This is a genomic window from Streptomyces sp. NPDC005263, assembly GCF_042872365.1.
Classification (GTDB): Bacteria; Actinomycetota; Actinomycetes; order Streptomycetales; family Streptomycetaceae; genus Streptomyces.
This window is the reverse complement of record NZ_JBIAKJ010000006.1, coordinates 286,367-401,709: the sequence shown is the minus strand read 5'-3', so window position 1 is coordinate 401,709 and position 115,343 is coordinate 286,367. Positions and strand designations below refer to the sequence as shown.

Sequence of the window (115,343 nt, the reverse complement as noted above, 5' to 3'; positions counted from 1 at the left end):
GGTTGTAGGCGGCGTACGACAGCAGCCCGGTCAGGAACAGCACGGTGATCCCGACGAGCAGGACCACACCGAGCACCGAGGTGAACCAGGGACCCCGCAGCGGGCTGCGCCAGAACGCGGGTGAGAAGGGAGTGCGTGGCATGCTCCGAACGTAGGCCCGCCGCACCCCCAGGACCGGCTCGGGAACGATGACGAAACTCTGACGTCCGCGCCCGTCAACCGTCCGGAGCAGGCCCGGCGACCTAGCGTTTGCGCGTGCACCGGGACCTGAGACGTGACCTGTACGCGGCCCTGGCCGCCTCCCTGCTCGTGGCGACCGCCGTCGTCGTCGGCGAGGTGATCCAGCATCGCTACGGCACCCTCCGCGTCGGTTGGCCGCCCCTGCTGGCGACCTGGGACCCGCACCTCGGCCCCGGCACCCCGGCCGCCCTCGCCGTGGCGGCCGCCGTGGCGGTGTACGGCCCCGCGCTGGCCGCCCGGCTGCCCTGGCGGGCGCTGCTGCTCGCCACCTGGGCGGCGGGCCTGGCCTGGACGTGGTCCCTCGCCCTCGTGGACGGCTGGCACCGGGGCGTCGCCGAGCAGCTGACCACCGGGAGCGAGTACCTCCGGGTCATCGACCGCTTCCACGACATCCCGGCCACGCTGGCGGACTTCACCCGGCACATCCTGATCGACTCCCCCGACAACTGGCCGGCCCATGTGGCCGGTCATCCTCCGGCGGCCACCGTCACGTTCGTGCTCCTCGACCGGGTCGGACTGGGCGGCGGGGGCTGGGCGGGCGCCTTCTGCATCACCGTCGGCACCACGGCGGCGCTCGCGGTCCTGGTGACCGTGCGGACCCTCACCGACGAGTCACTCGCCCGCCGCGCCGCCCCCTTCCTGGTCCTGGCCCCGGCGGCGGTGTGGGTGGGCACGTCCGCCGACGGCTACTTCACGGCGGTCGCGGCCTGGGCGGTCGCGTTCCTGGCCCTGGCGGTGACGGGACACCGGCCTGCCTGGACCGGCCTCGCCTCGGGGCTGCTGTTCGGGCTGACCCTGTATCTGTCGTACGGCCTGACGCTGTTCGCCGTCATCGCGGGGGCCGTGCTCCTGCTGGGCCGCCGCCGCGTCCGCCCCCTCCCGTTCCTGCTGCTCGGGCTGCTGGTGGTGCCGGTGGTGTTCACCGTCGCCGGGTTCGACTGGTGGGAGGCGTACCGGCTGCTGGTGCGCCGCTATCACCAGGGAGCGGGCGGGGTCCGGCCCTACGGCTACTGGGTGTGGGCGAACCTGGCCTGCACGGCGCTGATTGTGGGCCCGGCGACGGTGGCGGGCCTGCGCCGCACGCGAGCGGCGCTCGCCCTCAAGCGCCTCCAGCTCCCCGACGTCCGCCTCGGTGTGCTCGTGCTGTCCGCGCTGATCGCCCTGCTCGCCGCCGACCTGTCCGGCATGAGCAAGGCGGAGACGGAACGCATCTGGCTGCCGTTCGCGGTGTGGCTGCTGCCCGCGTGCGCGTGGCTGACGGGGGCGCGGGGGTGGCTGGTGGCGCAGGGGGTGGTGGCGCTGTTGCTGAACCATCTGTTGCTGACGGGGTGGTGACGCCGGTGCTCCACACGGGCCTTCTGGCCGTCTGAACTTCCCGCTCCCTCCGCCCCATTGAATGCTCAATTCAACATCCCTACCATCACTTGGTGGATGAATTCACCCGCGGCCTCCGGAGGAGAACCCGTGCTTCCACCCTCACGTGTCAGACGTACCGCCACCGCCCTGCTCCTGGCCGTCGGCCTCGCCGTCCCCGTGGGGCATGCCTCGGCCGAGACCCGGCAGAGTGTGCCGCAGGCGTGGCCCGCGCCCCAGAGCATGCGTACCGGACCGGGTCGGCTCACCGTTCCCGACCGGGTCGTGGAGGTCGTCGGACGCGGCACCGACCCGTCCGCACGACGCGTCGTCGATGCCGCTCTGCGCGCCGCCGGAGCGGACCGGATCACCACCGTGGACGCCGGTGACCGGCCCCCGGCGGCCGGACTCACCGTCTACCTCGGCGGCCCGGGGGAGAACGGCGCGACCGGCGGGGCGCTCAGTCGGCTGGGCGCCAAGGCCCCGACCGGACTCGCCCCGGGCGGCTACGTCCTGGCCTCCGGGCGGCGGAACGGGCAGACGCTCCTCGCCCTCTCCGGCGTGGACACCACGGGCACCTTCTACGCGGCCCAGACCCTGCGCCAACTCCTCGCAGGCGCACGGGCGTTGCCCGAGGTGACCATCCGCGACTGGCCCACCGCCGCCCTGCGCGGAGTCGTCGAGGGTTTCTACGGAACCCCCTGGACGCACGCCGAGCGCCTGAACCAGCTGGACTTCTACGGCCGTACGAAGCAGAACGTCTACGTCTACTCGCCCAAGGACGACGTGTACCTGCGCGCCCGCTGGCGCGACGCCTATCCGCCCGCCGAACTGGGCCGGTTGAAGGAACTCGTCGACCGGGCGGCCGCCAACCACGTCCGCTTCACCTATGCCCTCTCCCCGGGGCTGTCCGTCTGCTACTCCTCCGACGCCGACATCAGCGCCCTGACGGCCAAGTTCGACTCGCTCTACGCCATCGGCGTCCGGTCCTTCGCGATCCCGTTGGACGACATCAGCTACACCAAGTGGAACTGCGACGCCGACGAGAAGGCGTTCGGTACCGGGGGCGGGGCGGCGGGGGCCGCGCAGGCGCATCTCCTCAACCGGGTCTGGCAGGAGTTCTCCGCCGAACACGCGGACCTGGAGCCGCTGGAGATGGTCCCCACCGAGTACTCCGACCTCGCCGACACCCCGTACAAGAAGGCGCTGCGGGAGAAGCTCGACGCGTCCGTGGTGGTGGAGTGGACGGGCGTCGGCGTGATCGCGCCGACCCTCACCACGGACGAGGTCACACGGGCCCGCCAGGTGTACGGTCATCCGATCCTGGTCTGGGACAACTACCCGGTGAACGACTACGTCACCAGCCGGCTGCTGCTCGGCCCCTACACGGGCCGGGAGGCGGGAGTCGCGAGCGCCGCGACCGGCGTGACGGCCAACCCGATGGTCCAGGGCGAGGCGAGCCGGATCGCCCTGTTCACCTCGGCCGCCTACCTGTGGAACCCGCACGCCTACGACCCCCGGGCCGCCTTCCTCGCCTCCGTCCGCGACCTCGCGGCGGACGGCACCTCCACCGGCGCGGCCGGCTGGTTGCGGATCTTCGCCGAGAACAACTACTCCTCCCAGCTCGACGCGACCGAGTCCCCCACGCTCACCCGGCTCATCGCCGACTTCCGTAAGGCCTACGCGCAGGACAAGGGCCTGGATGGCGCCGCCGCCCGGCTGACGTCGTACTTCACCGACATGGCCGCGACTCCCGCACAGTTGCGCTCCCGCCTCGACAACCCCCGGTTCCTCGACGAGACCTCCGCGTGGCTCGACAAGCTCGGCCGTTACGGCACCGCGGGACGGACCGCCGTGGACCTGCTGCTCGCCGACAAGCGGGGTGACACGGACGCGGTCACCACCTACTGGAACCAGCTCAGGACGGAGCGCAAGGAGCTCGACGCCATCCCGCAGCAGGTCTCCCCGGGCGTCATGGACCAGTTCCTCTACACGACGATGGTGCAGAACGCGCCCGACCCGGGCGTGGACGCCTCCTTCACCCCCGCGTCCCTCTCCTTGAAGCCGGGTGCCTCCGAGACAGTAACCCTCGCGCTGTCCGACGAGCGGTCCACGTCCGCGAAGAGCGTCTCCTGGAAGCTCGACGTGCCCGAGGGCGTCACCGCCTCACCCGCCGGGGGCACGCTCGACGTCCCGGCGGGAGGCAGCACCTCGGTCGCCGTCACTCTGAGGGCCGTCACGCAGGGGGTCCACTCCGTCGTGGTGTCGGGCCCGGGGCTCCTCGACCGCGCGATCCCGGTGCAGGCCACCGACGGCACCGGCACACCCCGCGCGCTGACCGCCAACTTCAGCGGAGCGTCGGTCAGTTCGGTCGACCTGGCCTCCGGCCGGAGCACGGACATCGGCGTCGGCGACAACCCCGGCGAGGTGGTCGTCAGCGCGGACGGACGCACCGCCTACGCCGCCAACCAGGGCTCGAACTCGGTCAGCGTGATCGACGTGGCGAGCGGCAAGGTCACCGCCACGGTCGCCGTCGGCCGCGTCCCCGCCGGCCTCGCCCTCACCCCCGGCGGCGACACCCTCTGGGTCGCCAACTACACGGACGGCACCGTCCAGCCCGTGGACACCGGCACCCTGAAGGCGGGCGCCCCCGTCCCGGTCGGCTCCGGACCGGAGAACATGGCGATCACGCCCGACGGCTCGACCCTGTACGTGGCGAACATCCACGACAACACCGTGACCCCCGTCGATGTCGCCACCGGCACGGCGAAGGACCCGATACCGGTGGGCCCCGGCCCCTTCAACGTCGTGGCGGCGCCCGACGGGAAGACCGTGTACGTGTCCAACTCCGGCGGCTCGACCGTCACCCCCATCGACACCGCCACCGACGACACCGAGCCGACGCTCCTGGTCCCGGGCCAGGCCTACGGCCTCGCGCTCTCGCCCGACGGCCGCACCCTGTGGGTCAGCCCCAGCAACGGCGACCGCGTCACCCCGGTCGACACGGTCACCGGCGCCCCCGGCACGAGCATCGAGGTCGGCAGGTCGGCCTTCGACGTCGGACTCGACTGGAACGGCGCCACGGCGTACGTCACCACCGCCGACGGCAACGCCCTGGTACCGGTGGACACCACGAAGGGCACCACGGGCGCGCCCCTGACGACCGGCGCCTATCCGCTCGCGGTCGCGCTGACACCGCTGCCGGTGGAGTAGCGGCACAGCGGTGGCCGGGCCCGCTTCCGGACCCGGCCACCGTCGCGTACCGACGCTCAGCTCGCGGTACGCCGGATCCGTCCGGCGTACCGCTTCTCCAGCTCCAGGTTGCCCTCGAAGCCGCCGGGCACGTTGGCCGAGACGTAGACCGGCGGTTTCTCCCCGGCGGCGAGGAGCAGGGCGGAGGCCTCCGCGACCGCCATCTGGACCAGCATCACCCCGGTGAGCGTGGACAGGGCGGACACCGCGCCGCCGCCCGGGAGTTCCAGGAGGGCGTCGCCGCGCGGGGCCGCGTTGTCGAGGACGACGTCGGCGAGGTCGGCGAGCTTCTTGCCGCTCGCGTGGCCGGCCGGGACCGCACGGGTGTGGGTGAGGGAGGTGATGGCCAGGATCCGGTGACCCTGTTCCTTGGCGCGCAGGGCCATCTCGACGATCACGTTGTTGACGCCGGAGTTGGAGATCACGACGAAGAGGTCCTGGGGACGCGGGGCCGCGAGGTCGTAGAGCCGCCCGGCCACACCGGCCCGCCGCTCCAGCAGCGGGTCGTCGAGGACGGCGGGGTCCTCGCCGCCGTACAGGACGAGGTCCGCGATGCTCAGGCGGTTGGTGGGCACCAGCCCGCCGGCCCGGCCGGCCAGTTCGAGGACGATCGCCTGGGAATGGCCGGTGCCGAAGGCGTGGATGACGCCGTCGGCACGGATGGTGCCGGCTATCAGTTCGGCGGCGCGTGCCACGTCCTCGCGGGCGGATTCGGTGACGCGCTGGAGGACGGCCAGGCTCGCGTGCGCGAACCCCTGGGCGCTGACGGACTCGACGGACACGCGACACTCCCCACTGCTGATGGATTGAACCACCCTATACATCTCAAGAGGTGAATCAATAAACCACGTGCGGTCCTGGTATTCAATCCGTCCCATGAACGGTGGCTGATACATTCTTGCCATGCCTCCGACGGACGTCACCACTCTGATCCGCACCGAGTTGCCCCGGCTGGCCGGCTCCCTGCGGAAGGTCGGCGAGCTGATCCTGGAGGATCCGGCCGCCGTCACGCACTGCTCGGCCGCCGAGCTGGGCCGCCGCACCGGCACCTCCCAGGCGACGGTGACCCGGTTCTGCCGTGCGATCGGCCTCGACTCCTACCAGCACCTGCTGATCGAGCTGGCCCAGGAGCGCGGCCGCGGCCAGGCCTCCGACTGGGGCACCGCGGAGATCGGCCCGGACATCTCCCCCGACGACGATCTCGAACGGGTCGTGCAGGTCGTGGGCAGCGCCGATCTGCGCGCGGTCCAGCAGACCATCGACCGGATCGACCTCGACGCGATCGAGCGCGCCGCCCAGGCCACGGCCCGCGCCCGCCGGATCGACGTGTACGGCGTCGGCGGCAGCGGCGCGGTGGCGCAGGAGACCGAGACCCGGCTGTTCCGCATCGGCTGCACGGTCCGCGGCTGGGTCGAGGTGCACGCGGCCAGCACCTCCGCCGCCCTGCTCACCCCGGCGGACGTCGCCATCGCCATCTCGCACTCCGGGGCCACCCGCGAGACCATCGAGCCGTTCGAGCTCGCCAAGGAGCGCGGCGCCACCACCGTCGCGATCACCGCCGACCCGCGCTCGCCGCTCGCCCGCACCGCCGATATCCGGCTCATCTCCTCCACCTCGGAGACCAGCTTCCCCACCGGCATCATCGGCGCCCGGCACTCCGTCCTGGTCCTCATCGACTGCCTCTACGTCCGGGTCGCCCAGCTCTCCTACCAGCGCGCGAGCGCCTCACTCGCGCTGACCGACCACATCGCGGGACGGCACACGGTGAAGAGCCGGCGCGCGCGCTGAACGCGGCCGAAGGTGCATGGATGAACCACCGGAATTACACGAAGATGGTTGTTTGAATCATCGATCCGGTGCCACGATGAGGCTCCCCCGAGCATCCTCGTAGGAGCCCCATGCGCGTGTCCCGTGTCGAGTCGACCGAGCTCTTCGTCTCAGCCGCCGAGCAGCCGCGACAGGTGGTGGCCGTCGAGGTGAGCCACGCCCCCGGCCGGACCGTCCGGCTCACCGTGGAGGGCCCCGGCGTGCACGGCACGCTGGACGCCGCGACCGCCGACGACGGCACCGTGCGCGCCGAGGTACCGGTGCGGACCGAGCTGGCCGTCGGCGAGCGTCGCGAGATCACGGTCACCGCCGCCGACGGAGACGAACTCGCCCACCTCACGGGCGAGTTCACGGTCGCCGAGCCCGGCTGGACGATGTTCATGGTCAGCCACTTCCACTACGACCCCGTCTGGTGGAACACCCAGGCCGCCTACACGGAGACCTGGGACGTGGCCGACGACCCCGCGGGCACCGGCCTGCCCGCCCGCACCTTCGACTCGCGCGGCCAGTCCGGGATGAGTCTGGTGCGGGCCCACTGCGACCTGGCGCGGCGCGATCCGGCGTACACCTTCGTGCTCGCGGAGGTCGACTACCTCAAGCCGTACTGGGACGCCTTCCCGGAGGAGCGCGCCTTCCTGCGCGAGCTGATCCGCACCGGGCGGGTCGAGATCATGGGCGGCACCTACAACGAGCCCAACACCAACCTCACCGGCGCCGAGGCCACCGTACGCAACGCGCTGTACGGCGACGGCTTCCAGCGCGGCATCATCGGGGCCTCACCCGAGACCGCCTGGCAGCTGGATGCCTTCGGGCACGATCCGCAGTTCCCGGGGCTGATGGCGGACGCCGGGGTCACCTCCAGTTCGTGGGCGCGCGGGCCCTTCCACCAGTGGGGTCCGACGCTGTCCGTGTTCGGCGAGGAGCCGAGGGACCCGCGCCGGATGCAGTTCCCGGCGGAGTTCGAGTGGATCGCCCCCTCGGGACGGGGGCTGCTGACCGCGTACATGGTCAACCACTACGGCGCCGGCTGGGCGATCGACAACGCGCCGACCCTGCCCCAGGCGGAGGCGGCCGCGCTCAAGCTGTTCCGCGGACTCAAGAAGGTCGCGCTGACCCGCAACGTGCTGCTGCCGGTCGGCGGGGACTACGCGCCGCCGTGCCGCTGGGTCATGGGCATCCACCGCGACTGGAACGAGCGGTACGTCTGGCCCCGGTTCGTCAGCGGCATCCCGCGGGACTTCTTCGCCGCCGTGCGCGCGGAACTGGCGGCGGAAGGGCGCCGAGCCTCCCCGCAGACCCGGGACATGAACCCGGTCTACACCGGCAAGGACGTCTCCTACATCGACACCAAGCAGGCCCAGCGGCACGGCGAGGCCCTGCTCGCCGACGCGGAGGCCTGGGCGACGCTCGCCTCGCTGGTCACCGGCCACCCCTATCCCGACGCGGCCCTCGACAAGGCCTGGCGGCAACTGGTCTACGGCGCCCACCACGACGCCGTCACCGGCTCCGAGTCCGACCAGGTCTACATCGACCTGCTCACCGGCTGGCGGGAGCTGTACGACCTCGCCGGGACCGTGCACGACGACGCGACCCGGGCCCTGGCCGACCGGGTCGCCCCGGGCAGCGGCCCCGACCTGGTGGTGTTCAACTCCGCGACCTGGCAGCGCCGGGACGTCCTCACGGTCGAGGACCCGGGCCTGGTCCCCCTGGACGACGCCCTGCGGCCGCTGCCCGCCGTGCGCGAGGACGACGGCAGGATCCGGGTCGTCGTACCGGAGGTCCCGGGCATGGGCCTCAAGGCCCTCCCCCTGACGGAGGGCTCGGTGCCCGAGTGGACGCCCGGCGAGGGAACGTCCGTCCGCAACGAGTTCTACGAGGTGACGGTCGACCCCGGACGCGGAGGCGCCGTCAGCGGTCTGCGGGCGCTCGGCGAGGAGGGCGGCCGGGAACTGCTGCGCCCCGGCGACATCGGCAACGAACTCGTCGTCCAGGAGGAGTACCCGCGCCACCCGCGCTTCGGTGAGGGCCCCTGGCACCTCACGCCCACCGGCACGACCGCCGCCCGCAGCCGGGACGTGGCCGCCGAGGTCCGGGTCGAACACTCCCCGGCCGGGTCCCGGATCACCGTCCGCGCCGACCTCGGCCTGTTCCGGTACACCCAGCGGCTGACGCTGTGGGCGGGCGTCGACCGCCTCGACGTCACCACGACCGTCGACGGCTACGACGGCGCCGACCGGCTGATCCGGGTGCGCTGGCCCTCCGACGTACGCGGCGGACTGCCGGTGCACGAGGTGGCGGACGCCGTCATCGGGCGCGGGTTCGGGTTCGTCGAGGTGGACAGCGAGCAGTTCCCGTGGACGCTGGACAACCCGGCCAACACCTGGTTCGGGCTGGGCTCCACCGCCCGGGTCGCGGTCCACGACGACTCCGGTACGTTCCTCGGTCACCGTTCGATCGGTGTCGCGGAGCTGGTGTACGCGGACTGGGACGCCGCCGGGGACCTCGGCACCCCGCTCGCCGCCGCCCTGGTGCGGGCCGGTGTCACCGCGACCTCGACCATCGGGGGTGGCCCCCGCTACGGCGACCTGGAGGTCGACTCCAACCTCCCCGACATCCGGATCGCCGTCGGCGGCCCCGACCGCAACCCGGTGGTCGAGGAGGCCCTCGGCTGGGACCCGGCCGCCGGACGCGAACTCGCACGGCAGCTCGCCGAGCGGGGCGTGGCGGGCGTGTGGGTCGCGCCGCGCGCCTCGCTGCGCGAGGAGTGGGTGCCGGGCGCCGACCTGCGCGACCTGGAGCGGCTGCCGCTGCTCGTGGTGGCGGGGGCCCGGCCCGAGGACGACGCCAAGGCGGTCGACGCGCTGATCGCCGACCTGGAGGACTTCACCGTCACGGCCACCGCGGCGGGCGGCGGCGAGGCGCTGCCGCCGGGCGACGCCTGGGACGGGCGCGGCTTCGCCGTCCTCAACCGGGGCACGCCCGGCTGCGTGGTCACCGCGTCCGGCGACCTCTACCTCTCCCTGATGCGGTCCTGCACCGGCTGGCCGTCCGGCATCTGGGTCGACCCGCCGCGCCGCACCGCTCCCGACGGTTCCGCCTTCCAGCTCCAGCGCTGGTCCCACACCTTCGAGTACGCCGTCGTGGCGGGCGAGGGCGACTGGCGGGAGCAGCGACTGCCCGCCCGGGGACACGAGTTCAACCATCCGTTCACCGCCCGGCGACGAGACGCGCAGGCGGCCTCCGTGCTGCCCAGGACCGTCTCCCTGCTCTCGCTGGAACCGGCCCGTGAAGTCCTCCTCGACGCCCTCAAGCCGGCCGGTTCCCCGCTCGCCCGGGGCAGCGTGGCCCCCGCCGAACCGCACGGCGGGGTCGTCGTGCGGATGCACGAGGTGAACGGGCGGCCGGTGCGGGCGCGGCTGCGCGGACCGGCGCGATGGCTGGACGGCGCCCGGGCGGACGTACTGGAGAGGCCCGGGGAGCCGCTGGCGCCGGACGGGGAGGGCGCGCTGGACGTCGCTCTGACCGGTTTCGAGGTGGCGACGGTCCTCGCCGCGCCCGCGGTGGACACCGACCCGTCCCCGGGTCCCGGGGTCGCGGCCCACGAGCCCGCGCAGCCCGTCCACACCCGGTACTGGCTGCACAACTCCGGTCCGGCGCCCCGCGGCAACCTGCCGGTGGCCGTCTACGTCTCCCCCGCCGCGCTGACCGCCTCCGGTCCCGTCACCGCGACCGTCAGGGTGAGCTCGGAGCTGACGGACGCTCCGGCCCGGGGTGCGGTGGCCTTCGAGGTGCCGCCGGGCTGGTCGGCCGAACCCGCCGAACTGCCGTACGCGCTGGGCCCGGGCGGGTTCACCCTCGCCGAGGTCACGGTGACCCCGCCGCCGGACGCCGAGCCGGGCCGGCACTGGCTGGCGGCCCGGCTGTCGTACGGCGGGCAGACGTACGAGGACGTCGTGGCGCTGGACGTGCCCGGCGGGCACACCGGGCCGACGCTGGTGTCCCGGCTGGGCGTGGAGCGGGTCACCGTGCGCCGCGGTGAGCGCGCCCGGGTGCCGGTGACCGTGCGCAACCCCACCCGGGGGCCGGTGAGCGGGCAGCTGTGGGCGCTGTCGTCGTGGGGCACCTGGGCGGGGGTCCAGCCGGGCTGCCAGGGGTTCACGGTGGACGGCGGGCAGGAGCTGGAGTGCGTGATCGAGGTGGACGGGTCGGCGGTGCCGCCGGGGGCGTACTGGCTGCTGGCGAAGGTCGCCTGGCACGGGTCCGTCGCCTACACGGAGGCGGTCACGCTGGAGGTGACGCCGTGAACTCCCCGACCGGGCACGCCGCGTTGGTGGACGGCGACGCGATCGGCAGGGACCGGGTGGACGCCCTGCTGCGGGCGGTCCCGCCCCGGGAGGGCGAGACCCGTCCCGAAGCCCTCGCCCGCTCCGAACGGCAGCGGCGGCGCTGGGCCACCCAGGTCGTGGTCACCGACGAACTCGCCCGCCGCGCCTGCGCGGACCGGGGGCTCGCACCCCCGGCGGAGGTGTCGCCGGCGCGGGTGCTCGCGGTGGCCGAGACCGACGTGGCCGACCTGGGCAGCATCGTCGCGGCAGCGCTCGCCCACTCCCCGGCGGCGCGGCTGCTGCTGGTCGGGCTGGAGGCCGAGCAGGACGTGCCCGAGGCGGCGGTACGGGACTACTACGACCGCAACCGGGACCGCTTCCTGACGGCGGAGGCCCTCCGGCGCGGGGTCGATCCCTTCGGCGGGGCGGCCTCCGAGGCGGACTTCCTGCCGTACCCGGAGGTCCGCGAGAGGGTCGAGCGCGAGCTGCGGCGGGCGGCGGGCCGGCGGGCCTTCTTCGACTGGTTGGACCGGGCGCGCACCGGTGTGGTGTACGCGCACGGCCACGAGCACCCGGGCGATCCGTCCCATCCGGATCACGAGCACCGGCACTGAACTCCCACGGAACACTCCCACGGAACCGAAAAGCAACACGGAAACCATTGACCTCCGATGAATTCTGGTCCACCTTTTCATCAACCAGAGTCGAAGTTGGTTCATTGAACCAGCCACATCACCTGACTCGCCCGGTCGCAGGAGGGCCCACCACATGCGCGCAAGAAGACTCACCCGCACCCTGACCTGTATCGCCGCCCTGTCCCTGGCCGCAGCCGGCTGCGGCCTGTCCGGCGGTTCGGACAACGGTGACGCCACCGCCGGTGGCTGCAAGGTCGACAAGGGGAACGTCGGGTCGGGCAAGCTGACCGGTGACGTCAAGGGACAGATCACCTTCCAGACGACCAATCTGAAGAAGGACTTCGGCGACTTCTTCAACGGAGTGATCACGTCCTTCGAGAAGGCCCACCCCGGCGCCAAGGTCAAGTGGATCGACGATCCCGGCGACAACACCTTCACCCAGCGCACCGTCGCCGACGCCCAGGCCTGCACGATGCCGGACGTCATCAACGTCAACGCCCCGACCGCGACCGCCCTCACCAAGGCGGGCTACCTGCTCGACCTGGGCGTGAAGGACCCGGACGTCGCCAAGCCCTTCGTCCCGTCCTTCTGGAAGTCCGCCACCTTCAAGGACGCCTCCGGGAAGGCGATCCACACCACGCTCCCCTGGTACACCGGCGGCGTCCTGCTGACGTACAACAAGGACCTGCTGCAGAAGGCCGGGATCGACCCCGCCAAGCCGCCGACGACCCTCTTCGGGCTGTTCGCCGACTACGAGAAGGTCGCCAAGGCGGGCAAGGGCAAGTTCTACGCGACGATGGCCAACCCGATCTGGCGCATCCCGGCGGACTTCGACCAGATGAACATCAAGACGCTGTCCGCCGACGGCAAGTCCGCGGTGTTCGCCGACGACCCGAGGACCACGCAGTGGGTGGCGTGGATGGCGAAGCTGTACAAGGAGGGCGCGATGCCGAAGGACTCGCTGTCCTCCAGCAACGACCCGTCCACGCTGTACAGCCAGGGCAAGGTGGCGTACGGCTCGACCAACCCGAGCTTCGTGCGCTTCGTGAAGCAGAACAGCCCGTCGGTCTACGACAAGACGGCCGTGGGCCAGCAGCCCTACGACGCGCTCGGCCGCGCCTCCGCCGGTGCCCCGCAGTACATATCGGTCGCCGCGACCAGCAAGCACGCTCCGGTGGCGCTGGCGTTCGCCGAGTACCTCACGAACGCCGAGAATCAGACGGCCTGGTGCAAGGACCCGAAGGTCGTCATCTTCCCGACGACCACCGCCTCCCTCAGCGACCCCTTCTTCCAGAACGTGACCGGCAGCGACCCCTTCTCCCAGGCCCGCAAGCTCGTCGCCGACCAGCTCAAGACGGCCGACACCAACCAGACCAACCTCTCCCCGGCCGTGCAGAACGCGATCGTGGGACAGGTTCAGCTGGCCATGCAGGGCAAGAAGAGCCCCGCGCAGGCCGTCAAGGACGCCCAGGCGAAGGCCGATGAGCTGCTGAAGCAGGCGGGCTGAGCGTGGCGACCGAGACCGCGAAGCCGGTGCCCGTGCCCGGTACGGAGCGCAACTCCTCCGTGCCGGGCGCGGCCCCGTCCCGTATCCGACGCTTCGGCCGGGCGGTGCTGCCCGGCCCCGCCGCGGGCGCCAACGGCGCGGCGCTGTACCGCCGTTGGTGGCTGCCGTGGCTGTGGACCCTGCCGGCGATCGTGTGCGCGGTGGTCTTCGGGGTGTTCCCGTTCCTCAACACCCTGCTGTTGTCGTTCACGAACGCCAAGCCGCTCGGCGGCGCCGCGAACTTCGTCGGGCTGGACAACTACACCCGGATGCTGGGTGACTCGGACTTCTGGCTGGCGACCCGCAACAGCATCCTGTACGCCGTCGTCGTCGTCCCGCTGATGGTGCTGCTGCCGCTGACGCTGGCCGTGCTGGTGGAGAAGAACCTGCCCGGCATCGGCTTCTTCCGCTCCGCGTTCTACACCCCCGTCCTCGCCTCCAGCGTGGTCGTGGGTCTGAGCTGGCAGTGGCTCCTGGCGGACGACGGACTGGTCAACACCTGGCTGCAGAAAGCCCACGTGATCAGGTCGGCCATCCCGTTCCTGTCGGACTCCTGGCTGATCCTCCTCTCCGCGATGGGCCTGACCCTGTGGAAGGGCCTCGGCTGGTACATGGTCTTCTACCTGGCCGCGCTCGGGAACGTGCCCCAGGAGCTGCACGAGGCGGCGCAGATGGACGGTGCCGGACCCGTCCGCCGCTTCTGGCACATCACCGTCCCCGGCGTGCGGCAGGCCATGATGCTTGTCGGCACGCTCACCGGCATCGGCTCGCTGCGGGTGTTCACGGAGATCTACATGCTCGGCAGCTCCACCGGCGGCCCCGGCGGCGCCGACCGCACCCTGCCGTTCTACATCCGGGACGTCGGCCTGGACCCGATCACCGGCAACGCCGGTTACGGCTCGGCGGTCAGCGTCGCCCTGTTCCTGCTGACGCTGGGGCTGACCCTGCTGGCGCAGCGCCTGACGAAGGAGGACGACGCATGACGACCGCCGCTGTGCCCAAGCGCCGCCGTCTGATGCCCCGTTGGCGGGACTACGGCCGTCCGCGCGAGCTGGTCGTCCGCTACCTGCTGCTGTTCCTGGTGCTCGGCATCACCGTCGGGCCACTGGTCTGGCAGTTGCTGGCCTCGCTGAAGAGCACCAGCGAGGACGTCTTCGGGGCGAACGCCACCCTGCTGCCGCACCACCCGACCCTGCGGGCCTACCGGACCGTCTTCGACCAGGTGCCGGTGGCCACGTACATCAGGAACAGCCTGATCGTGGTCGTCCTGTCGATCACCAGCCAGCTGGTGTTCTCCACCACGGCGGGCTACATGCTCTCCAAGCCCGGCTGGAAGGGCCGCAAGGCGGTCTGGGTGGTGCTGGTCGCGTCGATGATGTTCCCCTTCGAGTCGATCATGGTGTCGCTGTTCCTGAGCATCCGCGACCTGGGGCTGGTCGACAGCCTGGCGGGCGTGTGGCTGCCCGGGTTCGTCGGCGCCATCAACGTCCTGCTGATGCGCGGCGCGTTCCTGGCGGTGCCGCGCGAGATCGAGGACTCGGCCATGCTCGACGGCGCGAACGAGTGGCAGCGCTTCCGGTACCTGTATCTGCCGTCCGCGTGGGGCGCGATCATGGTGGTCGTCATCAACACCTTCATCAGCGCCTGGGACGACTTCCTCTGGCCGCTGATCGTGCTGCGCTCGGAGGGCCACATGACGCTCACGCTGGGCCTGTCCCGGTTGCAGAGTTCGTCGTTCGGCTACGACCAGCGGATGGTCATGGCCGGGTCGGTGATCTCCGTGATCCCGGTGCTGGTGCTGTTCGTGATCACACAGCGGTGGTTCTACAAGGGTGTCTCGTCGGGGGCCGTCAAGCTCTGAGGTCCAGCACGACGGGCACGGCGTCCAGCGCGGCCCGGGCCGACTCCGCGACGCGCAACTCGACGGTGTCGGTCCGGTCCCATCCGTCTCCCCCGACGGTCAGGGTGACCGTGCGGCGTTCGCCGGGCGCGAGGCCGACACCCTCGAACGCGCACAGTTCGAGGGCGCGCGGCCAGACGGACGTGATCAGGCGTCTCAGATAGACCTGGACGACCGTCCGCCCGTACCGCTGCCCGGTGTTGGTGACCTCGACCTCGACCGTGCGCCCCGACAGGCGCGGCGGGCCGTACCCGAAGCTGGTGTACGACAGTCCGTGGCCGAAGGAGTAGCGCGGCTCGGCGCTCTCGTCCACGTAGGAGCCGTACTCGACGTCCTTGTGGTTGTAGTAGACGGGGAGTTGGGCCGCCGAGCGCGGGACGGAGACGGGGAGCCGGCCGGCCGGCTCCGCGATGCCCAGCAGTACCTCGGCGATCGCCTCGCCGCCCCACGGCCCGGGGTACCAGGCGGTCAGCAGCGCCGCGTCCGTGTCGGGCACGACGTGCGGGCGGCCCTGGATCAGCACGACCGCGGTCGGGGTGCCGGTCGCGACGACCGCGTCCATGAGCGCGTACTGGGCGGCACCGAGCCGCAGTCCGGCGAGGTCGGCGCCCTCGCCGCAGGTCATCTCGGACACGGTGGCCCGGGCCGCCCCGTTGGCGTCGAACTCGGTGTCCGGGGTGCGGGCGCTGCTGCCGCCCAGCACCAGCACGGCCAGGTCGGAGGCGGCGGCCGCGGCGACCGCCTCGGGGACGCCGGAGAGGTCGCCGCCGGTGAGCGCGCAGCCCTGGGCGTGCCGGATGTCGACACCGGGCGGGGCGAGTCGCCGTAGCCCGTCGAGCACACCGGCGCCCGCGCCGGGGCGCTGCGGGGCCGTGTAGTCGCCCGACTGGTGGGCGAACGTGGCGGACTGCGGCCCCAGGACGGCGATACGGGAGACGCTCGCCGCTATGGGCAGCGTGCCGGCGTCGTCGCGGAGCAGGGTGATCGCGGCCCGTGCCAGGGCGGTGCTCACCTCTCGTCCCCCGGACGGGAAGGACGTGGTCGTGCCGGTCTGTTCGAACAGGCCCAGCCGGAACTTGAGGCCGAGCACCCGGGAGACGGCCGCGTCCAGGACGCCCTCGTCCACCAGCCCTCGCTCCACCGCCTCCTCCAGGTGGGTGAAGCTCTCGTCCCACAGGCTCAGATCGACACCGGCGTCGAGCGCGAGGGCGCCCGCGGACACCGTGTCGCCGGTGACCCGGGCCAGGCGGTCCAGGGCGAGGCCGTCCGCCATGACGAGCCCGTCGAAGCCCCAGTCGTCCCGCAACAACCCGGTCAGCAGGGCCCGGTTGCCGCAGCAGGGCATTCCGTCGACCTCGTTGTAGGCGGCCATCACGGCGGCGGCCCCGGCGCGCACGCCGGCCCGGGCGGCGGGCAGGTGGATCTCGTGCAGTTCACGGGGCCCGACCTCGGACTCGGCGGAGTTGCGACCGCCCACCGTGGCTCCCTGCGCCGCGAAGTGCTTGAGGACGACGGGGGCCTTGTCGGCGGCGAACCGCTGCGTGTGTTCTCCCTGCATGCCACGGACCAGCGCCTCGGTGAGCCGGGCCGCCAGGTGGGGGTCCTCGCCGAAGCACTCCTCGGTGCGGCCCCAGCGCGGGTCGCGGGCGATGTCCAGGGCGGACACCAGAGCCACATGGCCGCCGCGGGCACGCAGTTCGGCGGCCGCGTGGGCGGCGGCACGCTCGTAGAGGTCAGGGTCCCAGGCGGCGCCCACGGCCAGGTTGACGGGCAGGACGGTGCCGTCGAGGGCCATGTGACCGTGCGGCACCTCCTCCACGAACAGGGCCGGGATGCCGAGCCGGCTGCGCTCCACGACGTGCCGCTGCACCAGGCCGGCGAGCGCGGCGCCGTCCGCCACGCCCGGACCGCCCGTGTGGTCGACGCCGGACCAGGCGTCGGCGCGCTGGAGTCCGTACAGGGCGCCGAGGCCGGCGAAGCGCTCGGTCTCGGCGTGCAGGGCCTCGGTGAGTTCGAAGCGGCCGTCGGGGGTGCGGCGGTAGGCGTCCCAGCCGTACATCCGCTGGTTGAGCTGGCCGACCTTCTCGCGCAGGGTCATCCGGGAGAGCAGGTCGCGGACGCGGGCGTCGAGGGGGGCGGCGGGATCGCGGTAGAGCATGGTGGGTTCACCGGACTCGTTCGTGGCGTTCATCGGGCACCGCCGTGAGCGAGCCGGGCGAGGGCCACGGCACCCCGGGATCCGTCGGCGACCCAGTCGAGGGACAGACCGAGCACCCGCAGGCGTGCGGTCAGACGGGGCGTGAGCGGGCCGCCCGGGCCGAGGAGGCCGCCGGTGGCGACGATCCGCTCACCGGGGTCCGGTTCCAACGCCCGCACGGTGTCGGTCAGCCGGTCGGCCGCCTCGTCCAGTACGGCCCGGGCCACGGCGTCCTTCGCGGCGGCCGCCTCGGCCACCAGCGGGGCGAACCGGGCGAGCCGGATCGGGGGCTCCGCCATCACGGCGGGGAGCAGGTGCATGCGGTACGCCTCGCGGTCGGCGCGGGTCCACCGCCCGCCCGGCACCACCTCGTCCGGGAGCCCCAGCGCCCGCCCCACCGTCTCGGCCAGCACCGTCGCCTGCCCCCGTCCGTCCGCCGTCCGCAGCGCGGCCCGTACCGCGGCCCGTCCGATCCAGAAACCGCTGCCGTCGTCGCCGAGCAGCCAGCCGTCGCCGTCCACGGTGGCCGTGCCGTGCCGTCCGGTGATGCGCATGCCGACCGCGCCGGTGCCGGCCACCAGCGCGAGTCCGTCGGCCGGGGTGCCGGGCGCGGCGGCGAACGCCGCCTCGATGTCGCTGCAGATGCCGACCGGCCCGGCCGGGACACCCAGCCTTTCCAGCGCCGCGGTGAGGGCGGACCGGGCATTGACGTGCCCGGGGTCGTCGGGGGACGCGGCCGTGGCACCCGCGAAACCGCCGACCACCGAGACGACGTTGCCCCGCAGCCGCGGGGGCACCGCTTCGGCGACGGCTTCGGCGAGGTGGTCGGTGAGCTGTGGCACCGGCACGGTCAGCGCGTTGCCCGGCCCGGCCGCGCCCTCGCCCAGGAAGCGCCCGTCGGCCTCGGCGGCGGCGAGCACGACCCGCGTGCGGGTGCCGCCCGCGTCGAGACCCACGACGAGTTCCTCGCCCAACGTCTGGTTCAAATCATTGCCCATCGATGACTATGGTGGTTGATACATTCGCGCTGGACAAGCCCCAACCAAGCCCGATGCGACGAACCCGGACCCGAGGAGGATCCCATTCACACGCTCCGCTTCGGCGTCAACTACACGCCCCGCCGCGGTTGGTTCCACTCCTGGCACGACTTCGACGCCGCGCACGCGCGCGAGGACCTGGAACAGATAGCCGGGCTCGGCCTCGACCATGTCCGGGTCTTCCACCTCTGGCCGCTCCTCCAGCCCAACCGCACGCTGGTGCGTCCCGCCGCCGTGGACCAGCTGGCGCTCCTCGTCGACCTGGCGGCCGAGGCCGGCCTGGACGTCCTGGTGGACGGCGTACAGGGCCATCTGTCGAGCTTCGACTTCTACCCGGAGTGGACCCGCTCCTGGCACCACCGCAACGTGTTCACGAACCCGGAGGCGGTGGCGGCGCAGGCCGAGCTCCTGCGCACCCTCGGTCGCGCCCTGGCCGGACGCCCCAACCTCCTCGGGCTCCAGCTCGGCAACGAGCTCAACAACATGATCGAGCACAACCCGGCGACGGCCGAGGAGGTCGACCACTACCTCGACACCCTGCTGGCCGCCGCCCGCGAGGGCCTGCGCCCCGGCCAACTGGCCACCCACTCCGCGTACGACGCCGCCTGGTACGGCGACGACCACCCCTTCACCCCCGAGGCCTCCGCCCGCAAGGGCGATCTGACCACGGTGCACCCGTGGGTGTTCTCCGGCGACTGCGCCCGCCGCTACGGCCCCCGCTCCCCGCAGGTGCGGCACCTCGCCGAGTACGGCACCGAACTGGCGAAGGCATACGCCGACGATCCCGCCCGGCCCGTGTGGGTCCAGGAGACGGGCGCGCCCGAACCGCACATCCCGGCCGCCGACGCGCCCGGGTTCGCGGAGGCGACCGTGCGCAACGCGGCCGAATGCGCGGACCTGTGGGGTGTGACCTGGTGGAGCTCCCACGACGTGGACCGCGCCCTGGCCGACTACCCGGAACTCGAGTACACCCTGGGCCTGTTCGACTCGGCGGGACGCGCCAAGCCGATCGCCCGGGCCCTCGCCGCCACCGTCGCCGACCTGCGCGCCGCACCGCCCGCACCCCGGCCGCGGGAGACCGCCCTGGTCCTGGACTGCACCCCGTCCACCCGTTCGGTGTCCGGTCCGGGCGGCACGTACTTCGAGGCGTGGATGCGCCTGCGCGCGGAGGGCGCCCGCCCGGCGGTGGTCCTGGCGCCGCTCGCCGACGACCCGGGGTACCTGGCGACGCGCGGGATCAAGGAGATCGTACGGCTGCCCTGAGCGCGGCCCCCGGGCCTGCCCGCCGGGTGCGCGAGCGATCGCACACCCGGTCTCCCCGTGCGTCCGCGGCAGACCGGGACGGCCTGCTCAGCCGCCCTGCCCGCTCACCTGGCCGACCGCACCGACGCCCGTCAGCACCTCCGCCGCCGCCCGCAGGTTCGCCCGCCCCCTGCCGTACGAGCACAGGGCCTCGCCGTCCGGAAGCCCGGTGGCCACCTGTACCACGTCCGGCCGTCGGGTCAGCAGGGCGGCTCGCAGGTGCCGTTGCCAGGGGTGCAGGTCGGCGTCGCAGGTGGCGACGACCAGAGGAGCGCCCGCCGCCACCCGGACTATCCCGTCGGCGAGGGAGAGGGGATCCGCGGCCTCGCCGGTGACGGCGGTGCCGGTGGCGGTGGGGTCGACGGCCCGCAGTTCGCTGAGCAGGTCCTCGCCGCCCCAGTTGAGCGCCGGATGCGGCGGCGGGAACAGGTCGACGACGTGGGCGCCGCGCACCTGCCCGAACCCGTCCGGCCCGAAGCCGTCCTGGCCGCGAACGGCACGGCGCGCGGCCTCCAGCCCGGCCTCCGGGTCCCACGCGGCGACCGCGCCCGCCGGGGTCGCGTACCGCTCGGCCAGCCGCCGCACCCGCCCGGCCGCCTCCCGCACGCGCTCCTCGAGCAGCAGCCCGGAGCGCAGCGCGCCCAGCACCTCGTCCCGGCAGGACAGGGTGACCTCCAGGTCCGGGACGGCCACGATCACCTGGTCCGCTCCCGCGGCGAGCGCGATCCGGGCGCCGGCCGCCTCGCCGTACAGGTCGGCTATCGCCTTCATCTCCAGGGCGTCGCTGACCAGCACGCCCTCGAAGCCGAGGTCGATGCGCAGCAGGTCGCCCAGGATGCGGCGGCTGAGGGTGGCCGGACGGTTGGCGTCCAGCTCCGGGAACACCACATGGGCGCTCATCAGCATCGGCACGCCCGCGGCGACGGCCGCCCGGAAGGGGGCGAGGTCGAGTTCGTCGTACGGGCGCGGGTCGACGGCCACGTCGTGGTGGCTGTCGGTGACGGTGCCGCCGTGCCCGGGAAAGTGCTTGGCACAGGAGGCGACGCCGCGTGCCTCGGTGGCCTCGATCCAGGCGCGCAGATGGCGGGAGACCAGCTCGGGGTCGGTACCGAAGGCCCGGGTGCGCACGATCGGGTTGTCCGGCTGCCGCTGGACGTCGGCGACGGGGGCGTAGGACGCGGTGATGCCGAGCGCGGCCAGATGACCGGCGAGCGCGTCGGCGCAGCGGGCGGTGAGCCCGGGATCGTCGACCACGCCGAGGGCGAAGTTGCCGGGGACGTCGGGGGCGCCGGCGGCGACCAGGTGGCCGATGCCGCCGCCCTCGTTGTCGATTCCCACCAGCAGGTCGGGGCGCATGGCCCGCAGGGTGTCGGTGAGGCGGCGCACCTGCTCGGCGTCCCGCACGTTCCGGGTGAACAGGATGACCCCGCCGAGTCCGCGGTCGACGAGCCGCTTCAGCGTGTCGGGGACCGCCGTGGTCCCCTCGAACCCGGCGACGAGGCAGCGGTGGGCTGCCTCGTCCAGGTCGACGGGGAGAGCGGCACTCAGGGGCACGGGCTCGAATGGGCTCATCCCGCACATACTCTGGATCGGTCAGCCGAAAGTCAACAGTTTCATGATTCATTGATTCACGGGGCCGGGGCCGCCCGGGGTGCGACATCGATCCACCACCTCCTCACGCGACACCGGGGCCATTCCCGGCTCGCGCGGCTACCCTGAGGACGTATGGAGGGGGCTTCGCGTACGGGCGCGTTCGGTGAACCACCGCGCTCCAGCGGATCGTTCGGGCCGCTGATCGTCGCGCCCCCGCCCTTCGCGCGGGCCGCGCGGGTGGAGCTTCCCGAGGAGAGCCCCGACCCCAGCCTGCTGCCCACCATCACGCTGGTGAACCGCGCGGCGTCCCGGCGGGGTGCCGACCCGGACGGCCTGCCGCTGCCGGCCGGAGAGCTGCTGGCCGGGCAGTACCGGCTGATCCGCAAACTCGGCTACGGCGGGATGGGCGAGGTCCACCTCGCGCTCGACACCAAGGTCGACCACAGAGAGGTCGCCATCAAGATCCTGCACCCGGAGCGGGCGGCGGCCGCCCTGGTCCGGGAGCGGCGGGCGCTGGTCGACCTCAGTCACGACGACATCATCCGGGTCTTCAACTACGGGCACCATCCCGAGATCGGCGACTTCCTCGTCCTGCAGTACGTGGACGGGCTGACGCTGGAGGAGGTGCGGGTCCGGGCCCTTGCCGACCCGGCCGAGTTCGGCGGCAGCCGCTTCCACGAGTTCGTGCTCGCCTACGGGGTGCGCATCCTCGCCGCGCTGGGCTATCTGCACAGCGACCGGGTCGGCAAGGTCTACGGCGACCTGAAGCCGGACAACGTCATGCACGACGGCACCACGACGAAGATCGTCGACGTGGGGAGCGTCCGCGCGGCCGGTACGCGCGGCCTCACCACGGAGGGCTTCCGCGCCCCGACGGTCGGCCCGGACGGTGAATCCACCGGTCAGGACGACCTGTTCAGCCTGGGCGAGACACTGCGCCGGCTCAGCGGGCTCGGGCAGTCGCCGCAGCACCTGGCGGAGCTGGGGTCCCTGGACATGCTCAGCGAGCTGGACGCGTCGGGCACGGTCCCGGAGGCCCACGGGATGACGGCACCCGCGCCCCAGGGGCTCGGCCTCCTCTCGCTCGCCCGGGTACTGCACCGCGCGACCCACGACGCGCGCGCCGAACGGTTCGCCACCGCGCACGAGATGGAACAGCAACTGCGGGGTGTGTTCCGGGAGTTACGCTCCCTGCGCACCGGGACGGAGACCTTCGAACCGTCGCCGCTGTTCCTCCAGTCGCCCTACGCCCTCGACGGTGAGCTCGGGTCCGCTCCGCCCCTGGGCCGCTGGGCCGCGCCGGGCACCCCCGTACCGGAGGGCCCCGCCGCGTACGCGCCGCCGCCGCCCGCCGTGGTCGCGCAGCGGCTGCCCGTCCCGCGGCCCGATCCGGACGACGCCCACCACGCCGAGCTGAGCAGACTCGCGGACGCGGCACCGGAGGCGCTGCTCCAGCACACCGTGGACTGGCGGGAGTCCCCGGAGGTCCACCTGTTGCGCTGCCGCGTACACCTGCGGGTCCCCGGCGGCGCGACCGAGGACGCCGAGCGTGAACTGAGGGCCGCCGAGGCGCTGATCGGGCCCGAGGACGCCCCGCACGACTGGCGGCTCGACTGGCACCGGGGGCTGCTCGCGCTCGGCCGGGACCAGGTGGACGCCGCCTGGTGGCACTTCGACCGGGTGTACGCGGCGATCCCCGGCGAGTACGCGCCCAAGCTGGCGCTCGGGCACTGCGCCGAGCGCCTCGGCCGGCCCCGCGAGGCGCTGACCTTCTACGAGGCGGTGCGGCTGCGCAACCCCTCGCTGGGCAGCGCGACGTTCGGCGCGGTGCGGGCCCGCCTCGCGCTCGGCGGCGAGCGGGCCCGGGACGACGCCGTGCAGGCGCTGGACGCGGTGCCGCAGCACTCACGGCACCGGACCGCCGCGCGGACCGCCGCCGTACGCGTCGGAGTGGAACACGTACGGACCGCCGGACATCCCGACGAGGTGGCCGAGCGGCTCCAGGAGGTGCTGGCCCGGCTGGCCCGGCTCTTCCACGCGCACGGGCTGACGGACGAGGAGGCCAGGGTCCGGATGACGGCGGAGGTGTGGGAGGCCGTACGGGGCGCGCTCACCCGGGGCGTCCTCGACGCGCCGGGCCTGGTGGCGCTGGCGGCCGGTGCCGACGTACGGCTCGGACTCCCGTCCGACGACGCCGGTCTGCGCCGGGACCTGTCCCGTCTCTACCTCGCCCTCGCCCGGCAGGCGGCCCGGTCCGCGGTCCCCGAGGACGCGGCCGTCGCCGAGGCCCTGCTGGACCGCGCCTACGCGGTACGCCCGCTCGCCTTCCGGCACCACCGGGACAGCCCGTGGCTGGGAAAGCGGGTCGGCGACTGGCTGCGTACGGTCGCCCGCCCGCCGTCGTCCGCACCGACCACGCGGAGCATCCGGGAGGACGGCGAGTGAGCGCGCCACGCGCGGGTTCGGACACCGCCCGGCTGCCCGCACGGCTGCCCCGCGGGTACCGGGCCGTCCGGGCGGTCTGGGCGGTGGCCGTCCGCAGCGGCCGTCGCGTCCGGCGTTGTCTGTGGCCGACGGCGCACGGTGCCCGCAACCGTGTGTTCCTGCGGGACCGGCTCGTCACGCTGCCGCTGCTGGCCGTCGTGGGATTCGGCGCGTTCGGCTGGGCCCATCAGCACGTGCGCGACGACGCGGCGTTCGTGCGGGACCGGTCGGCGCCCGCGCTGGTCGGCCTCGCCGACGCCAGGACCTCGCTGTTCATCGCGCAGGGTGCCGCGGAGGAGAACATCGGCGGCGGCCGGGCCGCGGGGATCGGCGGGCTCGGCGAGCGGTACCGGACCCGGGTGACGCGGGCCACGCAGAGCCTGAACCAGGTCATCAGCAGCGGAGCCCTGACCGTGGCCGAGGAACAGGAGCTGCGGGTGGTGTCCGCGCTGCTGGTGGGTTACACGGGCTACATCGGCCAGGCCCAGGAGCATGCCGAGGACCCGGTGCTGCGGGAGACCACGCTGGCCTACGCGCGCAGCATGCTCTGCTCCTCCCGGCTCGTCACCCCGGCCGGTGCCCGCTATCCGTCGTGCGACGCCACGACGGGGTCGACCGCGACCTCGATCGTGGACCGGGTGTCCGGTCTGGAGCGGGCACTGCGCGACCGGCTCGCGGGCCGGGCGCTGTGGGGCGGGCGGGTGCTCGCCGCCGCCGTGGTCGGCGCACTCGCCCTCGCCCTGTTCGCCGTCGGGATCTGGCGGACCCTGGACTTCCTGCGGCAGCGCTTCCGGATCCGGCTGAGCGTGCCGCTGGGCATCGCCGCCCTGCCCCTGCTCGCGCTGCCGCTCCTGGCCGCCGACGCGCTGCTCGCCCAGCGGGCGCAGCACGACGTCCTCCCGGTGGCGGGCACGCTCGCCGAGCGGACCTCGCCCGACACGGAGGCGGTCGCCGAGGAGCGCCCCTTCGCCAGCCCCGACCCGCGTGCCGTCGAGGTCCTGGCCGACCGGATGGACGACTCCCTCTCCGACGGACGGCTCGCCTTCCTGGACGGGGTGGGACCGTTCGTGTTCCCGGCGGGCCTGGCCGCGGCCGCCCTCGTCGGCGGCGCCCTGCACACGTACCGCCGCGAGTACCTCGTGGTGGCCCGCCCGGGAGCCGCCGTATGAGAGCCCTGCCGCACCGTGTCCCGCGTGCCCTGCTCGCCGTCCTCTGCCTGCTCACTGTGGCCCTCGTGCCGGGCTGCGCCTCGAAGGCCCCCGTTCCCCTCGTCGTCCTGGGCCCGTGGACCGGCATCGAGGGCGAGGCCTTCGAGGCGGCCCTGAAGCGGCTGGACGACGGGACGGGACGGACGTACACCTACGAGGGCACCCGGTCGCTGCGCGAGACGCTGGTCTCACAGCTGGAGGCCGACGACCCGCCGGACGTGGCGATCCTCAACAGCATCGGCGAACTCACCGAGTACGCCCGCCGCGGCCTGCTGAGTCCCCTGCCCAAGAAGACGGCCGAGCGCGCGTACCCGCCGTGGGCCCCGCCCCTGCGCGTGGACGGCAGACGCGGAACCTACTGGGTGCCGCTGAAGGTCGACCTGAAGAGCCTGGTGTGGAGCCGGCCGGGCGCCGCGGACGCGGCCCGGGCCTGGTGCGTGGGCCTCGCCTCGCAGGCCACCTCGGGCTGGCCCGGCACCGACTGGATCGAGGACATCCTGCTCCACCAGGCGGGCCCGACGCTCTACACGAAGTGGGCCACCAGCAGGCTCAGCTGGCAGGACCCGGCCGTCCGGCGGGCCTGGGCGACCTGGGCCCGGCTGCTCGGCAAGCGCACCGCCAAGTCGATCGAACGGTCCCTCATCACCTCGTACGAGGGCATCCCCGGCCCGAACGGCTCGCGCGGCCTGCTGAACTCCGGTTTCGGCTGCGCCTACGAGCACCAGAGCGCCTTCATCCGGTACGTGTACGCGGGTGACGACGTCCGGGTGCAGCCGTCGGCCGGTTTCCTCGGCGGCCGGGCCGCGTACCGCGACACCTACGAGGTGGCCGGCGACATGGCCGCGGTCTTCAGCGCCGACCCGGCGGCCCAGGAGCTGGTGGAACGGCTGTCGGGTCCGACCGGGCGGGCCCTGTGGCGGGCGCAGGCGGCCCCGGAGGCGCGTCCGCTGTTCCCGACCCGCACCGGGCCCGAGCCCACGAACCCGATCGAGCGGAAGATCGACAATGTGCTCACCTCGGACGCCCGCGCCCTGTGCTTCGACGCCTCCGACGTGATGCCGCCGGAGCTGCGGGACGCCTTCCACCGCGCGGTCCTGGAGTTCTTCCGCGACCCCGCCGAGGGGCATCTCACCTCGCTGCTGCGGCAGTTGGAGACGGTACGCGCTCAGGTGACCGAGGAGTCGCCCGCCGATCCCTCGTTCCGCCCGCCCAAGGACCTGTGCGCGAGACCCCGGGGGCCGGCCGCGGCGCCCGCGCCCAGTTGATCCGCCAGACAGGCGAGGTAGAGGGCCATGGTGGTCCGGTGTTCGCGCAGTGGGCGGCCGGTGAGCTGCTCGATCTTGTGCATGCGGTAGACGACGGTGTTGCGGTGGATGTGCAGGGCCGCTGAGGCCCGGACCAGGTGGAAGCCGCTCTCGCACCAGGCGGTGACGGTGTCGCGGAGCGCCGGCCAGTCCGGCTGGGCGCGCAGCTCCGCCGTGGTGAGCTCGATCAGACGGTTGCGGGCCGACTGGTTCACTCCCGCCAGGACCTGGTGGACCCGCAGATCGGCGACCAGGTGGACCGGGGCGGCGCCGGTCAGCCGGGCACCGAGACGCAGCGCGTCGCAGGCGTCCTGGTACGAGTCGTGCAGACCGCCCACCGAGGTGGCCGGTTCACCGATTCCGGCGCGGGCGGTCAGACCGTCCTGCGCCGCGAGGACGTCGACGACCCGTCGGCAGTCGGCGACCAGGGCGGCCGTGGAACGCCGGGCGGGGAGCCGGTGCAGGACGCCGATCCAGCCGGGAGCGGTGCCGGCCACGATGTCCTGGGGGTCGGCGAAGACGTCGCGGACGGTGCGCAGCAGTTCCGAGCGGACCAGTGTCATGTCCCGGGCGGGGGTGCCCGGGCGGCGGACGGCCGCGTGCGGCACGGCCACCTCGAACGCCACCGCGACCCGTCGCAGCCGCAGGTCGACGCCGAGTTCGGCGGCCCGGTACACCAGGAAGTCCCCCTCGACGACCTGGGGATCGTACGAGGCGATGTCGGCGAGCAGTTTCTCGGTCGCCCGTTCCGCCAGCAGCCGGGAGCGCAGCATGACCGACTCCCGCAGCAGTATCTCCGTCTGGCGCTTCACCAGCAGGCCGAAGCGCCGCACCTGGGCGGGCGTACCGGTGATGCCGACGGTCCCCACCGCCTGCCCGTCGCTGACCAGCGGCAGGGTGACACCGGGGCGCACCCCGCGCAGCCCCTGAGCCTGCGACGCGTTGTGGGTGGCGGGCTCCTTGGTACGGATGACCTCGACGGACGCCTCGTGGAAGCTGCCGACCCGGCTGCTGTCACCGCTCCCGATGACCAGGCCCTCCGCGTCGGTGATCAGCACGTTGAAACCGATGACGGCGGAGGTGTCCGACGCGATCTCCTGCGCGAGTGACGGGCTCAGCACGAGCGTTCCTCCCGTCGAGAGGCGGGCCGGGGCGAGCCGGACTGGACGCAACGTACAGGGGATCGAACGATTTCGGCCACAACTTCGTACGAAGTGAACGGTGACGTGCGACGGAACCCCTCCATAACGTATGGCCCCACCACTTCCCCGCCGAGGGCACCGCGCAGAACGGCGGGTTCCTTCAGTGCCGATACGGAAGGCCCGTGCCGATGCTCCGTGCGCGCTCGCTCACGCTCGCCCTGTCCGCCCTGCTGTCGCTGTCCACGGTCGCCGCATGCGGTTCGGACAGCGATGCCCCGACGAAGGTCTCCGCGAGGACCGCTTCGCTGGGCACGCTCACGCCCGGCGTCATCAAGGTCGCCGTACAGCCGTACGCGCCCTACACCAGCGTCCAGGGAAACAAGATCGTCGGCCTGGACGGCGACATCCTCGCCCACGCGGCCAAGAAGCTGGGCCTGGAGATCAAGCCACAGGTCACCGACTTCGCCGGCATGCTCGCCGGGGTGCAGTCCCGCCGGGTGGACATCACCATCGGCGGTGTCGCCTGGTCCGCCGACCGGCAGAAACAGGGCCTGTTCACCGATCCGCCCTACTACTCGCCCCCGGCGATGGCGGTGCGCAACGGCAAGACGTACCAGACCGTCGACGACCTGAAGGGCCTGAACCTGGGCACGGTCGAGGGCTATGTGTGGGTCAAGTCGATCCAGGACGTGCCCGGCGCGAAGCTGCACGCCTACCCGGACGCCAACGGCGTCTTCGACGACCTCGGCGCGGGCCGCGTCGACGTCGGCTTCCTCGACCCGCTGATCATCATCGCGGCGCAGAAGCAGCGCCCGGAACTGAAGATCAGCACGCAGTACCTGACGCCGCCGACCGCCGCCCAGGTCAAGGCCAAGCCCTCCTACCAGTACTTCCAGCCCTACCAGACCGGCTTCTACCTGCCCAAGCAGGACACCAAGCTGGAGAAGGCGATCTCCGCGCAGATCGACGCCATGTACCAGAACGGCGAGATGGCCACGCTCGTCAAGAAGTACGGCGGCGACCCCGAGCAGTTCCTCAAGCCCGCCGCCGAGGTCGCCACCGCACGCCGCGGCGTGGACCGGCCGAGCGACTGGACTCCGCCGTCCATCAGCCAGTGAGGGGATGACGATGTCAGGTCTCTTCCAGGTCCCCTGGTCCGACTACCGGCCCGACCTGATCGACGCGCTCGGCCGTACCGTCTCGTACACGGCGGTCAGCTTCGTCGGCGCGGTGCTGCTGGGCCTCGCGGTGGCGCTGCTCCGGCTGAGCCGCGCCTGGCCCGCGCGGGCCGTGGCCGCCGTCTACACCGAGGTGTTCAAGAACGTCCCGCTGCTGGCCATCATCTTCCTGACGTACTTCGGCCTGGCGTCGGCCGGGATCCGGCTGGACGTGTTCACGGCCGGCTGTCTGAGCCTCGTGGTCTTCTACGCCGCCTACCTCTCCGAGATCTTCCGCTCCGCGATCGGCGGGGTGCACGCCGGGCAGACCGAGGCGGGCGAGGCGCTGGGGCTCGGCCGGGCGGGCATCTTCGGCCAGGTGGTGCTGCCGCAGGCGGTCCGTCAGGCGCTGCCAGGCACCAACACCATGCTGGTCGACCTGCTCAAGTCCACCTCGCTGCTCGTCACCGTCTCCGCGGCCGAGCTGATGTCCGAGGGGCGGCTGATCACCTCGGCCACGTTCCGGGCCCTGGAGGTGTACCTGGTCATCTCCGGTCTGTACTTCGCGCTGTGCTATCCGCTCTCCCAGCTCCTGCTGCTGCTGGAACGGAAGGTACGGGCGGGCGTCCCCCTGTCCCCGTGGCGGCGACGCAGGGTGCGCGCGGCCCGCGTGCTGCTCGCGGCGGACCCCGGCACGGACATCGGCACCGGCCTCGGCACGGACCTCGGTACGGACATCGAGCGGAAGGAGGCGGCGGCATGACCGAGCCCCTCACCACGGCGGAAGCCGTACCACCGGCCCGCGCCGACGCGGTCGTCCGCATCGAGGGCCTGCGCAAGTCCTTCGACGGCCGGGTGGTCCTGGACGACGTGGATCTGGAGGTCGGCCGCGGCCGCATCGTGAGCGTCATCGGCCAGAGCGGCGGCGGCAAGACGACCCTGATGCGCTGCGTCAACCTGCTGGAACGCCCGGACCGGGGCACCGTCGAGGTGGCCGGCGAGGTGGTGCACCAAGACGGCCGGACGGTCTGCCGTGACCTGCCCCGGCTGCGCCGCACCGTCGGCATGGTGTTCCAGCGCTTCCACCTGTTCCCGCATCTCACTGCGGTGGAGAACGTCGTCCTCGCCCAGCGCAGAGCGGGCATCCCGGAGCAGGAGGCGCTGGAGCGCGCGGTGGCGCTGCTGCGCCGGGTCGGCGTGGCCCACCGCGGCCTCGCCCAGCCCGAGCAGCTCTCCGGCGGTGAACAGCAGCGGGTCGCCATCGCCCGGGCGCTGGCGCTGCGGCCCGAGGTCCTGCTCTTCGACGAACCCACCTCCTCGCTGGACCCGGAGGCCACCCGGGAGGTGCTGAGCGTGATGCGCGAACTCGCCGCGGACGGCATGACGATGCTGCTGGTCACCCACGAACTCCCCTTCGCCCGGGAGGTGTCCGACCACGTCGTCTTCGTTGACGGCGGGCGGATCGTGGAGGAGGGCAGGCCACGGGACGTCATCGACAACCCCGCCCGGGCCCGCACCCGGGAGTTCCTCGCCGCGTTCGGATCCACGTCATGAGCGCGGCGCCGGGCGCCGGAAGCGTCGTGGTGGTGGGGGGCGGTGTGGTGGGCCTGTGCACGGCGTACTACCTGGCGGCGGCCGGGCTGCCGGTCGAGATCGTCGAACGGCGTGGACTGGGCTCCGGGGTGTCCCGGGGCAACGCGGGCTGGATCTGCCTCAGCCACTCCACGCCCGTCCCCGCACCGGGTGTTGTGCGCTACGCGCTGCGCTCACTGGGGCGCCCGGACTCGCCGCTGTATCTGCGTCCGCTGCCCGACCCTGCCTTCGTACGGTGGCTGTGGCGGTTCTGGCGCAGCAGCACCCCGGAGACCTTCCGGCGCGGCTGTTCGGCGATCGCCGAGTTGAACCGCACCACCTTCGATCTCTTCGACGGCCTGCGCGAGGCGGGTGTGGAGACCACCCTGACGCGTCCCGGGATGGTGCACGCCTTCCTGTCCGCGGCCGAGGCCCGCCACCACCTCGCCCTCCAGCGGGAGATGGCGGACGGCCGCTACCCGATGCCCGACGACGTCGTCACCGGCGAGGGGGCCCGGCTGCTGGACGACGCCCTGTCGAGCGGGGTGCGCGCGGCGTACCTCGTCGAGGGTGAGGGCGTGGTGGACCCGGAGGCGTTCGCCCGAGGGCTCGGGGAGTCCCTCGCCGCGAGCGGGGTGAAGATCCGCGAGCAGGCGGACGTCACCGGGTTCCGGTCCTCGGCGGGACGGGTGACCGCGGTGCGGACCACTCAGGGCGAGATCGCCTGTACGGCCGTGGTCGTCGCGGCCGGGGTGCGTTCCGCGGGGTTGCTGGGCGACCTGGGCGCCCCGCTGCCGCTGCAGGCGGGCAAGGGCTACAGCTTCTCGGTCGACCTGACCCCGGCGCCCCGGCACACCCTGTACTTCGGGGAACGCCGGGCGGTCGCGTCACCGATCGGCGCGACCACCCGGATCGGCGGGACGATGGAGCTCAGCGGCAACAACAACCGCCTCGACTGGCGCCGGGTGGTGGCCGTGGCCCTCGCCAGTCGGCACTACCTGGGCCCCTGGTTCGACGACCCGGACGACCTGGTGGGCCTGATCCGCGATCCCTGGGTCGGCGGCCGGCCCTTCCTGCCGGACGGGCTCCCGGTCATCGACCGGGTGCCGGGCCACGACAACGTTTTCGCGGCCACCGGACACGGCATGCTGGGTGTCACCCTGGGGCCGGTCACCGGCCACCGGCTGGCCGAGTTCGTCCGCACCGGCCGCCGCCCCGAGGACCTGGCCCCGTTCCGCTTCGACCGGCTGCGCGGCCGGCTCAGCCCTCGTCGGACGTCAGCCGCAGCGAGATGCTGTTGATGCAGTACCGCTGGTCGGTCGGGGTCGGATACCCCTCCCCCTCGAACACGTGCCCGAGGTGTGATCCGCAGCGCGCGCACCGCACCTCGGTCCGCACCATCCCGTGGGACGTGTCCTGGATCAGCTCCACCGCGTCGGTGTCCTTCGGGTCGTAGAAGGACGGCCAGCCGCAGTGCGACTCGAACTTCGTGGTGGAGGTGAACAGCTCGGCACCGCACGCACGACAGGAGTAGACGCCCTGGGTCTTGGTGTCGGTGTACTCACCCGTGAAGGCGGGCTCGGTCGCCGCCTGACGCAGCACGGCGTACTCCGACGGGGTCAGCTCCGCGCGCCACTGCTCGTCCGGCTTCTCGACGCTGTACGACATGTCGGCCAACCCCTTTTCCTCTGGTCCTCTGTGCGAGCAACTTCTGGGCGAGTCACTTCCGGGCGAGACGGTCCAGGATCCGCGGACCGAGGTCCGTCACATCTCCGGCGCCCATGGTGAGAACGAGATCACCGGGCTTCGCCATTCCCGCGACCAGCTCCGGCACCTCGCCCTTGTCGTGGACGGCGGTCACATCCGCGCCCGCGGCCCGGGCGGCGGCCATGATCAGCTCGCTGGTCACCCCGGGGATCGGGTCCTCGCGGGCCGGGTAGATGTCGAGGACGACCGAGGCGTCGGCCAGCGCGAGCGCCTCGCCCATCTCCTTGCCCAGCTCCTGGGTGCGGGAGAACAGGTGCGGCTGGTAGACGACCAGGATGCGGGCGTCCCCGGCCGCCGCGCGCATGGCCTCCAGGTCCGCCGTCATCTCGGTCGGGTGGTGGGCGTAGGAGTCGACGACCTGCACGCCCGCCTCCTCGCCCTTCAGCTGGAGGCGCCGCTTGACGCCCGTGTACGCGGCCAGCGCCGGGGCCAGTTCGGCCGCCGGGATACCCAGGGCCACACCGGCGGCCAACGCGGCCACCGCGTTGTGCGCGTAGTGCCGGCCGGGCACCGAGACCGTGAAGGTGTACTGCTCGCCGTCCAGCAGGACGACGACCTCGCTCTTCAGCCCCTGCGCCGTCACGGACAGGATCCGTACGTCCGCGTCCTCGGACTCGCCGTACGTCACCACCCGCAGGTCACCGGCCGGCACGCGCCGCGTCAGCTCGCGCGCGCCGTCCTGGTCCGCCGCGATCACCAGCGTGCCGCCCGCGGTGACCCGGCCGGCGAACGTCTCGAAGGACTCGTAGATCTCGTCCATCGACGCGTAGTTCGCGTGGTGGTCGAGCTCGACGTTGAGGACGATCGCGACCTCGGGGGCGTACTTGTGGAAGCTGCGGTCGGATTCGTCCGCCTCGGCGACGAAGATCTGGCCGTCGCCGTGCCGGGCGTTGGACCCGGGGACGTCCAGGTCCCCGCCGATCGCGTACGACGGCTGAAGGCCCAGCTCGGTCAGCGACACGGCGAGCATGGACGTGGTGGTGGTCTTGCCGTGGGTTCCGGCGACCGCGATCGGACGCAGGCCGTCCATCAGGCGGGCGAGGGCGTCCGCGCGGTGGACCACCGGGATGCCCAGCTCGGCCGCCCGGGCCAGCTCCGGGTTGTCGGCCCGGATCGCCGAGGAGACGACGACACAGGTGGCGTCGTCGGCCAGATGCCCGGCCGCGTGCCCGATGTGCACGGTCACACCCAGCGCCCGCAGCGCCTCGGCGGTCCCGGTCTCCTTGGCGTCGCTGCCCGCGACATGGGCCCCGCGCTGCGCGAGGATCTTCGCGATCCCCGACATCCCGGCGCCGCCGATGCCGATGAAGTGCGGTCGGTCCATGGCGGTGGGGAGGCCGGGTGCCATGTGCGTTTCTCCCAGGGGTGCGATACGACGGGTGAGGCCCCACCTTATTGCGCACGGAGGCCGCGGCCGAGCCAGGGGCGCCAGGGAACCGCGCGACCAGCCAGGACGGGCCGGCTCCCGAACGGCTAGGGGGTGTCCGCAAAGTCGCGTCGTCCGCCCGAAGGGCGGGCCCTGCGGCGTCCGGTGCGTGCTCTCGGCGTGCCGGGCGGACGCCCGCGTACTGGTCGTACTCGGGTGTTCGCCCGGTGCGGCGAGAGTGCGTGCCGGGCGTCGCAGGGCAGGCGGGACTTTGCGGACACCCCCTAGGCCTTGCTGTGGGAGAAGAGCTTCAGCACCGGCACTCCCACCTTGTGGCGCGCCCGCGACGCCCAGTCCCGGTGGAAGAACTCCTCGACGTAGTGGGGGTCGGTCAGGACGATGACCTCGTCCGCGCCGACCTGCTCCACGAGGGACTTCAACGCGTCCAGCGGGTGGTCCTCGATCAGTCGCCCGTCCGCCTCGCTGCCGGTCGCCCGCAGGGCCCGCAGGGACACGTCGAGCGCCTGCTCCGCCGGGCCCCTCGCGTCCTGCCCCTCCGGCGTCTCCCGCTCCCGGGCGGCGTCGTCGAGCTCGCCGAGCGCGACGTCGTCGATGGCCCGCAGCAGCCGGTCCGCCTGGTCGCCGCGGGGCTGCAGCAGCACCTGGAAGGCGACCTGCTCATCACCGTGCAAGGTGGTGACGAACTCCACGTCGGCGGACGTCAGGGCCTTCTCGATCATCAAAACGCTTGTGAACACCAGACGCCCCTTCTCCTTCGAAGACCCGGCGGGTCTTCTGTCCTCCGTCGGCCTGCCAGCCCCTGCGGAAACCATCCTGCCCCGTGATCGCACGGGTACTGCCGGATTCAGTCTGCCCGTCGGGATTCAATCGGATCGGAATATTTCGGCGATGCCGGTGCCAGTGGTACCAGTCGCGGCATTCCCGGACAAGCCGCACACACGGCCGGACCGGGCTCAGGTCCGGCGGTACCGGCTGAACAGGAATCCCTCCTCCTCCAGCAGGGAGACCAGGGCGAACCGCTGCGGCACCCTGACCGTGGGCCCCCCGGCGATGCGCTGCGCGTCCCCCGCGGTGAGCATCGGGGCCACGGTCAGGCACAGTTCGTCGAGCACCCCGGCGGTCACCAGCTGACCGAGCAGCCGTGGGCCGCCCTCGGTGAGCTGCCGGGTCAGACCGAGTTCGGCAAGTGCCCGGACGGCACGGGCGGGTTCCACGCCGACTCCGTCCCCGGCGGTCACCACCCGGGCGCCGGCCTTCTCGGCGGCGGCGATCCGGTCCGGGGCGGCGGCGGCGCCCGTGAGGATCAGGGTGGGCACCAGGGGCGAGGTGAACAGCGGGAGCGAGAAGTCCAGGTCCAGGCTCGCGCTGACCACCGCGATCGCCGGCACCGGGCCCTGCCCGGCGGCCTCCCGGGCAGCGCTGAACTCCTCGCGCGCGCGTGCCGGGCGGTACCCCTCCTGGCGTACCGTTTCCGCACCGACGACGACCACGTCCGCGAGGGCCCGCAGGGTGCCGAAGATCCGCATGTCGGCCGCGCTGGAGATGGGCTGCGAACGTCCGTCGTGCTGAGCGGCCCCGTCGAGCGTGGACACCATGTTGGCCCGCAGCCAGGAACCCGGCCCACCGGCCCCGGCCCCGGCTTCCGGCTCGGGGTAGGCGTAGGCCTCGGCCAGCTCGGCGAGGCTCCACTCCCCCTCCCCGCGCGTCTGGGCCACCGTCTCGGCTGTCTCGTCGGTCACAGGGAACAGGCGTCGCATGCCGTGAAGTGTTCCACGCGTACGGGAAACCTCACTTCCGGAAATCCCGCCGTTCCGGCAGCCCCGGCGAGGACGGGCCGGACCCGAGCATGGCGTCGGGCGGCAGACGGGAAGGGCCACGCAGGGCCTAGCATGGGTGACCGTGTCTACCACCCCCGCCGCGTCCGGATTCGGCCCCATGGCCGACGCCGCCCCGCTGTCCCTGTGCGCCCGTGAGCCGCATGTCCCCGCGGATCGACTGGTCGCCGAGATGGTGCCGCCGCCGCGGTTCGACTCGGTGCGCTTCAGCACGTACATCCCGGACCCGAACCAGCCGAGCCAGACGGAGGCGGTAGGGGTCCTGGAGTCCTTCGCCGCCGGGCTCGGCGGCGCGCACGCGACCGGCGCCGGCCGGCGCGGCGGTTTCCTCGGCCTCGGCAGGGGCTTCGGCAGGGCCAAGGCACCCAGCACCCCGGCGGGCCCCCGCGGCGTCTACCTCGACGGCGGGTACGGCGTCGGCAAGACGCACCTGCTGGCCTCCCTCTGGCACGCGACCCCGGCCGAGCCCGCGCTCAAGGCGTTCGGCACGTTCGTCGAGCTCACCAACCTCGTCGGCGCCCTCGGCTTCCAGAAGACCGTCCAGACTCTCTCCGGGCACCGTCTGCTGTGCATCGACGAGTTCGAGCTGGACGACCCCGGCGACACCGTCCTCGTCTCGACCCTGCTCGGCAAGCTGGTCGACGCGGGTGTCGCGCTCGCCGCCACCTCCAACACCCTGCCGGGCAAGCTCGGCGAGGGCCGCTTCGCCGCCGCCGACTTCCTGCGGGAGATACAGGGCCTGTCCGCGCACTTCCGCGCGCTGCGCATCGACGGCGAGGACTACCGCCACCGCGGCCTGCCCAAGGCCCCGGCGCCGCACAGCGAGGAGCAGGTCACCCGGGCCGCGCGGACCACGCCGGGTGCCTCACTGGACGCCTTCCCGCAGTTGCTTGAGCACCTCGCCCGCGTCCACCCCAGCCGCTACGGCGCCCTGACCGACGACCTGCGGGCGGTCTGCCTCACCGACGTCCAGGCGGTGCCCGACCAGTCGACGGCCCTCAGGCTCGTCGTCCTCGCGGACCGGCTCTACGACCGTGAAGTCCCGGTCCTGGCCTCGGGCGCGCCCTTCGACCGGCTGTTCAGCGAGGAGATGCTGAACGGCGGCTACCGCAAGAAGTACTTCCGCGCGATCTCCCGCCTGACCGCTCTGGCGCGGGACGCCGAGGGACTCGTCGAGCCGAGCTGACCTCACCGGATCTCACCGGACTCACCGGTCTCGCCGGTCGAACTCGCGGCCCCTACTCGAACGATTCACCAAGATCAAGAGGCGGTTCGCGCCACCGATACAGCGCGCTTCAGCCTCTCTTCAGCTCGTAACGTTAAGTTAACCCTGCAAATGACTTTGCAGGGTTAATGTGTTTCTTGACCAGCCATTGACCAACCGTTGGTCCGGACTAGGGCTGAGCCGGAGTCGCGACTCACCTGGAGGGGGGCACATGTTCCGAGGTAGGCCGGTACGCGTCGCGTTGGCCCTCGTCGCCGCCACCCTCCTGGCTCTCCAGTTCTTCGCTCCCACCGTTTCCTTCGCATCCGCGCATACGACCCGTCAAGCAGTGGCCAAAGCCCAGCCCGGGGTCAAGCTCCTCGGGAAGTCACTGCGCGACGAGATCGCCACGCACCACCACTGCGGTCCCACGGGAGGCCCGGCCGGTCCGCTGCACACCCGCGACCGGCATCGCGCCGTCGACTTCGCCCCGTCGGGGCCCGAGCGCCCGATGCCGGTCCAGGACCGGGCGGACCCGCGCGAACAGGTGCGGGCCGGCGCGTTCCGCCTGTCAAGACCCCCAGCAGCGCACTCCCCGGCCACACTCCAGGTCTTCCGCTGCTGACAGCAGAGCAGTCGTTCCCCCCACCTCTGTCATGTAAGCCCGACGCGCCTCAGGCGCGCCAGGAGGAGTCACCACATATGCAGCCCCTCATCGACAACGCCCGCACGTTCGGACAGCGCCCTGAGGAGTTCGCCAAGCTGGCCGAAGGCCAGTCACCGCAGGTCCTGTTCATCACCTGCTCGGATTCCCGGGTCGTCCCGGCACTGATCACGGGCGCCCGTCCCGGCGAGCTCTTCGAGCTGCGCACCGCGGGCAACATCGTCCCCCCGTACGCCTCCGAGCACCCCACCAGCGAGGCGGCCACCATCGAGTACGCCGTGGAGGTGCTGGGGGTCCGCGACATCGTGGTCTGCGGCCACTCGCACTGCGGCGCCGTCGGCGCCCTGGTCCGCGGCGACGACCTGACCGCCGTACCGGCCGTGCGTGAGTGGCTCACCCAGGCCACACCGTGCCCGACGGGCGCCGTCGAGGACCCGTGCGTGGCCGAGGGCGTGCAGAACCACGTCCTGGCGCAGGTACTGCGGCTGCGTTCGTACCCGTTCATCGACAAGAAGCTGGCGGAGGACCAACTCACCTTGCACGCCTGGTACTACGAGGTGCACACCGGGTCGGTGCTGACGCACGACGTTTCCTCCGACACCTACCGCGCACTGTGAGGGCCGCCGTGGAGAACCGAAGCAAGTTCCCTCATCTGCGGCAGGACTTCGCCGCCTCCCTCGTCGTCTTCCTGGTCGCGCTGCCGCTGTGCGTCGGCGTGGCCGTCGCCTCCGGGGTGCCGGCCGAGCTCGGGCTCGTCACCGGCATCGTCGGCGGTATCGTCACCGGCCTCATGCGGGGCAGCAGCCTCCAGGTCTCGGGACCGGCGGCGGGTCTGACCGTGCTCGTGTTCGAGGCGGTGAGCGAGTTCGGACTGCCCGCACTCGGTGTGATCGTGCTGGCCACCGGCCTGCTCCAGCTCGCCATGGGCGCCCTGAAGCTGGGTCGCTGGTTCCGGGCGATATCCGTCTCGGTCGTCGAGGGCATGCTGGCCGGTATCGGCCTCGTGCTCATCGCCGGCCAGCTGTACTCGGCGGCGGGCCTGAAGGCGCCCACCTCCGGCCTCGACAAGATCCTGGGGCTGCCCGGGGCCGCGGTGGACGCGCTCGGCAGCACCGTGGCGCTCACCTCGCTCGCGGTCGGCGCGGGCACGATCGCGGTGATGGTGCTGTGGAAGCGGCTGCCGAAGCAGGTGCGGACGGTGCCCGGCGCGCTCGCCGCGGTCGTCCTGGCCACCGCGGTCACGCAGGTGTTCGGTCTGCCGATCGCCACCGTCGAGGTGAACGGCCTGCTGGACTCCATCCAGCCGCCCGGCATGGACGCCTTCGGCGAGCTGGCGAGCCCGGCCATCTTCGGCACGATCATCGCCTTCACCCTGATCGCCTCCGCCGAGAGCCTGTTCAGCGCGGCCGCGGTGGACCGGCTGCACGACGGTCCGCGCACCGAGTACGACAAGGAGCTCATGGCTCAGGGCGCGGGCAACGCGGTGTGCGGCGCGCTCGGCGCGCTGCCGATGACCGCGGTCATCGTGCGCAGCTCCGCCAACGTCCAGGCGGGCGCCAAGACCAAGGCGTCCCGGGTGATGCACGGTGTGTGGCTGGTGCTGTTCGCGGTGCTGCTGCCGTCGGCCCTGGCGCTGATCCCGCTGCCCGCGCTGGCCGGCATCCTGGTGCACGCGGGCTGGAAGCTGATCCCCTTCCGGGGGATCGTGTCGCTGTGGCGGGACCACCGTGGCGAGGCGCTGATCCTGATGGTCACGGCCGTGTCCATCGTCGCGGTGAACATGTTCGAGGGCGTGCTGATCGGTCTGGCGCTGTCCGTCGTCAAGACCGCCTGGGAGGCCTCGCACCTCAAGATGGAGGTCGTCGACAAGGGCGCCGGCCCCGTCCGGGTGTACCTGTCCGGCAACGCGACCTTCCTGAGGCTGCCGAAGATCCTCGACAGCCTGGAGGCCCAGCCCCAGGACCGCCCGGTCGAGCTCGACCTGACCGGGCTGCACCACCTGGACCACGCCTGCCGTACGGCACTGGAGAACTGGGCCGAACGGCACAGCGCGGTCGGTACGGAACCGGTCCGGGTCACGGAGCCCGAGCCGATGAAAGTCACCACGGCGTCGTAGATGAGGAAGTCGGTGGCGGAGCCGGTCATGGAACCGGCGAGGGCCACCGCCCCGTAGTCGCACCGGTGCCTGGTCCGAGGTCTGTCGTAGCCCTGGACCAGGCACCGGGCATATCGTTACAGGAGCAGACATAGCGGGCCTCTTCCCGAGGAGGTCGGGATGCTCCAGGATCTTGTGGCGGCGGCCGTGGCCGCCGGTGTCGCCGGGTTGGTGTACATGGCCTCGGCGGCGCGGGTCGTCAAGCAGTACGAACGGGGCGTGGTCTTCCGGCTGGGACGGCTCGCCGGTGATGTGCGGACGCCCGGATTCACCACGGTGGTGCCGTTCGTGGACCACCTGCACAAGGTGAACATGCAGATCGTCACGATGCCGGTGCCTGGCCAGGAGGGCATCACCCGCGACAACGTGACCGTGCGGGTGGACGCCGTCGTGTACTTCAAGGTGGTCGACGCGGCGAACGCCCTCGTCCAGGTCGAGGACTACCGGTTCGCCGTCTCGCAGATGGCGCAGACCTCGCTGCGTTCGATCATCGGCAAGAGCGATCTCGACGACCTGCTGTCCGACCGCGAGAAGCTCAACCAGGGCCTGGAGCTGATGATCGACAGTCCGGCCGTGGGCTGGGGTGTGCAGATCGACCGGGTGGAGATCAAGGACGTCTCGTTGCCGGACACCATGAAGCGTTCCATGGCCCGGCAGGCCGAGGCGGACCGTGAGCGGCGGGCCCGGATCATCAACGCGGACGCCGAACTCCAGGCCTCCAAGAAGCTCGCCGAGGCCGCCCAGCAGATGGAGGACACCCCCTCGGCGCTCCAGCTGCGGCTGTTGCAGACGATCGTGGCGGTCGCCGCCGAGAAGAACTCCACGCTGGTCCTGCCCTTCCCGGTGGAACTGCTGCGTTTCCTCGAAAGGGCGCAGGACCACCCCGCCGAGCAGTGACACGCCACGCGCGTGGTTCCCGCGGCCCGACCCAGGTGATAGACACAGCGGCGTCACAGTTCCTGTCCGCCAGCAGGAAGGTCGCACCGCCATGTCCGCAACACGACGTCACGTCCTTGCCCGGTCCGGCGCCCTGGGAATGGGCATCGCCTTCACCGGAGCCCTCCCCGAACTCTTCGCGGGCACCGCCGCCGCGCAGTCCCTCGGCCACACCGGCTACGGGCCCCTCGTCCCCGACCCGAAGGGCCTGCTCGATCTGCCGAAGGGGTTCCACTACCGGGTCCTGTCCCGCGAGGGCGACCCGCTGCGCTCCGGCGAGGGCAAGGTCCCCTCCCACCACGACGGCATGTCGGCCTTCCCCGGCAGACACGGCCGCGTCCACCTGGTCCGCAACCACGAGAACCGCACCACCGCCACGCTCGCCGTCCCCACCATCGAGGGCCTCACCTACGATCCGGCCGGCAAGGGCGGCTGTACGGCCCTCACCCTGGACGCCCGCGGTGACGTGCTGTCCGAGCGGGTCGCCATCGCCGGTACGGCGGTCAACTGCGCGGGCGGGCCCACCCCGTGGGGCACCTGGCTGACCTGCGAGGAAACCGAGGACAAGGCCGGCACCAACGGCTACACCAAGGACCACGGCTTCATCTTCGAGGTGGACCCCGTCGACCCGCACCGCTCAGGCGCGGTCCCGCTGACCGCGATGGGCCGCTTCCAGCACGAGGCCATCGCCGTCGACCCGAAGCGCGGCGTCGTCTACGAGACCGAGGACGCCTTCCTCAAGCCCTTCGGGCTCTTCTACCGCTTCCTGCCCGAGAAGCCGCTGGGCGGCCTCGGATCGCTGCGCGTCGGCGGCCGGCTCCAGGCGATGCGGGTGCCCGGCGTACCGGACCTGTCCTCGATCCAGGAGACCGGCGCCTCCTTCGGGGGCGTCGAGTGGGTCGACGTGCCGGACCCGCTCGCCGTCGGCACCCCGGTCCGTCTCCAGGACTTCGGCCCGAAGGGCATCACGCACGCGCAGAAGCTGGAGGGCTGCTACTGGGGCGGCAGGAACGTCTACTTCGTGTCCTCCTTCGCGCACAGCGCGGAGGGTTCGGCGGCCGACCACTTCGGGCAGATCTGGCGTTACGACCCGTCGGCGCGCCGCCTGACCCTGGTGATCGTCTTCGGCCCGGACACCGACGTACAGCTGCCGGGCGAGTCCCCGGACAACATCTGTCTCGCCCCCAGCGGCGGCCTGATGGTCTGCGAGGACGGCAACGGCGCCCAGCACGTCTTCGGCGTCACCCGGCGCGGCGAGGTGTACGCCATGGCCCGCAACCGCCAGAACCTGGGCACTCCACAGGAGCCGGAATGGGGCGAGTTCGCGGGAGTGACCTTCTCCCCGGACGGCAAGACGATGTACGTGAACTGCTACACGCCCGGAACGACGTTCGCGGTGACCGGACCGTGGCGTAAGTAGCCGGACGGGAAGGGAGTGCCCCGTGGCCGGGAAGAACGCCAAGCGGAAGTCCGAGAAGGAGGACAAGGCCGATCTGAGCGGGCTGCTGCGGGTACCGGGCGGCGAGCCGGTCGATCTGTCCTCCTTCGGCACCCGCTCCGTCCCGCTCGGCCCCGGGAGCAAGGTCGCGGGCCTCTCGGACACCACCAGGATCGGTGAACACCTCGCCGACCTGCAGGAACGCCTGTTCGCGGCGAGCACGGCCGGCGACCGGCGCCGGGTGCTGCTGGTCCTGCAGGGCATGGACACCAGTGGCAAGGGCGGCACGATCAAGCACGTCATCGGGTTCTGCAACCCGTCCGGCTGCCGGGTCCGGGCGTTCAAGGCCCCCACCCCCGAGGAACGCGCGCACCACTTCCTGTGGCGCGTCGAGAAGTCCCTCCCGCACCCCGGTGAGCTGGGCATCTTCGATCGCTCACACTACGAGGACGTGCTGGTCGCCCGGGTCCGCGAGCTCGCCCCGCGCGACGAGATCGAGCGCCGCTACGACGAGATCAACGCCTTCGAGAAGTCCCTCACCGACGACGGCACCACCCTCATCAAGTGCTTCCTCCACATCTCCTTCGAGGAACAGCGCGACCGCCTGCTCAAACGCCTGGACCGGCCGGACAAGCACTGGAAGTTCAGCCCGTCCGACATCGACGACCGGGCGCTGTGGCCGGCGTTCCAGGAGGCGTACGGCATCGCGCTGGAGCGCTGCTCGACGTCGTACGCCCCCTGGTACGTGATCCCGTCGGACCGCAAGTGGTACCGGAACTGGGCGGTGGGACGGCTGCTCCTGGAGCACCTCGGGGCGCTGGACCCGCAGTACCCGAAGGCCGACTTCGACATTGAGGCGTGCCGTCGGCGGCTGCTCGCACGGTGAACCGGCGCGGACGGGGTACTCGGCCCGCATGACCGAGAACCCGCATGTCAGCGGCTCGTACTGGCTCCGGACCGCGCCCGGCCCGGAGCGCCCGGCACTGGTCGACGATCTCACGGTGGACGTGGCGGTCATCGGCGCCGGGATCGCGGGGCTGAGCACGGCGTGGGAGCTCGCGCGGGCCGGCCGGCAGGTGGCGGTGCTGGAGGCCGACCGGGTCGCGGCCGGCGTCACCGGGCACACCACCGCCAAACTCACCGCCCTGCACACCCTGATCTACGACAAGCTGCGGCGCACCCGCGGCCCCGAGGGGGCCCGGTTGTACGCCCGCTCGCAGACCGAGGCGGTCGAGCGGGCCGCGGAGATCGCGGACGAGCTCGGCGTGGACTGCGACTGGGAGCGCCGGAGCGCCTTCACGTACGCCCGTGACCCGGAGCGTGAGCAGGAGCTGCGGGCCGAGGCGAGGGCGGCGCACGAGGCGGGACTTCCGGCGTCGTTCGTGACGGAGACCGGGCTGCCGTTCCCGGTGGCGGGCGCGGTGAAGGTCACCGGGCAGGCCCAGTTCCATCCGCGCAAGTATCTGCTGGCCCTCACCGAGGACCTGGTGGCGCGGGGCGCGCACGTGTACGAGCACACCACCGTGGTCGGGCTGGAGGAGGGCGAGCCGTGCCGGCTGACCACCGACACGGGGGCACGGGTGACCGCCCGGGACGTGGTGGTCGCCACGCACTACCCGGTCTTCGACCGGTCCCTGCTGTTCACCCGGCTCTCCCCGCGCCGCGAGCTGGTCGTCGCCGGGACCATGGCCGCCGACCGCGACCCGGAGGGCATGTACATCACACCGGACGAGGGCACCCGCTCGGTCCGTACGGCACCCTCCGACGGGGCCGGGGAGCGCCTGCTGGTGGTCACCGGGGAGCACTTCACGCCCGGCACCGGCGACACCCGCACGCGCTTCGAGCACCTGGCCGACTGGGCCGCCGAGCACTTCACCGGCGTCACCCTCACCCACGCCTGGGCCACCCAGGACAACGACCCCACGGACACCGTCCCGCTGGTCGGCCCGATGCACCCGGGCGCCCGCCACACGTACGTCGCCACCGGCTTCGGCGGCTGGGGAATGAGCGGCGGGATCATGGCGGGCCGCCTGCTCACCGCGTTGATCTCGGGCGAGGAGTGCGCGTGGAGCGAGCTGTACGACCCGCGCCGACTGCGCTCGACGGTGCGCGAGGCCCCCTCGTTCCTCAAGACGCAGGCAGAGGTCGCCCGCCACTTCGTCGGTGACCGGCTGCGGCCCTCGCCGCCGGTCGAGGCCCTGCCGCCCGGCGAGGGCGCCGTCGTCCGCACCGAGGGCGGTCGGCTGGCGGTCTACCGAGACGAGGCCGGCCACCTGCACGCCCTCTCCGCGCGCTGCACCCATCTGGGCTGCCTGGTCGCCTTCAACGCCGCCGAGCGCGCCTGGGAGTGCCCCTGCCACGGCTCCCGCTTCGACACCGACGGCAAGGTGGTCCAGGGGCCGGCGGTCCGGCCGTTGGAGCAGCGGGAGATCTGAGCGGGGCAGGGGTGCGTGCGGCCGCCCTACGCTGGAGGCATGAGCGAGGAGTACCGCACGATCAGCGACGACGGGAAGCCGCCGCTGACTGACGGCCCGCCGTACGCGGAATGCGTGCTGTGCCGGGAGCCGACGGAGTACCCGGAGTCGTACAAGGGGATCACGCTGTGTCCGGTGTGCGAGTGGCAGGAAGCGCAGCGCACGGCCTGTTCGGGGTGATCCCCTTCATCTCCGTGCTCCTCGTGCTCCCTGTGCTCCCCGCGCCCCCGTGCTCTCCGGTGCCCTCAGGGTGACCTGCGGGAGGTGAGCGCGCAGGCCGTCGCGGTGGCGGCGGCCGCGAGCAGGGCGGCCCCGGCGAGCGGCAGCAGGGGCAGCTCGACGGTGCCGGAGCGGGAGCCGGTGACCAGGCCGTCGACCGCCGCCTGCGCCGGGGAGCCGGACACCACCAGCGCCAGCAGTGCCGCGAGCAGCAGCGCGGGGACCGCCCGGCCGGTCGAACGCAGCAGGGGCCGGCTGGTGAGCGCGCCGACGGCCGTGCCGAGCAGGGCGCAGGCCAGCGCGGCGAGCAGCCCGGCCGCGCCCGCCGGGAGCAACGGCACCCGGGTCTGGTGGTCGGAGCTCGCCGGGTCGCTGATCCAGGTGACGATCACCGTCGCGACCGCGCCGAGCAGTGCCGACGCTCCCAGCGCCACCAGCAGCCGGCCCAGGTGCGCCCGCCCGGGCCCGGTCGCCGCGGCCACGCAGTGGCCGGCCGCCACCGGCTCGCCCGTGACGCAGATCCGCACCAGCCAGGCGGCGACGGGCAGCAGCGCGGCGGCCGTGTACCCGAGGGAGTCGAGTACCGGCTGGCCGCCCTGCACCCCCACGCCCAGGAACGCGGCGTACAGGATGAAGGGCGGCAGCCACCGCTGGGAGCGGACGAGGAGGGCGGCCTGGTAGCGGAGGAGGGCGGTCACCTGGGGTCTTCCTGGCCGTGGGGGTGGGCGTCGGTGGGGGCGTCGGCGCGGGTCACGGCGCGCACGTGCCACGGCGGGTGGGCCGTGAGCAGGTGCCGGAGCAGCACGTCCGAGTGGGACGCGGGGACGCTGAGGCGGTAGGTGCCCGGGACGGTCTCCTCGGCGGACGTGACCGTGACGGCGGGGAGCTGTGCGCCGGGCGGGCCTTGCGCTTCGACGACGACCTGCGGACCGGACGGCGACGTCGCCTGTTCCGTACGGCGTTCGAGGGTGCCGTCGTGGACGTGGTATGCGGCGTCGGGCACGCCCGCCAGGCGGCGCGGGTCATGGTCGACGAACACCACGGCCCCGCCGGCGGCGGTGCGTTCGGCCACGGCCCGCTCCAGTTCGGCCCGGGCGTCGGTGTCCAGTCCGGTCCACGCCTCGTCGAGGACGAGCAGTTCGGGTTCGGCGAGCAGGGCCTGGGCTACGGCGACCTTCTGGCTGCTGCCCTTCGACAGGTGGGGCATCGGGGTGCGGGCGTAGGCTGCCGCGCCGAACCGGTCGAGCCACTCGTCGGCGGCCCGTGCGGCGGCGGTGCGGCTCAGGCCGTGCACGGTGCCGAGGTGGGTGAGGTAGCCGGACGGAGTGAAGGGCAGGGCCGACGGGAAGCGTTCGGGCACGTAGGCCGTTCGGGGGCGGCCGGTGACGCGGCCCGTGGTGGGGGCGTCGATCCTCGCCAGGAGGCGCAGCAGGGTGGACTTGCCGGTGCCGTTGGTTCCCTCGATCCGTACGAGTTCGCCCGGGGCGAGGGTCAGGTCGATGCCGCGCAGCACCCAGGAACCGCTCAGGCCGTAGCGGCGGCCCACGTTCTCCAGCCGTAACGCGTTCTGCATGGGGGACATCATGTCGCGCGCGCCGGCGGTTGGCAGACTGGTTCCGTGAGTGAAGATGCGACGTCGAGCGACGACAGCCCTTTCCGGTCCGACCCCAGCGCACGGGACCAAGCGCCGCAGTTCGTGCTGCCGCTGGTCGTCCGCATCGAGCGGGACGCTCCTCCGGCCCGTACCGACGCCCTGGAGACCGCGGCCCGGGCCGTGCTCCTGATGCTGGCCGACGAGCGGTCGGTCGGCGAGGGCGAGTGGGCGCGGGCGATGCGGGACTGGCAGGACGCGCGGATCCGCAAGGTGGTGCGGCGGGCCCGGGGGGCCGAGTGGCGGCGGGCGGTGGCGTTGCCCGGGATCACCGTGGCCGGGAAGTCGGCGGAGGTGCGGGTCTTCCCGCCGGTGCCGCTCGACGGGTGGCCCAAGGACCTGGCCCGGCTCCAGGTGTCCGGCACCGACCTGGACGATCCGGAGCCGCCGGTGGCCGCGGACCCGTCGGGGCCCGTGCTCTGGCTGAACCCGGAGCTGGACATGTCGGCCGGGAAGGCGATGGCGCAGGCCGGTCACGGGGCCCAACTCGCGTGGTGGGACCTGTCGCAGGAGGAGCGGGCCGGGTGGCGGGACGCGGGGTTCCCCCTCGCCGTACGGGCCGCGGACCCTGGCCGCTGGGGTGAACTGACCACGAGCGGGCTGCCGTTGGTGCGGGACGCCGGGTTCACCGAGATCGCGCCCGGGTCCTGCACGGTCGTCGCGGACCATCCGGCGTTGCGTTGAATCCTCACCTCCCTGAAGGGAGGTGATTCCTGGCTCAGGCCGCCTCCTGGAGCAGCGCTCCAGGAGGTCTTCCGCCCTCGGCACCAGCCGGGTTGAGACCAGCCCGGACGAGCATCACGCGTGCGGAGTTCTTGTCCCGCGGGGACACGCTTCCGCATGCGGTGCAGGTGTAGGTGCGCTCACCCAGCGGCTGGGGGTCCCCCCACGCCCTTGAGGCAGTGGGGGAGCGATGCTTGGCTCTCGCATCGCAGTGCGCGCAGTCCATCGTGGTGTGCGCGGGGTGTACAAGACGGATGTCCCGCCCGTGCTTGCGGCCCATTTCGATCAGGGCCGTCTTGGTGGCGCCGATGGCGGCGTCAGCGGCCTTGCGGGCCATGGTGGTTTTGGCGAGGAACTTCGGGCGGAAGTCCTCCACAGCGATGGCGTCGTGGTCGCGGACCACTTTCTTGGCCCACTTACGGCCGGTGTCCTCGCGCTGCCTGGCGACCTTCTTGTACGCCTTCGCCCGCAGCTTCTTCGCCTCGCGATAGCCCTTCGACGCCGGTTGTCCCTTCTTCGGCCTGCGGCGGGCCATCATCCGGTCGTACCGGCTCAGCTTCTTCTGCGCCTTCTGGCCGTATCCGGCGTGCGGCAGGTCGTGCGCGTCGGACGTGGTGGTCGCCGTCTCCTTCACACCCCAGTCCACACCAAGCACGCGGCCCGTCTCCGGCAGCGGCTGGACCTGGGCGGGCACGACGAACGAGGCGTACCAGTGCCCGAGGCTGTCCTGATACACGCGCACCGAGGACGGCTCCCCCGGCAGGTTCCGCGACCACACCACGGTCAGGACGATGCCGCCTGCCAAGTGCAGCCGGGCGTCCTTCAACCGGAACCCGCGCTTGGTGTAGTTGAGGGACGGCAGCGCCTCGCGCCTGGTCTTCCACTTCGGCATCCCCGCCCGGCGCGACATGGGCAGGCGCTCGCGGATGTCCTTGCACGCCTTGGCACGGGAGCGGCCGAAGTCGCGGATGATCTGCTGCTGAGGGACCGACGAGCCCTCACGCAGCCACGGCGTTGTCTTCCGGGCCTCGGTCAGCATTTTGTCGAGCAGCGCCGGGCCACACGTCTGGTTCGCTCCGGCCGCCTTGTTGCGCAGGTACACGGCCCTGGACTTGGCCACGCATTCGTTCCACACCCAGCGGCATCGGTCCCACTCCGCCGCCAGGGCGATGCGAGCGGTGGACGACACGCGCAACCGGAAGGTGTACCGGGCATGCCCACCCTCCGCAGCCACCCCCGCCTGCGCCATCTCGCCCCCTCACCGTGTCCCGGCCAGGACGACATGCCGCCCCGAACCCTGCGAAGGACCATACGTACGACCGCCGCACACACGTCCCCCGATCCCACACCCACCACCCCGACCAGCGATCACAGGCACACGCGTTCGCATCACCACGGCAATACCGACAGCGGTACCGGCGCTCCGCGCCTGAACCGGATACAGCGCTACGCCCCGCGTCGCGACACCCGGATGCCATTCCTCCCCGGCGTGAACACCGTGGCCTCCTCGCAAGAAACAGGGGAGCTTCCGTGGCAGGACCGCGATCGGCTTCCACCTCGTCGACTACGTCGTGCACGCCTGGGACGTGGCCGCGAGCCTCGGCACCGGCCTCGACCTGCCGGACGAGGTACTCGGCGCCGCGCTCGCCGTCGCCCGGCTCGTCCCCACGGCCCCGGCGGCACGCGCTCCGGGGTCCGCGTTCGCCGCCGCGCTGGACGTGCCGGAGGGGGCGGCACCGCTGACGGAGACGCTTCGGCTGCTGGGGCGGGCGCCGGAGCGTTGGCCAAGGGTTGTTTGAACGCCCTGGCCGTCCCGACCGTACCTTCTGACGCCGGCCGCGCCCGGCGCGCTCGACTCGGGACCGGTCCGAAGCGAACCTCAAATGTTGCTCTGAACGCGGACGCCCAGCGGTTCGAGTCCGCGCGCCCGGGCCATACCCACGTCATGCCGAAGGAGCGTCGAAGGGGACGACTCGAGGGAGACGACTCAGCGGGTTCAAGGTGCGGCCGGGCGTAGGAGGAGACGATGGAGCGACTGGGGACGGGCATCGGGTGGCGACCGGAGATCGCGGACGCCGTGGAGCGCATGCCGGGCATCGACTGGGTCGAGGTCGTGGCGGAGAACACCTGCCCCGGCCACCTGCCGCAGTCCCTGCTGCGGCTGCGTGAGCGCGGGGTCACCGTCGTCCCGCACGGCGTCTCGCTCGGCCTCGGCGGCGCCGACCGCCCCGACCCGGGACGACTGACCGCCCTCGCCGAGCGGGCCCAGGCACTGGGCTCACCGCTGGTCACCGAGCACATCGCGTTCGTCCGGGCGGGCGGCACCCTGACGGCCTCCCCCGGCCTGGAGGCGGGCCATCTGCTGCCGGTACCGCGCACCCGCGACGCCCTGGACGTGTTGTGCGAGAACGTCCGCATCGCCCAGGACGCACTGCCGGTACCGCTCGCCGTCGAGAACATCGCCGCCCTGATCTCCTGGCCCGGCGAGGAGCTGACCGAGGGGCAGTTCCTGTACGAACTGGCCGACCGCACCGGGGTGCGCCTGCTCATCGATGTGGCGAACCTGCACACCAACCACGTCAACCGCGGCGAGGACCCGGCCGAGGCGCTGGCCGACCTCCCCCTGGAGGCCATCGCGTACGTCCATGTCGCGGGTGGCTTCGAACGCGACGGAGTCTGGCACGACAGCCACGCCCACCCGGTCCCCCGCCCGGTCCTCGACATCCTGACCGACCTCGCGTCCCGGGTCCGCCCGCCGGGCGTCCTGCTGGAACGCGACGAGAACTTCCCCGAACCGGCCGAGCTGGAGGGGGAGTTGGAGGCGATCCGGGAGGCACTGGAGAAAGGCGGCGCGCTGCCCGCCGGATCCCGGACCGACGCCACCCGGCCTGCCGACGCGACGACCACACCGGCTCCGGCTGCGGCTCCGGCGCCGCCGTCCCCGGCCGACGACCTCGCCCGCCAGCGGCTCGCCCTCGCACAGACGGCGCTGCTGTCCGCGCTGGTCGCCGGTACGCCCGTCCCGGAGGGGTTCGACCGGGTACGCCTCGGCGTCCAGGCCCGCGCGCTCGGCGGGAAGCGGGCGGACGTCGTGGCGAAGGTCGCCCCCGAACTCCCGGCCATCCTCGGCCCCGGCTACCGCCCGGCCTTCCTCGCCTACGCCCACGGCCACCCGATGACGGACGGCTACCGCCGCGACGCCCTGGACTTCGCCGAGCAGGTGCTGCTCGCCGGGCAGCCGGAGGACCCGACGGCACGACGGCACCTGCGGGAGTGGTGGCTGGACCGGTCGGGCCCGGCACCGCGCTCGCAGCGCCCGACGGCGCGGCTGGCTCGCGCCACGCGACGGGTCCTGCTGCGTCGCTGACCACAGCCCGCGGCCGAACCGGTGACCGACCGACCCCGTCCAGCCACGTGGCCCGCACGACCTACGCCAACTCGGCCTCCCCCACTAAGCGCGGGCCCCCCGGGTCGGCCCCGCAGGTGTGCCAGGGTTAACACTCCTGACAACCATCCGAGCCAGGACGCCCGCTTCACGGCGCTTCGCCCCTATACGTCCCCCACTACCCTTCTCCCATTCATCCCGACTCGCCCTTGATGCAACCTTCCTCCCCCGTACGGCAGTTGACGTAGACCGCGCAGTAACATGTCAACCCCGCACCTGAAACCCACTAGCGTGCGGTGCCGCAACAGGAGGCACCATGCGACCCCGTCCCCCCGTCAACGGCAGAGGCATCTTCACCGGCACCGGCATCATCATCGTCGGTCTGATCGCGACCTTCGTGGCGCTGATCTTCCCGCTCTGGTCGTACGACGACCAGCCCGCCACCGGCGTGGACGTACTGAACGCCGAGACCGTGTCGACGGTGTACGGGCCGCTGTCCGCTCTCGACCGGGACTTCGTCACGAAGGTCCGACTGGCCGGCCTGTGGGAGCTGCCCGCCGGTCAGCAGGCGCAGCAGAAGGGCACGACTCAGGCCGTACGAACGGCGGGCACGCACCTGGTCGAGGGGCACACGTTCCTGGACGAGCGGGTCCGGGACGTGGCCACCCAGCTCGGCCTGGAGCTGCCCAACGAGCCGACCGAGCAGCAGAAGCAGTGGCTCGCGACCCTGAACACCGCCCAAGGCGTCGACTACGACCGCCATTTCGCCAACATCCTGCGGCTGGCGCACGGCAAGGTCTTCTCAGTCGTCGCCCAGGTAAGGGCCGCCACCCGCAACTCGCTCGTCCGTGCCCTCGCCGACGACGCCAACACGACCGTGCTGGACCACATCAAGGTCCTGGAGGCCACCGGGTACGTCGACTTCGACGCCCTGGCCCGGGACATGGCGGCCGCGAGCACTCCCCCGGTCACCGGCTCCCCGACCCCGCCCGGCCCGATCACCGGCCCCGGCCCGGTCGTCCCGGTGACCCCGTCACCCTCCCCGACGTATCCGCTCCCGCCTCCCGCCTCCAACCCGCCGCCACCGGCACCCGAGACCTCCTGACCCGGGCGTCCGCCGGAAACTGGCGGGCACAGCGGTGCCGCGACGGGGGCGTACGGGGGTATCGGGCCCGACACCGGCCGGGTGGTGCTTGCCTTCGCCAACAGCCGGGCGAAACATCCCTTTGTTGCTGTCGTGCACCGAAGGGACACCTATGCGAGCGCCCGCCCTCTACTCGGCTGCCGCGACCTTGCTGCTGACCACGCTCGCCGCGGCCCCGGCCGGCGGCGCCTCCGGGGCGCCGGGCGCGGCCGAGCTGCGTGGCACGGCGGTGGCCGCCGCCCGGGCCGGGGCGAGGGGCGTCGACTTCGGCGCCTGCCCCGCCGCGGAGGACCTGCCGGGCACCGTACGGTGCGGCACCGTGTCCGTGCCGCTCGACTACGCCCGGCCCGACGGCCCGCAGATCGAACTGACCGTGAGCCGGGTGCCGGCCACCCACAAGGACCCGAACAACAGCAAGCGCCGGGTGCCCCGGCAGGGCTCCCTGGTCTTCAACCCGGGCGGACCCGGCGGTTCCGGCATGTACTTCCCGCTGATCGGCGTGCTCCCCGAGTGGAAACGGCTCGCGGCGGCGTACGACCTGGTGGGCTACGCCCCGCGCGGGGTGGGCCGGTCCGCGCCCCTGTCCTGCCAGGAACCCAAGACCTTCCTCGAAGCGCCCACACAGGCGCCGACGCATCCCTCGGAGTCGTACAAGAAGGAACGCGTCGCACGGGCGAAGGCGTACGCGGCTGACTGCGCGCGGCGCGCCGGTGACGCGCTGCGGCACTACACCTCCCTCAACAACGCCCGCGACCTGGACGTCCTGCGCGCCGCGCTCGGCGAGTCGAGGCTGACGTTCATGGGTGCGTCGTACGGCACCTACCTGGGGGCGGTGTACGCGACCCTCTTCCCCTCACACGTACGGCGGATGGTGTTCGACGCGGCGGTGAACCCGGACCCCGAGCAGATCTGGTACCGAAACAACCTCGACCAGTCGGCCGCGTTCGAGGACCGCTGGCAGGACTTCCGGGACTGGGTCGCCCGGCACGACGACGTGTACGGGCTGGGCGACACGGCGGACGACGTGCTGCGCAGCTACGAGAAGGCCGCGGCCCAGCTGGCCGTGAAGCCGGCGGGCGGGACGGTCGGCCCCGGGCAGCTGCGCGAGGCGTTCCTGTCGGCCGGGTACTACGACGACTACTGGCCGCACCGCGCGCAGGCGCTGTCGGCTTATCTGAAGGGCGACCCGCAGCCGCTGATCGAGCAGGCCCAGCCGTACCCGGAGACGGCGGCCGACGCGGAGAACGCGCACGCGGTGTACACGGCCGTCGAGTGCAACGACGCGCCCTGGCCCACCCAGTGGGAGGTGTGGGACCGGGACAGCACCCGGCTCGCGCGGGTGGCGCCCTTCGAGACCTGGGACAACGTGTGGACGAACCTGCCCTGCGCGTACTGGCCCGCGCCGCGTCAGCGGCCCCTCGATGTGCGTACCGGCCCCGGTGAGGTGCCGGGGACGCTGATCCTGGCGGCCGAGCGGGACGCCGCCGCACCCTATGAGGGGGCGCTGGAACTGCGTCGGCGGTTGTCGGGGTCGGTGCTGGTGACGGAGCGGGACGCGGGCACCCACGGGATCGCGGGCGGGCCGAACCCGTGCGTCAACGGGCACGTGGACGCCTACCTGCTGGAAGGGCGGCTTCCGGGGCGGCGCGCCGCCTGTGCGCCGCACCCGGAGCCGGAATCACGTCAGGCGAGCCCGGCGACCAAGTCGGCCACCGACTTGCGGCGGCCCGTGTAGAACGGGACCTCTTCGCGGACGTGCATCCGGGCCTCGGAGGCACGCAGGTGGCGCATGAGGTCGACGATGCGGTACAGCTCGTCGGCCTCGAAGGCGAGGATCCACTCGTAGTCGCCGAGGGAGAACGAGGCGACCGTGTTGGCGCGCACGTCCGGGTAGCCGCGGGCCATCTTGCCGTGGTCGGCGAGCATCCGGCGGCGGTCCTCGTCGGGCAGCAGGTACCAGTCGTAGGAGCGCACGAAGGGGTAGACGCTGACGTAGTCGCGGGGCGACTCGTCGGCGAGGAACGCCGGGATGTGCGCGCGGTTGAACTCGGCGGGGCGGTGCAGCGCCATGTTCGACCACACCGGTGTGAGGGCGCGGCCCAGCCTGGTGCGGCGGAAGAGGTTGTACGCCTCCTGGAGCTGGTCGCTGGTCTCCGCGTGCCACCAGATCATGAGGTCGGCGTCGGCGCGCAGACCGGACACGTCGTAGGTGCCGCGGATCGTCACGTCCTTGGCGGTGAGCTGGTCGAACAGCTCCTGGACCTCGTCGGCGTAACCCGCGCGGTCGTCGGGAAGCACGTCCTTCAGCTGGAAGACGGACCAGAGGGTGTAGCGGATGGTCTCGTTGAGGTCCTTGGCCAGCTTGCCCTTGTTCGGGACCCTGCCGGACTCGGTGGTGGGGGCGTCGTCGCTCATGGCTCTCATTCTCCCGCGCCGCCGTGCAGACTCTGCACCGGGTTGGCGGTGAGCTCCCGCGCCGCGCTGAGGTCGCCGCCGATCTGGTCCACCGCCGCGTACGCGCTCGCGATGCAGGCCGGGATGCCGACGCCGTCGTACTGGGCGCCGCACACGGCGAGCCCCGGCAGCTTGCCGATGTGTTCGCGGATCCGGGCCACCCGCGCGTGGTGGCCGACCGGGTACTGGGGCAGGCCGTCGGTCCAGCGGACGACGCGGGTCTCCACGGGAGCGGCGTCCAGGCCGGTCGCCTCGCGCAGGTCGTGCCGGGAGACGGCGACGAGGTCGGCGTCCTCGCGCTCCAGGATCGCCGTCTCGCCGTACCGGCCGACGGAGGTGCGCAGGACGAGCAGGTCCGGGTTCTCCTCGGCGATCCAGCCCCACTTCTGGGAGGCGAACGTCGACGCCTTGATGGTGTGTCCGTCGACGGGCGGGACGAGGAAGCCGCTGCCCTCGGGGAGGGTGACGTCCGCGCGGCGGTAGGCGAGGGTGACCAGCGCCATGGAGGCGTACTCGACGGCGGTGAGCTCGGTGGCGGCCGCGGGTGACTCGGTGCGCAGCAGAGCGGCGGCGACCGGAGCGGGGGCGGCGACGATCACCGCGTCGGCGTGCCGGACCCGGTCACCGGCGACCACCCGCCAGCCGCCGGACGCCTCCCGGCGCAGCTCGGTCACCGGCGACCCGGTCACGATGTCACCGCCGCGCTCGCGCACCGACTCGGCCACCGCGAGCGGCAACGAGCCGACTCCGCCCGCGATGCCCATGAACACCGGTCCGGTCTGCTGGTTCGCCGCGGCCTTCGCCTGGATCTCGCGGACGGCCGCCGTCAGGGAGTCGTGCGTGCTCGCGGCCTGGAAGAGCTGCGGGACGGCCGAGCGCATCGAGATGCGGTACGCGTCGCCCGCGTAGACCCCGCCGAGCAGCGGCTCCACGAGACGGTCGACGACCTCGCGGCCCAGCCGCGCCGCCACGTACTCCCCGACCGCCACGTCCTCGCCGACCTCCGTGCGGGGCAGGTCGGCGTCCTGCCCGATACGGGCGAGACCCTCGTCGGACAGCACGCCGGTCAGGGCGTCGGCGGTGCCGGGGACACCCATCACATGGCCCTTGGGCATCGGGCGCAGGACGCCGCGGGTCCACAGCGAGGCCGTCGCGGTGGCGGGCGGCTGGAGGCGGTCGGTCAGGCCCACCTCGCGGGCGAGGGCGACGGCCTCGGGGCGGCGGGCGAGCATCGACTCGGCGCCGAAGTCGACACGGGCGCCCGCGATCTCGCCGGGCAGCAGCTTGCCGCCGACGCGGTCCGAGGCCTCCAGCACGGTCACCCGCGTCCCCCGTCGCAGCAGCCGGTGGGCGGCGGCCAGCCCCGCGATCCCGGCTCCGACGACGATGACATGCCCGGTGCCCGTACCCGTTGCGCTCATGTGCCCACCTTCTCAGACGCCACTGACACCCCGGCGCCGGGCCGGTGTCCTTCACGAGTCCCGACCGTGACCGCATCGGGACCGTTCCCCTCCAACGTCTGGGCCCGCTCCGGCGTCGAAGGAGCGTCAGTCGTCACAACCCCCGGGGGTAGCCCGCATGCGCGCACGACGTTCCGTACGACCCGTTCAGGTCCTGGCCCCTCTCCTGCTGGCCGCGGCCCTCGCGCTGACCGGCTGCAGTGCCGACGGCGGTGATGCCGGCAGCACGGCGGCCGACAGGCCCGCCGCGCGGAGCGACGCGAAGGAGGCCGCACCGGGTGGCGCGGCCGGCTCCGGTGACGCCCGCGGGACGGGTGGCGCCAAGGCGACCGCGCCCGTCAAGGTCACCAGCCACATCATCCGTACCGCGTCGCTGACCGTGCGGGTCAAGGACGTACCGAAGGCCCTCGACGAGGCACGCGGCACCGTCGAGAACGCGGGCGGCTACGTCGGCGACGAGTCCACCAGCCGGGACCAGGACGGCCACGAACGCACCCGGGTGGTGCTGCGGGTGCCCGTCGACCGGTACGACACGGTCCTCGACGCGCTCCAGGGCACCGGCAAGCTCCTCGAACGCACGGCGAAGGCGCAGGACGTCACCGATCAGGTCGTCGACGTGGACAGCCGTATCGCCTCGCAGCGTGCCAGCGTGGCGCGGGTGCGTGAACTGATGGACCAGGCGACCAAGCTCAGTGACGTGGTGACGCTGGAGGGCGAGCTGAGCAGGCGGGAATCCGACCTGGAGGCGCTGCTGGCCCAGCAGTCGTCCCTGAAGGACCGCACCAGCCTGGCGACCATCACCCTGTCCCTGTCCGAGACGCCGGTGAAGAAGGCAGCCCACGAGGACGACGACCCGGGGTTCGTGGACGCGCTGGCGGGCGGCTGGGACGCGTTCCTGACGATGCTGCGCTGGCTGGCCGTGGTGATCGGGGCGGTGCTGCCGTTCCTGGCGGTGGCCGCGCTGATCGTCCTGGCATGGCTGCGGTTGATCCGGCCCCGGCTGCCGCACCGCCCCGCCACCGCGCCCGCGACGACAGCGCTGGGCCCGCTGCCGACGGCCCGGCAGGCGCCCGAGCCGACCCGCCCGCGGGAGGGCGGCGAGGAGAACTGAGCCGCCGCGAGGGAGCGCTTCACGGGACTGAAATGCCCTGCCCACGTAGCGTGTTCGTATGAGCATGAGCCGTACGAAGCGTGGGTCGGAGCGTCTGGTCGTGATCGGCGGGGACGCCGCGGGGATGTCCGCGGCGTCGCAGGCCCGTCGGATGAAGGGCCCGGACGAGTTGGAGATCGTGGCGTTCGAGCGCGGCCACTTCACCTCCTACTCGGCGTGCGGGATCCCGTACTGGGTGGGCGGTGACGTCTCCGACCGGGACCAGCTGATCGCCCGGACGCCCGAGGAGCACCGGGCACGCGACATCGACCTGCGGATGCGCACCGAGGTCACCGAGATCGACGTGGCCGCGGGGCGGGTCCGCGCGCGTGACGTCGATTCCGGGGCCGAGTCCTGGACGTCGTACGACAAACTCGTGATCGCCACCGGTGCCCGCCCGGTGAGGCCGGATCTGCCGGGCATGGACGCGCCCGGGGTGCACGGCGTGCAGACCCTCGGCGACGGCCAGGCGCTCATCGACACGCTGGCCGGGACGCGTGGCCGTAGGGCGGTCGTGGTCGGCGCGGGCTACATCGGCGTCGAGATGGCCGAGGCGCTCATCAACCGCGGCTACGAGGTGACGGTCGTCAACCGGGGCCGGGAGCCGATGTCCACGCTCGACCCGGACATGGGCCGGCTGGTGCACGAGGCGATGGCGGGCCTGGGGATCACCATGGTCGACGACGCCGAGGTCACCAAGGTCCTCACGGGCGACGACGGCCGGGTGCGGGCGGTGGCCACGCAGGACGCCGAGTACCCGGCGGACGTGGTGGTGCTCGGCATCGGGGTGCGCCCCGAGACGGGGCTCGCCGCGGCGGCGGGGCTGCCGCTGGGCGCCCACGGCGGCCTGCTGACCGACCTGGCGATGCGGGTCCGCGGCCACGAGAACATCTGGGCGGGCGGCGACTGCGTGGAGGTCCTCGACCTGGTGTCGGGCCAGCTGCGGCACATCGCACTGGGCACCCACGCCAACAAGCACGGCCAGGTCATCGGCACCAACGCGGGCGGCGGCTATGCCACGTTCCCGGGCGTGGTCGGCACGGCGGTCAGCAAAGTGTGCGACCTGGAGATCGCCCGTACGGGCCTGCGGGAGAAGGACGCCCGCAGGGTGGGCCTGCGGTTCGAGTCGGTCACCATCGAGTCGACCAGCCGCGCGGGCTACTACCCCGACGCCGCCCCCATGACGGTGAAGATGCTCGCCGAGCGCCGCACGGGACGGCTGCTCGGCGTGCAGATCGTCGGCCGGGAGGGCGCGGGCAAACGGGTCGACATCGCCGCGGTGGCCCTGACCGCCGGTATGACGGTGGAGCAGATGACAGCCCTGGACCTGGGCTACGCCCCTCCGTTCTCCCCCGTCTGGGACCCGGTCCTGGTGGCGGCCCGCAAGGCAGCCGTGAAAGTGCGGGCCTCCTGAAACGACCCCTACGCGGTCCCGTTGATCCTCTCGATCGCCTGCCGCGCCTGGTCGGCCGGCGGCCTCGACGGCAGCGACGACACGGAGGCACTGCTGGTCATGGGCGCCGGCTGCTCCCCCGCCGGCTTCGCGTGGGCCGCCGACCGGGCCGACCTGAGCCGGTGGCTCACCGCCTCGTCGAGGGTCACCGGCCGCTGCATCTGCGCGGCCAGCCGCCCCGCGTCCTGGCCGAGCCGTGCCACGTCCTCCCAGGGCAGTCGCAGCACCAGCGAGATCTCCGCCTCGCCGTCGGGCGTGGCGTGCATAGGAGGAGTAACTCGGTCGTTCATCGCCTGTTCCTCACGTCGTCCCCGCGACCCGCCTTCCCCGTGCCGCGGGCGGTTGAGGAGACATACGCACCCGATGACGGCGGCGTTCACCGATTCGCGGCCCACATCCGGGGCACTACTTCCTTGTGGTCATCCCCGTCCATGACGTGAACCCCGTGCGCCGCACCCCCTGGGTGACATACGCGCTGATCGCCGCGAACGTCCTCGTCTTCCTGTTCATGCCCGGTCTCTCCGGTTCCGTGGCGGGCGACAGCAGCCTGTCCCAGCTCTGTCACCTCCAGGCGTTCCTGGACCACTACGCGGCCGTGCCACAGGAACTGATCCACCATCAGCTGCCGCGGCTGGTGCCCACCGGCGACGTCGGCATGGGGGCGCGGGGCGCGGGCTGCGTGGTGGGTCCGCCGACGTACGACAAGTCGCCGCCCCTCAGCGTCCTCACGGCGATGTTCCTGCACGGCAGCTGGCTGCACCTGCTGGGCAACATGCTGTTCCTGCTGATCTTCGGCAACAACGTCGAGGACCGCATGGGCCATGTGCGGTACGCGCTCTTCTACGTCGTCTGCGGCTACGCGGCGTCGTACGGCTTCGCGCTGTTCAACGCCGACTCGGCCGACCCCCTGATCGGCGCCTCGGGAGCCATCGCCGGGGTGCTCGGGGCCTACCTGGTGCTGTATCCGAAGGCCAGGGTGTGGGTGCTGGTGCCGTTCCTGGTCTTCCTGCCGTTGCGGCTGCCGGCCTGGCTGGTGCTGGGCTTCTGGTTCGCGCTGCAGGCGGTGTACTCGTCCGGCGAGGGCGTCTCCGCCGCGGGCACGGTGGCGTACGCGGCGCACGTCGTCGGTTTCCTCGCGGGAATGCTGCTGGCCTGGCCGTTGAAGCCGGGGACGCCCCCGCCGCCGGAACCGCGCGGCCTGCTGTTCGGCAGGCGGGCGCGGCCCCGGCACACGTGGTGAGCGCCTGCTAGTGCCGTGGCAGGCAACGTTTGCGCGACGGGGCGAACGTTGCCTGCCGCGGCGCTACCGAGCCGTCTGCGCGTGGACGTACTCGGCGAGCCGGGTCAGTGCGTCCGGGTCGGTGGTCGGCATGACGCCGTGGCCGAGGTTGAAGATGTGCCCCTCCAGGCCCGCGGCCGCGTCGAGGACCTCGCGGGTCTTGGCCTCGACGGCCTCGGTGCCGGCGAACAGGACGGTCGGGTCGAGGTTGCCCTGGAGCGCCTTCCCGGGGCCGACCCGGCGGACGGCCTCGTCGAGCGGGACGCGGAAGTCGACGCCGACGACGTCCGCGCCGGCGTCGCCCATCAACTTCAGCAGCTCACCCGTGCCGACACCGAAGTGGATGCGCGGGACGCCGTACCCGGCGACGGCCTCGAAGACCTTGGCGGAGGCGGGCAGCACCGAGCGGCGGTAGTCCGCCGGAGCCAGTGCGCCGGCCCAGGAGTCGAACAGCTGGACCGCGCTCGCGCCCGCCTCGATCTGGACCTTCAGGAAGGCGGCCGTGATGTCCGCGAGACGGTCCAGCAGGTCGGCCCAGAGCTCGGGGTCGCCGTACATGATCGCCTTGGCGTTCTCGTACGTGCGTGAGGGGCCGCCCTCGACCAGGTAGCTCGCGAGGGTGAAAGGCGCGCCCGCGAAACCGATCAGGGGGGTCGAGCCGAGCTCGGCGGTCAGCAGACCGATGGCCTCGGTGACGTAGGAGACGTCCTCGGGCGTGAGGTCGCGGAGCTGGGCGAGGTCCGCGCGGGTGCGGATCGGGTGCGCGACGACCGGGCCGACGCCGGGCTTGATGTCGAGGTCCACGCCGATCGCCTTGAGCGGGACGACGATGTCGCTGTAGTAGACGGCCGCGTCCACGCCGTGCCGGCGCACGGGCTGGAGTGTGATCTCGGTGACCAACTCGGGCCGCGTGCAGGACTCCAGCATCGGGATGCCCTCGCGGACCTTGCGGTACTCCGGCAGCGAGCGCCCGGCCTGCCGCATGAACCACACGGGCGTGTGCGGCACCGGCTCGCGCCTGCAGGCCCTGAGGAAGGCGGAATCCTTGACCGCGTCGGACGGGGCTGTCTGCTGCGCCGGGCGCGGGCTCGCGGGGCTCTCTTTGGCACTCACGGGGCAAGTCTCGCACGGCACTGGACCCGGCCCCGACGGCGACCCCGACGCCCGGCAAAAGGGTGTCCCTCCCTGCACAAGGCCCCCGTTCCCCTTAATCTTCCCCGCATGGCTGCGGCTCAGGGACGACTGTCGGACGGCACGGGCGGAATGGACGAGGAGAAGGACACCGAGGAGGGCGAGGGGCATACGAGCAGGTCGGTTCCGCCGCCCTTCCGGGCGGCCGTGGACGCGCTGAGAGCGGCGCGGTTGCGGCCGCAGATCGAGGTGGAGCCGACTCCGGCACCGCAGCGGCTCGCCCCGTACACGTACGCGCTGGAGGCGGCGGTCGTCGACGGCGACCAGGACCTGGCCGACGGCCGGCTGGTGCTGCTGCACGATCCGAAGGGGCACGACGCCTGGCAGGGCACCTTCCGGCTGGTGACGCTGGTGCGCGCGGAACTGGAGCCCGAGATGGCCGCCGATCCGCTGCTGCCCGACGTCTGCTGGTCCTGGCTGACCGGGGCGCTCACCGCGCGCGGTCTGACGTGCGGCGAGCCGAGCGGCACGGTCACCCGGGCGAGCTCCCACTACTTCGGCGGGCTGTCCGAACGTCCGGCCGCCTCGCAGATCGAGATCCGCGCGTCCTGGACACCCCGGGAGGGTCTGGGCGGGGTTCCGGACACCGCGGCCCACCTGGCGTCCTGGTGCGATCTGCTGGCCCAGGTCGCGGGGCTGCCGCCGGCCGGACCGGGCGACGCGTCGGTGGTCACGCTGCCGCAGCGCCGGGACCCGCAGGCCCGCTGAGTCCCCCTCCGCCGCCCGCACCGACCGACGGTCGACCCCCGTCAACCCCTTTACCGATCCCTGTCGACCTCTTTGCCGATCTCTTTGTCGATACGGCCACTTTCGGCCACGTATCGACGAAGAGTGAAACCGTTCGATCTTCGAGTGATCGATCGCGTGTCCGAATTGCACGGATTGTTACTCACTAGATCGTGATCATTCTCTAAAGGCGAACGGGTTTGGTGCCGAAGACGACTGTGACCTTGAAAGCACGATTCGTCCCGGCTTCCTCCCCACAAGCCGGCCCCGTCCCCCACCCAGGAGGCCTGGTGTCCGTTCTCCTCGAGCAGCCCGCAAGCCTGGTCGCCTACCGCCCGAACAAGCCGACCGCCATGGTGGTCGTGGCCGACCCGCGCGTCCGCTCCACCGTCACCCGCCACCTGTGGGCGCTCGGTGTGCGCGACGTCATCGAGGCCTCGTCCGTCGCGGAGGCTCGTCCCCGCATCGGCAACCCCCGCGACATCTGCGTCGCCGACGTCCACCTGCCCGACGGCTCCGGCCTCACCCTCCTGTCCGAGACCCGCGCGGCGGGCTGGCCCAACGGGCTGGCCCTGTCGGCCGCCGACGACATCGGCGCGGTGCGCAACGCGCTCGCCGGCGGAGTCAAGGGCTACGTCGTCACCGGCACCCGTACGAACCTCGGGCTCCCCACCCGACCGGGCGCCGCCCCCATCGGCGCCGCCGCCGCCCGTATGCACCGCCGCCCCCCGGGTGCCCCGAGTCACCCGGGCGGCTACCGCGAACTGTCCGGCCGAGAGGTCGAGGTGCTGCGACTGGTCGCGGAGGGCCAGTCGAACAAGGCGATCGGCGTTTCGATGGGCCTGTCCGCCCTGACCGTCAAGAGCCACCTCGCCCGCATCGCCCGCAAGCTCGGCACGGGTGACCGCGCCGGGATGGTCGCGGTGGCCCTGCGCACCGGGATCATCCACTGACCCACCCAGCCGGAACCTTCACCGCGTCTTTCACCGAGGTGACTGGTTTACGACCCTCAGGCGCCCGCCGACGGAACGTTCCGTCGGCGGGCGCTGTCCATACATGGATACCCTTGACATGTGACCGACGCCCAAGACACCGCAGCAGACATTTCACTGCGAACCACCGGAGGCGCCCCTCCGGACGACGGCGGATCTTCTGTTACGGGGGCGCCGAACTCCGAGCCCGGCCCTGAACCCATCCCCTTGCTGGAACCCCGCGAGGGCATTCCACCGGTGATCGCCGACGACGAGTCGCTCGCGGAGGTGATCGCCGCCTTCGCCGCCGGCTCCGGCCCGGTCGCCGTCGACGCCGAGCGCGCGTCCGGCTACCGCTACGGCCAGCGCGCCTATCTGGTCCAGCTGCGCCGCGAGGGCGCGGGGACCGCGCTGATCGACCCCGTGGCCTGCCCTGACCTGTCGGGTCTGGGCGAGGCGCTCTCCGGGGTGGAGTGGGTGCTGCACGCCGCCACCCAGGACCTGCCGTGCCTGCGGGAGATAGGCATGGTCCCCACCCGTCTGTTCGACACCGAGCTGGCCGGCCGGCTCGCCGGGTTCCCCCGGGTGGGCCTCGGCGCGATGGTCGAGGGCGTGCTGGGCTTCGTCCTGGAGAAGGGCCACTCGGCCGTCGACTGGTCGACCCGGCCGCTGCCCGAGCCGTGGCTGCGCTACGCGGCACTGGATGTGGAGCTGCTCGTCGACCTGCGGGACGCGCTGGAGAAGGAACTGGACCGGCAGGGCAAGCTGGAGTGGGCGCAGCAGGAGTTCGACGCCATCGCGTCGGCCCCGCCGCCGGAGCCGCGCAAGGACCCCTGGCGGCGGACCTCCGGGATGCACAAGGTGCGGCGGCGTCGGCAGCTCGCGGTGGTGCGTGAGCTGTGGCAGACGCGGGACCGCAACGCCCAGCGGCGGGACGTGTCGCCGGGCAAGGTGCTGTCCGACGCGGCCATCGTGGAGGCGGCGCTCGCCGTTCCGGCCAATGTGCACGCGCTCGCCGCGTTGAACGGGTTCGGCCACCGGATGGGCCGGCGGCAGTTGGAGCAGTGGCAGGCGGCCGTCGACCGGGCCAAGGCGATGTCCGACGCCCAGCTTCCGCAGCCGGGACAGCCGGTGACGGGGCCGCCGCCGCCGCGTGCCTGGGCCGACAAGGATCCCGCCGCCGCGGCTCGGTTGTCGGCGGCCCGGACGGCCGTCTCGGCGCTGGCCGAACAGCTCACCATGCCGCAGGAGAACCTGATCACGCCGGACACCGTGCGACGGGTCTGCTGGGAGCCGCCCGCCGTGGTCGACGCGCAGTCCGTGGCGGCCGCGCTGGCGGGGCTGGGGGCCCGGCCGTGGCAGGTGGAACAGGTGACGCCGGTTCTGGTGGCCGCGTTGTCCGAGTAGGGCCTGTCGCGGGCGCGCTCACCTCGTCGCTCCTCGCATGAAGCCGTTGTAGATGAAGCGTTGCAGGCTCAGGAAGACGATCAGGGTCGGCAGGATCACCAGGACCGCTCCTGCCGAGATCGTCTCCCAGTGGGCGGCGTAGGGGCCCTTGAAGCGGAACAGCGACGTCGAAATCACGCCAAGATCCTCCGAGGGCATGTAGAGGAAGGGGATGTAGAAGTCGTTGTAGACGGTGATCCCCTTCACGATCACGACCGTCGCGACGGCCGGCCTGAGCAGCGGGAAGATGACCTTGCGGTAGATCGTGAAGGCACCCGCGCCGTCCAGGCGGGCCGCCTCGTCCAGGGAGATCGGGATGGACCGCACGAACTGCAGGAAGATGTAGATCGAGACGATGTCGGTGCCCATGTAGAGGACGATCGGCGCCCACAGCGAGTCGAACATCCCGAGGCTGTTGACGATCTGGAAGGTGGCGACCTGGGTGGTGACGCCCGGGACCAGCGCGGCGACCAGGAAGAGCGCGACCACCAGTTTCCTGAAGCGGAACGTGAAGCGGTCGATGGCGTAGGCCGTCATCGAGCCGATGAGGACGGTGCCGCCGATGGAGAACAGCAGGATGACGGCGGTGTTGCCGAACGCCGACAGCATCTCGCCGCCCTCGAACGCCGACACGTAGTTGTGGAAGTTGAGCGGGTCGTCCGGGAGCGACAGCGCACCGTCGCCCCGGGCCATCTCCGTCTCGGACTTCAGGGACGTCAGCAGGACGACCCCGAGCGGGAGCAGGACCACCAGCGTGGCGCCGATCAGCGAGAGGTACACGAGCGTCCGGGCCACGGCACGACGTGTCATACGAGGTCCACCCTGTCGTCGGGGACGAGGCGCCGCTGTACCCAGGTGACCAGCAGGATGATCAGCAGCAGCACGATCGCGGCCGCCGAGGCGAGCCCCGTCTTGTTGAAGCGGAAGGCCAGGTTCAGCGTCTGGATCACGAAGGTCTCGGTGCCGGTCGCCCCGCCGGTCATGATGTACGGGATCTCGAAGGCCGACAGCGAGCCGGAGATCGACAGGATCACCGTGAGGGTGACCACGGGTTTGATGCCGGGCGCGATGATGTGCCGGAACTGGTGCCAGCGGCCCGCGCCGTCCAGTTCCGCGGCCTCGTACAGTTCCCCCGGGATGGACTGGATCGCGCCGAGGAACAGGACGAAGTTCACGCCCAGGTAGCGCCAGACCGAGACGCCGGCCAGCGAGGTGTTCGCCGAGACCGGGGTGCCGAGCCAGGAGTGGTCGGAGTGGTACCCGAACAGGCTCAGCACCGAGTCGAGGGTGCCGCCGTCCTGGAAGAAGTAGAGGAACACGAAGCCGATCGCGACCCCGTTGATCAGGTACGGGAAGAAGAGCACGCCCTTGAAGAAGTTCCGGAAGCGGACGTCGAAGCTCAGGATCGTCGCGAAGTAGAGCGCGGCGACGATCTGCACCACGGAGGCGGCGAGGTAGTAGCCGCTGACGAAGAAGACCCGGAAGAGGTCCTCCCTGGTGAAGATCTCGGTGTAGTTCCCGACGCCCGTGTAGTGCAGTTCAGGGCTCACACCGTCCCAGTCGGTGAGGCTGTACGCGGCCATGTTGGCGATCGGCGCGTAGGTGAAGGTGATCAGCAGGGCGAGCGGGACGATCAGGAAGAGCCAGGGGGTGAGGCCCCGCCGCAGCCGCGCCCGGCGTGGGGTGGAGGCCGGGACGGGGGCGGCGGGTGCCACGCCCGCCCCGGCCCGTACGGCCGTCTTCTCGGTGACGTCCGCCATCAGGACCCCGAGGTCTTCTGCGCCTTGGTCCAGCGTTCACTGAGGTCGGCGAAGAAGTCGTCGAGGCTGCCCTTGCGGGCGCCGCGGGCGAGGTCGACGAGGTTCTGCCGGTACTCGGGGGCGTAGATGCCGGTCTCCGACTGGTTGTCGATGTTCTTGACCTGGGCGCCCTTGCTGTCGTCCACCTCGATGAACTTCACGCCGGCGTCCTCGTAGGGCTTCATCACGGCGGGCAGCGGGGCGTTCTTGAGCGGGGAGATGGCCAGGTTGTCCTGGGCGTAGGTCGACTTGTCGGTGAACCAGTCGATCCAGGCGCGGGCCGCGTCCTTGTGCTTCGAGTGGACGTTGACGGCCTGGTTGTAGTCGGGGCTGATCACCGCGCAGAACTTGCCGTCCACCTGGGAGGGGAAGGGCATGAAGCCGATGTCGTCGGGGTTCACGCCGGCCTTCTTCGCGGCGTCCTTGAACTGGACGATCGCCCAGGTGCCGAGCCACTGGGTGGCGATCTCGCCCTTCGCCAGCCTGGGCTTGGACTCCTCCCAGTTGCTGGTCGTCGGGTCCTTCTCGATCAGCCCGGACTTCACGGTGTCGTACAGCAGGGTGTCGCCCACGCGCAGGTCGGCGCCCTTCGCCCACGGGTCGCCCTCGGCCAGCTTGTCGGTCGCCTGGGTGTCGCAGTGGACCGAGCCATTGACGTACGTCCACGAGGTCAGCGTCCAGCCGGCCGCGAAGTTGGTGTAGTACGGGACGGCGTCGGTCTTGGACTTGATGGCCTTGAGGTCGGTGAGGAACTCGGCCGGGGTGGTGGGCCAGTCGGTGACCCCGGCCTCCTTCCAGATCCGCTTGTTGTAGACGAACCCGGGGCTCACCCCGACCGGGGTCTGTCCGTAGACCTTGCCGTCGACGGTGGTGAAGTCGGTGAAGCGGTACTTCTTGCCCCGCTCCTGACGGGTCCCCAGCGAGGCGAAGAACTTCGGGTAGTCGCTCTTCTTGATCACCGCGGGGATCAGCAGCACATCGCCGTAGTTCTCCGTGTTCATGCGGATCTTGACTTCGGACTCGTAGTTCGTGAGGGCCTCGAACTCGACCTTGACCTTCGGATAGGTCTTGTTGAACTCGGCGGCGTACTTCTTCATCGTGCCGTCCTGCACCAGGTCGGTTCGCACGGTGAGGACCTTGATGGTTCCGGTGACCTTCGACGGGTCGTCGGGCGCCTTGGCGTCGGCGCCCTTCGACGTGCCTCCGGTCCCGGTGCAGCCGGGGACCAGCAGGGCGGCCGCGACGACCATGGCGAGGATGTGACGGCGGTTCATGTGCATCAGCTCCGTTCACGGGTTCACGGGACGGACGAGCACGTACGAGATGGCTGATTCGGCACTCTGACAGCGCTTTCTCAACCGGTAAAGTCCCATTCCCGCCAACGATGACCACGTGGCGCTCGATGCTGGGGTAGACCGGTTTAGGGAGTGCGCATGCTGGAGGCCACACCGCTCACCGAGGGCTGGATCCTGAAGCACGAGGGGGGTGAGCTCCCGGCCTCGGTGCCAGGGTGTGTGCACACCGATCTGCTGGCGGCGGGGGTGATCCCGGACCCCTTTGTCGGGCAGGGCGAGCGTGAGGTCGCGTGGGTGGGGCGACGGGAGTGGACGTACGAGACCGACCTCGCGACCTCGGACGGGCACGAGCAGACCGACCTGGTCTTCGACGGCCTCGACACCGTCGCCGAGGTGCTGCTCGACGGCCGGCTCCTCGGCCGGACCCGGAACATGCACCGCTCGTACCGCTTCGACGTGACCGGGCTCGGCGGCCGGCTGTCGGTGCGGTTCGGGTCCGCGTACGCCGAGGCGGAGGCCGTGCGCGGGAAGCTGGGCGAGCGGCCCGCCGCCTACGCCGAGCCCTACCAGTACCTGCGCAAGATGGCCTGCTCCTTCGGCTGGGACTGGGGGCCGACGCTGGTGACGGCCGGGATCTGGCGGCCGGTGCGGCTGGAGCGCTGGTCGACGGCCCGCCTCGCGCGGGTGCGCCCGCTGGTGACCGTCGAGGACGGCTCGGGGCGGGTCGAGGTGCGGGTGGACGTCGAGCGGTCCCGGGTCGAGGCACGGCTCGCGGTGGAGGCGACGGTCGGCGGGGTGCGGGCGCGCGCGGAGATCGACGGGACGAGCGGGACGGTACGGGTCGAGGTTCCTGACGTACGACTGTGGTGGCCGCGCGGCTACGGCGAACAGCCGCTGTACGACGTCGAGTTGACGCTCCTGCACGAGGACCGACCGCTGGACGTGTGGCGGCGTCGGGTCGGGTTCAGGACCGTCGAACTGGACCGCGGCCCCGACGCGCACGGCACCGGGTTCACCTTCGTGGTCAACCGGGAGCGGCTGTTCGCGCGGGGCGTGAACTGGATCCCGGACGACGTGTTCCCGTCCCGGATCGGACCGGACCGCTACCGGCGGCGGCTGCGGCAGGCGGCCGACGCCGGGGTGGACCTGGTGCGGGTGTGGGGCGGCGGGATCTACGAGAGCGAGGACTTCTACGACGCCTGCGACGAACTCGGTCTGCTGGTCTGGCAGGACTTCCCGTTCGCCTGCGCGGCCTACCCGGAGGAGCAGCCGCTGCGCGGCGAGGTGGAGGCCGAGGCCCGGGAGAACGTCGTACGGCTGATGCCGCACCCCTCGCTGGTGCTGTGGAACGGCAACAACGAGAACCTGTGGGGGTTCCGGGACTGGGGCTGGGAGCGGCGGCTGGCCTCGGACTCCTGGGGCGAGGGGTACTACCTGGGCGTACTGCCGCGGGTGGTGGCCGAGTTGGATCCGACCCGGCCGTACGCGGCGGGCAGCCCCTGGTCCGGGTCCTGGGAGCACCACCCGAACGACCCGGCGCACGGCACGCACCACTCCTGGGAGGTGTGGAACCGGGAGGACTACGCGGACTACCGGGCGAACGTGCCGCGTTTCGTGGCCGAGTTCGGCTGGCAGGCGCCGCCCGCGTACGCCACGCTGCGCCGCGCACTGCCGGGTGAGGTGCTCGCCCCCGACTCCCCCGGGATGCTGCACCACCAGAAGGCCGATGACGGCAACGGCAAGCTGGAGCGCGGCCTTGCCCGTCATTTCGCCCTGCCCGAGGGGAACTTCGACCGCTGGCACTACCTCACGCAGATCAACCAGGCCCGTGCGGTCGCCACCGGGATCGAGCACTGGCGGGCGCACTGGCCGGTGTGCGCGGGCACCGTGGTCTGGCAGCTCAACGACTGCTGGCCGGTGACGTCGTGGGCGGCGATCGACGGGGACGGCCGTGAGAAGCCGCTGTACCACGAGTTGCGGCGGCTGTACGCGGACCGGCTGCTCACCCTCCAGGTGCGGGAGGGCGGGCTGGTGTCGGCGGCCGTCAACCAGTCGGCGCGGGTGTGGTCCGGCACGCTGGCCCTGCGGCGGATGTCCGTCGAGGGGCTGGTGATCGGTTCGGCGAACGTGAGCTTCACGGCCGGGGCGCGGTCGGTGGCCGACTTCGCGGTGCCGAGGGAGCTGGTGCCGGTGGGCCCGAAGGAGTTCCTGGTCGCGGACGCAGGGGGGTCCAGCCGCCCGGGCGAGGTCGGGAGCGGGGACGAGGGCGGGGAAGGGCTGCGTGCCCTGCACTTCCCGGCCGCGGACCGCGACATCCCCTATCCCCGGCCCCGGTTCGAGGTCGCGCTGGTGCCGGGCGGGATCGAGGTGACGGCGCGCACCCTGCTGCGTGATCTGCTGCTCCAGGCCGACCGGCTGGATCCGGCGGCGCGGGCCGACCGGGGGCGCCTGACGCTGCTGCCCGGGGAACGGGTGACCATCGGTGTGCGGGGCTGGAAGAGCCGGGACGACCAGGATGCCGCCGCCGTCCGCACAGCCCTGTACTGCATGGAGCCCCACCGATGACAGCCCAGCCGCCCTCGCGCGTCACCATCAAGGACGTCGCCGCGCGCGCCGGTGTGTCCAAGGGGGCGGTGTCCCTCGCCTTCAACCACAAGCCGGGGTTGTCGGAGGCGACCCGGGACCGGATCTTCGAGGCGGCGCGGGAGCTGGGCTGGGCGCCGAGCCCGACCGCCCGGACGCTGGCCGGTTCGCGGGTGGACGTGGTGGGGCTGGCGATCTGCCGGCCCGCCCGGCAGCTCGGCCTGGAGCCCTTCTACATGGATTTCGTGTCGGGGGTGGAGAGCGTCCTGATCGAGCGTTCCTGCTCGTTGCTGCTGCGGCTGGTGCGGAGCGTGGAGGAGGAGGTCGGGATCCAGGAGACCTGGTGGCGGGGGCGGCAGATCGGCGGTTCCATCCTCGTCGACTTCCGCGCGGACGATCCTCGGGTGGCCGCGGTCAAGCGGCTCGGGATGCCGGCGGTCGCCGTCGGGCACCCCTCGCTGACCGGTGGCCTCACCTCCGTGTGGACCGAGGACGCCACCGCCGTGACGGAGGCGGTGCGCTATCTCGCCGCGCTCGGGCACCGGCGGATCGCCCGGGTCGGGGGCGCGGCGGCCCTCGGGCACACCTCCATGCGTACCGCCGCCTTCGACGAGGCGGCCCGGGCGCTGGAGCTGGCCGGGGCGTGGCAGGTGGCCACGGACTACTCCGGGGAGGCGGGGGCGCGGGCGACGCGGTCGCTGCTGACGGCGGCGCCCCGGGACCGGCCGACCGCCATCGTGTACGACAACGACATCATGGCCGTGGCGGGGCTCTCGGTGGCCGCCGAGATGGGGCTGGGTGTGCCCGACGACGTCTCCCTGCTCGCCTGGGACGACTCCCAGCTGTGCCGACTCACGCATCCGACGCTCTCCGCGATGAGCCATGACGTGCACGGCTTCGGGGCGGAGGCGGCCCGGACCCTGTTCGGAGTAATCACGAAAGAGGGCCCCGGGTCGCATCCGGTGCCCACTCCGGTCCTGACTCCACGGGGCTCGACGGCGCCCGCGAAGGTGTGACCTTCACCGCTTGAGCCGGGGGGACTGTGCAGCTACGTTACTCATAAGTAGCATGGGTGCTGAGCGCGCGCTCAGCGCATCGCAGCAGTGCAGATCCCGCACCCTGGAGGAGAGCCATCGTGCCTCGTACCGTCAAGGACGTCGTCTTCGTCGACGGCGTCCGCACCCCGTTCGGCAAGGCGGGCCCGAAGGGCATCTACCACGAGACCCGGGCCGACGACCTCGTCGTGAAGGCGATCCGGGAGCTGCTGCGCCGCAACCCCGGTCTCGACCCCAAGAAGATCGACGAGGTCGCCATCGCCGCGACCACCCAGATCGGTGACCAGGGCCTGACGCTGGGCCGCACGGCCGGGATCCTCGCCGGGCTCCCCCAGTCGGTGCCGGGCTACTCGATCGACCGTATGTGCGCCGGTGCGCTCACGGCCGTCACCACCACCGCGGGTTCCATCGCGTTCGGCGCCTACGACGCCGTCATCGCCGGTGGCGTGGAGCACATGGGCCGCCACCCGATGGGCGAGGGCGTGGACCCGAACCCGCGCTTCGTCAGCGAGAAGCTGGTCGACGAGTCCGCCCTGTTCATGGGCATGACCGCGGAGAACCTGCACGACCGCTACCCGACGATCACCAAGCAGCGCGCGGACGAGTACGCGGTGCGTTCGCAGGAGAAGGCCGCGAAGGCGTACGCCAACGGCAAGATCCAGGCGGACCTGGTGCCGATCTCGGTGCGCCGCACCAACGCAGAGGCCGGTGAGACGGGCTGGGGCCTGGTCACCGCCGACGAGCCGATGCGGCCGGGCACCACCCTGGAGAACCTCTCCGGCCTCAAGACCCCGTTCCGCGTGCACGGCCGGGTCACCGCCGGTAACGCGGCCGGCCTGAACGACGGCGCGACCGCCTCGATCATCGCCAGCGAGGACTTCGCCCGCGAGCACAACCTGCCGGTCAAGATGCGCCTGGTCTCCTACGCCTTCGCGGGCGTCGAGCCGGAGGTCATGGGCTACGGCCCGATCCCGGCCACCGAGAAGGCCCTCGCCCAGGCCGGTCTGTCGATCGAGGACATCAACCTCTTCGAGATCAACGAGGCCTTCGCGGTCCAGGTCCTCGCCTTCCTGGAGCACTACGGCATCGCCGACGACGACGCCCGCGTCAACCAGTACGGCGGCGCCATCGCGTACGGCCACCCGCTGGCCTCCTCCGGCGTCCGTCTGATGACGCAGCTGGCCCGCCAGTTCGAGGAGCAGCCGGAGGTCCGTTACGGCCTCACCACCATGTGCGTCGGCTTCGGCATGGGCGCGACGGTCATCTGGGAGAACCCGCACCACAAGGACGCCGGAGGCGACAAGTGAGCACCACTGAACTCCTGAAGGGCGCGGCCGAGCTGTTCCCCGACGAGGTCGTGACCTCGGCGCACGTACGCCACCTCGACCTGCCGTTCGGCGCCGGGCGCTTCGCGCTCATCACGCTGGACAACGGCTTCGACCACACCAAGCCGACCACCTTCGGCCCGGCGTCGCTGGCGAACCTCGACACCGCCATCGACCAGGTCGAGAAGGAGGCCGCGGCCGGCGAGATCGTCGGTGTCGGCATCACCGGCAAGCCGTTCATCTTCGCCGTCGGCGCCGACCTCAAGGGCGTCGAGCTGCTGAAGGAGCACAAGGACGCGCTGGCCATCGGCCAGGGCGGCCACGAGGTCTTCAAGCGCCTGGCCGGCATCGCCGTCCCGACCTTCGCGTACTACAACGGCGCGGCGATGGGCGGCGGCGTCGAGGTCGGTCTGCACTGCGCGTACCGGACCGTCTCCAAGGCGCTCCCGGCGTTCTCCCTGCCCGAGGTCTTCCTCGGCCTGGTCCCCGGCTGGGGCGGCTGCACGCTGCTGCCGAACCTGATCGGCGCCGACAAGGCCGTCTCGGTGATCATCGAGAACTCGCTCAACCAGAACAAGCAGCTCAAGGGGCAGCAGGTCTTCGACCTCGGTATCGCCGACGCGATCTTCGAGGGCGCCGACTTCCTGGAGCAGTCGCTGATCTGGACCGCCCAGGTCCTCAAGGGTGACGTCGAGGTCGAGCGCCCGGTGATCGACCGTGGCGAGGCCTGGGACCAGGCCGTGGCCAAGGGCCGCTTCATCGCCGACAGCAAGGTGCACGGGGCAGCTCCGGCCGCCTACCGCGCCCTCGACATCATCGCCGCCGCCAAGAACGGCGACCTCCAGCAGGGGTACGACGCCGAGGACAAGGCTCTCGCCGACCTGATCATGGGCGGCGAACTGCGGTCCGGCATCTACGCGTTCAACCTGGTGCAGAAGCGCGGCAAGCGTCCGGCCGGCGCCCCGGACAAGAACCTGGCCCGCCCGGTCACCAAGGTCGGCGTCGTGGGCGCGGGCCTGATGGCCTCGCAGCTCGCGCTGCTGTTCCTGCGTCGCCTCGAGGTACCGGTCGTACTGACCGACATCGACCAGGAGCGCGTCGACAAGGGTGTGGGCTACGTCCACGCCGAGATCGACAAGCTGCTCGGCAAGGGCCGCATCAACCAGGACAAGGCCAACCGCCTCAAGGCTCTGGTCTCCGGTGTGCTGGACAAGGCCGAGGGCTTCGCGGACGCGGACTTCATCATCGAGGCCGTGTTCGAGGAGATCGGCGTCAAGCAGCAGGTGTTCGCGGAGGTCGAGGCGGTCGCCCCGGCACACGCCATCCTCGCCACCAACACCTCCTCGCTGTCGGTCACCGAGATGGCGTCGAAGCTGAAGAACCCCGAGCGGGTCGTCGGCTTCCACTTCTTCAACCCGGTCGCGATCCTCCCGCTGCTCGAGATCGTCCGCGGCGAGCAGACCGACGAGGCCTCGCTGGCCACCGCGTTCGGTGTCGCCAAGAAGCTGAAGAAGACGGCGGTTCTGGTGAAGGACGCCCCGGCGTTCGTCGTCAACCGCATCCTGACCCGCTTCATGGGCGAGATCCAGAACGTCATCGACGAGGGCACCCCGGTCGAGGTCGCCGAGAAGGCCGTCGAGCCGCTCGGCCTGCCGATGTCCCCGCTGGTGCTCCTGGAGCTGGTCGGCCCGGCGATCGGTCTGCATGTGTCCGAGACCCTCAACGGCGCCTTCCCGGACCGCTTCAAGGTCTCCCCGAACCTCGCCGCCGTCGTCAAGGCCGGCAAGCGCGGCTTCTACGTCTACGACAGCGGCAAGCCGGAGCTCGACCCGGAGGTCGCCGCGCTGCTGAAGCAGGGCGACACCGTCCTCACCGAGGAGCAGGTCCGCGAGCGGGTCCTGGACGCGGTGGCGCAGGAGATCGGGCTGATGCTCGACGAGGGCGTCGTCGCCGAGGCCCAGGACATCGACCTCTGCCTGATCACGGGCGCCGGCTGGCCCTTCCACCTGGGCGGCATCACGCCGTACCTGGACCGCGAGGGTGTCTCCGAGCGCGTCAACGGCAAGACCTTCCTGGCCCCGGGCGTGGCGAGCGTCCCGGCGTAACGCGGTACCCCTGAGGGGGGGGTGGGGCGCATGGTGACGATCCATGCGTTCCACCCCCTTTTGGCATGCCTCGACGGATAGGGGCTGGGCGGGGGCCTCAGACCGGTCGCCAGGCCTCCAGAGCCAGGCCGGGCTCGTCCTTGCGCCGGGTCAGCAACAGACGTCCGGTGGACGGGGAGAGGGTGGCCGCGACCACCCGGTCGTCCTCGTCCACGGCCAGCGACACCACGGAGTCCAGGGGGAGTTGGGGCCCCGACTCGGTCCACCAGGCGCCGGCCGACTCCAGCTCGGTGGGGTACGCGGCGAAGGCGACCCGGCCGCCGGCGGAGCGCTGGGCGAGCAAGGTGCAGTCGTGTCCGTCGAGTTCGCAGCGCACGGCGGCGACCGGGCCGGGGCCCGCGGAGGCGAGCAGGGTGACGGGCTTGGCGCCCGGACGCCAGACACACAGGTCCCCGGAGGCGTCGGTGAAGAAGAGCGTGCTGCTGTCCGGGGAGGTGGCGAGCGCGCGCAGGGTGCCGGGACGGACCGGGGCCTCGACCGTCTCGTCCAGGACCGGCGCGGCGCCCGCCTCCTCCTGACGCCAGTGCAGGATCTGGCCGGACGTGGCCGCGTACAGCTCGACGCGTCCCGACTCCCCGGTCACGGCCGCCAACCCGTCCTGCGTGTCATGCCCCTTGAGGTCGCGCCAGGGGTTCCAGCCCCCCTTCTCCTTCTGCGCCACCATGCTCACCCCGCCGCCCTTGTTGCGGACGAAGACATGGGCGCGGCCCTCGCTGTCGACGGCGACGGCGGGCTCGCCAGTGCGCTCGCCCGTCTTGTCGGGGTGCCCGATCGCACTCCAGTCGAGGGCCGCCAGCCGGGGCCGGAAGTGGGTGGAGTGCACCAGGGCGGACTGGCCGGGCTTGGTGGTCCGCCAGGCGGCCAGATGGGCGTAGCCGTCGCCGCCCTGCCCGACCGCGAGCACACCCTGCACTTTCTGCTCGCCGCCCACCCGGCGGGGAGCGTCCCACAGGCCGCCCGGGCCGCGCTCGGCCCGGCACAGGACGGCGTCATCCACGGGCAGGTACACACTGAGCCGGCCGTCACGGCCGCGTATGAGCCAGTCGCCGTTCACCGGTTCACTCTAAGCGAGGCGGGCGACCGCGCGCGTTCCGGCCCCTGGCCGACGCCCCCCCCCAGCGGGCTGTCGTCACCGTGAGGGGGCAGGCTGGTGTACAGCGAGAACCGCCGTACGAGAACAGGAAGTCGACGTCATGACCGACACGATCACCGTGAGCGTCCTGGGCACCGGGATCATGGGAGCGGCGATGGCCCGCAACCTGGCCCGCGCGGGGCACACCGTCCGGGCCTGGAACCGCACCCGCGACAAGGCCGAACCGCTCGGCGCCGACGGCATCACCGTCACCGACACCCCGGCCGAGGCGGTGGAGGGCGCCGATGTCGTCCTCACCATGCTGTACGACGGTCCCGCCACCCTCGACGTGATGCGGCAGGCCGCGTCCGGCCTGCGCCCGGGGGCCGCCTGGGTCCAGTCGACGACCGCGGGCATCGAGGTGATCGACGAGCTGGCCGACTTCGCCCGCGCGCACCGGCTGGTCTTCTTCGACGCGCCGGTGCTGGGCACCCGGCAGCCCGCCGAGGCCGGACAGCTGCTCGTCCTGGCCGCCGGGCCCGCCGGGAGCCGCGACGCGGTGGCTCCCGTCCTGGACGCGGTCGGCGCCCGCACCGTGTGGACCGGCGAGGACGGCGCCGAGGGCAGCGCGACCCGGCTGAAGCTGGTGGCCAACAGCTGGGTCATCGCCGCCACCGCGGCCGCCGGTGAGGTGCTGGCCCTGTCCCAGGCGCTCGGCGTGGACCCGCAGAGCTTCTTCGAGGCCATCGCGGGCGGCCCGCTCGACATGGGCTATCTGCGGGCCAAGACCCAGCTCGTGCTCGACGACCGGCTCACTCCCGCCCAGTTCGCGGTGGCCACGGCCGTCAAGGACGCCCGGCTCATCGTCCGGGCGGGCGAGCTGAGCGGCGTACGCCTCGACGTGGCCGCCGCGAGCGCGGAGCGGCTGGAGCGGGCCGCCGCGCAGGGGCACGCCGACGAGGACATGGTCGCCGCCTACTTCGCCAGCTTCGACGAGAAGCCTCAGCACTGAGGGGTGGCGGCGTGCGGCGTGGCACCCTGGCCGCATGGACGACAACGCCCCGCTGCTGGTGATCGTGGACGCCGCGAACGTCGTCGGGTCGGTGCCCGACGGTTGGTGGCGGGACCGGCGAGGGGCCGCGGAACGGCTGCGGGACCGCCTGGCGGCGGACGGGGTGCCGGGGCGTGACGGCCCCGTGGAGATCGTTCTGGTGGTCGAGGGCGCGGCGCGGGGGGTGGAGCCGGTGCCGGGCGTGCGGGTGGAGGCGGCGCCCGGCAGCGGGGACGACCACATGGTCGAGCTGGTGGCGCGGGCGGCCGGGCGGGCCGTGCTCGTCGTCACGGCGGATCGTGAACTCAGGCGCAGGGTGGGCGAGTTGGGGGCGGAGGTGACCGGTCCACGCACGGTCAGACCATCCTGACCGGGCACACCGGGACCGCCGCCCCCTCCCTCCCTGGGGTGTCGGCTACGGCGCCGCGGTCGGTTCCGCCGTGCCGTGCGGCGGGTCCGCCGACTGGTCGGCGTCGTCCCGCTGTTGCCGTCCGAGGCGGCTGTGGCCGCGGCCGTAGAGGAAGTACACGACGAAGCCGATGGCCATCCAGATGCCGAAGCGCAGCCAGGTCTCGGCCGGCAGGTTGAGCATCAGCCACAGGGACGCGAGCACCGACACGATCGGCAGCACCGGCACCAGCGGGGTGTGGAAGGCGCGGGGCAGGTCGGGGCGGGTCCGGCGGAGGATGAGCACGCCGATGGCGACCACGATGAACGCGAACAGCGTGCCGATGTTCACCAGTTCGGCGAGCTCGCTCAGGCTGGTGAAGCCGGCCAGGATCGCGATGATCACGCCGAGCAGGATGGTCGGGCGGTGCGGGGTCTTGAACCGCGGGTGGACGTGGGAGAAGAAGCGGGGCAGCAGCCCGTCACGGCTCATCGCGAAGAAGACCCGGGTCTGGCCGAGCAGCAGGATCATGCAGACCGTCGTCAGACCGACCGCGGCACCGAAGCTGATGATGCCCGCGAACCAGGGATGCCCGGTGGCCTTGAACGCGTCGGCGAGCGGGGCGTCCACCGACAGCTTGGTGTAGTGCTGCATGCCGGTCACCACGATCGACACCAGGACGTACAGCGTGGTGCAGATCAGCAGCGAGCCGAGGATGCCGCGTGGCATGTCGCGCTGCGGGTTGCGGGTCTCCTCGGCGGCCGTGGCCACCACGTCGAACCCGATGAAAGCGAAGAAGACGACGGAGGCGGCGGTGAAGATGCCCATCAGGCCGAAGTTGGACGGGGCCCAGCCGACCATCAGCTGGATGAGCGGGGCCTTGAGCCCGCTGCCCGCCTCCACGGCCTGCTCCTTGGGGACGAACGGGTGGTAGTTGTCGCCCTTGATGAGGAAGGCGCCCGCGACGATCACGATCAGGACGACGGTCACCTTGATGGCGACCACGACGGCGGTGAAGCGCGCGGAGAGCTTCGTGCCGACCACGAGGATGCCGGTGAGGACCAGGACGAGGGCGGCGGCGAGGATGTCGAAGCCGAAGCCGTGGGCTCCCTCCCTGCCGCTGAGCGCCGCCGGCAGGTGCCAGCCCGCGTTGTCCAGCAGTGAGGCGATGTAGCCGGACCAGCCGACGGCGACCACCGCGGTGCCGAGCGCGAACTCCAGGACCAGGTCCCAGCCGATGATCCAGGCGGGCAGTTCACCGAGTGAGGCGTAGGAGAAGGTGTACGCGGAGCCCGCCACCGGGACGGTGGAGGCGAACTCGGCGTAGCAGAGCGCGGCGAGCGCGCAGACGACACCGGCCACGACGAAGGCCAGGGCGGTGGCGGGACCGGCGTTGTTCTTGGCCACCGTGCCGGTCAGGACGAAGATGCCGGTGCCGATGATGACACCGACGCCGAAGACGGTCAGGTCCAGCGCGGAGAGGGACTTCTTCAGCGCGTGCTCGGGTTCCTCGGTGTCGAGGATGGACTGTTCGACCTTCTTCGTCCGGAAGAGGGTACTGCTCATGGGTACCTCCCACGCTGTGTCGCCCCGACATGATCGGGAGGGGCGTAGTGCGTATGCCCCGGCGCGGGTATTTTCACGCGAACGGGCCGGTCATACCACTGTCAGGACAAGAGTGGGATGACCGGCCCGTTCGGCAGGTCAGTCGCGGGCGGGCTCGACCGGTTCGACCTCGGCCGCCGTGCTGCCGATGGCGCTCCCCCCGCTCGTGCGGAGCCGGGAGTGGGGGATGCCGTCCAGCTTCGAGACCAGGCCGGTGACCTGGCGGGCGATGTCGGGCGCGGTCAGCCCGATCTCCGCCATGACCTCGGCGCGGGAGGCGTGGTCGAGGAAGCGGGGCGGGATGCCGAAGTCGCGCAGCGGCACGTCGACGCCCGCGTCCCGCAGGGCCTGCGCGATCGTCGAGCCGACGCCGCCGACGCGGGAGTTGTCCTCGACGGTGACGACCACACGGTGCCGCTCGGCGAGCGGGGCCATGGCCTCGTCGACGGGCTTGACCCAGCGCGGGTCGACGACGGTGGTGGAGATCCCCTGCTTGTCGAGCAGGTTCGCGATCTCCAGGCACATCGGCGCGAGGGCGCCGACCGAGACGAGCAGGACGTCCGGGGTGTCGGTGCCCGGTTCGCGCAGCACGTCCATGCCTCCGACGCGTCCCACGGCCGGTACGGCGGGGCCGACGGCGCCCTTGGAGAAGCGGACCACGGTCGGCGCGTCGTCGACGGCGACGGCCTCCCGGAGTTGGGCGCGGACCTGGTCGGCGTCGCGCGGGGCGGACAGCCTGAGGCCCGGCACGACCTGGAGGATCGACATGTCCCACATGCCGTTGTGGGAGGCGCCGTCGGTGCCGGTGACGCCGGCCCGGTCCAGGACGAAGGTCACACCGCACTGGTGGAGGGCGACGTCCATCAGGACCTGGTCGAAGGCACGGTTGAGGAAGGTGGCGTACACCGCGAACACCGGGTGCACCCCGCCCGCGGCCAGCCCCGCGGCGGACACGGCGGCATGCTGTTCCGCGATGCCGACGTCGTAGATGCGGTCCGGGAAGGCGTCCGCGAACTTCTTCAGGCCGACGGGCTGCAGCATCGCCGCGGTGATCGCGACGATGTCCTCGCGCTCCTTGCCGAGCTGGACCATCTCGTCGCCGAAGACGGAGGTCCAGTCGGCGCCCGAGGCCTTGATCGGCAGGCCGGTGTCCGGGTGGATGGGGCCGATGCCGTGGAAGCGGTCGGCCTCGTCCTGGAGGGCGGGCTGGTAGCCGCGGCCCTTCTCGGTGAGGCAGTGCACGATGACGGGCCCGCCGAAGCGCTTGGCGCGGGCCAGCGCGGACTCCAGGGCCTCGATGTCGTGGCCGTCGATCGGGCCGACGTACTTCAGGCCGAGGTCCTCGAACATGCCCTGGGGCGCGATGAAGTCCTTGAGGCCCTTCTTGGCGCCGTGGAGGGTCTCGTACAGGGGCCTGCCGAGGACCGGGGTGCGCTCCAGGAGGTCCTTGCCGCGGGCCAGGAAGCGTTCGTACCCGTCGGTGGTCCGCAGCGTCGCGAGGTGGTTGGCGAGGCCGCCGATGGTCGGCGCGTACGACCGTTCGTTGTCGTTGACGACGATGACCAGCGGACGGTCCCCGTCGGCGATGTTGTTGAGCGCTTCCCAGGCCATGCCGCCGGTGAGGGCGCCGTCGCCGATCACGGCGACCACGTGGTCCTCGCGGTCGAGGATCTGGTTGGCCTTGGCGATGCCGTCGGCCCAGCCGAGGACCGTGGAGGCGTGGCTGTTCTCGATGACGTCGTGCTCGGACTCGGCCTGCGAGGGGTAGCCCGACAGACCGCCCTTCATCTTCAGCCTGGAGAAGTCCTGACGGCCGGTGAGCAGCTTGTGCACGTACGACTGGTGTCCGGTGTCCCAGAGGACCTTGTCCTTGGGTGATTCGAACACGCGGTGCAGGGCGATGGTGAGCTCGACCACACCGAGGTTGGGGCCGAGATGGCCGCCGGTCTTGGAGACGGCGTCGACGAGGAAGGTCCGGATCTCCTCGGCCAGCTGGTCCAGCTGCTCCAGGCTGAGCCGGTCCAGATCGCGCGGTCCCCTGATGCGGGTCAGCAGCGGCACCCGTACCTCCTTGCAAGTAGAGCTGATCGAGCTGTTGCCGGGCTCGTCGAGTCTAATGTTCCGGCTGTGCGGCGGACGCCCGGGCGGTGCGTGATAGGTCACGCGATCGGCTGTAGCTGTACCCAAGATCTGCCGTTCCTACGACATGACTGTGCCCGGCACCATCGCGGGCGCCGGGCACAGCAGTTCGTGCGGTTACGCGCGACCCGCGGTCTTCTGTGTCTTGCGGGTGATCGAGTCGATCACGACGGTGGTCAGCAGAACCGCCGCGGTGATCATGTACTTGACCGGCTCGGCGATGGACTCCAGCTGGAGGCCGTACTGGATCGAGACGATGACCAGCACACCGAGGAGCGCGTTCCAGGTCCGGCCACGCCCACCGAACAGCGAGGTGCCGCCGATGACGGCCGCGGCGATCGCGTTCATCAGCAGGTCACCGGTGCCGGCGCTCTGGTTGGCCGACGCGATCTTCGACGCCAGGAACAGGCCGCCGACCGCCGCGAGACCGCCGGAGACGGCGAAGACCGAGATCCGGACCGCGGTGACGTTGATGCCGGCACGCCGGGACGCCTCGACGCTGCCGCCGAGCGCGAAGATCTTGCGACCGTAGGCGGTGCGCCGCAGCAGGAAGTCGGTCGCGATCAGGAACACCAGGAAGACCACCGTGGCCAGCGGCAGACCCTTGTACTGGTTGTACATGTAGGCCGCGGCGAAGGCGATGACGGCCAGCAGCACGGTCCGCAGGACCGTGTCGCTGAGCGGCCGGGACGGGACGCCCGCGGCCTCCCGGCGCCGGTTGCCGAGGAACGAGGTGAGGAAGAACACCGCGACCACGACCGCGGCCAGCGCGTACGCGGCGGCCACGTCCGTGAAGAAGTACGTGGTCAGCTTGCCGATCAGGCCGTCGCTGTCGAGGTTGATCGTGCCGTTCTCGCCCAGGATCTTGAGCATGAAGCCCAGCCAGAACAGCAGACCGGCCAGGGTCACCGCGAAGGCGGGAGCGCCCAGGACGGCGAAGAAGAATCCGTGCGCCGCGCCGATGGCGGCGCCCGCGGCCACGGCGACGAGCACCGCAAGCCACTCGGGCCAGCCCTGGTTGACCGCCAGGACGGCCGCGATGGCGCTGGCGGCGCCACTGACCGAGCCGACCGACAGGTCGATCTCGCCGAGCAGCAGCACGAAGACGATGCCGACGGAGATCATGCCCGTGCCGACCATGGTGACGGTGATGTCGCTCAGGTTCTGCGCGGACAGGAAGTTGGAGTTCAGGCTCTGGAAGACGACGCAGATGACGATCAGGCCGATGACGACCGGGATCGAGCCGAGCTCGCCGGTCTTCATCTTGCGCTTGAACTCACCGAGGTAGCCCTTCAGGCCCTGCTCCCGGACGAGGAGCCGGGGGTCGACCGCGGTCACCGCGGCCGCGGCGGCATCGGGGTTGTCGACGGCGACGTCGGTCTTCGATGTCGCGGAGGTCTTGTCGATACTCACTTGGAAACCTCCCCGTTCGTGCTGGTCGTGCGGGCCGCACGACGGGTCACGGCGTTCTCGGTGGCGCCGGTGATGGCGGAGATGATCTCCTCCTGCGAGGTCGTCTTGACCTCGAAGACACCGTTGTTGCGCCCCAGGCGCAGCACGGCGACCTTGTCCGCCACCGCCTTGACGTCGGCCATGTTGTGGCTGATGAGGATCACCGCGTGGCCGCGCTCGCGCAGCCGCTCCACGAGGTCGAGGACCTGCGCGGTCTGCTCGACACCGAGGGCGGCGGTGGGCTCGTCCAGGATGACCAGCTTGGGCTCGCCGAGCATGGAGCGGGCGATGGCCACCGTCTGGCGCTGACCGCCGGACAGCGAGGCGATCGGGATACGGACGCTCGGGATACGGATGGACAGCGTGCGCAGCAGCTCCTGCGAGCGTCGCTCCATCTCGACCTCGTCGAGCACGCCCCACTTCCGCAGCTCACGGCCGAGGAAGAGGTTGCCGACGACATCGATGTTGTCGCACAGCGCGAGGTCCTGGTAGACCGTCGCGATGCCCAGGGCCTGGGCGTCGTGCGGCCGGTTGATCTGGACGGACCTGCCGTCCCACTCGATGGCACCCTCGTCGATGGGGTGCACGCCGGCGATCGTCTTGACCAGCGTGGATTTTCCGGCGCCGTTGTCGCCCACCAGGGCGACCACTTCACCGGCGTGGACCTCAAGCTCTACGTCGGTGAGCGCCTGAACGGCACCGAACCGCTTGGAGACCCCGCGCAACGCCAGCACGGGCGTAGCGGACACGTGAACCATCTCCTTCGCCGCCTGACCCGGCGGGAGGTTGTGCAGAAAGAAGTCTGGGGGATGTTCCGTCCGGCGCCCCGCGACGAGCTTGCGGGGCTGTCTGATGTGCGGGGCGCCGGCGGAGCCTGGGGAGCAGCCGTGTCCCCACGGAAGATTCCGGTACGGGGGCTCGCGGTCGAACTCCCGTACGCGGAAGGGGACTTGAGGCTGCTTACTTGATGCCGAGCTCGTCGCAGGCGGCCTTGTACTTACCGGTGCAGATCTCGGCGGCGGTGTAGAAGCCTTCCTTGATGACCGTGTCGTTGACGTTGTCCTTGGTCAGCGAGACGACCGGGACCAGGACGGACGGGACGTCCTTGACGCTGTCGCTGGAGGCCTTGTCCTTGGCGATGGAGCCCAGGCTCTCGCCCTTGGCCAGCGCGACGGCCATCTCGCCGGCGACGCTCGCCTCGGTCGGGTAGGACTTGAACACGCTCATGTACTGGTCGCCGACGATGACCCGCTGGACGGCGGAGAGCTCGGCGTCCTGGCCGGTGACGGGGACCTTGAGTCCGGCGGCCTTGAGGGCGGTGATGATACCGCCGGCCATGCCGTCGTTGGCGGAGTAGACGCCCGCGATGTTCTTGCCGCCGACCGCGGAGATCGCCGCCTCCATCTCGGAGTTGGCGTTGTCCGGCGACCACTCCTTGGTGTCGTACTCCTTGGCGACGGTGACCTTGCCGTCCAGGGCGGCGTGCGCGCCCGCCTTGAACTGGGCGGCGTTCGGGTCGGTGACCGCCCCGTTGACCATGACGATCTTGGAGGACTTGGTGGCCTTGGCGCCCAGGGCCTTCAGCAGGGCCTCGCCCTGGGCCTTGCCGACCTCGGTGTTGTCGAACGAGGTGTAGGCGCTGATCGGGCCCTCGGCGAGGCGGTCGTAGGCGACGACCTTGATGCCCTGGTCCACGGCCTTCTGGACGGAGTTCTTGATGGCCTTCGCGTCCACGGCGTCCACGATGAGCACGTCCACCTTGTTGGTGATCATCGTGTCGACCTGCTGGGACTGCAGGCTCGCGTCCTGCCGGGCGTTGTTGTACAAGAACTGCGCCTTGTTGTCCGTGAGCTCCTTGATCTTCTTCTCGATCAGGGGCTTGTCGAACTTCTCGTACCGCGCGGTCTTGTTCTCCGGAAGGAGCAGACCCACCTTGATGTTGTCGCCCTTGGACGGGGAGCCGGAGGACTCGGCCTTGCCCCCGGACTCCTTGGCGCTGCCACAGGCGGCCAGTGAGACCGCCATGGCACTGGCGGCGACAGCAACGGCGGCACGACGCATACGCGTATTCACTTCAGAAACCTCCCTGACGAGGCCGCGTCATTGCGGCCGAGGTGGCTGGAAGTCAACTCGGCCACACGTGCGACGTCAAGAAGTAAATCCTTAACGGGTTGGCAACGGTGCCATCCGTTCTCTAAGTGAAGGCGGGCGTCGCCGCATGCAGCGTGCCGTCCAAAAGGGTCGAATCACCCATCTCACTGAGCGCGAGGGCGAGCGCTCCGAGCACTTCGGCACGACCACCGAGGGCCCCCGGGAGAACGGAGAGCTGGCGTGCCGCACTGGGGATCGCATAGCGGCCCACGGACTCCCTGATCGGCCCGAGCACCAGCTCACCGGCCTCGGCGAGATCACCGCCCAGGACGACCCGGCTCGGGTTCAGAAGATTGCAGAGGTTGGCGACTCCACTGCCGATATGGCGGCCGACGTCGGCGATCACCCGACGGCAGCCAGGGTCCCCGTCCCGCGCCAGGCGCACTACGCCTTCCATCGTCAGATCGGTGCCGTGGCTGGACTGGAGCAGCGGCAGCACATAGCGCGCGGCGGCGAAGGTCTCCAGGCAGCCCCGGTTTCCGCAACGGCAGACCGGGCCGGACTCGTCCAGTGTAATATGCCCGATTTCTCCTGCGGTGCCGCCGGGACCCCGGTAGATCTTCCCGCTGATCACCAGGCCCGCGCCGACACCGCTCGCGACCTTGATGTAGGCCAGGTCGCGCACCCCCCGCCCACTCCCCCAGACCAGCTCGCCCAGGGCACCGAGGTTGGCGTCGTTGTCCACGTGGACGGGGACGCCGAGCCGGCCGCGCATCTCCTCCGCGGGCCGGGTGCCGGACCAGCCGGGCAGGATGGCGGTCGAGCCGAGGGTGCCGGACTCCACGTCGATCGGGCCGGGTACGCCGAGCCCCACGCCGGCGATCTTGGAGCGGTCCACTCCGGTGGCCTCGATCAGCCGGGTGACCAGCTGTTCCGCCCGGTCGAACCCCTGCGCCGAGGAGGCGTCCACATCCAGCGGCTCGGACTCCTCGGCCAGCACCTGATGGGCCAGGTTCCCGACCGCCACCCGCAGATGGGTGTGCCCGAAGTCGACCCCTATGACGATGCCGGCGTCCCCGCTCAGGGAGACGCTGCGGGCCCTGCGGCCGCCCGCCGAGGTGGGCGTGACCTCGACGGTTCCGCCGTCCTTGAGTTCGCGCACGATGTTGGAGACGGTCGCAGCCGACAGGCCCGTCGTCCGTGCGATCTCCGCCTGCGTGAGCGACCCGGCCAGCCGCACGGCTCGTACGACCCGCTCCAGGTTGGCTCGGTGCAGCGACGACTGCGACCCCGGAGTCTCCACGACGACCTCCTGCGCGCGGGGCCGCTTCAATGAGGCCCCGTCTATGTCCAACTAGTGAACTCTAAGCTGACGCGTTCGGGTCGCCTCCCGTCAAGAGGTTGAACCGCATCCGGATTCTTGAACACGCAAGCGAACGCCGCCCCCGAAGTGCCGGGAGCGGCGCCGCACACCGTGGTCGAGTGGTCAGAGCCTGTGTCATATCCCCGGCCGGATCAGCGCACGTCGTCTGGTGCGTGCGATCGCAAGGCGCCGGAGCGTCCTCGTAGCTCCGCTACGAGGACGCTCCGGCAACGCGGCGAGCGTGCGTGCCAGGCGGCGGGCGCCCGGCCGGGGATATGACACAGGCTCTTACTTCAGGGCTCCGGCGGTCAGTCCCTGCACCACCTGACGCTGGAAGACGATGTACGCCGCGAGCACCGGCAGCATCGCCATGACCAGGCCCGCGAACAGGCCGGACCAGTCGCCCTTGTAGCCCTGACTGACCGCCAGCTGCACCAGGCCCTGGGTCAGGACGCGCTTGTCCGGGTCGGTGTTCAGCACGGTCGGCAGCATGTACTGGTTCCACTGCCCCAGGAAGTTGAAGATCCCCACGCTGATCAGGCCGGGCTTGGCCATCGGCAGCATGATCTGGAAGAACGTCCGGGAGTGCGACGCCCCGTCCACGAACGCCGCCTCCGCGACCGAGGTCGGCAGGGTGCGGAAGAACGCGGTCAGGAAGAACACCGTGAACGGCAGCGAGTAGGCGATGTAGACCAGGATCAGCCCGTGGATCGTGTTCAGCAGGCCCATGTTGTTCACGACGTAGAACAGCGGGACCAGCGCCAGCATGATCGGGAAGCTCATGCCGCCGATGAACAGGTAGTAGATGAACCGGTTGCCCGGGAAGTCGAAGCGGGCCAGCACGTACGCCGCCATCGAGCCGAGCACCAGGGTGCCGATCAGCGACCCTCCCACCACCAGGATGGTGTTGAGGAAGTAGTCGCTCATGTTGGCCTCGGTCCAGGCCCGCGACCAGTTGTCGAAGTGCAGCGCGTCCGGCAGCGACCAGGGCGAGCCGAAGATGGCGCTGTCGCTCTTGAAGGACGTCATGACCGCCCAGACCAGCGGCAGCACCACCATGATCGCCCAGATCACCAGGATCCCGTGCGAGAAGGCGTTGAGGATGCCGCCCTCCTTCTTCTCCTTCCGGGAGGGGCCGGCCGGGACGTCGACCTTGGCGACGGGCACACCGGACTCGGCCGGCAGCGGGACGGGGGGCTCGGTCGTCTTCATCTGTCAGTACTCCAGCCGCTCGCGTCGTCCGAGCCGCATCACGAGGGCGGCGAAGGCCAGCGTGACGACGAGCAGGGCGACGCCGATGGTGGTGGCGTAGGCGGCCTGCCCGTCACGGAACGCCTTCTGGTACACGTACAGGACCATGACGGTGGTCGAGTAGTCGGGACCGCCCGGCCCGGTCGTCATGATCTGCACGACCGCGAACGACTCGGCACCCAGGGCGAGGATGCCCATGTAGACCCAGCCGGACTGCACGGTGTCCCACAGCAGCGGCAGGGTGATCCGGAAGAACGTGGTGGCCCGGCCGGCCCCGTCGAGCAGCGCCGCCTCGTACAGGTCCGCCGGGATGGAGGCCATACCGGCGGAGAAGAGGACCACGAAGAAGCCGACCGTGGACCACACGAGCACCGCCATCACACACCACAGGGCCAGGCTCGGGTCGCCCAGCCAGAGCGGCTGGACGCTGTCGAGGCCGATCCCGCGCAGCAGTGAGTTGATGGCACCACTGTCCGGGTTGTACGCGAAAGCAAACAACAGGGCGACGATCGCGATCGAAAGCACCTGCGGGAAGAAATAGACGATCTTGTAGAAGGAGGAACCCCGGACTCCGGAAATGACCGGGCCGCCCCTTCTCCTGCGCCCGCCGACATTGATCATGAAGGCGAAGAACAGCGCCAGGCTGATCGTGACGAGCGGCAGCACGACCGCGAACATCAAGCTGTGCTGCAAGGACTTCCAGAAGATCTCGTCGTCCAGCATCCTCCGGTAGTTGTCCAGGCCGACCATCTTGAATTCGGGGCTCAGGCCGGTCCAGTCCGTGAACGAGTAGTAGATGGACTGGATGAACGGCCAGACCACGAAGAGCGCGTACAGTCCGAGGGGCAGAGCCAGAAACCCCACGATGAACCGGTACTTGCCGTGCTGCATCGCTTCTCCGGTCCGTCTACTGGTGCTTGTAGTGCTTGATCGAGCTGTCCTTGGCGGTCTCGTCGGCGAAGGCCTGGATCTTCTTGACGGCCTCGGCCGGGGTGAGGCGGCCGGCCATCATCTCGCCCAGGCCGGAGACCCCGATCTTCTCCTTCTGCAATTGCACGTACCAGTCCTGCATCCGCGGATTCACCACGTTGCTGCCGGCCTTCTCCAGCGCCGCGACGCCGGACTTCAGTCCCGGGGTGAGGGTGATGCCCTCGGTGCCGCCGTTGAAGGCGGTCAGCGACTTGACCTTGCTGGTGAAGTTCTTCGAGGACGCCTCGCTGAGCATGATGCGCAGCTGCTCCATGCCGCCCTCCGCGTTCTTCGCCTTGGACGGGACGATGAAGGGCTCACCGCCGGAGGCCCAGATGGTGCCGAAGGGCATCTTGTCGGAGGAGTCGATACCGGTGGGCGCGGACACCGCCAGGTTGAAGTCCTTCGGGATGACGTTCGCCGACTCGTTCTCCACCCAGGAGCCGTTCGGGATGAACAGCGCCTTGCCCTTGGCCCAGGCGGTCTGCGACTGGATGTGGTCCAGACCGGGGGTGCCCTTGAGGATGTAGCCCTTCTTGTACAGCTCGTAGTAGGCCTCGAAACATGCCTTGACCGCCGGGTGCTTCCAGGCGTTCGGCTCCAGGTTGTCGATGGCGTCGAGCACCTCGACACCACCCACCTTGCCGATCATCGGGTAGAGCGAGAAGGGGAGGTAGTACGGGTATTTGCCCGCGTACGTCCAGCCCGCCATGCCCTTCTTCTTGGCCTTCTCGCACACCGCGAGCATCTGGTCCCAGGTCTCGGGATAGGTGGCGTCGAGGGAGTCCAGGGCCTTCTGCGAGTACCAGACGCCGTACACCGTGTAGGCGTAGTACATGATCCAGACCGGGTCGCCGTCGAGCTGGCCCATCTCCACGATGCCGGGGCGCAGGGTGTCGCGGACCTTCTTGCCCGGGTCGTCGTAGGAGGGGGCGTCCAGCAGCGGGGTGAGGTCGGTGAGCTGGTCCTTTCCGGCCAGGACGCCCATGTCCATCTGCTCGGCGCCGGAGTTGTCGATCAGGTCCGGCGGGGTGCCCTGGTTGAAGCGGGGCTGGAGCGTGGACTGGATCTTCTGGGTGGCGGAGAACTTCACCTTCGCCTTCGGGAAGTTCTTCTCGTAGATCTTCACGGCGTCCTGGGCGTACTCCTTGCCGAAGCCGCCGTCGAACAGGACGAATTCCATTCCCGCGGTGTCGTTCACGGCCAGCGGGTTCTTCGCGGTCTTCTTGCCCGCCTTGGCCTTGTCGCCGCTGTCGCCGCCGCCGCTGCTGGCGCAGGCCGACAGGAAACTCATGGTGGGAACGGAGATCAGGCCCAGCGCGGCCGACCGCTTGATCAGATCGCGGCGGCCGACACCACCGGTGCCGTTGTTCTCGGCGGAAGTGGATCCCATGCTCAAGTCCTCGCCTTCTCCAGGACTCAGGCGGTGAACCGGATCCTCCGGGCACCGCGGTCAGGTCAAGCAGGGTCGTGCGGGAAATGCAGATCATGACGTCGGGTCATGACGTGCGGATCGTGTGAATTGCCGACAGGTATAGTCCACTCACTGCCAGCGGAGCAAGATCGAACGCAGGGTTGGCCATGGGTCTTTTCCGAGTTGAGACCTCGCGGAAATATGAGCGGCCTGTGTACCGCTTGCCGGAAAAATCCCTGACATAGACCCCGAATGCCGCAGTCAACACCCTTGACATCACTGTCCACTTGAGCAACTACTGGTCCTTGCGCACACAAGTTGACAACGTTGTCCCCAGCGCAGGAGGGGTGCTCGCGTATGCAGCAGCACAGGGTTCGGCACAGACGGGGTTCCACGCGTGGGCGGGGTTCGGCGGTCGCACTGACGGCCGCCTTCGCATTGGCGTTGGGCTCTCAGGGGGCGGCGGTCGCCCTGCCCCAGGCCCCCGCGGCCGCCGGAAGCGGGTTCGCGTCCTCCTTCGAGGCGGACGATCCGGCACCCGACTGGCTCAACACGGTCGACACGACGCCGGACGGCGGCAAGCGCGCCTCAGGCGTCGACGGCGGCTACGACACCGGCATCCCGGGCAATGTGACCGAGCATGTCACCGACGTCCGGGCCAGCGCCGAGAACACCGGCGGCGGCGAGGTGAAGGACAACCTCGTCGACGGCGAGCCGGGCACCAAGTGGCTGGCCTTCGAGTCGACCGGCTGGGCCGAGTTCGACCTGGACAAGCCGATGAAGGTGGTCCGCTACGCGCTGACCTCGGCGAACGACGTCGAGGAGCGCGACCCGAAGGACTGGACCCTGAAGGGTTCCACCGACGGCAAGGACTGGAAGACCCTCGACACCCGCGCGGACGAATCCTTCTCCAAGCGGTTCCAGACGAAGACGTACGACATCCCGGAGGCGGCCGCCGCCGAGTACCGGCACTTCCGGCTGGACATCACCCGCAACAACGGCGCCGACGGCATCCTGCAACTCGCCGACGTGCAGTTCTCCACCGGCGGCGAGGCCGGCCCGGTGCCGCGGGACATGCTCTCGCTGGTCGACCGCGGCCCGAGCGGATCGCCCACCGCGAAGGCGCACGCCGGGTTCACCGGAAAGAGGGCCCTGCGCTACGCCGGACGGCACACCGCGGACGGCAGGGCCTACTCGTACAACAAGGTCTTCGACGTGGACGTGGCGGTCGGCCGGGACACCCGGCTCTCCTACCGGATCTTCCCGTCGATGGCGGACGGGGACCGGGACTACGACGCCACGAACGTGTCCGTGGACCTGGCCTTCACCGACGGCACCTATCTGAGCGGACTCAAAGCCACCGACCAGCACGGTTTCGCCCTCTCACCGCAGGGACAGGGCGCCGCCAAGGTGCTCTACGTCAACCAGTGGAACAACGTCGTCTCACGGATCGGGTCGGTCGCGGCCGGGAAGCGAGTCGACCGGATCCTGGTGGCGTACGACTCCCCGAAGGGCCCGGCGATGTTCCGGGGGTGGCTGGACGACGTGACCATCGACCGGGCCGCGCCGGAGAAGCCCAAGGCCCATCTGTCGGACTACGCGCTGACCACCCGGGGCACCAACTCCAGCAACAACTTCTCGCGCGGCAACAACTTCCCGGCGACGGCGGTGCCGCACGGCTTCAACTTCTGGACGCCGGTGACCAACGCGTCCTCGCTGAGCTGGCTGTACGACTACGCGCGGGCCAACAACGGGGACAACCTGCCGACGATCCAGGCGTTCAGCGCGAGCCATGAACCGAGCCCCTGGATGGGCGACCGGCAGACCTTCCAGGTGATGCCGTCGGCCGCCTCCGGCACCCCGGACACCGGGCGTGAGGCGCGTGAGCTGGCCTTCCGGCACGAGAACGAGACCGCGCGGCCGTACTACTACGGGGTGCGGTTCGAGAACGGGCTGAAGGCGGAGATGACGCCGACCGATCACGCGGCGGCGCTCCGGTTCACCTACCCCGGCGACGACGCGAGCGTGCTCTTCGACAACGTGACCGACCAGGCGGGGCTGACGCTCGACAAGGAGAACGGGGTCGTCACCGGGTTCTCGGACGTGAAGTCCGGACAGTCGGCAGGGGCCACCCGGCTCTTCGTGTACGGCGTGTTCGACAAGCCCGTGCGTGACGGGTCGGCCGGTGGGGTCAAGGGGTATCTGCGCTTCGACGCCGGTGCCGACCGGACCGTCACCCTGCGCCTGGCGACCTCGCTGATCAGCCTCGACCAGGCGAAGGACAACCTGCGACAGGAGATCCCGGACGGCACCTCCTTCGAGAAGGTGAAGTCGCGCGCCCAGCAGCAGTGGGACAGGATTCTCGGCAAGGTCGAGGTGGAGGGCGCCACCCCGGACCAGCTGACCACGCTGTACTCCAGCCTGTACCGGCTCTACCTGTACCCCAACTCCGGTTTCGAGAAGGTCGGTTCGAGGTACCAGTACGCCTCCCCGTTCTCGCCGATGCCGGGCCCGGACACTCCGACGCACACCGGCGCGAAGATCGTGGACGGCAAGGTGTACGTCAACAACGGTTTCTGGGACACCTATCGGACCACCTGGCCGGCGTACTCGTTCCTGACACCTGGTCAGGCGGGCGAGATGGTCGACGGGTTCGTCCAGCAGTACAAGGACGGCGGCTGGACCTCGCGCTGGTCCTCACCCGGGTACGCGGACCTGATGACCGGCACCTCCTCGGACGTGGCGTTCGCGGACGCGTACGTCAAGGGCGTCGACTTCGACGCGAGGTCGGCGTACGACGCGGCCCTGAAGAACGCGACCGTCGTACCCCCGTCGTCCGGCGTCGGCCGCAAGGGCATGACGACCTCACCCTTCCTCGGCTACACCAGCACCGACACGCACGAGGGCCTGTCCTGGGCCCTGGAGGGCTACCTCAACGACTACGGCATCGCGAGGATGGGCCAGGCCCTCTACAAGAAGACCGGCGAGAAGCGCTACCAGGAGGAGTCGGAGTACTTCCTCAACCGGGCCCGGGACTATGTGAACCTGTTCGACCCCAAGGCCGGTTTCTTCCAGGGCCGGGACGCGAAGGGCGACTGGCGCGTCGAGTCCTCGGCGTACGACCCGCGGGTGTGGGGCTACGACTACACCGAGACCAACGGCTGGGGGTACGCGTTCACCGCGCCGCAGGACAGCCGGGGTCTCGCCAACCTCTACGGCGGCCGTAGCGGCCTCGCGGAGAAGCTCGACGAGTACTTCGCCACCCCGGAGACCGCCTCGCCCGACTTCGTCGGCTCCTACGGCGGCGTCATCCACGAGATGACGGAGGCGCGGGACGTCCGGATGGGCATGTACGGGCACTCCAACCAGGTCGCGCACCACGTGAACTACATGTACGACGCGGCAGGGCAGCCCTGGAAGACCCAGAAGAACGTGCGTGAGGTGCTGTCGCGGCTGTACACCGGCAGCGAGATCGGGCAGGGCTACCACGGCGACGAGGACAACGGCGAGCAGTCGGCCTGGTTCCTGTTCTCCGCGCTCGGCTTCTACCCGCTGGTGATGGGCAGCGGCGAATACGCGGTCGGCTCCCCGCTGTTCACCAAGGCGACGGTCCATCTGGAGAACGGCCGGGACCTGGTCGTCAGGGCGCCGAAGAACAGCGCGAAGAACGTGTACGTGCAGGGGCTGAGGGTCAACGGCCGGTCCTGGACGTCGACTTCGCTGCCACACTCGCTGCTGGCGAAGGGCGGGGTCCTGGACTTCGACATGGGAGCGAAGCCGTCGTCGTGGGGCACCGGCAAGAACGCCGCCCCCGTGTCGATCACCCAGGACGACCGGGTGCCTGCCCCGCGTGCGGACGTGCTGAAGGGCGAGGGCGCCCTGTTCGACAACACCTCGGCTACGGACGCGACAGTGGCCCCGTCCGTCGATCTGCCGGTCTCCGGGCGGGTCAGGGCGCTCCAGTACACGCTGACCTCATCGGCGGACCGGACGAAGGCGCCTGCCGCCTGGAAGCTCCAGGGCTCAGCCGACGGGACCACGTGGAAGACGCTGGACGAACGGTCCGGGCAGTCCTTCGCGTGGGACAGACAGACCCGCGCGTTCTCGGTGAGGACCCCGGGTACCTACCAGAAGTACCGTCTGGTCGTCGATGGCGAGGCGGTGGTGTCGGAGGTGGAACTGCTCGTCTGAGCAGCCGAGTTGGGGGTCCCGTACCGTTGACCGTGCCTGTCCTGCCCGAGGACGTCGACCCGGCCTGGCTGCCGCCCGAGGCCTTCCGGCCGCTGGGCGGGCGGCGGACCCTGATCCGTGGATCAGGGCCGCTGGTGGAGACGGTGCACGCGGAGGTGGCCGAGGCCTGCGCCCGGTTCGGTGGTCGTGTCGTACGCGACCCCGAGCCGGGCGCTCCCGGGTACGACCTGGTGCTGGAACTGACGGGTGCCGAGGAGTCCGAGGCCTTCACGTTCGTCCGCGAGGGCGGCCGGACGACCGTGACCGCGTCCGGGCAGGCCGGGCTGCTGTACGGCCTGTTCCACGTCGTCCGGCTCGGCGAGGACGCCTTCGCGGGGGAGCCGACTCGGCGGACCCACCGTCCGGCGGTGGCGCTGCGGATGGTGGACCACTGGGACAACGTGGCGGTGCACCCGGTGATGGGCCAGGTGGAGCGCGGCTACGCGGGCGGTTCGCTGTTCTGGGCGGACGGCCGGGCACGCCGGGAGCGGGTCCGGGTGCGCGCCTACGGTCGGCTGCTGGCCGCCTGCGGGATCAACGCGGTGGCGGTGAACAACGTCAACGTGCACGAGACCGAGGCACACCTGCTGACGGACCGGATCGATGAGGTCGCCGACCTCGCGGCCGCGTTGCGGGCGTACGGGATCAGGACCCATCTCTCGGTCGGCTTCGCCTCACCCATGGTGCTCGGCGGCCTCGCGACGGCCGACCCGCTGGACGAGTCGGTGCGCGGCTGGTGGGCCGAGGTGACCACGCGGGTGTACGAGGCGATACCGGACTTCGGCGGCTACGTGGTGAAGGCCGACTCCGAGGGGCAGCCGGGCCCCTTCGCGTACGGCCGCTCGCACGCCGACGGGGCGAACATGCTGGCCGCCGCCCTCGCACCGTACGGCGGGACCGTGCACTGGCGGGCCTTCGTCTACGACCACCGGCAGGACTGGCGGGACCGGACGACGGACCGGGCGCGGGCCGCGTACGACCATTTCACGCCGCTGGACGGGGAGTTCGCCGCCAACGCGATCCTCCAGGTGAAGCACGGTCCGCTGGACTTCCAGGTGCGCGAACCGGTGTCACCGCTGATCGGCGCGATGCCGCGGACCCGGCTGGCGGTGGAGGTGCAGGCCACCCAGGAGTACACCGGGCAGCAGCGGCACGTGTGCTGGCTCGGGCCGATGTGGAGCGAGGTGCTGCGGTTCCGGCCGGACGGGCAGGACCCCGTCGGGTCGCTGGCGCGGGGCGGCCTGGTGGCGGTGTCCAATGTGGGCGACGACCCGTTCTGGACCGGGCATCCCCTCGCCCAGGCGAACCTGTACACCTTCGGGCGGCTGGCCTGGCGGCCGGACGCGGATCCCGGTGACCTCCTCGACGAGTGGATCCGGCTCACCTTCACGCCCGGCGCGACCTCGGACCCGGCGCGCCTGGAGGCGGGGCTGCACGCCGTGCTGGACGGTTCGTGGCGGACGTACGAGAAGTACACCGCGCCGCTCGGGGTGGGCTTCATGGTGCAGCCGGGCCATCACTACGGCCCGAGCGTCGACGGCTACGAGTACAGCCCCTGGGGGACCTACCACTTCGCCGACCGGGACGGCATTGGTGTCGACCGGAGTGTGGCGACCGGGACGGGCTACGCGGGGCAGTACCCGGGGCCCTGGGCCGAGGTGTACGAGTCGCCGGACACCTGCCCCGACGACCTGCTGCTGTTCTTCCACCACATGGCGTACGGGCACCGGCTGCACAGTGGGAAGACGGTGATCCAGCACATCTACGACACCCACTTCGAGGGCGTGGAGGAGGTGGCGAAGGCCCGGCGGACCTGGGCCGCCCTGGTGGACCTCGTCTCCCCGGCGCGCCACGCGCGGGTCGCGGAGCGGTACGAGGAGCAGCTCCACAGTGCCCGCGAGTGGCGCGATCAGATCAACAGCTACTTCTTCCGCACGTCAGGTGTGCCCGACGCACAGGGGCGCCGCATCTACTGAAGCCGCAGGATCACTGTGCCGAGCGGGTCGAGGGTGAGTGGCTCGCCCTGGTCGACGTGTTTGCCGGTGAGCAGGTCGGTGGCGGTGGCGTGGGCGGTCAGGTGGGCCGGTTCGGGGGCGTGGTTGAGGAGGAAGAGGAGGCGGGTCCCGTCGCGGGCGACGCGGGTCGCGGACTCGACGGTCGGCTGGTCGGCGTACGGGCCGAGCAGGTCGTGGCGGGCGAGGACCGCTCGGACGACCTGGTCGACGCCCGGCTGGTCGAGGGCGGTGGCGACGTACCAGCCCTCCCCCTCGCCGAACCGGTTGCGGGTCACCGCGGGGGTGCCCGCGTAGAAGTCGGCGCCGTAGGTGCCGACCGGCTCGGCGCCGCGCGGCTGCACGATCTCGAAGACCAGCCGCGCCGTGCGGCTCGACTCCCCCAGCTCGACGGGCTGGACGACGTCGTGGGGGCGGGCGTCCCATTCGTCGACGCGGATGCCCATGAGCGGGCCGAGCGGGCCGGGGACGTCGGCGGCGAAGGCCAGGTCGTGTTCGTCGACGCGGCCGGAGAGGAAGGTGGACAGGACCGTGCCGCCGCGAGCGGCGACCGCTTCGAGGCGGGCGGCCAGGTCGCCCTTGACCATGTACAGGACCGGCGCGAGCACCACGTCGTACGGGGTGAGGTCGGCGGTCTGCGGGACCACGTCCACGTCGGCGCCGGCCTCGCGGGCGGCCCGGTAGTAGGCGTGGACGGTGTCCTGGTAGCGGACCAGGCGGGACGGGCCGTCGGAGATCTCCAGGGCCCACCAGCTGTCCCAGTCGAAGACCAGGGCGGTGCGGGCGGGGGTGCGGGCGCCCAGGGTCGCGCTGCCGAGCAGCTCCAACTCCCGCCCCAGGTCGGCCACTTCGCGGAAGACTCGGGTGTCGTCGCGGCCCGCGTGGCCGATCACCGCCCCGTGGTACTTCTCGCAGGCGCCGCGGGAGGCGCGCATCTGGAAGTAGAGAGCCGCGTCGGCGCCGTGGGCGACGGCCTGGAAGGTGGCGAGCCGCAGTTCCCCGGGGCGCCGCAACGGGTTGACGTCACGGCAGGCGGTGGTGGACGGGGTCTGTTCCATCAGCCAGAAGGGGGCGCCGTCCCCCAGGCCGCGCATCAGGTCGTGGGCGAGGGCGGTCCGGGTGGGCGGGGCGTCGAGGGGCGGGTAGCTGTCCCAGGACGCGAAGTCGAGGTGGGGCGCCCAGCGGTGGTAGTCGAGGGGGCGAAACATGCCCATGAAGTTGGTGGTGACGGGGGTGTCGGGGTCATGGGCGCGGATCACCTCCTTCTCGGCGAGGAAGCAGCCGAGCAGCGCGTCGGTGGTGAAGCGGACGTAGTCGAGGGTGGTGCCCTGGAAGGCGGTGTGGTCGGGGCCGCGCCAGTGTTCGGTGAGGGCGTTCGGGGGCTCGATCTCGCCGAAGTCGGTGTAGCGGTGCGACCAGAAGGTCGTGTACCAGGCGTCGTTGAGGGCGTCGAGGGTCACGTACTTCTCGCGGAGCCAGCGCCGGAACGCGTCGGCGCACAGCTCGCAGTAACAGGTGCCGCCGTACTCGTTGTTGATGTGCCAGGCCAGCAGCGCCGGGTGGTCCGCGTACCGTTCGGCGAGCCGTGCGGCCAGCGCGGTGGAGAGCCGTCGGTACGCGGGTGAGCTGGGGCAGAAGGTGTGGCGCTGGCCGTAGCGGTGCCGTCGGCCCTCGAAGTCGGTGCGGCCCGTCTCGGGGTACTTCTTGGCGAGCCAGGGCGGCAGGGCGGCCGTGCCGGTGGCCAGGCACACCTGCCGTCCCTCGGCGGCGGCCCGGTCGAGGATCCGGTCGAGGACCGTGAAGTCGTAGGTGTCCTCGGCCGGTTGGGTGAGTGACCAGGAGAAGACACCGACGGTGAGGGTGTCGATGCCGGCCCGGGTGAACAGGCGGTGGTCCTCGTCCCACACCTCCTGCGGCCACTGCTCGGGGTTGTAGTCGCCGCCGTAGGGGATCTTCGGGGTGCGGGGCGGGGTCATACGGTGAAGTCCTCCTGGGTCTCGACGATCACCGACCGGCTGCTGTGCAGCAGGGACAGCAGCAGCGGGGCGGCGACCAGGGCGGGCAGCGCCTCGGTCAGCAGGACGGTCAGGGCGCTCGTGAGGACGAGCAGCGAGGCGGCGCCGAGGGTGGCTCGGCCGCGGCGGATCAGGAAGTACCCGGCGAGGCGGGCGGTGTCCCGGGCGCGGAAGGCGAACAGCGAGGTGAGGACGAGGGCGTGCGCGCCCCACAGGAGTGAGCCGACGCCGATGACCGCGAGCAGGACGGCCCACCAGCGGGGCAGTCCGGTGGCCGAGAAGTGGGTGAGCGTGAAGGCGATCACGGTGAGCCAGGCCAGCAGCGGCGTCCACAGCTTCAGGGCCGGCAGCGCGTTGAGACGCCAGCCGCGCCGGTAGGTGCGGGCCGGGTGGAGGTCGGTGAGGTCGCGGTCGCGGTGGTGGAGCGCGTACAGGGCGGCGGACAGGGCCGGGCCGAGGGGCAGCAGGCATACGGCGGCCAGTGGCAGGTTGGCCGGGTCGGTGCCCACGACCAGCAGCCCGGCCAGGCCGGGTGCGGCCGCGCCGAGCAGCAGTGCCTCGACGGTGACCAGGGTGTGGATCAGCGCGGCGGCGCGGGATAGGGGACCGTCGCCGAAGGCGGTGGCCTGAGGTGTGCTCACCCCGCGTGCTCCCTTCCGGGCAGCCGGAACCGGCCGCTCGGCTCGGCGGGGACGCGGGTCACCCGTTGTCCTTCTGGTAGCGGTCGTACGCCTTGTTGTGCATGTCGAGGAGCTGCTGCATGTTCTTGGCCTTCAACTCGCTGACGTAGGCGTCCCATTCGGACAGCGGGCGTTTGCCGAGGACGAACTTGAGGGTGTTCTGCGTGACGTGGTCCCGCAGTGGGGTGTCCCACAGCGTCGCCTGCTCCTGCTCGACGGACTGCAGCGGGTGGGCCGGGGCCACGGGCAGTTGCTTGCGCTGGGTCATGGCGTCCTGGAACTTCTGCTCGTCGGGGCTGAACATGGAGGAGACCAGTTCCCAACTGCCGCCGTAGGCGAAGACCCCGTTGTAGAAGCCGTAGTTCTTCTGCATGTCCTTCGGGGCGTCCGGGTCGGAGCCCATCAGGCTGATGCCCTTCATCGGCCGGTAGCGGCCCCCGGAGCGGGTGTAGGTGACGCCCTCGACTCCCCACCGGGCGAACCGCTGGCCCTCGTCCGAGTACCAGAGCCAGTCCACGAACTGCATCATCGCGACGAAGGAGTCACTCTTGAGGGCCTTGCTGGAGACCATGACGCCGTTCTCCAGCCGGACCCCACCCAGCACCACCGGTCCCGCCGGGCCGAGCGGCACCGGGATCATCTCGATCCTCGCTCCCCTGACCTGCTTCTCCAGGTTGAAGCGGTACTCCTGCACCAGCACCTGCGGGTTGGCGCTGATCGCGAACGACTTCTGCCCGAGCAGCTTCTGTGCCGCGTCGTCGTCGGTCTGGGTGAAGCTCTCCGGGTCGACCAGTTTCTCGGCGACCAGCTTGCGCACGAACGCCAGCATCTGCCGGAAGGCGTCGGTCGCGCCGGTGAAGACGAACTCACGCGCGTTCGCGTCCCAGCTGATGTTGTCGTACGTCCAGCCTGCCCTGACTCCGTACGCCTGGCCGAGGTAGCTGAAGAGGGCGGCGGCCGGGTAGGGCGTGTTCTTGCTCCAGCGGTCGGAGAAGGGGTAGCGGTCCGGGTACTCCCGTCTGATCGCCGTGAAGACGTCGTACACCTCGTCCCAGGTGGTGGGCGCGGTCAGACCGAGCCGGTCGAGGACGTCCATGCGCAGCGCCAGCGAGTAGCCGGACCTGGCCTTCTCGTGCAGTCCGGGCAGCAGGTAGAACTTGCCGTCGGACTGGCGGATGGAGTCGATCTCCGGCTCCAGCTTCCACTTCTTCACCTTGTCGCGGAAGTTGGGCATCAGGTGCAGGTAGTCGCTCACCGGGAGGATCGCGCCCGACGACACGAACGCGACCTCCGAGGGGTGGTACGTCTTGGGGATCAGGAACGGGGCGTCGCCGGAGCCGATGAGGACGCTGCGTTTCTTCTCGTAGTCCATGAGGGGGACGGAGACGGGTTTCAGGGTGACGCCGGTGCGCTTGGTCAGCTCCTTCCAGAACAGCCAGTCGTTCTTCATCGGGTAGACCGGGTTCTCGTTGTGCAGGACCGAGAACGACAGCGGCTCGGCCGCCTTGAACTGCTGGCCGGCCCGGTACTCCTTCATCGCGCCGTTCTGCTTCTTGGAGAGGTCCTTGGAGTCGCCGCCGTCGCCGCCTCCCCCACAGCCGGTGAGGGTCGCGAGGCCGACGAAACCCGCGGCGGCCAGGATCTGGCGCCGCGACAGCTGTCCTGCGTTCTTCACGGGAACTCCTTTGTTCCGTACGCCGGTTGAGGAGGGTGCGGCAGGTGCCGGCGCGGTCAGCCCTTGACCGCGCCGAGCATCACGCCCGACACGAAGTAGCGCTGCACGAAGGGGTACACACAGAGAATGGGCAGCGAGGTCAGCACGATCGTGACGGCCTGGATGTTGGCCCCGACCTGGCTGAGCTGCGCGTCGGCGGCGCCGGCGTTCCCGCCGGTGGTGGCGCCGGAGATCAGGTTGCGCAGATAGACGGTGACCGGCATCAGCTCGGTCCGGTCCATGTAGAGGAACGCGCTGAACCAGGAGTTCCAGAAGGACACCGAGTAGAAGAGCACCATCGTGGCGACGACCGCCTTGGACAGCGGCAGCACGATCCTGAGCAGGACGCCGTACGTGCCCAGGCCGTCGATCTGCGCGGCCTCCTCCAGTTCGGTCGGCAGGCTCTCGAAGAAGGCCTTCATCACCAGCAGGTTGAAGACACTGATCGCGTTGGGCAGCGCGATCGCCCAGACGCTGTTCTTCAGGCCGAGGTCGGTGACCAGGATGTAGTTGGGGATGAGGCCGCCGGTGAAGAACATGGTGAACACGGCGATACCGACGAGCGCGCCGCGTCCCTTGAGGTTCTTCTTCGACAGGACGTAGGCGTAACAGGTCGTCAGGACCATGGCGACGGCGGTGGCGACCACCGTGTACAGCACCGTGTTGCCGTAGTTCCGCCAGAACATCGAGTCCTGGAACACGATCTTGTACGTGGTGAGGTTGAACCCCTTGGGCCACAGCGTCACCTGGCCGGCCCGGATCTGGCGTTCCGCGCTGAAGGAGCGGGCGATGATGTTGAGGAAGGGGTACAGGGTCACCCCCACCACCAGGGTGAGGACCACCCCGTTGACGCCCTGGAAGACACGGTAGCCGCGGGTCGGCTGGTTGACGGACGTACGCGGACGGGCGGGACGCCCGGACAGCGGGCTCACCACAGGCTCGTCCCCACGGTGCGGCGCGAGAGCTGGTTCGCGGTCGTGATCAGCACCAGGCCGATGACCGCCTCGAACAGGCCGATGGCGGCGGCGTAGCTGAAGCTGTTGGACTCGACTCCGGACCGGTAGACGTACGTCGAGATCAAGTCGCCGGTCGGGTACGTCAGCGGGTTGTACAGCAGCAGGACCTTCTCGAAGCCGACCGCCATGAAGGTGCCGATGTTGAGGATCAGCAGCGTGACCATGGTGGGGCGGATGCCGGGCAGGGTGACGTGCCAGATCTGCTGCCAGCGGTTGGCGCCGTCGATGCGCGCGGCCTCGTACAGATCGTCGTCGATGGTGGTGAGCGCGGCGAGGTAGAGGATCGTGCCCCAGCCGGCGGTCTGCCAGATCTCGGAGCCGACGTAGATGGTGCGGAACCACCCCGGTTCCTGGATGAACCGGATCGGATCGTGGCCGAGCCGGCCCAGCATGTGGTTGATGGGACCGTCGGTGGCGAGCATCTGCAGGGTGATGCCCGCGACGATCACGATCGACAGGAAGTGCGGCAGGTACGACACCGACTGCACGAACCGCTTCAGCGACCGTCTGCGCACCTCGTTGAGCAGCAGCGCCAGCACGATCGGGATCGGGAAGCAGAAGACCAGGGTGAGTCCGCCGATCCACAGGGTGTTGCGGAACACCTGCCAGAACGTGGGGTCGGTGAGGAACATACGCACATAGCGCAGTCCCACCCACTGCTCACCGAAGAGGGAACCGCCCGGCTCGAAGCGCCGGAAGGCGATCACGTTGCCGACCATCGGCAGGTAGCGGAAGACGAGGAAGAACAGCAGAGGCAGTACGGCGAGCGAGTACAGCTGCCAGTCCCGGCGCAGTGCCCGACGCCAGCCGGTGCGCGCGGGGGTCCGCACGCGCAGACGGGGGGCTGCTCCGGCCGGTGGCGGGTCCTGGGTGCCCGGCGGTGGGGCCGATGTTGTGGACGTGCTCATGCTCGGGCCTCCCGTGGCATGGGACGCGGAACCGAAACTTTCGAGCTCTTACCGGTAACTTCGCGGCAACTTAGGGGCAGCAGAAAGCGCTGTCAATGGGGGCTGCGCGAGGCGAGGTTGGGCGGTGGGGCGGTTGTGGCGCGCTGGATTCACCACGGGGCGAGGGTGGAAGGGATGAAGGGATCGGCGTGGTCACGTCGGAACTTTCTGACGTCGGACCGCAACGATCGGACCCAGCCGCCCCGTTGACGCCTGTGAGGTACCGCCGTGCCAGCGTTCGACCTGCCGCTGAAGGAACTCGAGCACCACCGACCGGAGGTGGAGGAGCCCGCCGACTTCGACGAGTTCTGGCTGAGCACCCTCAAGGAGGCCGGGCAGACGGACCCGGTGGTCTCGGCGCGGCCGGTGACGACGGGCCTGCGGCTGACGGAGACCTGGGACGTGACCTTCCGCGGCTTCGCAGGGGAGCCGGTGCGGGCCTGGTTCAGCCGCCCGGCCGGGGTGCCCGAACCGCTGCCGGCCGTCGTCGAGTACGCCGGCTACGGCCGTGGGCGAGGACTCCCCCACGAGCGGCTGACCTGGGTGAACGCCGGGTACGCGCATCTGCTGATGGACAACCGCGGGCAGGGCGACCAGTACGGCTGCGGCGGTGACACCCCGGACCCGCACGCGAGCGCGCCCGGCGGCCCGGGCCCCGCGGTACGCGGTCTGCTCGACCCGCGGGACCACCACTACCGCCGCCTGATCACGGACGCGGTCCGCGCGGTGGCGGCGGTCCGCGCGCTGGCGGGGGTGGACGCGTCCCGGACCGCCGCCGTCGGCAACAGTCAGGGCGGCGGGCTCGCCCTCGCCGTCGCCGGGCTCGTCCCGGATCTCGCGGCGGTCCTGGTCACCGCGCCCTTCCTGTGCGGGATCCGACGGGCACTGGACCTCACCGACGCGGCCCCCTACGGCGAGATCACCGCGTACCTGTCCGTCCACCGGGGCGCAGAGCGGGCCGCGTACCGCACGCTCTCCTACCTGGAGGGCGTCTCCTTCGCCCGGCGCGCGCGGGCCCCCGCGCACTTCGGGGTGGGCCTGCGCGACACGGTGTGCCCGCCGAGCGGGGCGTACGCCGCGTTCAACCGCTACGGGGAGTCGGGCGGTGCGGCACATCGCGAGGAGGTCGCGCGAGCGAGCGTCCGCGAGGAGCGTGTCTGGAGGGAGCCCATCCGCAAGGAGATCCACGCCTATCCGTACAACGGTCACGAAGGCGGTGACGCGGTGCACGTCCGTCGCCAACTCGACTGGCTGGCCGACGTGTTGGGAGTCCCCGACGTCAGTTCGGAGCGGGCGTGAACACGTGCGGGCCGGGCAGATCCGCAGCGTCCTCGCCGGCCCGGCTCGCGGGCCCGGTGGCACACATCACCCACCGGGCCCGCCCCGAGCGGCGGTTCGCAACGCCGGGGCGTCGATGACAGATCCACCGGCGATGGTTCAGCCGACGGCGGTTCAGCCGACCCGGCAGGGAAGCGTCGCCGTCGCGTCACCGCCGGACCCGGAGACGACGTAGCCGAACGTCGTACTCTTCCCCGGAGCCAGTGAGCCGTTCCAGTCGGCGTTGTGCACCATCACGTTCTGTCCGGTGTAGGTGGCGTTGCCGCTCCACAGGCTGTCGACCTTCTGGCCGCCCGGCAGCGTCCAGTCGACCATCCAGCCCAGCATCGGGACGTCGCCGGAGTTGGTGACGGTCACCTCGGACTGGTATCCGCCGTTCCAACTGCCCGTGGTCTTACGGGTGGCGGTGCAGGTACCCGGCACCGGATCGGTCGGGTTGCCCGGCTCGTGAATGCCGGTGACCTCGCCGTTGCCGCCGTCGAAGACGACGTCGGAGCAGGAGTAGAAGGTCTCCGCGCTGTCCGAACGCTGCCACACCATGTAGATGATGTGCCGCCCCGACTTGTTGGCCGGGAGCTTGCCGGACCAGGAGTAGTTGGCCTCGACCGTGCCCGGGCTGCCGTTGAGCGGCGGGTGGTCGACACTCAGGAACGGCTGTGACTCCATGGCGTCCCAGGTGAGGGGCTTCTTGGGGTCAAAGCCGTCCTTGGTGACGTAGACGTAGAACCAACCCGGGTGCGCGGCCCAGGCGTTGTAGGAGAAGTCGACCGTCTTGCCCGAGGTGAGGTGGGTGAGCGGCCAGTCGTCGCGGGCCGCGTTGAAGCCCGTGAAGTTGGTGTTGCCGCCGCTGCACAGCTCACCGTCCGGCACGAAGCCGCGGGTCCGGCCGGCGCCGTCCGAGCGCAGCACCGAGAACCAGTTGTAGAACGGCGTGGTGCCGCTGACCTGCTGTGCGTTCTTGCAGGCCGGGTTGACCGGTTTGATCTCACCGGTGTTGGTCAGTGCGTCCTGCCAGCACAGGAAGGTGCGGCTGGCGGGCTTCATCGGGGTACCGTGCGCCTCCGCCTCGCCGCCCGCCGTGACGACCAGGCTGAGCGCCGGGATCGTGGCGAGCAGGGAGACCAGCACGAGGAAGAGGGCGCGGGCGCGGGTGGGGAGCGGGAAGCGGGGGCCGGAGGGTAAGCGGCGTGCGGGGTCCGGGGACTCCACAGCTGTCCTTGTCGTGATCATGACATATCAGACCGTTCCTTGAGGTACGGGCCGTGGATGCGTGTGCGCTGATGCGTGCATGCGGATGCGTGTACGGATGCGCGTGCGGATGCGGGGGGTGGGAGCGACCACGCGGCGGGTTCCGGTCCACCTTGTGGGAGCGCTCCCACCCACCTCCTTGGGACGCTAGCGCCGACCGGCCGACTTGTAAACGGCTGACGCACGAGGGTTGTGGGCCCTTCTGCGGAGGTGGAGCCGTCTACGAGGCTTCCTCGCTCGGGACGGCTGTCGGCGCCGCTTCGGCCCTCGGCCGGTCCGGGCGTACCGAGAACGCCGTGTCGCCCGCCACGGCCACGATCGCGTCCTTGACGAGCAGCAGGCTGGGGATCGTGTTCGCCGCCGAGTTGCCCGGGTCATCGAGCTTGTCGGTGCTCCAGCGCGCCGCCCCGGTGTCCCGGTCGAGCGCGAGGAGGCGGCCGTAGCGGTTGGCGAAGTAGAGGGCGCCGTACCTGGTGGACAGCACCGGCGCGGACAGGTTCTCGACCTGGGCGCCCCGCTGCCACAGGCGTACCCCGTCCCTCGCCCTGATCGCGGTGACCGTTCCGTCGGGGCGGACGAAGTACACGGTGCCGTCGACGAGGGTGGCCTCGCCGCGCGGGATGTCCGGCAGCGGAGTCCGGACGGCCTTGCCCTTGACCGGGTTCACCTGCACCAGGGCCGCATACGGCTCGTCCCGCCCGTCGTTCGACTCGGACTCGGCGCTCTTGCGCACCGCGAACAGCGGCTGCCCGTCGAGGGCGCCGACCGGCATCGCCGTCTGGGGCAGCGAGGCGATCTCGTGGGCCGCGCCGTCGGCCGGAGCGAGGCGCAGAAGACCGACGGGGCCCGTGGTGGGGTCGACGGCGTCGGTGCACACCCCGTAGGGGGCGCCGCCCAGGACCATCGGGGCGCAGCCGGTGCCGGGCCTCGACCTCGCCGGCGTTCGCCACAGGTCCTTGCCCGTCCGGGCGTCGAGCGCGAGGAGTTCCGACGTCTTGTCCGACATCGTCAGGACGCCGCCGTTGAAGAGGGCGGCGGGATGGCCCGTGTCGACGGTGCGGATCCAGACCCGCTTCCCGGTGTCCGCGTCGAGGGCGATCACCCGCTGGTCCGCGTTCACCTCGTCGGGCTGCTCGTACACGTACACGATGCCGCCGCGTACGCCGAGGGGCCGGTCTGCCGCCTGCGCGCTGTTGCCGTAGCGCCACTCGACGCGGCCCGTGGCGGCCGCGACCCTGGCCACCGTGAAGCCGGTCCCCGCGCAGTACAGGGAGGCTCCCGCGGACACACAGCCGGCATCCGCGGCGCTCACGTCGATGGCCGTGGGCTCCTCCTTCACGGGGCGCGTGAGCTTCGCCTGCCAGGGCCGCCAGCCGGCCGGGAGCGTCGGGCCGGCAGCGGCGGCGGAGACGTCGGCGGTCGTGTTCGGGCCACCCGCCAGGTGGTAGGCCGACACCCCCGCCACGGTGAAGCCCAGGGCCGCGCCGAGGACGACGAGGCGGCGCACCCGGCGTCCGCGGCCGCCGGCCCGGGTGGCGGTGGTGTCCCGCGCCCCCGGCATGGTCGTGTCACCGTGGCCTCGGGAGGCCCCTCGGATATCCGGGACGGTCGGCGGGCCCCCCGTCGCCGCGTCGGGGAGGGTCCTGAACATCCGGTGAAGTTCGGCGAGTTGGGGCCTGGCGGCGGGGTCCTTGTCCAGGCACCGTTCGACCATGGTCCGCAGCGGCTCCGGCACCCCGTCCAGGGAGGGCTGCTCGTGCACGACCTGATAGCCCGTCATGTACGGGCTGCCGCCGTCGAAGGGGCGGTTGCCGGTGGACGCGTACACCAGCAGCGAGCCCAGCGAGAACACGTCCGAGGCCGCGGTGACGTCCCGGGGCGAGGCGAACTGCTCCGGGGACATGAAGGGCGGGGTGCCGATCAGGTGCCCGGTCATCGTGAGGGCCTCGTTGTCGGCGGCGCGTGAGATGCCGAAGTCGATGACGCGGGGGCCGTCCTCGGCCATCAGGACGTTGCTCGGCTTGAGGTCCCGGTGCACGACACCGGCCTGGTGGATGTCCCGCAGCGCCTCGACGAGCCCCAGGGCCAGGGTCCGCAGCGCGCGCCCGCTCAGCCCGCGCTCTGTGGCAACGATGTTCTCCAGCGTGCGGCCGGGCACGTACAGCGTTGCCATCCACGGCAGTTCGGCGTCGGGATCGGCGTCCACGACGGGGGCGGTGAAGGCCCCGCTGACCCGGCGGGCCGCGGCGATCTCCTGCCGGAAGCGGGTCCGGAACTCCTCGTCCTGGGCGTACTGCGCGTGGACGACCTTGACCGCGACCTGGCGGCCCGAGGCCGAGCGGGCGAGGTAGACCACTCCCATGCCGCCGCTGCCGAGCCGGTCGACGAGGGTGTAGCCGCCTATGGACCCGATGGACTCCGGCTCCCCCGTACCCAGCGACATGTACCGGTCGCCCTTCCTGAATCCCCTGTGCCACCGCGGCTGTTCGGACGCATCACCCTAGCGCCTCGCCCTACGGGCCTCGAGGCGGGGCGAGGGGGTGGCTCGCCGTCCGGGGGCCGGCCTGCGGACCCTGCGGCGGCGGGTCACCAAGACGCACAGGCTCCTACGGGGGCAGGGGGCCACGCAGGTGGTACGCGGATGTGTACAGCGATGGCCGCCGCCCCGTGAAGGGGCGACGGCCGATACCGATACCGACCCTGGGCACTCAGCCCAGGGGGTACATCACTTGCGGATCAGGCTGCGCAGCACGTACTGCATGATGCCGCCGTTGCGGTAGTAGTCCGCCTCGCCGGGGGTGTCGATGCGGACGACCGCGTCGAACTCGACACCGGTGTCGGTGGTGACCTTGACCGTGCGCGGGGTGGTGCCGTTGTTGAGCTCCTCGACACCGGTGAAGGAGAAGGTCTCCTCGCCGGTCAGACCGAGGGAGGCGGCCGAGGCGCCCTCCGGGTACTGGAGCGGGAGGACGCCCATGCCGATGAGGTTCGAGCGGTGGATGCGCTCGTAGGACTCGGCGATGACGGCCTTGACGCCGAGGAGCGCGGTGCCCTTGGCGGCCCAGTCACGGGACGAGCCGGAGCCGTACTCCTTGCCGGCCAGGATGGCCAGCGGGGTGCCCTGCTCGATGTAGTTGCGCGAGGCGTCGTAGATGAACGACACGGGCGCGTCGGGCTGCGTGAAGTCGCGGGTGTAGCCGCCTTCGGTCCCCGGCGCGATCTGGTTGCGCAGGCGGATGTTGGCGAACGTGCCGCGGATCATGACCTCGTGGTTGCCTCGGCGCGAGCCGTAGCTGTTGAAGTCACGACGCTCCACACCGTGCTCGGTGAGGTACTTGCCGGCCGGGGTGTCGGCCTTGATCGCACCGGCTGGGGAGATGTGGTCGGTGGTGACCGAGTCGCCCAGCTTGGCCAGGACGCGCGCGCCGACGATGTCGGAGACCGGGGTGGTCTCCATCGTCATGCCCTCGAAGTACGGGGGCTTGCGCACGTAGGTCGACTCGGCGTCCCACTCGAAGGTGTTGCCGGTCGGGATCGGCAGCGCCTGCCACTGGGCGTCGCCCGCGAAGACGTCCTGGTAGGACTTGTTGAACATGTCCTCGCCGATGGCGTTCGCCACGACGTCGTTGACCTCGGCCTCGGAGGGCCAGATGTCCTCGAGGTGGACCGGGTTGCCGTCCTGGTCGATGCCCAGGGCGTCCTTGGTGATGTCCACCTTCATGGAGCCGGCCAGGGCGTACGCGACGACCAGCGGCGGGGACGCCAGGTAGTTCATCTTGACGTCGGGGTTGATCCGGCCCTCGAAGTTCCGGTTGCCGGAGAGGACCGAGGTGACCGCGAGGTCGTGGTCGTTGACGGCCTTGGAGACCTCATCCGGCAGCGGGCCGGAGTTGCCGATGCAGGTGGTGCAGCCGTAACCGACCAGGTTGAAGCCGACCTTGTCGAGGTACGGGGTCAGGCCCGCCTTGTCGAAGTAGTCGGTGACGACCTTGGAACCCGGGGCGAGGGTGGTCTTGACCCACGGCTTGCGGGTCAGGCCCTTCTCCACGGCCTTCTTCGCGACCAGCGCGGCGGCGACCATGACGTACGGGTTGGAGGTGTTGGTGCAGGAGGTGATGGCCGCGACCGTCACCGCGCCGTGGTCGATCTCGTACGTCGAGCCGTCGGGGGCGGTCACGGTGACCGGGTTGGACGGGGCGCCGTTCGGGGCGACGGCCGGGGAGTCGGAGGCCGGGAAGGACTCCTTGCCCGACTCGTCCACGGAGTCGACGTAGTTGAGGACGTCGGACTTGAACTGCTGGGCGGCGTTCGCGAGGACGATGCGGTCCTGCGGGCGCTTCGGGCCGGCGATGGAGGGGACGACCGTGGAGAGGTCGAGCTCCAGCTTCTCGGAGAAGTCCGGCTCGGCCTTCGGGTCCAGCCAGAGGCCCTGCTCCTTGGCGTACGCCTCGACGAGCGCGACCTGCTGCTCGGAACGGCCGGTGAGCTTGAGGTAGTTCAGGGTCTCGCCGTCGATCGGGAAGATCGCGGCGGTGGAGCCGAACTCCGGCGACATGTTGCCGATGGTGGCGCGGTTCGCCAGGGAGGTGGCGGCGACGCCCTCGCCGTAGAACTCGACGAACTTGCCGACCACGCCGTGCTTGCGGAGCATCTCGGTGATGGTCAGCACCAGGTCGGTGGCGGTGGTGCCGGGCTTGAGCTCACCGGTCAGCTTGAAGCCGACGACGCGCGGGATGAGCATGGAGACCGGCTGGCCGAGCATCGCGGCCTCGGCCTCGATGCCGCCGACGCCCCAGCCCAGCACGCCGAGGCCGTTGACCATGGTGGTGTGCGAGTCGGTGCCGACCAGGGTGTCGGGGTACGCCTGACCGTTGCGGACCATGACCGTGCGGGCCAGGTGCTCGATGTTCACCTGGTGGACGATGCCGGTGCCGGGCGGGACGACCTTGAAGTCGTCGAACGCGGTCTGGCCCCAGCGCAGGAACTGGTAGCGCTCGCGGTTGCGGCCGTACTCCAGCTCGACGTTCTGCGCGAAGGCCTCGTTGGTGCCGAACTTGTCGGCGATGACGGAGTGGTCGATGACCAGCTCGGCCGGGGAGAGCGGGTTGACCTTCGCCGGGTCGCCGCCGAGCTCCTTGACGGCTTCACGCATGGTGGCGAGGTCCACGACACAGGGCACGCCCGTGAAGTCCTGCATGATCACGCGGGCCGGCGTGAACTGGATCTCCTGAGAGGGCTGGGCCTGCGAGTCCCAGCCACCGAGGGCGCGGATGTGGTCGGCGGTGATGTTCGCGCCGTCCTCCGTGCGGAGCAGGTTCTCGAGCAGGACCTTGAGGCTGTAGGGCAGGCGGGCCGAGCCCTCCACCTTGTCCAGCCGGAAGATCTCGTACGACTCGTCGCCCACCTGCAGCGTGCTGCGGGAGTCGAAGCTGTTCGCCGACACGACAGTCTCCTTCATTTCTGTGCGCTTACCACCGCATCCTGCCCCCACGCCCTCTCGGGCCATCCGCTAAGGTAAGGCTAAGTTAGGTATGCCTTACTGTCAGACTTGGCGGAAGCGTGCGGCTGCGGTACGCCTCGGCAGATATCTCGATGTCGAGATAACTCTAGTACATGGGCGCGGAATGGTCATGCCCGGCCCCCGCTGCCCGTTGCCATCCGGTCGAGGCGGCGCCACTCGGGCCGGCGCTGGACGGCGACGACCGGGCGGCACGTCGGCCGCCGGAAGCAGACAGATCCCCCGTGGGCATCGACCCGGGGTCACGGGACGCGGGTGCGACAGCTCACTGAAGGGCATGAAATCCGCTCGGTCGCAACCGTCCGGAAGTCACGAAATCCTTCAACTCGCACATCTGCCAGAGGGCACGGAATTACTCGATCCGCAAATTCGGCAGAGGGCATACAGTCCGTTCGACCGCAATAGCATTGACAAGAAATTTCAAGCTTGACGGCGTCGTTGAGTTTCCTTATGGTCCAGTCGTTCAGGTTCCCGCCGATCGATATCCGAAGGTGTTCATGACCACGCCTCCGACGTTGCCCAAATTCAGGCAGCAGTTGATCCTTTCCGTTCTCATGTTATGTTCGCTGCTGATTTGGCTGGACAATACCGTCCTGAGTACCACGCTGGAGACCCTCGCAGACCCGGTCCGTGGACTGGCAGCCGATCCAGGTCAGCTGCAATGGGCGACGGGTTCGTACACTCTGGCCTTCGCCACATTGATGTTCACCGCGGGCGCATTGGGCGATCGGTTCGGTCACCGGACCGTTTTCTCCATTGGCTTGGTGATCTTCGCCGGGTCCTCGCTGTGGGCGGCGTACGCGAGCGATCCGGGCCAGCTGATCGCGGCTCGAGCCGCGATGGGAGTGGGCAGCGCGCTGATCACGCCCGCCAACCTGGCCATCCTCATGTGGACCTTCACCGGCCCCGCGCGGGCTGCCGCGATCGCCGTTTTCTCGACGTCGGCCGGTGTCGGAATGGCCGCCGGCCCGGTGCTGGCGGGATTCCTGCTCAATCATTTCTGGTGGGGCTCGGTCTTCCTGATCAATGTCCCGGTCGCGGTATTGGCGTCGGTCGGGCTCGCCGTGCTGGTCCCGAATTTCCGCAGTCCCACTGCGCGGCCACTGGACCCCGCTGGAATGCTGCTGTCGATCAGCGGGCTCGTGGCGTTGACCTACGGGCTCATCCGGGCGGGGCAGGTGGCGGTGTGGAGTCGTACCGACGTCTGGGCGCCGATCGTTGTCGGCCTGGTTCTGCTGGCCGTTTTCGTACTCGTCGAACTGCGCGTCCAGGTGCCCAGCTTTGATCCGCGACTGCTCGCGCAACGCGCATTCGGTGGCGGAAATGTGGCGCTCGGATTGCTGCTCTTCGCCGTGGCCGCCATCACCTTCTACAACGCGTTCTATCTGCAGGGCGCGCTCGGATTTTCACCGATGAAGGCGGGATTGGCCACTATCCCGACCGCGCTCGGCGCGCTCGCGGGGGCGCCCCTCGCCCCGCGCCTGGTCCGCCGCCTGTCGCTACGTCTTGTCACCGTGCCGGCGCTGACCGTGGCCGCGCTGACCATGGGCGGGTACGTGTTCCTCGGACTTCAGACCCCACTCGTCCGGATCGAGATCCTCTTGTTGATCCAGGGGCTCTCGGTCGGCATGGTGATCGGTCCCGTCACGGCCGCGCTGATCAGCAACCTGCCGTTGGAGCAGGCCGGTGCGGGATCGGCCGTCACCAACACCGTGCGACAGACCGGCAGCGTGATCGGAATCGCGGTGGGCGGCACGATCATGTCGATCATGTACCGGCGTGCGATCGAACCTTCGCTGGAGGGTGCACCCGGTCCGGTGCGGGATCAGGCGCGAGTGTCCGCCGAACAGGCCCGCCACGTCGCCACCGCTGCCCACCGGCCCACTCTCGCTCAGGCCGCTGATGACGCGTTCATCCATGCCATGCACGTCGGCGCGGGCTGGATCGCGGTCATCGCTCTTCTCGGAGCAGTTGTGCTGCTGATCACCTTGCCTGCCGCAGGAAAGAAGGCCGCAGAAAGGAAGAAGGCGCCGACACCGGAACCGGACCACGAAGAGGCCCGCGGCTCCGCGCCGGGATCCACCGCGTGATGGGGCAAGGCACCCACGCCACGTCGGCCCGTCGCGCCTGTTCGCCGCGTCGGGAACCGTGACCGTCATGTCCCGGCGCCTTCCGGGTATCCGGTACGGAACGAAAGGGGGCGGGCATGCCGCTTACGTTCCGCAAGAGTTTCCGGATCCTTCCCGGAGTGCGCCTGAACATCAACAAGCGCTCCTGGTCCATCACGACCGGCGGCCACAACGGGCCGCGGCACACACACAGCAGCACGGGACGTCGTACGACATCGATGGATCTACCCGGACCTTTCGGGTGGCGTCGCACCACCAACTCCAAACGGCGTTGACGGCCCATCACCCGAACGGCCCTTCACCCGAACAGACCACCCCAAGAGGCGCCATCTCATATCTGAGATAACCTCAGCCTCATGGCAGACGACTACCTCGTACGTATCGGCAGGCTCATCCGTGACGCCCGACAGCACCGGGGCTGGACACAGGCGCAGCTTGCCGAGGCGCTCGGCACCAGCCAGAGCGCCGTCAATCGCATCGAGCGCGGCAATCAAAACATCAGCCTTGAGATGATCGCCCGAATCGGTGAAGCACTGGACAGCGAAATCGTCTCTCTGGGCTATGCGGGCCCGATGCATCTGCGGGTGGTCGGCGGCCGTCGGCTGTCCGGCGCCATCGACGTGAAGACGAGCAAGAACGCGTGTGTGGCACTGCTGTGCGCCTCCCTGCTCAACCGGGGGCGCACGGTGCTGCGCCGGGTGGCCCGCATCGAGGAGGTGTACCGCCTGCTGGAGGTGCTCAACTCCATCGGCGTACGCACCCGCTGGATCAACGACGGCGTCGACCTCGAACTGGTGCCGCCGGCCGAGCTGGACATCGCGGCGATCGACGCCGAGGCCGCCGTACGGACGCGGTCCATCATCATGTTCCTCGGTCCGCTGCTGCACCGTATGAACCACTTCAAGCTGCCGTACGCCGGCGGCTGCGACCTCGGTACCCGCACCATCGAGCCGCACATGATCGCGCTCAGAAGGTTCGGGCTGGACATCGCGGCGACGGAAGGGCAGTACCACGCGGTCGTCGACCGTGCCGTGCGTCCGGACCGGCCGATCGTGCTGACCGAGCGCGGGGACACGGTCACCGAGAACGCGCTGCTGGCCGCCGCTCGGCACGACGGCGTCACCGTCATCCGCAACGCGTCCTCCAACTACATGGTCCAGGACCTGTGCTTCTTCCTGGAGGCGCTCGGCGTCAAGGTCGAGGGCATCGGCACCACCACACTCACCGTGCACGGCGTACCCACCATCGACGTGGACGTCGACTACTCCCCCTCCGAGGACCCGGTCGAGGCGATGAGCCTGCTGGCCGCCGCCGTCGTCACCGCGTCGGAGCTGACGGTCCGCCGGGTGCCGATCGAGTTCCTGGAGATCGAGCTGGCGGTCCTGGAGGAGATGGGCCTCGACCACGACCGCACACCGGAGTACCCCGCCGACAACGGCCGCACCCGGCTGGTGGACCTCACCGTCCGGCCCTCCAAGCTGGAGGCGCCGATCGACAAGATCCACCCGATGCCGTTCCCCGGCCTGAACATCGACAACGTCCCGTTCTTCGCGGCCATCGCGGCCATGGCCTCGGGCAAGACCCTGATCCACGACTGGGTCTACGACAACCGCGCGATCTACCTCACCGACCTCAACCGCCTCGGCGGACGCCTCCAACTCCTCGATCCCCACCGGGTGTTGGTGGAGGGCCCGACCCGGTGGCGGGCCGCCGAGATGATGTGCCCGCCGGCCCTGCGCCCCGCCGTGGTCGTGCTGCTCGCGATGATGGCGGCGGAGGGCACCTCGGTACTGCGGAACGTGTACGTCATCAACCGCGGGTACGAGGATCTGGCCGAGCGGCTGAACTCGGTCGGGGCGCAGATCGAGATCTTCCGGGACATTTGACGAGCGGGTGCCGCCGCACCCTGTCTGACCTGCATTGATGCGGGTCTGGAGGGGGTGGGGCGGCACCTCTGGTGCGGCCCGAGGGCCTCAGGCCGCCGTCAGCGCCGCCAGGGCGCGGTCCATCGCGGCGTTGAACTCTTCCGGCGTCAGCGGCAGCCGGGATTTGACGTCCCGACTCCACTGGTCGGCGAGGACCTCGGCGGAGCCCGCCTCGACACCGTCGAGCGCCGCGTCGGCCAGGTCCGACGGCGCCAACTTGTCCACGGGCCAGCCCGCGGCCATGTCGGTGTCGGCCAGGCCGAGGTGCACCGCCGTCACGAGCGTGCCCTGCTCGGCGAGCTCCAGGCGGACGCCGTTGGTCATGGCCCAGGCGGCGGCCTTGGTCAGGTGGTAGGCATTGGCGCCCTGGCCCCCGAACCATGACATGGCGGAGAGGACGTTGACGATCGCGCCCCCGCCGTTCCTGGCGAGCGCCGGCGCGAACTCCCGGATCATTCCCAGGTGACCGAACACGTTGGTCTCCAGCTCGTGCCGTACCGCGTCCAGCGAACCGGTCACCAGGTCGGTCCCCGTCTGGATCCCCGCGTTGTTGATGAGCAGCGAGACGTCCGGGGCGGCCTCGGCTGCGGCCCGCACGGATGCGGGATCGGCGATGTCGAGAGGCAGCACCTCGACGCCGGGCAGGTCCACGGTCTCCGGTCGGCGGGCCGTCGCGTAGACCTTGAGGGCGCCCCGTTCGAGCAGGCGCTGGGCAAAGGCGCGGCCCAGGCCGCGGTTGGCTCCGGTGACAAGGGCAACTGAGTTGTTGATGTCCATGCCCGGTACGCTAAAACCTGACGTTGACGTCAGAGGCAAGTGCTGGTCGTCAGGGCCGGGGGGAGAGGGATCACCATGACCGTCACGGAGGCCGCAGCCGAGGGGCTGATCCGCATCGGCGAGGTGGCACGGGGGGCCGGCGTCTCGGTGCGCGCCGTGCGCTACTACGAGCAGCAGGGGCTGCTCATCGCGGAGCGCAGCCCGTCCGGCCAGCGCCTCTACCGGCAGGACGCCATCACCCTGGTCCGCTTCTTCCAGCAGATGTACGCCGTCGGCCTGACCAGCCGAAGGATCACGGAACTCCTTCCGTGCTTTGACTCCGGGCACACCGACGCCGAGCAACGAGCCATGCTGCGCGCCGAGCGCGACCGCATCCAGGCCAAGGTCGACGACCTACAGGCTGTCCTGGACCGCCTCGACCAGGTCATCGCGATCACGGACACGCACCCGTAGGCGCAGTCGGTCGGACGACGCACCAGCGATCCACGGCTGGCGTACTGAGCACCTACTCCATTCACGGCCGGGAGCGCTGCCCTGTGGGCTGTCGAACAGCCGTCGAGGTTCAGGTCGCGGGTACCGGAAAGATCAAGCAACTGCTGGTCTCTTTTCGCTCGCCGGGCGGCGACCCGGGCCGCGGGAGCCGAGGGGGTGCAACTGGCCGACAACGGCTGGCGGTTGCCACAGCCACGGAAGCTCGACCAGAGCACCGCGGACGGTCGGAAACTTGGCTCGGCGATCTCGGCCACCGTCCGAGTCGGCCTGCGGGGCGGAGCCCACGAAGGCCCGCAGGGCACCGACCTGCGTTGCGACCAGGGTCAGTCGGCTTCCGTCAAGACCGCCCGCGCGGCGGCGAGGATCTCCTCGGAGAGCGGGGAGTCCTTGGTGGCCCGGGCCAGGACGAGCGCGCCGAGCATCGTGCACAGCCGGGTGATGCCGTCCTCGTCTCCGGTGGCGAGGAACTCGGCGAAGTCGCCCACACCTTCGGCGTAGACACGGTGAGCCTCGAGGCTGCCTGGTTCGCGGGCCATGTCGTGGGCGAGGGCGGCGACTGGGCAGCCCTCAGCCGGGTTGTCGCGGTGCTGGACGGAGAGGTAGGCGTCGATCAACGCCTGCTGAGCGGCGCCGCGCCGGCCGGTGCGTTCCTCGAGTGCGGCCGTGCGGCGCTCGGCGAGTTCCTCGAAGGCGTGAGCGGTGGCCTCGTCGATCAGCGCCTCTTTGGAGGCGAACTGCTTGTAGAAGCCGCCATGGGTCAGGCCGGCCGCCTTCATCAGGTCGGCGACGCTGACGTGCGTCCCCTGCTCACGGAACAGCCGGGAGGCGGTCTGCACGACTCGTCGACGATTCTCTTGCGCTTGCGCCTGTGACACACGACCCATTGACCCTCCCCAGTTGGATGTCGACTGAAATCTATCCTATGGTGAACTTTAGATTGTGGACGTAATTTAAGCGAGGCTCAATCACCCCGAGCCCCGCAGCAGAGGAGAAGACATGGAACTGAAGGACGCTGTCGTAGTGGTCACCGGCGCCAACCGGGGGCTGGGGCGCCATCTGGCCACCCAGCTGCTGGAGCGCGGCGCGAAGGTCTATGCGG

The 115,343-nt window shown here is 71.0% G+C and carries 90 protein-coding genes (2 of these 90 running past the window's edge); 50 read left to right on the top strand and 40 right to left on the bottom strand.

Annotated elements, in window-relative coordinates; translation table 11 throughout:
* Positions 1 to 142, bottom strand: partial view of a molybdopterin-dependent oxidoreductase gene (locus ACFYRY_RS27730; RefSeq protein ID WP_389151144.1) — the beginning only. It extends 1,103 nt beyond the left edge of the window; only the first 142 of its 1,245 coding nucleotides appear in the window; the start codon lies at positions 140 to 142; its stop codon lies off the left edge, out of view.
* A 113-nt stretch (positions 143 to 255) separates the two neighbouring features.
* Between ACFYRY_RS27730 and ACFYRY_RS27725 the strand changes: the two genes are divergently transcribed.
* Positions 256 to 1,575 (top strand): hypothetical protein, encoded by a 1,320-nt coding sequence (locus ACFYRY_RS27725; RefSeq protein ID WP_389151141.1) that lies wholly within the window; start codon positions 256 to 258, stop codon positions 1,573 to 1,575.
* Positions 1,576 to 1,704: 129 nt separating this feature from the next.
* Positions 1,705 to 4,806, top strand: coding sequence for a beta-N-acetylglucosaminidase domain-containing protein (locus ACFYRY_RS27720; RefSeq protein WP_389151138.1), 3,102 nt, complete (start codon positions 1,705 to 1,707; stop codon positions 4,804 to 4,806).
* 56 nt (positions 4,807 to 4,862) lie between these two features.
* Here the strand turns inward: ACFYRY_RS27720 and ACFYRY_RS27715 are convergent, their stop codons facing one another.
* Positions 4,863 to 5,627 carry a sugar isomerase domain-containing protein gene (locus ACFYRY_RS27715; RefSeq protein ID WP_389151135.1) on the bottom strand — a complete coding sequence of 255 codons (765 nt, stop codon included), beginning with the start codon at positions 5,625 to 5,627 and terminating at the stop codon, positions 4,863 to 4,865.
* A 121-nt stretch (positions 5,628 to 5,748) separates the two neighbouring features.
* Between ACFYRY_RS27715 and ACFYRY_RS27710 the strand changes: the two genes are divergently transcribed.
* The 6 genes from ACFYRY_RS27710 (at position 5,749) to ACFYRY_RS27685 (ending at position 15,039) form a co-directional block, all read left to right on the top strand.
* Complete coding sequence (locus ACFYRY_RS27710) at positions 5,749 to 6,633, top strand: MurR/RpiR family transcriptional regulator (protein ID WP_389151132.1); 885 nt, start codon at positions 5,749 to 5,751, stop codon at positions 6,631 to 6,633.
* Positions 6,634 to 6,743: 110 nt separating this feature from the next.
* Entirely contained in the window at positions 6,744 to 10,976 is a 4,233-nt protein-coding gene (locus ACFYRY_RS27705) for an NEW3 domain-containing protein (protein ID WP_389151130.1), read from the top strand.
* Positions 10,973 to 11,611: a peptidyl-prolyl cis-trans isomerase gene (locus ACFYRY_RS27700; protein ID WP_389151127.1), complete on the top strand. Its 639-nt coding sequence runs from the start codon at positions 10,973 to 10,975 to the stop codon at positions 11,609 to 11,611. The genes ACFYRY_RS27705 and ACFYRY_RS27700 overlap by 4 nt, the downstream gene beginning before the upstream one ends.
* Positions 11,612 to 11,765: 154 nt before the next feature.
* Positions 11,766 to 13,139, top strand: coding sequence for an extracellular solute-binding protein (locus ACFYRY_RS27695; protein WP_389151124.1), 1,374 nt, complete (start codon positions 11,766 to 11,768; stop codon positions 13,137 to 13,139).
* Positions 13,140 to 13,141: 2 nt separating this feature from the next.
* Complete coding sequence (locus tag ACFYRY_RS27690) at positions 13,142 to 14,161, top strand: carbohydrate ABC transporter permease (RefSeq protein WP_389151121.1); 1,020 nt, start codon at positions 13,142 to 13,144, stop codon at positions 14,159 to 14,161.
* Positions 14,158 to 15,039, top strand: coding sequence for a carbohydrate ABC transporter permease (locus ACFYRY_RS27685; protein ID WP_389151118.1), 882 nt, complete (start codon positions 14,158 to 14,160; stop codon positions 15,037 to 15,039). The genes ACFYRY_RS27690 and ACFYRY_RS27685 overlap by 4 nt, the downstream gene beginning before the upstream one ends.
* Here the strand turns inward: ACFYRY_RS27685 and ACFYRY_RS27680 are convergent.
* Complete coding sequence (locus tag ACFYRY_RS27680; RefSeq protein ID WP_389151115.1) at positions 15,029 to 17,269, bottom strand: glycoside hydrolase family 3 N-terminal domain-containing protein; 2,241 nt, start codon at positions 17,267 to 17,269, stop codon at positions 15,029 to 15,031. The genes ACFYRY_RS27685 and ACFYRY_RS27680 overlap by 11 nt on opposite strands.
* Positions 17,266 to 18,273, bottom strand: coding sequence for an N-acetylglucosamine kinase (locus tag ACFYRY_RS27675; RefSeq protein WP_389151112.1), 1,008 nt, complete (start codon positions 18,271 to 18,273; stop codon positions 17,266 to 17,268). The genes ACFYRY_RS27680 and ACFYRY_RS27675 overlap by 4 nt, the downstream gene beginning before the upstream one ends.
* Positions 18,274 to 18,288: 15 nt before the next feature.
* On the opposite strand from ACFYRY_RS27675, the gene ACFYRY_RS27670 reads away from it, so the two are divergent.
* Positions 18,289 to 19,575 carry a glycosyl hydrolase gene (locus tag ACFYRY_RS27670; RefSeq protein WP_389151109.1) on the top strand — a complete coding sequence of 429 codons (1,287 nt, stop codon included), beginning with the start codon at positions 18,289 to 18,291 and terminating at the stop codon, positions 19,573 to 19,575.
* 87 nt (positions 19,576 to 19,662) lie between these two features.
* Here ACFYRY_RS27670 and ACFYRY_RS27665 read toward each other — a convergent pair whose 3' ends face one another.
* Entirely contained in the window at positions 19,663 to 21,186 is a 1,524-nt protein-coding gene (locus tag ACFYRY_RS27665) for a glycoside hydrolase family 3 protein (RefSeq protein ID WP_389151107.1), read from the bottom strand.
* A gap of 153 nt (positions 21,187 to 21,339) precedes the next feature.
* Here ACFYRY_RS27665 and ACFYRY_RS27660 point away from each other — a divergent pair, with 153 nt between their 5' ends.
* From ACFYRY_RS27660 to ACFYRY_RS27650, 3 genes are read left to right on the top strand one after another with little or no spacing between them, the layout of a single operon-like run.
* Positions 21,340 to 23,652 (top strand): tetratricopeptide repeat protein, encoded by a 2,313-nt coding sequence (locus ACFYRY_RS27660; RefSeq protein WP_389151104.1) that lies wholly within the window; start codon positions 21,340 to 21,342, stop codon positions 23,650 to 23,652.
* A complete protein-coding gene (locus ACFYRY_RS27655; RefSeq protein ID WP_389151102.1) occupies positions 23,649 to 24,860 on the top strand; it encodes a hypothetical protein in 1,212 nt (403 codons plus the stop codon). The genes ACFYRY_RS27660 and ACFYRY_RS27655 overlap by 4 nt, the downstream gene beginning before the upstream one ends.
* Complete coding sequence (locus ACFYRY_RS27650; RefSeq protein WP_389151099.1) at positions 24,857 to 26,164, top strand: extracellular solute-binding protein; 1,308 nt, start codon at positions 24,857 to 24,859, stop codon at positions 26,162 to 26,164. Before ACFYRY_RS27655 ends, ACFYRY_RS27650 begins: the two co-directional genes overlap by 4 nt.
* Here the strand turns inward: ACFYRY_RS27650 and ACFYRY_RS27645 are convergent.
* Positions 26,065 to 27,324 (bottom strand): CdaR family transcriptional regulator, encoded by a 1,260-nt coding sequence (locus ACFYRY_RS27645; protein WP_389151097.1) that lies wholly within the window; start codon positions 27,322 to 27,324, stop codon positions 26,065 to 26,067. The two genes, ACFYRY_RS27650 and ACFYRY_RS27645, sit on opposite strands and share 100 nt — an antisense overlap.
* A gap of 209 nt (positions 27,325 to 27,533) precedes the next feature.
* Between ACFYRY_RS27645 and ACFYRY_RS27640 the strand changes: the two genes are divergently transcribed.
* From ACFYRY_RS27640 to ACFYRY_RS27625, 4 genes are read left to right on the top strand one after another with little or no spacing between them, the layout of a single operon-like run.
* Positions 27,534 to 28,463: a substrate-binding periplasmic protein gene (locus ACFYRY_RS27640; RefSeq protein ID WP_389151653.1), complete on the top strand. Its 930-nt coding sequence runs from the start codon at positions 27,534 to 27,536 to the stop codon at positions 28,461 to 28,463.
* Positions 28,464 to 28,473: 10 nt separating this feature from the next.
* Positions 28,474 to 29,265 carry an amino acid ABC transporter permease gene (locus ACFYRY_RS27635; protein ID WP_389151094.1) on the top strand — a complete coding sequence of 264 codons (792 nt, stop codon included), beginning with the start codon at positions 28,474 to 28,476 and terminating at the stop codon, positions 29,263 to 29,265.
* The gene (locus ACFYRY_RS27630; RefSeq protein ID WP_389151092.1) at positions 29,262 to 30,056 is read left to right on the top strand and encodes an amino acid ABC transporter ATP-binding protein; all 795 of its coding nucleotides are present in this window, start codon (positions 29,262 to 29,264) and stop codon (positions 30,054 to 30,056) included. Before ACFYRY_RS27635 ends, ACFYRY_RS27630 begins: the two co-directional genes overlap by 4 nt.
* The gene (locus ACFYRY_RS27625; protein ID WP_389151089.1) at positions 30,053 to 31,375 is read left to right on the top strand and encodes an NAD(P)/FAD-dependent oxidoreductase; all 1,323 of its coding nucleotides are present in this window, start codon (positions 30,053 to 30,055) and stop codon (positions 31,373 to 31,375) included. The genes ACFYRY_RS27630 and ACFYRY_RS27625 overlap by 4 nt, the downstream gene beginning before the upstream one ends.
* Here ACFYRY_RS27625 and msrB read toward each other — a convergent pair.
* The 4 genes from msrB to ACFYRY_RS27605 all read right to left on the bottom strand — a co-directional run bounded on the left by msrB (position 31,335) and on the right by ACFYRY_RS27605 (position 34,985).
* Positions 31,335 to 31,742, bottom strand: a complete 408-nt coding sequence (gene msrB, locus ACFYRY_RS27620; RefSeq protein WP_389151086.1) for a peptide-methionine (R)-S-oxide reductase MsrB — start codon at positions 31,740 to 31,742, stop codon at positions 31,335 to 31,337. The two genes, ACFYRY_RS27625 and msrB, sit on opposite strands and share 41 nt — an antisense overlap.
* A gap of 52 nt (positions 31,743 to 31,794) precedes the next feature.
* Positions 31,795 to 33,189, bottom strand: coding sequence for a UDP-N-acetylmuramate--L-alanine ligase (gene murC, locus ACFYRY_RS27615; RefSeq protein ID WP_389151083.1), 1,395 nt, complete (start codon positions 33,187 to 33,189; stop codon positions 31,795 to 31,797).
* 302 nt (positions 33,190 to 33,491) lie between these two features.
* Positions 33,492 to 33,965, bottom strand: coding sequence for an indole-3-glycerol phosphate synthase (locus ACFYRY_RS27610; RefSeq protein ID WP_389151080.1), 474 nt, complete (start codon positions 33,963 to 33,965; stop codon positions 33,492 to 33,494).
* A 216-nt stretch (positions 33,966 to 34,181) separates the two neighbouring features.
* Positions 34,182 to 34,985, bottom strand: a complete 804-nt coding sequence (locus ACFYRY_RS27605; RefSeq protein WP_389151077.1) for a pyrimidine reductase family protein — start codon at positions 34,983 to 34,985, stop codon at positions 34,182 to 34,184.
* 142 nt (positions 34,986 to 35,127) lie between these two features.
* Between ACFYRY_RS27605 and zapE the strand changes: the two genes are divergently transcribed.
* From zapE to ACFYRY_RS27560, 9 genes are all read left to right on the top strand, one after another.
* Entirely contained in the window at positions 35,128 to 36,249 is a 1,122-nt protein-coding gene (gene zapE, locus ACFYRY_RS27600; protein ID WP_389151074.1) for a cell division protein ZapE, read from the top strand.
* 250 nt (positions 36,250 to 36,499) lie between these two features.
* Entirely contained in the window at positions 36,500 to 36,892 is a 393-nt protein-coding gene (locus ACFYRY_RS27595) for a hypothetical protein (RefSeq protein WP_389151071.1), read from the top strand.
* A gap of 77 nt (positions 36,893 to 36,969) precedes the next feature.
* Entirely contained in the window at positions 36,970 to 37,548 is a 579-nt protein-coding gene (locus ACFYRY_RS27590) for a carbonic anhydrase (RefSeq protein ID WP_389151069.1), read from the top strand.
* A gap of 8 nt (positions 37,549 to 37,556) precedes the next feature.
* The gene (locus ACFYRY_RS27585) at positions 37,557 to 39,047 is read left to right on the top strand and encodes a SulP family inorganic anion transporter (protein WP_389151066.1); all 1,491 of its coding nucleotides are present in this window, start codon (positions 37,557 to 37,559) and stop codon (positions 39,045 to 39,047) included.
* A gap of 159 nt (positions 39,048 to 39,206) precedes the next feature.
* Positions 39,207 to 39,983, top strand: coding sequence for a slipin family protein (locus ACFYRY_RS27580; RefSeq protein ID WP_389151063.1), 777 nt, complete (start codon positions 39,207 to 39,209; stop codon positions 39,981 to 39,983).
* 91 nt (positions 39,984 to 40,074) lie between these two features.
* Positions 40,075 to 41,442: a PhoX family protein gene (locus ACFYRY_RS27575; protein ID WP_389151060.1), complete on the top strand. Its 1,368-nt coding sequence runs from the start codon at positions 40,075 to 40,077 to the stop codon at positions 41,440 to 41,442.
* 22 nt (positions 41,443 to 41,464) lie between these two features.
* Positions 41,465 to 42,346, top strand: coding sequence for a PPK2 family polyphosphate kinase (locus ACFYRY_RS27570; RefSeq protein ID WP_389151057.1), 882 nt, complete (start codon positions 41,465 to 41,467; stop codon positions 42,344 to 42,346).
* Positions 42,347 to 42,374: 28 nt separating this feature from the next.
* The gene (locus ACFYRY_RS27565; protein ID WP_389151054.1) at positions 42,375 to 43,895 is read left to right on the top strand and encodes an FAD-dependent oxidoreductase; all 1,521 of its coding nucleotides are present in this window, start codon (positions 42,375 to 42,377) and stop codon (positions 43,893 to 43,895) included.
* Between the two features lie 39 nt (positions 43,896 to 43,934).
* Complete coding sequence (locus ACFYRY_RS27560; RefSeq protein ID WP_389151051.1) at positions 43,935 to 44,114, top strand: hypothetical protein; 180 nt, start codon at positions 43,935 to 43,937, stop codon at positions 44,112 to 44,114.
* 65 nt (positions 44,115 to 44,179) lie between these two features.
* Here the strand turns inward: ACFYRY_RS27560 and ACFYRY_RS27555 are convergent, their stop codons facing one another.
* Together ACFYRY_RS27555 and ACFYRY_RS27550 are read right to left on the bottom strand one after the other, a co-directional pair.
* On the bottom strand, positions 44,180 to 44,851 hold the full coding sequence (locus tag ACFYRY_RS27555) for an ABC transporter (protein ID WP_389151048.1): 672 nt from the start codon (positions 44,849 to 44,851) through the stop codon (positions 44,180 to 44,182).
* Entirely contained in the window at positions 44,848 to 45,726 is an 879-nt protein-coding gene (locus ACFYRY_RS27550) for an ATP-binding cassette domain-containing protein (RefSeq protein WP_389151044.1), read from the bottom strand. The genes ACFYRY_RS27555 and ACFYRY_RS27550 overlap by 4 nt, the downstream gene beginning before the upstream one ends.
* A 45-nt stretch (positions 45,727 to 45,771) precedes the next feature.
* Between ACFYRY_RS27550 and ACFYRY_RS27545 the strand changes: the two genes are divergently transcribed.
* Positions 45,772 to 46,488 (top strand): peptidyl-tRNA hydrolase, encoded by a 717-nt coding sequence (locus ACFYRY_RS27545; RefSeq protein ID WP_389151041.1) that lies wholly within the window; start codon positions 45,772 to 45,774, stop codon positions 46,486 to 46,488.
* 34 nt (positions 46,489 to 46,522) lie between these two features.
* Here ACFYRY_RS27545 and ACFYRY_RS27540 read toward each other — a convergent pair whose 3' ends face one another.
* Positions 46,523 to 47,776, bottom strand: coding sequence for an RNA-guided endonuclease InsQ/TnpB family protein (locus ACFYRY_RS27540; RefSeq protein ID WP_389151038.1), 1,254 nt, complete (start codon positions 47,774 to 47,776; stop codon positions 46,523 to 46,525).
* A 337-nt stretch (positions 47,777 to 48,113) separates the two neighbouring features.
* Between ACFYRY_RS27540 and ACFYRY_RS27535 the strand changes: the two genes are divergently transcribed.
* The 4 genes from ACFYRY_RS27535 to ACFYRY_RS27520 all read left to right on the top strand — a co-directional run bounded on the left by ACFYRY_RS27535 (position 48,114) and on the right by ACFYRY_RS27520 (position 52,791).
* The gene (locus ACFYRY_RS27535) at positions 48,114 to 48,326 is read left to right on the top strand and encodes a hypothetical protein (protein ID WP_389151035.1); all 213 of its coding nucleotides are present in this window, start codon (positions 48,114 to 48,116) and stop codon (positions 48,324 to 48,326) included.
* Between the two features lie 227 nt (positions 48,327 to 48,553).
* Positions 48,554 to 49,894, top strand: a complete 1,341-nt coding sequence (locus tag ACFYRY_RS27530; protein ID WP_389151032.1) for a DUF692 domain-containing protein — start codon at positions 48,554 to 48,556, stop codon at positions 49,892 to 49,894.
* Positions 49,895 to 50,228: 334 nt separating this feature from the next.
* Complete coding sequence (locus ACFYRY_RS27525; RefSeq protein WP_389151029.1) at positions 50,229 to 51,017, top strand: DUF4142 domain-containing protein; 789 nt, start codon at positions 50,229 to 50,231, stop codon at positions 51,015 to 51,017.
* 151 nt (positions 51,018 to 51,168) lie between these two features.
* Positions 51,169 to 52,791 carry an alpha/beta hydrolase gene (locus tag ACFYRY_RS27520; protein WP_389151026.1) on the top strand — a complete coding sequence of 541 codons (1,623 nt, stop codon included), beginning with the start codon at positions 51,169 to 51,171 and terminating at the stop codon, positions 52,789 to 52,791.
* Here the strand turns inward: ACFYRY_RS27520 and hemQ are convergent.
* Both hemQ and hemG read right to left on the bottom strand, forming a co-directional pair.
* On the bottom strand, positions 52,740 to 53,471 hold the full coding sequence (gene hemQ, locus ACFYRY_RS27515; protein WP_389151023.1) for a hydrogen peroxide-dependent heme synthase: 732 nt from the start codon (positions 53,469 to 53,471) through the stop codon (positions 52,740 to 52,742). The two genes, ACFYRY_RS27520 and hemQ, sit on opposite strands and share 52 nt — an antisense overlap.
* A 5-nt stretch (positions 53,472 to 53,476) precedes the next feature.
* Positions 53,477 to 54,931 (bottom strand): protoporphyrinogen oxidase, encoded by a 1,455-nt coding sequence (gene hemG, locus ACFYRY_RS27510; protein ID WP_389151021.1) that lies wholly within the window; start codon positions 54,929 to 54,931, stop codon positions 53,477 to 53,479.
* A gap of 157 nt (positions 54,932 to 55,088) precedes the next feature.
* On the opposite strand from hemG, the gene ACFYRY_RS27505 reads away from it, so the two are divergent.
* The gene (locus tag ACFYRY_RS27505; RefSeq protein ID WP_389151018.1) at positions 55,089 to 56,081 is read left to right on the top strand and encodes a DUF4349 domain-containing protein; all 993 of its coding nucleotides are present in this window, start codon (positions 55,089 to 55,091) and stop codon (positions 56,079 to 56,081) included.
* Positions 56,082 to 56,139: 58 nt separating this feature from the next.
* Entirely contained in the window at positions 56,140 to 57,534 is a 1,395-nt protein-coding gene (locus ACFYRY_RS27500) for an FAD-dependent oxidoreductase (protein WP_389151015.1), read from the top strand.
* Between the two features lie 8 nt (positions 57,535 to 57,542).
* Here ACFYRY_RS27500 and ACFYRY_RS27495 read toward each other — a convergent pair whose 3' ends face one another.
* Positions 57,543 to 57,863, bottom strand: a complete 321-nt coding sequence (locus ACFYRY_RS27495; protein ID WP_389151012.1) for a hypothetical protein — start codon at positions 57,861 to 57,863, stop codon at positions 57,543 to 57,545.
* A 125-nt stretch (positions 57,864 to 57,988) separates the two neighbouring features.
* Between ACFYRY_RS27495 and ACFYRY_RS27490 the strand changes: the two genes are divergently transcribed.
* The gene (locus ACFYRY_RS27490) at positions 57,989 to 58,813 is read left to right on the top strand and encodes a rhomboid family intramembrane serine protease (protein WP_389151009.1); all 825 of its coding nucleotides are present in this window, start codon (positions 57,989 to 57,991) and stop codon (positions 58,811 to 58,813) included.
* A gap of 63 nt (positions 58,814 to 58,876) precedes the next feature.
* Here the strand turns inward: ACFYRY_RS27490 and hemE are convergent, their stop codons facing one another.
* Complete coding sequence (hemE, locus tag ACFYRY_RS27485) at positions 58,877 to 59,965, bottom strand: uroporphyrinogen decarboxylase (protein WP_389151006.1); 1,089 nt, start codon at positions 59,963 to 59,965, stop codon at positions 58,877 to 58,879.
* Between the two features lie 108 nt (positions 59,966 to 60,073).
* On the opposite strand from hemE, the gene ACFYRY_RS27480 reads away from it, so the two are divergent.
* The 3 genes from ACFYRY_RS27480 to ACFYRY_RS27470 all read left to right on the top strand — a co-directional run bounded on the left by ACFYRY_RS27480 (position 60,074) and on the right by ACFYRY_RS27470 (position 63,147).
* Positions 60,074 to 60,751 carry a DUF3000 domain-containing protein gene (locus tag ACFYRY_RS27480; RefSeq protein ID WP_389151003.1) on the top strand — a complete coding sequence of 226 codons (678 nt, stop codon included), beginning with the start codon at positions 60,074 to 60,076 and terminating at the stop codon, positions 60,749 to 60,751.
* A 308-nt stretch (positions 60,752 to 61,059) separates the two neighbouring features.
* The gene (locus ACFYRY_RS27475) at positions 61,060 to 61,722 is read left to right on the top strand and encodes a response regulator transcription factor (protein WP_123992183.1); all 663 of its coding nucleotides are present in this window, start codon (positions 61,060 to 61,062) and stop codon (positions 61,720 to 61,722) included.
* Between the two features lie 120 nt (positions 61,723 to 61,842).
* On the top strand, positions 61,843 to 63,147 hold the full coding sequence (locus ACFYRY_RS27470) for a ribonuclease D (protein ID WP_389151000.1): 1,305 nt from the start codon (positions 61,843 to 61,845) through the stop codon (positions 63,145 to 63,147).
* 18 nt (positions 63,148 to 63,165) lie between these two features.
* Here the strand turns inward: ACFYRY_RS27470 and ACFYRY_RS27465 are convergent, their stop codons facing one another.
* Genes ACFYRY_RS27465 through ACFYRY_RS27455 form a run of 3 tightly spaced genes read right to left on the bottom strand, consistent with a single transcriptional unit; the run spans position 63,166 to position 66,259 of the window.
* A complete protein-coding gene (locus tag ACFYRY_RS27465; protein ID WP_389150997.1) occupies positions 63,166 to 63,996 on the bottom strand; it encodes a carbohydrate ABC transporter permease in 831 nt (276 codons plus the stop codon).
* A complete protein-coding gene (locus ACFYRY_RS27460; RefSeq protein WP_389150994.1) occupies positions 63,993 to 64,946 on the bottom strand; it encodes a carbohydrate ABC transporter permease in 954 nt (317 codons plus the stop codon). Before ACFYRY_RS27460 ends, ACFYRY_RS27465 begins: the two co-directional genes overlap by 4 nt.
* Positions 64,946 to 66,259: an extracellular solute-binding protein gene (locus ACFYRY_RS27455; protein WP_389150992.1), complete on the bottom strand. Its 1,314-nt coding sequence runs from the start codon at positions 66,257 to 66,259 to the stop codon at positions 64,946 to 64,948. The genes ACFYRY_RS27460 and ACFYRY_RS27455 overlap by 1 nt, the downstream gene beginning before the upstream one ends.
* Positions 66,260 to 66,418: 159 nt before the next feature.
* On the opposite strand from ACFYRY_RS27455, the gene ACFYRY_RS27450 reads away from it, so the two are divergent.
* From ACFYRY_RS27450 to ACFYRY_RS27435, 4 genes are all read left to right on the top strand, one after another.
* A complete protein-coding gene (locus tag ACFYRY_RS27450) occupies positions 66,419 to 68,845 on the top strand; it encodes a glycoside hydrolase family 2 protein (protein WP_389150989.1) in 2,427 nt (808 codons plus the stop codon).
* Positions 68,842 to 69,879, top strand: a complete 1,038-nt coding sequence (locus tag ACFYRY_RS27445; RefSeq protein ID WP_389150986.1) for a LacI family DNA-binding transcriptional regulator — start codon at positions 68,842 to 68,844, stop codon at positions 69,877 to 69,879. Before ACFYRY_RS27450 ends, ACFYRY_RS27445 begins: the two co-directional genes overlap by 4 nt.
* 119 nt (positions 69,880 to 69,998) lie before the next feature.
* Positions 69,999 to 71,225, top strand: coding sequence for a thiolase family protein (locus ACFYRY_RS27440; RefSeq protein WP_389150983.1), 1,227 nt, complete (start codon positions 69,999 to 70,001; stop codon positions 71,223 to 71,225).
* A complete protein-coding gene (locus ACFYRY_RS27435) occupies positions 71,222 to 73,348 on the top strand; it encodes a 3-hydroxyacyl-CoA dehydrogenase NAD-binding domain-containing protein (protein ID WP_389150980.1) in 2,127 nt (708 codons plus the stop codon). The genes ACFYRY_RS27440 and ACFYRY_RS27435 overlap by 4 nt, the downstream gene beginning before the upstream one ends.
* 97 nt (positions 73,349 to 73,445) lie before the next feature.
* Here ACFYRY_RS27435 and ACFYRY_RS27430 read toward each other — a convergent pair whose 3' ends face one another.
* Complete coding sequence (locus ACFYRY_RS27430) at positions 73,446 to 74,462, bottom strand: hypothetical protein (RefSeq protein ID WP_389150977.1); 1,017 nt, start codon at positions 74,460 to 74,462, stop codon at positions 73,446 to 73,448.
* Positions 74,463 to 74,601: 139 nt separating this feature from the next.
* On the opposite strand from ACFYRY_RS27430, the gene ACFYRY_RS27425 reads away from it, so the two are divergent.
* Both ACFYRY_RS27425 and ACFYRY_RS27420 read left to right on the top strand, forming a co-directional pair.
* Entirely contained in the window at positions 74,602 to 75,492 is an 891-nt protein-coding gene (locus tag ACFYRY_RS27425; RefSeq protein WP_389150974.1) for an NAD(P)-dependent oxidoreductase, read from the top strand.
* Positions 75,493 to 75,526: 34 nt separating this feature from the next.
* A complete protein-coding gene (locus ACFYRY_RS27420) occupies positions 75,527 to 75,901 on the top strand; it encodes an NTP pyrophosphohydrolase (protein ID WP_389150971.1) in 375 nt (124 codons plus the stop codon).
* A 45-nt stretch (positions 75,902 to 75,946) separates the two neighbouring features.
* Here ACFYRY_RS27420 and ACFYRY_RS27415 read toward each other — a convergent pair whose 3' ends face one another.
* The 9 genes from ACFYRY_RS27415 to ngcE form a co-directional block, all read right to left on the bottom strand.
* Positions 75,947 to 77,485 (bottom strand): amino acid permease, encoded by a 1,539-nt coding sequence (locus ACFYRY_RS27415; RefSeq protein ID WP_389150968.1) that lies wholly within the window; start codon positions 77,483 to 77,485, stop codon positions 75,947 to 75,949.
* A 138-nt stretch (positions 77,486 to 77,623) separates the two neighbouring features.
* Positions 77,624 to 79,585: a 1-deoxy-D-xylulose-5-phosphate synthase gene (dxs, locus tag ACFYRY_RS27410; RefSeq protein WP_389151650.1), complete on the bottom strand. Its 1,962-nt coding sequence runs from the start codon at positions 79,583 to 79,585 to the stop codon at positions 77,624 to 77,626.
* Between the two features lie 195 nt (positions 79,586 to 79,780).
* Positions 79,781 to 81,076 (bottom strand): sugar ABC transporter permease, encoded by a 1,296-nt coding sequence (locus tag ACFYRY_RS27405; RefSeq protein ID WP_389150965.1) that lies wholly within the window; start codon positions 81,074 to 81,076, stop codon positions 79,781 to 79,783.
* Positions 81,073 to 81,873 carry an ATP-binding cassette domain-containing protein gene (locus tag ACFYRY_RS27400; RefSeq protein ID WP_389150962.1) on the bottom strand — a complete coding sequence of 267 codons (801 nt, stop codon included), beginning with the start codon at positions 81,871 to 81,873 and terminating at the stop codon, positions 81,073 to 81,075. Before ACFYRY_RS27400 ends, ACFYRY_RS27405 begins: the two co-directional genes overlap by 4 nt.
* Positions 81,874 to 82,075: 202 nt before the next feature.
* Positions 82,076 to 83,176 (bottom strand): substrate-binding domain-containing protein, encoded by a 1,101-nt coding sequence (locus tag ACFYRY_RS27395; RefSeq protein ID WP_389151647.1) that lies wholly within the window; start codon positions 83,174 to 83,176, stop codon positions 82,076 to 82,078.
* Between the two features lie 133 nt (positions 83,177 to 83,309).
* Positions 83,310 to 84,509, bottom strand: a complete 1,200-nt coding sequence (locus tag ACFYRY_RS27390; RefSeq protein WP_356763429.1) for an ROK family transcriptional regulator — start codon at positions 84,507 to 84,509, stop codon at positions 83,310 to 83,312.
* Between the two features lie 348 nt (positions 84,510 to 84,857).
* Positions 84,858 to 85,781 carry a carbohydrate ABC transporter permease gene (locus ACFYRY_RS27385; protein WP_389150959.1) on the bottom strand — a complete coding sequence of 308 codons (924 nt, stop codon included), beginning with the start codon at positions 85,779 to 85,781 and terminating at the stop codon, positions 84,858 to 84,860.
* A gap of 3 nt (positions 85,782 to 85,784) precedes the next feature.
* A complete protein-coding gene (locus tag ACFYRY_RS27380; protein WP_389150956.1) occupies positions 85,785 to 86,711 on the bottom strand; it encodes a carbohydrate ABC transporter permease in 927 nt (308 codons plus the stop codon).
* Between the two features lie 16 nt (positions 86,712 to 86,727).
* Positions 86,728 to 88,182, bottom strand: coding sequence for an N-acetylglucosamine/diacetylchitobiose ABC transporter substrate-binding protein (ngcE, locus tag ACFYRY_RS27375; RefSeq protein ID WP_389150953.1), 1,455 nt, complete (start codon positions 88,180 to 88,182; stop codon positions 86,728 to 86,730).
* A 378-nt stretch (positions 88,183 to 88,560) separates the two neighbouring features.
* Between ngcE and ACFYRY_RS27370 the strand changes: the two genes are divergently transcribed.
* Together ACFYRY_RS27370 and ACFYRY_RS27365 are read left to right on the top strand one after the other, a co-directional pair.
* Positions 88,561 to 92,394 carry a GH92 family glycosyl hydrolase gene (locus ACFYRY_RS27370; protein ID WP_389150950.1) on the top strand — a complete coding sequence of 1,278 codons (3,834 nt, stop codon included), beginning with the start codon at positions 88,561 to 88,563 and terminating at the stop codon, positions 92,392 to 92,394.
* Positions 92,395 to 92,426: 32 nt separating this feature from the next.
* Entirely contained in the window at positions 92,427 to 94,409 is a 1,983-nt protein-coding gene (locus ACFYRY_RS27365; RefSeq protein WP_389151644.1) for an alpha-glucuronidase, read from the top strand.
* Here ACFYRY_RS27365 and ACFYRY_RS27360 read toward each other — a convergent pair.
* Genes ACFYRY_RS27360 through ACFYRY_RS27340 form a run of 5 tightly spaced genes read right to left on the bottom strand, consistent with a single transcriptional unit; the run spans position 94,403 to position 100,778 of the window.
* Positions 94,403 to 96,421: a beta-galactosidase gene (locus ACFYRY_RS27360; protein ID WP_389150947.1), complete on the bottom strand. Its 2,019-nt coding sequence runs from the start codon at positions 96,419 to 96,421 to the stop codon at positions 94,403 to 94,405. The two genes, ACFYRY_RS27365 and ACFYRY_RS27360, sit on opposite strands and share 7 nt — an antisense overlap.
* Complete coding sequence (locus tag ACFYRY_RS27355; RefSeq protein ID WP_389150944.1) at positions 96,418 to 97,101, bottom strand: hypothetical protein; 684 nt, start codon at positions 97,099 to 97,101, stop codon at positions 96,418 to 96,420. Before ACFYRY_RS27355 ends, ACFYRY_RS27360 begins: the two co-directional genes overlap by 4 nt.
* Positions 97,102 to 97,159: 58 nt before the next feature.
* Positions 97,160 to 98,815, bottom strand: coding sequence for an extracellular solute-binding protein (locus ACFYRY_RS27350; RefSeq protein ID WP_389150941.1), 1,656 nt, complete (start codon positions 98,813 to 98,815; stop codon positions 97,160 to 97,162).
* 56 nt (positions 98,816 to 98,871) lie between these two features.
* On the bottom strand, positions 98,872 to 99,789 hold the full coding sequence (locus ACFYRY_RS27345; protein WP_389150938.1) for a carbohydrate ABC transporter permease: 918 nt from the start codon (positions 99,787 to 99,789) through the stop codon (positions 98,872 to 98,874).
* A complete protein-coding gene (locus ACFYRY_RS27340; protein ID WP_389150936.1) occupies positions 99,783 to 100,778 on the bottom strand; it encodes an ABC transporter permease in 996 nt (331 codons plus the stop codon). Before ACFYRY_RS27340 ends, ACFYRY_RS27345 begins: the two co-directional genes overlap by 7 nt.
* 267 nt (positions 100,779 to 101,045) lie before the next feature.
* On the opposite strand from ACFYRY_RS27340, the gene ACFYRY_RS27335 reads away from it, so the two are divergent.
* The gene (locus tag ACFYRY_RS27335) at positions 101,046 to 102,116 is read left to right on the top strand and encodes an acetylxylan esterase (RefSeq protein WP_389150933.1); all 1,071 of its coding nucleotides are present in this window, start codon (positions 101,046 to 101,048) and stop codon (positions 102,114 to 102,116) included.
* A gap of 153 nt (positions 102,117 to 102,269) precedes the next feature.
* On the opposite strand, the gene ACFYRY_RS27330 is transcribed toward ACFYRY_RS27335, so the two are convergent.
* The 3 genes from ACFYRY_RS27330 to acnA form a co-directional block, all read right to left on the bottom strand.
* On the bottom strand, positions 102,270 to 103,385 hold the full coding sequence (locus tag ACFYRY_RS27330) for a lytic polysaccharide monooxygenase (protein ID WP_389150930.1): 1,116 nt from the start codon (positions 103,383 to 103,385) through the stop codon (positions 102,270 to 102,272).
* A gap of 238 nt (positions 103,386 to 103,623) precedes the next feature.
* A complete protein-coding gene (locus ACFYRY_RS27325) occupies positions 103,624 to 105,846 on the bottom strand; it encodes a PQQ-binding-like beta-propeller repeat protein (protein ID WP_389150927.1) in 2,223 nt (740 codons plus the stop codon).
* A gap of 282 nt (positions 105,847 to 106,128) precedes the next feature.
* Positions 106,129 to 108,846, bottom strand: a complete 2,718-nt coding sequence (acnA, locus tag ACFYRY_RS27320) for an aconitate hydratase AcnA (protein WP_389150924.1) — start codon at positions 108,844 to 108,846, stop codon at positions 106,129 to 106,131.
* A 572-nt stretch (positions 108,847 to 109,418) separates the two neighbouring features.
* Between acnA and ACFYRY_RS27315 the strand changes: the two genes are divergently transcribed.
* The 3 genes from ACFYRY_RS27315 to ACFYRY_RS27305 all read left to right on the top strand — a co-directional run bounded on the left by ACFYRY_RS27315 (position 109,419) and on the right by ACFYRY_RS27305 (position 112,936).
* A complete protein-coding gene (locus ACFYRY_RS27315; RefSeq protein WP_389150921.1) occupies positions 109,419 to 111,011 on the top strand; it encodes an MFS transporter in 1,593 nt (530 codons plus the stop codon).
* Between the two features lie 116 nt (positions 111,012 to 111,127).
* Entirely contained in the window at positions 111,128 to 111,325 is a 198-nt protein-coding gene (locus tag ACFYRY_RS27310; RefSeq protein ID WP_389150918.1) for a DUF4236 domain-containing protein, read from the top strand.
* 81 nt (positions 111,326 to 111,406) lie between these two features.
* Complete coding sequence (locus tag ACFYRY_RS27305; protein WP_356762959.1) at positions 111,407 to 112,936, top strand: UDP-N-acetylglucosamine 1-carboxyvinyltransferase; 1,530 nt, start codon at positions 111,407 to 111,409, stop codon at positions 112,934 to 112,936.
* An 87-nt stretch (positions 112,937 to 113,023) separates the two neighbouring features.
* Here the strand turns inward: ACFYRY_RS27305 and ACFYRY_RS27300 are convergent, their stop codons facing one another.
* Positions 113,024 to 113,752 (bottom strand): SDR family oxidoreductase, encoded by a 729-nt coding sequence (locus tag ACFYRY_RS27300; RefSeq protein WP_389150915.1) that lies wholly within the window; start codon positions 113,750 to 113,752, stop codon positions 113,024 to 113,026.
* Between the two features lie 75 nt (positions 113,753 to 113,827).
* Between ACFYRY_RS27300 and ACFYRY_RS27295 the strand changes: the two genes are divergently transcribed.
* The gene (locus tag ACFYRY_RS27295) at positions 113,828 to 114,205 is read left to right on the top strand and encodes a MerR family DNA-binding transcriptional regulator (RefSeq protein ID WP_389150912.1); all 378 of its coding nucleotides are present in this window, start codon (positions 113,828 to 113,830) and stop codon (positions 114,203 to 114,205) included.
* Between the two features lie 362 nt (positions 114,206 to 114,567).
* Here ACFYRY_RS27295 and ACFYRY_RS27290 read toward each other — a convergent pair whose 3' ends face one another.
* Complete coding sequence (locus tag ACFYRY_RS27290; protein ID WP_389150910.1) at positions 114,568 to 115,128, bottom strand: TetR/AcrR family transcriptional regulator; 561 nt, start codon at positions 115,126 to 115,128, stop codon at positions 114,568 to 114,570.
* A 112-nt stretch (positions 115,129 to 115,240) separates the two neighbouring features.
* Here ACFYRY_RS27290 and ACFYRY_RS27285 point away from each other — a divergent pair, with 112 nt between their 5' ends.
* On the top strand, positions 115,241 to 115,343 hold the 5' portion of the coding sequence (locus tag ACFYRY_RS27285; protein ID WP_389150907.1) for an SDR family oxidoreductase. It continues 584 nt past the right edge of the window; the window shows 103 of its 687 coding nt (coding positions 1-103); its start codon is at positions 115,241 to 115,243; its stop codon lies beyond the right edge, outside the window.

What these genes read in the sequence shown, in the direction of transcription:
- ACFYRY_RS27710 (WP_389151132.1), top strand. Translation starts at nt 5,749, where the DNA reads ATGCCTCCGACGGACGTCACCACTCTGATCCGCACCGAGTTGCCCCGG.
- ACFYRY_RS27705 (WP_389151130.1), top strand. Translation starts at nt 6,744, where the DNA reads ATGCGCGTGTCCCGTGTCGAGTCGACCGAGCTCTTCGTCTCAGCCGCC.
- ACFYRY_RS27695 (WP_389151124.1), top strand. Translation starts at nt 11,766, where the DNA reads ATGCGCGCAAGAAGACTCACCCGCACCCTGACCTGTATCGCCGCCCTG.
- ACFYRY_RS27685 (WP_389151118.1), top strand. Translation starts at nt 14,158, where the DNA reads ATGACGACCGCCGCTGTGCCCAAGCGCCGCCGTCTGATGCCCCGTTGG.
- ACFYRY_RS27680 (WP_389151115.1), bottom strand. Translation starts at nt 17,269, where the DNA reads ATGAACGCCACGAACGAGTCCGGTGAACCCACCATGCTCTACCGCGAT.
- ACFYRY_RS27675 (WP_389151112.1), bottom strand. Translation starts at nt 18,273, where the DNA reads ATGGGCAATGATTTGAACCAGACGTTGGGCGAGGAACTCGTCGTGGGT.
- ACFYRY_RS27665 (WP_389151107.1), bottom strand. Translation starts at nt 21,186, where the DNA reads ATGAGCCCATTCGAGCCCGTGCCCCTGAGTGCCGCTCTCCCCGTCGAC.
- ACFYRY_RS27660 (WP_389151104.1), top strand. Translation starts at nt 21,340, where the DNA reads ATGGAGGGGGCTTCGCGTACGGGCGCGTTCGGTGAACCACCGCGCTCC.
- ACFYRY_RS27650 (WP_389151099.1), top strand. Translation starts at nt 24,857, where the DNA reads ATGAGAGCCCTGCCGCACCGTGTCCCGCGTGCCCTGCTCGCCGTCCTC.
- ACFYRY_RS27640 (WP_389151653.1), top strand. Translation starts at nt 27,534, where the DNA reads ATGCTCCGTGCGCGCTCGCTCACGCTCGCCCTGTCCGCCCTGCTGTCG.
- ACFYRY_RS27635 (WP_389151094.1), top strand. Translation starts at nt 28,474, where the DNA reads ATGTCAGGTCTCTTCCAGGTCCCCTGGTCCGACTACCGGCCCGACCTG.
- ACFYRY_RS27630 (WP_389151092.1), top strand. Translation starts at nt 29,262, where the DNA reads ATGACCGAGCCCCTCACCACGGCGGAAGCCGTACCACCGGCCCGCGCC.
- ACFYRY_RS27625 (WP_389151089.1), top strand. Translation starts at nt 30,053, where the DNA reads ATGAGCGCGGCGCCGGGCGCCGGAAGCGTCGTGGTGGTGGGGGGCGGT.
- msrB (WP_389151086.1), bottom strand. Translation starts at nt 31,742, where the DNA reads ATGTCGTACAGCGTCGAGAAGCCGGACGAGCAGTGGCGCGCGGAGCTG.
- murC (WP_389151083.1), bottom strand. Translation starts at nt 33,189, where the DNA reads ATGGCACCCGGCCTCCCCACCGCCATGGACCGACCGCACTTCATCGGC.
- ACFYRY_RS27605 (WP_389151077.1), bottom strand. Translation starts at nt 34,985, where the DNA reads ATGCGACGCCTGTTCCCTGTGACCGACGAGACAGCCGAGACGGTGGCC.
- ACFYRY_RS27595 (WP_389151071.1), top strand. Translation starts at nt 36,500, where the DNA reads ATGTTCCGAGGTAGGCCGGTACGCGTCGCGTTGGCCCTCGTCGCCGCC.
- ACFYRY_RS27590 (WP_389151069.1), top strand. Translation starts at nt 36,970, where the DNA reads ATGCAGCCCCTCATCGACAACGCCCGCACGTTCGGACAGCGCCCTGAG.
- ACFYRY_RS27580 (WP_389151063.1), top strand. Translation starts at nt 39,207, where the DNA reads ATGCTCCAGGATCTTGTGGCGGCGGCCGTGGCCGCCGGTGTCGCCGGG.
- ACFYRY_RS27575 (WP_389151060.1), top strand. Translation starts at nt 40,075, where the DNA reads ATGTCCGCAACACGACGTCACGTCCTTGCCCGGTCCGGCGCCCTGGGA.
- ACFYRY_RS27565 (WP_389151054.1), top strand. Translation starts at nt 42,375, where the DNA reads ATGACCGAGAACCCGCATGTCAGCGGCTCGTACTGGCTCCGGACCGCG.
- ACFYRY_RS27560 (WP_389151051.1), top strand. Translation starts at nt 43,935, where the DNA reads ATGAGCGAGGAGTACCGCACGATCAGCGACGACGGGAAGCCGCCGCTG.
- ACFYRY_RS27550 (WP_389151044.1), bottom strand. Translation starts at nt 45,726, where the DNA reads ATGCAGAACGCGTTACGGCTGGAGAACGTGGGCCGCCGCTACGGCCTG.
- ACFYRY_RS27540 (WP_389151038.1), bottom strand. Translation starts at nt 47,776, where the DNA reads ATGGCGCAGGCGGGGGTGGCTGCGGAGGGTGGGCATGCCCGGTACACC.
- ACFYRY_RS27530 (WP_389151032.1), top strand. Translation starts at nt 48,554, where the DNA reads ATGGAGCGACTGGGGACGGGCATCGGGTGGCGACCGGAGATCGCGGAC.
- ACFYRY_RS27525 (WP_389151029.1), top strand. Translation starts at nt 50,229, where the DNA reads ATGCGACCCCGTCCCCCCGTCAACGGCAGAGGCATCTTCACCGGCACC.
- ACFYRY_RS27520 (WP_389151026.1), top strand. Translation starts at nt 51,169, where the DNA reads ATGCGAGCGCCCGCCCTCTACTCGGCTGCCGCGACCTTGCTGCTGACC.
- hemQ (WP_389151023.1), bottom strand. Translation starts at nt 53,471, where the DNA reads ATGAGCGACGACGCCCCCACCACCGAGTCCGGCAGGGTCCCGAACAAG.
- hemG (WP_389151021.1), bottom strand. Translation starts at nt 54,931, where the DNA reads ATGAGCGCAACGGGTACGGGCACCGGGCATGTCATCGTCGTCGGAGCC.
- ACFYRY_RS27505 (WP_389151018.1), top strand. Translation starts at nt 55,089, where the DNA reads ATGCGCGCACGACGTTCCGTACGACCCGTTCAGGTCCTGGCCCCTCTC.
- ACFYRY_RS27500 (WP_389151015.1), top strand. Translation starts at nt 56,140, where the DNA reads ATGAGCATGAGCCGTACGAAGCGTGGGTCGGAGCGTCTGGTCGTGATC.
- ACFYRY_RS27495 (WP_389151012.1), bottom strand. Translation starts at nt 57,863, where the DNA reads ATGAACGACCGAGTTACTCCTCCTATGCACGCCACGCCCGACGGCGAG.
- ACFYRY_RS27480 (WP_389151003.1), top strand. Translation starts at nt 60,074, where the DNA reads ATGGCTGCGGCTCAGGGACGACTGTCGGACGGCACGGGCGGAATGGAC.
- ACFYRY_RS27465 (WP_389150997.1), bottom strand. Translation starts at nt 63,996, where the DNA reads ATGACACGTCGTGCCGTGGCCCGGACGCTCGTGTACCTCTCGCTGATC.
- ACFYRY_RS27460 (WP_389150994.1), bottom strand. Translation starts at nt 64,946, where the DNA reads ATGGCGGACGTCACCGAGAAGACGGCCGTACGGGCCGGGGCGGGCGTG.
- ACFYRY_RS27455 (WP_389150992.1), bottom strand. Translation starts at nt 66,259, where the DNA reads ATGAACCGCCGTCACATCCTCGCCATGGTCGTCGCGGCCGCCCTGCTG.
- ACFYRY_RS27450 (WP_389150989.1), top strand. Translation starts at nt 66,419, where the DNA reads ATGCTGGAGGCCACACCGCTCACCGAGGGCTGGATCCTGAAGCACGAG.
- ACFYRY_RS27445 (WP_389150986.1), top strand. Translation starts at nt 68,842, where the DNA reads ATGACAGCCCAGCCGCCCTCGCGCGTCACCATCAAGGACGTCGCCGCG.
- ACFYRY_RS27425 (WP_389150974.1), top strand. Translation starts at nt 74,602, where the DNA reads ATGACCGACACGATCACCGTGAGCGTCCTGGGCACCGGGATCATGGGA.
- ACFYRY_RS27420 (WP_389150971.1), top strand. Translation starts at nt 75,527, where the DNA reads ATGGACGACAACGCCCCGCTGCTGGTGATCGTGGACGCCGCGAACGTC.
- ACFYRY_RS27415 (WP_389150968.1), bottom strand. Translation starts at nt 77,485, where the DNA reads ATGAGCAGTACCCTCTTCCGGACGAAGAAGGTCGAACAGTCCATCCTC.
- ACFYRY_RS27400 (WP_389150962.1), bottom strand. Translation starts at nt 81,873, where the DNA reads ATGGTTCACGTGTCCGCTACGCCCGTGCTGGCGTTGCGCGGGGTCTCC.
- ACFYRY_RS27395 (WP_389151647.1), bottom strand. Translation starts at nt 83,176, where the DNA reads ATGCGTCGTGCCGCCGTTGCTGTCGCCGCCAGTGCCATGGCGGTCTCA.
- ACFYRY_RS27385 (WP_389150959.1), bottom strand. Translation starts at nt 85,781, where the DNA reads ATGAAGACGACCGAGCCCCCCGTCCCGCTGCCGGCCGAGTCCGGTGTG.
- ACFYRY_RS27380 (WP_389150956.1), bottom strand. Translation starts at nt 86,711, where the DNA reads ATGCAGCACGGCAAGTACCGGTTCATCGTGGGGTTTCTGGCTCTGCCC.
- ngcE (WP_389150953.1), bottom strand. Translation starts at nt 88,182, where the DNA reads ATGGGATCCACTTCCGCCGAGAACAACGGCACCGGTGGTGTCGGCCGC.
- ACFYRY_RS27370 (WP_389150950.1), top strand. Translation starts at nt 88,561, where the DNA reads ATGCAGCAGCACAGGGTTCGGCACAGACGGGGTTCCACGCGTGGGCGG.
- ACFYRY_RS27360 (WP_389150947.1), bottom strand. Translation starts at nt 96,421, where the DNA reads ATGACCCCGCCCCGCACCCCGAAGATCCCCTACGGCGGCGACTACAAC.
- ACFYRY_RS27340 (WP_389150936.1), bottom strand. Translation starts at nt 100,778, where the DNA reads ATGAGCACGTCCACAACATCGGCCCCACCGCCGGGCACCCAGGACCCG.
- ACFYRY_RS27330 (WP_389150930.1), bottom strand. Translation starts at nt 103,385, where the DNA reads ATGATCACGACAAGGACAGCTGTGGAGTCCCCGGACCCCGCACGCCGC.
- ACFYRY_RS27325 (WP_389150927.1), bottom strand. Translation starts at nt 105,846, where the DNA reads ATGTCGCTGGGTACGGGGGAGCCGGAGTCCATCGGGTCCATAGGCGGC.
- ACFYRY_RS27315 (WP_389150921.1), top strand. Translation starts at nt 109,419, where the DNA reads ATGACCACGCCTCCGACGTTGCCCAAATTCAGGCAGCAGTTGATCCTT.
- ACFYRY_RS27310 (WP_389150918.1), top strand. Translation starts at nt 111,128, where the DNA reads ATGCCGCTTACGTTCCGCAAGAGTTTCCGGATCCTTCCCGGAGTGCGC.
- ACFYRY_RS27305 (WP_356762959.1), top strand. Translation starts at nt 111,407, where the DNA reads ATGGCAGACGACTACCTCGTACGTATCGGCAGGCTCATCCGTGACGCC.
- ACFYRY_RS27300 (WP_389150915.1), bottom strand. Translation starts at nt 113,752, where the DNA reads ATGGACATCAACAACTCAGTTGCCCTTGTCACCGGAGCCAACCGCGGC.
- ACFYRY_RS27295 (WP_389150912.1), top strand. Translation starts at nt 113,828, where the DNA reads ATGACCGTCACGGAGGCCGCAGCCGAGGGGCTGATCCGCATCGGCGAG.
- ACFYRY_RS27290 (WP_389150910.1), bottom strand. Translation starts at nt 115,128, where the DNA reads ATGGGTCGTGTGTCACAGGCGCAAGCGCAAGAGAATCGTCGACGAGTC.